At 62.6% G+C, this 94,061-nt stretch carries 68 protein-coding genes (1 of these 68 cut by a window edge); 23 read left to right on the top strand and 45 right to left on the bottom strand.

What is annotated here, in order from left to right; genetic code table 11:
• The 3 genes from P3G66_RS14855 to P3G66_RS14845 all read right to left on the bottom strand — a co-directional run.
• Positions 1-18,355: non-ribosomal peptide synthetase (locus P3G66_RS14855; protein ID WP_276116765.1), on the bottom strand; the 18,355-nt coding region annotated here is incomplete at its 3' end.
• A gap of 208 nt (positions 18,356-18,563) precedes the next feature.
• Positions 18,564-19,601 (bottom strand): cation diffusion facilitator family transporter, encoded by a 1,038-nt coding sequence (locus tag P3G66_RS14850; protein WP_218748035.1) that lies wholly within the window; start codon positions 19,599-19,601, stop codon positions 18,564-18,566.
• Positions 19,598-20,020, bottom strand: a complete 423-nt coding sequence (locus P3G66_RS14845; RefSeq protein WP_003942406.1) for a metalloregulator ArsR/SmtB family transcription factor — start codon at positions 20,018-20,020, stop codon at positions 19,598-19,600. Before P3G66_RS14845 ends, P3G66_RS14850 begins: the two co-directional genes overlap by 4 nt.
• A 109-nt stretch (positions 20,021-20,129) precedes the next feature.
• Here P3G66_RS14845 and P3G66_RS14840 point away from each other — a divergent pair, with 109 nt between their 5' ends.
• On the top strand, positions 20,130-20,555 hold the full coding sequence (locus P3G66_RS14840; RefSeq protein WP_276116764.1) for a nitroreductase/quinone reductase family protein: 426 nt from the start codon (positions 20,130-20,132) through the stop codon (positions 20,553-20,555).
• 60 nt (positions 20,556-20,615) lie between these two features.
• On the opposite strand, the gene P3G66_RS14835 is transcribed toward P3G66_RS14840, so the two are convergent.
• From P3G66_RS14835 to hisI, 4 genes are all read right to left on the bottom strand, one after another.
• The gene (locus tag P3G66_RS14835) at positions 20,616-21,002 is read right to left on the bottom strand and encodes a DUF2784 domain-containing protein (protein WP_003942402.1); all 387 of its coding nucleotides are present in this window, start codon (positions 21,000-21,002) and stop codon (positions 20,616-20,618) included.
• Between the two features lie 73 nt (positions 21,003-21,075).
• Positions 21,076-21,702 (bottom strand): SRPBCC family protein, encoded by a 627-nt coding sequence (locus P3G66_RS14830; RefSeq protein WP_276116763.1) that lies wholly within the window; start codon positions 21,700-21,702, stop codon positions 21,076-21,078.
• Between the two features lie 26 nt (positions 21,703-21,728).
• Positions 21,729-22,022 (bottom strand): DUF1905 domain-containing protein, encoded by a 294-nt coding sequence (locus P3G66_RS14825; RefSeq protein ID WP_042952044.1) that lies wholly within the window; start codon positions 22,020-22,022, stop codon positions 21,729-21,731.
• A gap of 6 nt (positions 22,023-22,028) precedes the next feature.
• Entirely contained in the window at positions 22,029-22,376 is a 348-nt protein-coding gene (gene hisI / locus P3G66_RS14820; protein ID WP_003942390.1) for a phosphoribosyl-AMP cyclohydrolase, read from the bottom strand.
• Between the two features lie 100 nt (positions 22,377-22,476).
• Between hisI and P3G66_RS14815 the strand changes: the two genes are divergently transcribed.
• A complete protein-coding gene (locus tag P3G66_RS14815) occupies positions 22,477-22,998 on the top strand; it encodes a universal stress protein (protein WP_054825211.1) in 522 nt (173 codons plus the stop codon).
• Positions 22,999-23,019: 21 nt separating this feature from the next.
• Here the strand turns inward: P3G66_RS14815 and P3G66_RS14810 are convergent, their stop codons facing one another.
• Positions 23,020-24,501 carry an NAD(P)/FAD-dependent oxidoreductase gene (locus tag P3G66_RS14810; RefSeq protein ID WP_054825210.1) on the bottom strand — a complete coding sequence of 494 codons (1,482 nt, stop codon included), beginning with the start codon at positions 24,499-24,501 and terminating at the stop codon, positions 23,020-23,022.
• Positions 24,502-24,593: 92 nt separating this feature from the next.
• On the opposite strand from P3G66_RS14810, the gene P3G66_RS14805 reads away from it, so the two are divergent.
• Entirely contained in the window at positions 24,594-25,223 is a 630-nt protein-coding gene (locus tag P3G66_RS14805) for a TetR/AcrR family transcriptional regulator (RefSeq protein ID WP_037126827.1), read from the top strand.
• On the opposite strand, the gene hisF is transcribed toward P3G66_RS14805, so the two are convergent.
• The 11 genes from hisF to P3G66_RS14750 all read right to left on the bottom strand — a co-directional run bounded on the left by hisF (position 25,220) and on the right by P3G66_RS14750 (position 33,611).
• Positions 25,220-25,993, bottom strand: coding sequence for an imidazole glycerol phosphate synthase subunit HisF (gene hisF, locus P3G66_RS14800; protein WP_095969965.1), 774 nt, complete (start codon positions 25,991-25,993; stop codon positions 25,220-25,222). The two genes, P3G66_RS14805 and hisF, sit on opposite strands and share 4 nt — an antisense overlap.
• Positions 25,990-26,823, bottom strand: a complete 834-nt coding sequence (locus P3G66_RS14795; protein WP_003942414.1) for an inositol monophosphatase family protein — start codon at positions 26,821-26,823, stop codon at positions 25,990-25,992. The genes hisF and P3G66_RS14795 overlap by 4 nt, the downstream gene beginning before the upstream one ends.
• A gap of 9 nt (positions 26,824-26,832) precedes the next feature.
• Entirely contained in the window at positions 26,833-27,567 is a 735-nt protein-coding gene (gene priA / locus P3G66_RS14790) for a bifunctional 1-(5-phosphoribosyl)-5-((5-phosphoribosylamino)methylideneamino)imidazole-4-carboxamide isomerase/phosphoribosylanthranilate isomerase PriA (RefSeq protein ID WP_003942371.1), read from the bottom strand.
• A gap of 19 nt (positions 27,568-27,586) precedes the next feature.
• Positions 27,587-27,838 (bottom strand): hypothetical protein, encoded by a 252-nt coding sequence (locus P3G66_RS14785; RefSeq protein WP_042449550.1) that lies wholly within the window; start codon positions 27,836-27,838, stop codon positions 27,587-27,589.
• Positions 27,835-28,470 carry an imidazole glycerol phosphate synthase subunit HisH gene (gene hisH, locus P3G66_RS14780; RefSeq protein WP_003942389.1) on the bottom strand — a complete coding sequence of 212 codons (636 nt, stop codon included), beginning with the start codon at positions 28,468-28,470 and terminating at the stop codon, positions 27,835-27,837. Before hisH ends, P3G66_RS14785 begins: the two co-directional genes overlap by 4 nt.
• A gap of 9 nt (positions 28,471-28,479) precedes the next feature.
• Entirely contained in the window at positions 28,480-29,601 is a 1,122-nt protein-coding gene (locus P3G66_RS14775; RefSeq protein WP_042923080.1) for an MFS transporter, read from the bottom strand.
• A gap of 92 nt (positions 29,602-29,693) precedes the next feature.
• On the bottom strand, positions 29,694-29,843 hold the full coding sequence (locus P3G66_RS14770; protein ID WP_007732248.1) for a hypothetical protein: 150 nt from the start codon (positions 29,841-29,843) through the stop codon (positions 29,694-29,696).
• Entirely contained in the window at positions 29,840-30,454 is a 615-nt protein-coding gene (gene hisB, locus P3G66_RS14765; protein WP_003942383.1) for an imidazoleglycerol-phosphate dehydratase HisB, read from the bottom strand. Before hisB ends, P3G66_RS14770 begins: the two co-directional genes overlap by 4 nt.
• Positions 30,451-31,593: a histidinol-phosphate transaminase gene (locus P3G66_RS14760; protein WP_003942385.1), complete on the bottom strand. Its 1,143-nt coding sequence runs from the start codon at positions 31,591-31,593 to the stop codon at positions 30,451-30,453. The genes hisB and P3G66_RS14760 overlap by 4 nt, the downstream gene beginning before the upstream one ends.
• Positions 31,590-32,912: a histidinol dehydrogenase gene (gene hisD, locus P3G66_RS14755; RefSeq protein WP_276116762.1), complete on the bottom strand. Its 1,323-nt coding sequence runs from the start codon at positions 32,910-32,912 to the stop codon at positions 31,590-31,592. Before hisD ends, P3G66_RS14760 begins: the two co-directional genes overlap by 4 nt.
• A gap of 153 nt (positions 32,913-33,065) precedes the next feature.
• Positions 33,066-33,611: a hypothetical protein gene (locus P3G66_RS14750; RefSeq protein ID WP_276116761.1), complete on the bottom strand. Its 546-nt coding sequence runs from the start codon at positions 33,609-33,611 to the stop codon at positions 33,066-33,068.
• Positions 33,612-33,681: 70 nt separating this feature from the next.
• Between P3G66_RS14750 and P3G66_RS14745 the strand changes: the two genes are divergently transcribed.
• The 3 genes from P3G66_RS14745 to P3G66_RS14735 all read left to right on the top strand — a co-directional run bounded on the left by P3G66_RS14745 (position 33,682) and on the right by P3G66_RS14735 (position 38,825).
• On the top strand, positions 33,682-36,936 hold the full coding sequence (locus tag P3G66_RS14745) for an arabinosyltransferase domain-containing protein (protein ID WP_276116773.1): 3,255 nt from the start codon (positions 33,682-33,684) through the stop codon (positions 36,934-36,936).
• Positions 36,937-37,075: 139 nt separating this feature from the next.
• On the top strand, positions 37,076-38,329 hold the full coding sequence (locus tag P3G66_RS14740; protein WP_082239003.1) for a family 1 glycosylhydrolase: 1,254 nt from the start codon (positions 37,076-37,078) through the stop codon (positions 38,327-38,329).
• A gap of 46 nt (positions 38,330-38,375) precedes the next feature.
• Positions 38,376-38,825 carry a hypothetical protein gene (locus P3G66_RS14735; protein ID WP_007732260.1) on the top strand — a complete coding sequence of 150 codons (450 nt, stop codon included), beginning with the start codon at positions 38,376-38,378 and terminating at the stop codon, positions 38,823-38,825.
• On the opposite strand, the gene P3G66_RS14730 is transcribed toward P3G66_RS14735, so the two are convergent.
• Positions 38,803-39,606, bottom strand: a complete 804-nt coding sequence (locus P3G66_RS14730) for a helix-turn-helix transcriptional regulator (protein ID WP_042923086.1) — start codon at positions 39,604-39,606, stop codon at positions 38,803-38,805. The two genes, P3G66_RS14735 and P3G66_RS14730, sit on opposite strands and share 23 nt — an antisense overlap.
• Positions 39,607-39,698: 92 nt before the next feature.
• Here P3G66_RS14730 and P3G66_RS14725 point away from each other — a divergent pair, with 92 nt between their 5' ends.
• Positions 39,699-40,502, top strand: coding sequence for a sulfite exporter TauE/SafE family protein (locus tag P3G66_RS14725; RefSeq protein ID WP_276116760.1), 804 nt, complete (start codon positions 39,699-39,701; stop codon positions 40,500-40,502).
• Here P3G66_RS14725 and P3G66_RS14720 read toward each other — a convergent pair.
• On the bottom strand, positions 40,499-41,104 hold the full coding sequence (locus P3G66_RS14720) for a dihydrofolate reductase family protein (protein WP_276116759.1): 606 nt from the start codon (positions 41,102-41,104) through the stop codon (positions 40,499-40,501). The genes P3G66_RS14725 and P3G66_RS14720 overlap by 4 nt on opposite strands.
• A complete protein-coding gene (locus tag P3G66_RS14715; protein WP_003942413.1) occupies positions 41,098-41,754 on the bottom strand; it encodes a nitroreductase family protein in 657 nt (218 codons plus the stop codon). Before P3G66_RS14715 ends, P3G66_RS14720 begins: the two co-directional genes overlap by 7 nt.
• Before the next feature lie 110 nt (positions 41,755-41,864).
• Here P3G66_RS14715 and P3G66_RS14710 point away from each other — a divergent pair, with 110 nt between their 5' ends.
• Positions 41,865-42,494 (top strand): LysE family transporter, encoded by a 630-nt coding sequence (locus P3G66_RS14710; RefSeq protein WP_037130153.1) that lies wholly within the window; start codon positions 41,865-41,867, stop codon positions 42,492-42,494.
• Positions 42,495-42,515: 21 nt separating this feature from the next.
• Here P3G66_RS14710 and P3G66_RS14705 read toward each other — a convergent pair whose 3' ends face one another.
• From P3G66_RS14705 to P3G66_RS14685, 5 genes are all read right to left on the bottom strand, one after another.
• The gene (locus tag P3G66_RS14705; RefSeq protein ID WP_050655343.1) at positions 42,516-43,187 is read right to left on the bottom strand and encodes a DUF1345 domain-containing protein; all 672 of its coding nucleotides are present in this window, start codon (positions 43,185-43,187) and stop codon (positions 42,516-42,518) included.
• A 53-nt stretch (positions 43,188-43,240) separates the two neighbouring features.
• Complete coding sequence (locus tag P3G66_RS14700) at positions 43,241-44,560, bottom strand: alpha/beta fold hydrolase (RefSeq protein WP_276116758.1); 1,320 nt, start codon at positions 44,558-44,560, stop codon at positions 43,241-43,243.
• Positions 44,561-44,580: 20 nt separating this feature from the next.
• Complete coding sequence (locus P3G66_RS14695) at positions 44,581-45,912, bottom strand: cyclopropane-fatty-acyl-phospholipid synthase family protein (protein WP_276116757.1); 1,332 nt, start codon at positions 45,910-45,912, stop codon at positions 44,581-44,583.
• A 127-nt stretch (positions 45,913-46,039) separates the two neighbouring features.
• Entirely contained in the window at positions 46,040-47,596 is a 1,557-nt protein-coding gene (locus P3G66_RS14690; protein WP_276116756.1) for an aminotransferase class V-fold PLP-dependent enzyme, read from the bottom strand.
• Between the two features lie 3 nt (positions 47,597-47,599).
• Positions 47,600-48,991, bottom strand: coding sequence for an MFS transporter (locus tag P3G66_RS14685; RefSeq protein WP_276116755.1), 1,392 nt, complete (start codon positions 48,989-48,991; stop codon positions 47,600-47,602).
• 124 nt (positions 48,992-49,115) lie between these two features.
• On the opposite strand from P3G66_RS14685, the gene P3G66_RS14680 reads away from it, so the two are divergent.
• Together P3G66_RS14680 and P3G66_RS14675 are read left to right on the top strand one after the other, a co-directional pair.
• Complete coding sequence (locus tag P3G66_RS14680; protein ID WP_198402550.1) at positions 49,116-49,769, top strand: GNAT family protein; 654 nt, start codon at positions 49,116-49,118, stop codon at positions 49,767-49,769.
• Between the two features lie 95 nt (positions 49,770-49,864).
• Positions 49,865-50,434: a DUF5655 domain-containing protein gene (locus P3G66_RS14675; RefSeq protein WP_003942384.1), complete on the top strand. Its 570-nt coding sequence runs from the start codon at positions 49,865-49,867 to the stop codon at positions 50,432-50,434.
• Between the two features lie 350 nt (positions 50,435-50,784).
• Here P3G66_RS14675 and P3G66_RS14670 read toward each other — a convergent pair whose 3' ends face one another.
• The gene (locus P3G66_RS14670) at positions 50,785-66,981 is read right to left on the bottom strand and encodes a non-ribosomal peptide synthetase (protein WP_276116754.1); all 16,197 of its coding nucleotides are present in this window, start codon (positions 66,979-66,981) and stop codon (positions 50,785-50,787) included.
• A 192-nt stretch (positions 66,982-67,173) separates the two neighbouring features.
• Between P3G66_RS14670 and P3G66_RS14665 the strand changes: the two genes are divergently transcribed.
• Entirely contained in the window at positions 67,174-69,033 is a 1,860-nt protein-coding gene (locus P3G66_RS14665) for a DUF4012 domain-containing protein (protein ID WP_064444169.1), read from the top strand.
• Positions 69,034-69,215: 182 nt separating this feature from the next.
• Positions 69,216-70,247, top strand: coding sequence for an iron-siderophore ABC transporter substrate-binding protein (locus tag P3G66_RS14660; RefSeq protein WP_007732282.1), 1,032 nt, complete (start codon positions 69,216-69,218; stop codon positions 70,245-70,247).
• 36 nt (positions 70,248-70,283) lie between these two features.
• Here the strand turns inward: P3G66_RS14660 and P3G66_RS14655 are convergent, their stop codons facing one another.
• The 6 genes from P3G66_RS14655 to P3G66_RS14630 all read right to left on the bottom strand — a co-directional run bounded on the left by P3G66_RS14655 (position 70,284) and on the right by P3G66_RS14630 (position 77,107).
• The gene (locus P3G66_RS14655) at positions 70,284-70,787 is read right to left on the bottom strand and encodes a MarR family transcriptional regulator (RefSeq protein ID WP_003942377.1); all 504 of its coding nucleotides are present in this window, start codon (positions 70,785-70,787) and stop codon (positions 70,284-70,286) included.
• Positions 70,788-70,848: 61 nt separating this feature from the next.
• Positions 70,849-72,105 (bottom strand): hypothetical protein, encoded by a 1,257-nt coding sequence (locus P3G66_RS14650; RefSeq protein WP_064444168.1) that lies wholly within the window; start codon positions 72,103-72,105, stop codon positions 70,849-70,851.
• 34 nt (positions 72,106-72,139) lie between these two features.
• Complete coding sequence (locus P3G66_RS14645) at positions 72,140-74,131, bottom strand: glycosyltransferase family 39 protein (protein WP_211921154.1); 1,992 nt, start codon at positions 74,129-74,131, stop codon at positions 72,140-72,142.
• Positions 74,132-74,224: 93 nt separating this feature from the next.
• Entirely contained in the window at positions 74,225-74,737 is a 513-nt protein-coding gene (locus P3G66_RS14640) for a GNAT family N-acetyltransferase (RefSeq protein WP_007732288.1), read from the bottom strand.
• Between the two features lie 123 nt (positions 74,738-74,860).
• On the bottom strand, positions 74,861-76,165 hold the full coding sequence (locus P3G66_RS14635; RefSeq protein WP_276116753.1) for an HNH endonuclease signature motif containing protein: 1,305 nt from the start codon (positions 76,163-76,165) through the stop codon (positions 74,861-74,863).
• A 48-nt stretch (positions 76,166-76,213) separates the two neighbouring features.
• Positions 76,214-77,107, bottom strand: coding sequence for a dihydrodipicolinate synthase family protein (locus P3G66_RS14630; RefSeq protein ID WP_064444166.1), 894 nt, complete (start codon positions 77,105-77,107; stop codon positions 76,214-76,216).
• 71 nt (positions 77,108-77,178) lie between these two features.
• Between P3G66_RS14630 and P3G66_RS14625 the strand changes: the two genes are divergently transcribed.
• Entirely contained in the window at positions 77,179-78,087 is a 909-nt protein-coding gene (locus P3G66_RS14625) for a LysR family transcriptional regulator (RefSeq protein ID WP_276116752.1), read from the top strand.
• A gap of 6 nt (positions 78,088-78,093) precedes the next feature.
• Here P3G66_RS14625 and nadC read toward each other — a convergent pair whose 3' ends face one another.
• The 3 genes from nadC to nadA are packed head-to-tail and all read right to left on the bottom strand — an operon-like array spanning position 78,094 to position 81,571.
• Positions 78,094-78,966, bottom strand: coding sequence for a carboxylating nicotinate-nucleotide diphosphorylase (gene nadC, locus P3G66_RS14620; protein ID WP_003941805.1), 873 nt, complete (start codon positions 78,964-78,966; stop codon positions 78,094-78,096).
• The gene (locus P3G66_RS14615; RefSeq protein WP_276116751.1) at positions 78,966-80,537 is read right to left on the bottom strand and encodes an L-aspartate oxidase; all 1,572 of its coding nucleotides are present in this window, start codon (positions 80,535-80,537) and stop codon (positions 78,966-78,968) included. The genes nadC and P3G66_RS14615 overlap by 1 nt, the downstream gene beginning before the upstream one ends.
• On the bottom strand, positions 80,534-81,571 hold the full coding sequence (gene nadA, locus P3G66_RS14610) for a quinolinate synthase NadA (RefSeq protein ID WP_003941702.1): 1,038 nt from the start codon (positions 81,569-81,571) through the stop codon (positions 80,534-80,536). The genes P3G66_RS14615 and nadA overlap by 4 nt, the downstream gene beginning before the upstream one ends.
• A gap of 102 nt (positions 81,572-81,673) precedes the next feature.
• On the opposite strand from nadA, the gene P3G66_RS14605 reads away from it, so the two are divergent.
• Positions 81,674-82,402 carry an NUDIX domain-containing protein gene (locus P3G66_RS14605; protein WP_007733069.1) on the top strand — a complete coding sequence of 243 codons (729 nt, stop codon included), beginning with the start codon at positions 81,674-81,676 and terminating at the stop codon, positions 82,400-82,402.
• Positions 82,403-82,416: 14 nt separating this feature from the next.
• Here P3G66_RS14605 and P3G66_RS14600 read toward each other — a convergent pair whose 3' ends face one another.
• Both P3G66_RS14600 and P3G66_RS14595 read right to left on the bottom strand, forming a co-directional pair.
• On the bottom strand, positions 82,417-82,749 hold the full coding sequence (locus P3G66_RS14600) for a hypothetical protein (protein WP_003941794.1): 333 nt from the start codon (positions 82,747-82,749) through the stop codon (positions 82,417-82,419).
• A gap of 109 nt (positions 82,750-82,858) precedes the next feature.
• A complete protein-coding gene (locus P3G66_RS14595) occupies positions 82,859-83,461 on the bottom strand; it encodes a TetR/AcrR family transcriptional regulator (protein ID WP_276116750.1) in 603 nt (200 codons plus the stop codon).
• 83 nt (positions 83,462-83,544) lie between these two features.
• Between P3G66_RS14595 and P3G66_RS14590 the strand changes: the two genes are divergently transcribed.
• Positions 83,545-84,375, top strand: a complete 831-nt coding sequence (locus tag P3G66_RS14590) for an SDR family oxidoreductase (RefSeq protein ID WP_007733078.1) — start codon at positions 83,545-83,547, stop codon at positions 84,373-84,375.
• An 11-nt stretch (positions 84,376-84,386) separates the two neighbouring features.
• On the opposite strand, the gene P3G66_RS14585 is transcribed toward P3G66_RS14590, so the two are convergent.
• From P3G66_RS14585 to bioB, 3 genes are read right to left on the bottom strand one after another with little or no spacing between them, the layout of a single operon-like run.
• Positions 84,387-84,977, bottom strand: a complete 591-nt coding sequence (locus P3G66_RS14585; RefSeq protein ID WP_007733080.1) for a DUF2567 domain-containing protein — start codon at positions 84,975-84,977, stop codon at positions 84,387-84,389.
• Positions 84,978-84,988: 11 nt separating this feature from the next.
• Complete coding sequence (locus P3G66_RS14580; RefSeq protein WP_003941741.1) at positions 84,989-85,213, bottom strand: hypothetical protein; 225 nt, start codon at positions 85,211-85,213, stop codon at positions 84,989-84,991.
• A complete protein-coding gene (bioB, locus tag P3G66_RS14575; RefSeq protein ID WP_024487821.1) occupies positions 85,210-86,223 on the bottom strand; it encodes a biotin synthase BioB in 1,014 nt (337 codons plus the stop codon). Before bioB ends, P3G66_RS14580 begins: the two co-directional genes overlap by 4 nt.
• 164 nt (positions 86,224-86,387) lie before the next feature.
• On the opposite strand from bioB, the gene P3G66_RS14570 reads away from it, so the two are divergent.
• On the top strand, positions 86,388-87,044 hold the full coding sequence (locus P3G66_RS14570; RefSeq protein ID WP_064444164.1) for a TetR/AcrR family transcriptional regulator C-terminal domain-containing protein: 657 nt from the start codon (positions 86,388-86,390) through the stop codon (positions 87,042-87,044).
• On the opposite strand, the gene P3G66_RS14565 is transcribed toward P3G66_RS14570, so the two are convergent.
• On the bottom strand, positions 87,030-87,350 hold the full coding sequence (locus P3G66_RS14565; RefSeq protein WP_007733089.1) for an AzlD domain-containing protein: 321 nt from the start codon (positions 87,348-87,350) through the stop codon (positions 87,030-87,032). The genes P3G66_RS14570 and P3G66_RS14565 overlap by 15 nt on opposite strands.
• Positions 87,347-88,060 carry an AzlC family ABC transporter permease gene (locus P3G66_RS14560; protein WP_064444274.1) on the bottom strand — a complete coding sequence of 238 codons (714 nt, stop codon included), beginning with the start codon at positions 88,058-88,060 and terminating at the stop codon, positions 87,347-87,349. The genes P3G66_RS14565 and P3G66_RS14560 overlap by 4 nt, the downstream gene beginning before the upstream one ends.
• Positions 88,061-88,124: 64 nt before the next feature.
• Between P3G66_RS14560 and P3G66_RS14555 the strand changes: the two genes are divergently transcribed.
• The 3 genes from P3G66_RS14555 to P3G66_RS14545 all read left to right on the top strand — a co-directional run bounded on the left by P3G66_RS14555 (position 88,125) and on the right by P3G66_RS14545 (position 89,616).
• Positions 88,125-88,697, top strand: a complete 573-nt coding sequence (locus P3G66_RS14555) for an XRE family transcriptional regulator (protein ID WP_047270126.1) — start codon at positions 88,125-88,127, stop codon at positions 88,695-88,697.
• Positions 88,698-88,798: 101 nt separating this feature from the next.
• Positions 88,799-89,212 (top strand): VOC family protein, encoded by a 414-nt coding sequence (locus P3G66_RS14550; RefSeq protein ID WP_003941719.1) that lies wholly within the window; start codon positions 88,799-88,801, stop codon positions 89,210-89,212.
• Positions 89,213-89,241: 29 nt separating this feature from the next.
• Entirely contained in the window at positions 89,242-89,616 is a 375-nt protein-coding gene (locus tag P3G66_RS14545) for a VOC family protein (protein ID WP_276116749.1), read from the top strand.
• A 5-nt stretch (positions 89,617-89,621) separates the two neighbouring features.
• On the opposite strand, the gene P3G66_RS14540 is transcribed toward P3G66_RS14545, so the two are convergent.
• Positions 89,622-89,786, bottom strand: a complete 165-nt coding sequence (locus tag P3G66_RS14540) for a hypothetical protein (protein ID WP_003941708.1) — start codon at positions 89,784-89,786, stop codon at positions 89,622-89,624.
• A gap of 288 nt (positions 89,787-90,074) precedes the next feature.
• Here P3G66_RS14540 and P3G66_RS14535 point away from each other — a divergent pair, with 288 nt between their 5' ends.
• The 4 genes from P3G66_RS14535 to P3G66_RS14520 form a co-directional block, all read left to right on the top strand.
• Positions 90,075-90,203 carry a hypothetical protein gene (locus P3G66_RS14535; protein WP_003941742.1) on the top strand — a complete coding sequence of 43 codons (129 nt, stop codon included), beginning with the start codon at positions 90,075-90,077 and terminating at the stop codon, positions 90,201-90,203.
• The gene (locus P3G66_RS14530; protein ID WP_030537101.1) at positions 90,187-90,702 is read left to right on the top strand and encodes a tail fiber domain-containing protein; all 516 of its coding nucleotides are present in this window, start codon (positions 90,187-90,189) and stop codon (positions 90,700-90,702) included. The genes P3G66_RS14535 and P3G66_RS14530 overlap by 17 nt, the downstream gene beginning before the upstream one ends.
• Before the next feature lie 10 nt (positions 90,703-90,712).
• Entirely contained in the window at positions 90,713-92,686 is a 1,974-nt protein-coding gene (locus P3G66_RS14525; protein ID WP_276116748.1) for a helix-turn-helix domain-containing protein, read from the top strand.
• Positions 92,687-92,798: 112 nt separating this feature from the next.
• Positions 92,799-94,061, top strand: partial view of a hydroxymethylglutaryl-CoA reductase, degradative gene (locus tag P3G66_RS14520; RefSeq protein ID WP_064444162.1) — the 5' portion only. 21 nt of this gene lie beyond the right edge of the window; only the first 1,263 of its 1,284 coding nucleotides appear in the window; the start codon lies at positions 92,799-92,801; its stop codon lies beyond the right edge, outside the window.

Raw genomic sequence — 94,061 nt, 5'->3', positions numbered from 1 at the left:
CACCCCCCAACACCAACCCACGCTCCACCACAGACTCCACCTCGAACATCTCGACTCGCCGATCCGGTTCTGCGACAGCAGTAGTCAAGACCGATTCGAAGGCGTGCATCAGGCGTGAGGCGGTGAATTCCTCGAACAGATCAGTGGCGTAGGTCAACTGAACGACAAGCCCTGCCGGTAGGCCGTCGTTGTCGAATTGTTCGGCCGCAACAAAATCGAGGTCGAACTGAGTGCTCACCACCGCAGGTTCGATGCTCTCGATGTGCAACCCGTTGAGAGTCAACCGGGAATCGAGATGGTTCTGTAGTGCGAGGCTGACCTGGAAGAGCGGTGAATAGGACTGCGAACGAACGGGATCGAGTACCTCCACCAGACGCTCGAACGGAACGTCGCCGTGCGCAAAAGCCTGAAGATCGACGTCGCGGACTCGGGAAAGCAGGTCGGTGAACTCCTCACCTGGATCGACTCTGGTGCGCAACACGACGGTCCCCACGAACATACCGACGAGATCGTCGAGCACACGTTCGCCGCGCCCGGCGGTCGGCGTCCCGACGGCAAAGTCGTAACTGCCGCTGAACCGTGACAGTACGACGGCCAGAGCAGCATGCAACACCATGAACGGCGTCGCGCGATGCCGTCGTGCCAGTTCGGAAATTGCCTGTTGCAGAGCAGGTTCGAGATGCACGCTCAGAAGCGATCCTCGTCCGGAGGCCTCAGCCGGGCGGGGCCGATCCACCGGGAGCTCGAGGACGGCGGGCACTCCCTCGAGAGCGTTCCGCCAGAAGTCCAACTGTCGTGTGACGAGTGAGGTCGACGATTCTTCCGAACCCAACGTCTCGAGCTGCCACAGTGCGTAATCCGCGTACTGCACCTCGAGCGGCGCCCACAACGGCTCCATACCTCGGGTCCGCGCCTCATACGCCACCATCACATCACGCGTCAACGGACCCATCGAGAAACCGTCACCCGCAATGTGATGCACCGTCATCGCCAGGACGTACTCGAACTCGTCAACCTGCAACAGCGAGGCTCGAACGGGGATCTCGGACGTGACGTCGAACGATACGCCGAGAACATCGGCCAGCACGCTGTGGAGCGAATCCTCCTGCACCGTGACAATGTCGAGAATGTCGAGAGCACGAGGTTCCTCGACGACCTCCTGGTAACCCGTTCCGTCGTACTCCGGGTACACGGTTCTCAGGACCTCGTGGCGAGCGATCACGTCGGCGACGCTGGCGCGCAACGCCTCGACATCCAATGGACCTGTGAATCGCAGAACCACCGGGATGTTGTATGCCGACGAATCGGGATCGAAGCGATTGAGGAACCACATACGAGTCTGCGCAGCGGAGAGCGGAATCCTCGCCGGCCTCGGCTGCGAACCCAGCGCGGGCCGCCGCGAACGCTCGGCAGTTTCCACCACTGCAGCCAACTCTGCGACAGTGGGCGACTCGAAGACCACACGCACGGGCAAGTCCGTTCCCGCCGCGGCGTTGATCCGCCCGAGCACCCGAGTTGCACTGAGCGAATTGCCGCCGCGTTCGAAGAAGTCGTCGTCGATGCCCACCTCCCCCGTGCTTCCGCTGCCGAGAACCTCGGCAAAAGCGGTCGCCACCGACAGTTCGGCCGGTGTCGTCGGTGCACGGAAACCACGTGCCTCGAAGACTGGCTCCGGTAGCGCATGTCGATCTACCTTGCCTGTACTCCCCAGCGGCAGGGAGTCGAGCGTCATCAGCGTTGTCGGAACCATGTAGCCGGGCAGGGTGGCGCGCAGTCGTGCCAGAATCGCTGAGCTCTCGATGTCCGAGCCAGCTGCCGCGGTGACGTAGCCGACCAGGTTTTGCTCACCGGTGGCCGACGTCGTGACCGTGACCACCGCATCGCGGATCGGTCGTTCGGCGCGCAACGCTGTTTCGATCTCGCCGAGTTCGATGCGGAAACCTCGGACCTTGACCTGGAAATCTGCACGCTCGAGGTATTCGAGGCTGCCCGCGGCATTCCACCGAACCAGATCGCCGGTTCGATAGAGACGCTCTCCCGTTCCATTCGGGTCGGCGACGAAACGGCTCGAGTTCTGCCCCGCATCCCCGATGTACCCGCGCGCCAGCTGAACTCCAGCGAGATAGAGCTCACCTGCGACACCGACCGGAACCGGGTGAAGCCGCTCGTCGAGTACATGCAGGCGCGTGTTCCAGGCGGGGGTTCCGATCGGCACTACGGCAACGTCTGCATCGCTCGTTCGGTGCGCTGTGACGCTGACCGCTGCTTCCGTGGGTCCGTACAGGTTGTAGACCTGCGCCGAACTCTGCTCTCGCATGTGCTCGGCTGTCTGTATCGGGAGAGTCTCGCCGATGCACAGAATCCTGGTGAGCGAATTCGGCAGTCGGCGCTCGGACACACTGAGCAGCGACAACATCGAGGGGACGGCATGCAGTGTCGTGACGTGCTCACGCACGATCAGCAGCGTGAGGTACTCGCCGTCCTGCTGTGCCCCTGACTCGGCGAGAATCATGCAGGCGCCGGTTTGCAACGCCCACCAGTATTCCCAAACGGACAGGTCGAAGGTAGATGCAGTTTTGACGAGTACGCGGTCGTGCGCGCCGAGCGGGAATTGATCCTGCTTCCACAAGAGTTGGTTCGTGATCGCTCGATGGGAAATCGCCACGCCCTTGGGCTTTCCGGTGGATCCCGAGGTGTAGATCGCGTACGCGATGTTGTCCGGTCGCAGGCAGGCGAGGCGTTCGCTGTCCCGAATCGGTGCTGCGTCGTTTCCGTCCAGATCGAGAGTTTCGATGTCCACGACGTGGAACTGCCCGTCGAGCGAATCGCGGGAAGTGCTCAGAACAACTGCGGGCGCTGCAGATTCGAGGATGTGAGCCGTGCGTTCTGCCGGCTGATCCGGGTCGAGCGGAACGTAGGCCCCGCCTGCCTTCACCACCGCGTACATGGCAACGACCAGTTCGACGGAGCGCCGCAGATTGAGCGCGACAGTCACTTCCGGGCCGACACCGATGTCGATCAGATACCTTGCCAGGCGGTTGCTTTCGGCGTCGAACTCGGCGTAGGTCAGGCGACGGTCACCGAGAACCAGCGCTTCGGCGCGCGGTGTTCTGCGCACCTGGGCGTCGAACAGATCCGCGAGGGTCGTCTCTGGAACGACAGTGTCGGTGTTGTTCCACGTGTTGACGGTGGCCGCGATCTCTTCGTCGCCGAGCAGAGCGACGTCGCCTACCGGGAGGTCCGGGTTTCGACCGATCGAATCGAGAACGCGAAGCAGACGGTTGGCGAATGTCGCCACTGTGGATTGGTCGAACAGATCCGTTGCATAGGTGAACGACGCCGACATCGACCCCGAGTCCCCAGGGGTGACGGTCAAGTGCAGGTCGAACTTCGCCGTCTCGACTGGGGCGCCAACTGCCGCGATCTGCAGTCCGGGTAGCTCGAACATTGTCGGCGTGAGGTTCTGGAAGGACAGTGCCACCTGGAACAACGGATTGCGGGCCGTCGATCTGACCGGATCGATGATCTCGACGAGCCGCTCGAACGGTAGGTCCGCGTGCGCGAAGGCGGCGAGATCCTGATCGCGGGTGTGGTTCAGCAGGTCCGTGAACGGTGCTGCCGTGTTCACCTGGGTTCGCAATGCCAAGGTGTTCACGAACATCCCCACGAGTGCATCGAGCGACTCGTGCCCTCGTCCCGCGATGGGCGAGCCGATGGTGATGTCAGCACTGTTGCCCAACCGGGCAAGCAGTGCGGCGAATGCCGCGTGGACCACCATGAACAGGCTCGCGCCTGATCCGACAGCAAGATCACGCAGTCGATCGGCGGTGTCCGAGCCGATCGTGAAGTGAATCTCCTTGCCGCGGTAGCTCTGACGGGACGGACGTTGCCTGTCCGTCGGCAGACTCAACAGGTCCGGAATTCCGGCGAGCGCAGAGGTCCAGAACTGAATTTGTCTCTGAGCATCGACGGAGGGATTCTCATCCGCGCCGAGCAGATCATGTTGCCAGAGCGCGTAATCCGCATACTGCACGGGCAACGGTGTCCACTGTGGAGCTTCGCCGCGAGACCGCGAAACGTAGGCACCCATGACGTCGGAGGCCAGGGGTCCGAGCGAGGATCCGTCCGATGCGATGTGATGCATGACGACGGCGAGCACATGTTCGGTCTCGGAGATTCGATACAGAGCGGTCCGCAGTGGTACGTCAGTTGTCACGTCGAATCCGGTGCCGGCAAGAGCAAAGAGCCGCTGCGACGCTTCGGCTTCGGTGACGTCATGCGGAACCAGATCGAGATCCACCGAAGACTCGGGCAGGATTTCCTGGCGAGGACCGTACGGGGAATCCGGATAGTAGGTACGCAACGACTCGTGGCGTTGGACCACGTCACGAAGCGCGAGAGCCAACGCCGGCGCGTCCAGGGTTCCGCTCAGACGCAGCGCCAGGGGCAGGTTGTCCGTGGCAGCCGCGGTGTCGAATCGATTGAGGAACCACATCCGATTCTGCGCCGGTGAGAGCGGAATACGTTCAGGTCGCGGTCGTGCTTCCAATCGGGGCTGATCATCACGTTCTGCCGAGTCTGCCACCAGTGCGAGTTCTGCGACGGTCGGCGCCTCGAACAGCGCCCGAACCCCGAGTTTGATCCCGAACGTGGCGTTGACTCGGGCAATCGCCCGAGTCGCGCTGAGCGAGTTTCCACCCAGCTCGAAGAAACTGTCTTCTGCGCCGACGGTATCGGTACCGAGAACGTCGACAAAAGCGCTCGCGACACGAATCTCTGCGAGTGTGGTCGGCACCCGGAACATCGCGGAGGCGATGAACTCCGGAACGGGAAGTGCTGCGCGATCAAGCTTTCCGGCCGGAGTCAGGGGTAGCAGATCCAGCAGGATCACGGCACTGGGCACCGAGGCACGGGGCAGCACCGCGGATACGGCTTCGAGGACGGACTCCGCCGACACCGCATCTGTGGTGGTGACGTAACCGACGAGTTGATCGCCGAGAGAGTCATGTCGGTGAACAGTGGCGGCAGCAGCGCTCACTCCGCGAACGGAGGCGAGCGCTGATTCGATCTCCCCCAGTTCGATGCGGAGCCCGCGAAGCTGAACTTGGGCGTCGGATCGTCCGATGTAGGCCAGTTCGCCCTGCTCGGTCCAGGCGACGACGTCGCCGGTCCGGTACATCCGCGCGCCCGATGCACCGAACGGGTTCGCCACGAAGCGTTCTGCGGTCAATGCCGCGCGCCGGTTGTACCCACGTGCCAGGCCGGGTCCCGACAGATACAGCTCGCCCCTGACACCGACGGGGACGGGATTGAGGGCGGAATCGAGGACCAGAACGTGTGCGCCTTCGAGCGGAATACCGATCGTGACGGGCGAGAGTGACGTGTGACGGTGTTGCTCGCCGTCACCGACCAGAGCTGCAGTGTCGTGGAGAGCCCCGGTCTTGGTGATGACGATGGTGCTCTCGGTCGGCCCGTAACTGTTGAAGAGTCTTGTCTGGCTGGGAAAACGGTCGAGTAGCTGCGGCGGAAAGACGTCGCCGCCGAGCACGACGACTTCGAGATCCGACAAAATGCCTGCGTCGACGGTGGTCATCGCAGCAGGAGCCGTCACCACATGGGTGACGCGATGACGCCGGATCACGTCGGTGAGTTCCTCGCCGGCAATGACCGACGGAGGTGTGATCACCATCGTGGCACCGGCGGTGAACGCGAGGATCATCTCGAACATGGACGCGTCGAAGCTGGCCGAGGACAGTCGCAGTACCCGAGAGTCGCGCGATACCGCCAGATCAGTGCGGGTCCGAGCGGAGAACACGGACAGTCCCCGGTGAGTGACAGCGACGCCCTTGGGGAGACCGGTCGAGCCTGACGTGTAGATCAGGTAGGCAACATGATCCGCGTGCAATGGGCGGATCCGATCGGCATCGTCGACCTGCGCTGCGAGGTAGCGATCGAGGTCGAGATAGTCGATCTCGATCGTATCGATTCCGTTCGGAAGTGTTGGCGCCGTCTCGGAGTCGGTGATCACGACCAGCGCTGCGGAGTCTCCCAGCATGTGAGCGATGCGCTCGTCAGGATACGTCGGATCCACCGGAACGTACGTTGCCCCGGACTTGGCAACAGCCCACAGCGCGAGGATGGACTGCGTCGAACGTGGAAGAGACACCGCAACCGCTGTTTCGGGGCCTATTCCACGTTCGATGAGGAGCCGAGCCAGCTGTGAGGATCGCACATCCAGCTCGCTGTACGTCATCTCACCGCACGACTCGGAAACGATTGCCACATTCGCGGATTCCGAGTGCAGGGTCAACAGATCTGCCAGGGTGCGAACCGTTGGCGCTGACGGACCGAATGCCGAAGTAAGTCTGGTGTATTCGTTCTCGTCCAGAACGGCGATATCCGCGATTGCCACTTCCGGAGTCTCGACAATCTGCGCGAGAATCCGGTGGAACCGCTGCGCAAATCCGTCCACGGACGTGCCGGTGAAGAGGTCTGTGGCGTATGTCCAGGTGAGATTCAACGAATCTGCGTGCTGGACCATCGTGATCTGGAGGTCGAACTTTGCCGCCGCGACTGCGTTGTCCACGGCTTCGATCTCGAGACCGGGCAGCGTGAACGCAGCGGTTCCCTCTTGCTCCTGAGACAGAGCCACCTGGAAGATCGGCGCGTGGGCCTGGGAGCGAGCGGGTTGCAGTATGTCGATCAGCCGCTCGAATGGTAGGTCGGCATTCTCGAACGCAGTGAGGTCAGTGGCTCGCACCTGCGCCAACAGATCGAGGAACGACATCGCCGGGGTGAGACGGCTGCGTAGTGCCACCGTGCCGACGAACATTCCGACCACGTCGTCCAGCGCGTGTTGGCCGCGTCCGGAAATCGGTGTCCCGATCACCACGTCGTCGGTCGCACCGAGGTTGGACAGGAGCACCGCGAGGGCCGCCTGGAGCACCATGAAGGTCGTGGCGCCCTGTGTGCGGCCCAACTGCCCGAGTGCAGTGACCATCGCGGGCGCCAACACCAGTTCGGTGTTCGCTCCGCGCAGCGACGCAATCGCCGGCCGCGGGAAATCGGCCGGAAGTTCGAGAAGCTCCGGCGCGCCGGCCAACTGGCCACGCCAATACTCGGCCTGCGCCGAAGCAAGACTGGTCTGATCACTTTCCGAACCGAGGACCTGGTGTTGCCACACGCTGTAATCCGGATACTGAACAACCAACGGGGCCGGTGACGGCTCCGTACCCGAACGGCGCGCCGAGTAGGCCAGAACGAGATCCCGTGCGAGCGGCGCCACTGACGCACCGTCCGCGGCTATGTGGTGAATCACGGCGACCAGGATGTGTTCGTCAGCCGAGAGCTCGAACAGGTTTACCCGCAACGGGATTGCTCTGGTGACGTCGAAGCCCTCGTCCACAGCGCCGACAATCTGATCGGCAACCTGTTCCGGAGAAACCACCGTGTGACGAAAAGGAACGTCGACGTCGTCGAGAATCCGCTGGAAAGGCCCTTCGGCATCGTCAGGGAATATCGTCCGCAAGGATTCGTGGCGAAGAACGATGTCCGACAGAGATTCTCGGAGAGCCACTGAATCCAGCCGGCCGCGCAGGCGAAGGACGAGCGGGATGTTGTACGCGGGCGAGGCAGGATCGTATCGATTGAGAATCCACATTCGCGATTGCGCCGGCGAGAGCGGGATTCGCTCGGGCCGAGGCCCGGCGGCCAGAGCGGGCCGCGTTCCGCTCTGCGCTGCATCGACTGCCACAGCGAGGGCCGCGACTGTCCTGGCATCGAAGAGAACCCGAACCGGGAGGGTGACTGAGAGTTCGGTGCCGACCCGTCCCATCACTCGGGTAGCACTCAGAGAGTTTCCACCGATGTCGAAGAAGTCGTCCGTGATGCTGACCTGGTCGACTGCCAGGACGTCGCCGAAGATCCGGCCGATCAACTCCTCCGTCTTCGTGACGGGTGCGACATACGCATTCCGGCGCATCGTCGGGGCAGGCAGCGCGCGGAAATCGACCTTTCCGGCCGGCGTCAACGGAATTTCCGCGAGAACGATCACCGAGGAAGGAACCATGTGTGCCGGCAGTCGACTGGAGACGAAGGTGCGCACTTCTTCCGGATCCAGATGACCACCGACCACGTACGAGTGCAGTCCGACGGTGTCGTCTGCTGTCGTCACCGCAGTTCGTACGCCAGAGTGCGCACCGAGCACCGCGTCGATCTCACCGAGTTCGATGCGGAAACCGCGAATCTTGACCTGCGAGTCACTGCGGCCGAGATACTCGAGTTCCGTTCCACGACGTCGCACGAGGTCTCCGGTGCGGTACATCCGCTGCCCCGAACGTGAGGGGTCGGCAACAAATCGAGACGCTGTCAGGTCGCCGCGATGGTGGTAACCGCGGGCAAGTCCACGGCCGGTCAGATACAGCTCACCCGTCACTCCGTCTGGAACCGGACGGAGGCGAGAGTCGAGAACATGTGCGACGGTGCCGCGAACTGAACTACCGATGGTGATCCGATCAGTCGCAGACATGGGCCCCGCGAGGGTAGCCATGACGGTGGCCTCGGTGGGACCGTATGCGTTGAACATCTTTCGCGTCGACGCCCATAGCGCGACCAACGCGGCGTCGCACGCTTCACCGCCGACGATCACGGTACCGAGATCCGGAACCTCTGCCGGTTCGATCGTAGCCAGGGCCGCCGGGGTCACAAATGCGTGACTGATCTTCGACGCCCGCATGAGGGCCGCGAGTTCGCTTCCGCCATAGATGCCCGTGGGAACAACATGCATCGCGGCACCGGCACCGACAGCCATGGCCAGTTCGAGCACCGATGCGTCGAAGCTGGGTGAAGCGAAATGCATCGTGCGACTGAGGTTGTCGAGTTCGTATCGGCGAACCTGCTCGTCGACCAGCGCCGCGAGACCCGCATGGGAGACGACGACGCCCTTCGGAGTGCCGGTCGATCCCGACGTGTAGATGACGTACGCGGTGTGGTCCGTGCGAATCGGTGACGTGCGCTCGGAATCGAGGATTCGCGTGTCACTGACGTCGTCGCGATCAAGCGACGCCACTGCTTCTTCCGTCAGCGTCAGGACTGCTCCCGAATCAGTGAGCATGTGCTCGATTCGCTCGGCCGGGTAGCTCGGGTCGACGGGTACGAACGCCGCTCCGGTCTTGGCAACGGCCCAAGTGGCGAGTACAGAAGATGCCGACCGCGGAATGGCGATCGCCACTACCGATTCAGGGCCGATCCCTCGAGCTACGAGTGCCCGCGCCCACCGATTGGTACGCCGGTCTACATCGTCGTAAGAGAGTTCGAGGTCGCCGCACAGTATGGCCGGACCACCGTTGGATTTGATGACCCCGGCCGTGAGGATCTCCGGCAGTGTCAGCTCCGTCAAGGCGACCGACTGGGCAGTTCCCTGACGTTCGATCTCTGGCATCGTCCGCAGATCGAGGTCGCCGACCACTGATTCGGGTTGGGCGACAACAGCGTCGAGAATGGCGACGAACCGATCCGCGAGCTCGCGCACAGTCGATTCGTCGAAGATGTCGAGGGCATAGGTCCACGTCGTGGTCACCGACCCGTCCGGGCGCGGCGACGAGACATCCAGTTGGAGATCGAATTTCGAGATCGGAGCATCCAACGGGACCTGAGAAACTTCGAGGCCGGGAAGCTTCACGGATGGGGTCGGAATATCGCCGGTCGCGAGTACCACCTGGAAGAAGGGGTGGTGCGCCGTCGAGCGAGGCGGGTCGACCACCTCGACGAGACGCTCGAACGGAATATCTGAGTGGGCAAATGCCGAGAGGTCGGCGTTACGGGTCGATTCGAGCAATCCGCGGAAAGAAGCCTTCGGATCCACCTGTGTCCGGAGAACCACTGTTCCGACAAACATGCCGACGAGATTGTCGAGGGCCTGATTCCCGCGTCCGCTGACCGGGGTGCCGATCGCGATGTCGGGCTCCCCCGCCATCCGAGACAGCAGTACCGACAACGCCGTGTGCAGCACCATGAACGGTGTGGACCGAGTGCTGCGAGCCAGGGATTCGACGGCGCGGTGCGTCTGCGCCGAGAGGGTCGACGACACCGTCGCACCTCGATAGGACGCGACTGTGGGATGCGGCCGATCCGTCGGGAAATCGAGACGGGTCGGGACGTGCGCCAATGCAGCGCGCCAGTATTCGATCTGGCGCGATGCCTCCGATTCCGGATCGTCCTCGTTGCCGAGAGAATCGATCTTCCAGAGCGTGTAGTCCGCGTAGTGAACGCTCAACGGCGACCACTGTGGCGCGGTTCCCGCGAGCCGTGACGCGTAGGCCGTCATCACATCCGCGGCCAGTGGTTGCATCGACCAACCGTCGCCACTGATGTGGTGGACGACGAGTACAAGAATATGCTCCCGACCAGACGTCCGGAGAAGCGAAGCCCGCACCGGAACCTCGGTGGTCACGTCGAACCCGGCACCGACCAATTCGCCGATAGCCGCGACGGGGTCACTGACATCCGCGGGTTCGAGAGCAACTGGCGCGTCGTCGAGAATGCACTGGTAAGGACCTTGATCCGAATCCGGATAGAATGTGCGCAGCACCTCGTGCCGGTCGATGACATCGCTGATCGCCTGGCGCAAAACCTGAACGTTCAGGTTGCCGGACAAAGCGAGTGCTGCCGCAATGTTGTACGCCCCGGATTCCGGATCGAATCTGTTGAGGAACCACATACGCTGCTGGGCCGGTGAGAGCGGAATCCGGTCCGGTCGAGGGCGGGGTCCGAGTTCGGTCAACCTGGACGGCGCTCTGCCGGCGACGAGTCCGGCCAGCGCACCAACTGTCGGAGCGTCGAACAGGTCTCGGACACCCAGAGTCGATCCCAGTGCCGAGTTGATCCGTGCCACCACCCGCGCAGCCGTCAGGGAGTTGCCGCCGAGCGCAAAGTAATCAGCGGTAACGCCGATGTTCTCCACTCCGAAAAGCTCGGAAAAGATTGCGGCAATAGCCCTTTCGGGTTCGGTGACGGGAGCGACGTACTCACCTGCCGTCGAATCCGGTTCCGGCAACGCACGCCGGTCGAGTTTTCCGTTGGGGCCCAGCGGCATCGACGCCAAGAACACGAATATTGAGGGAACCATGTAGGTGGGCAGCTTCTCCTGCGCGTGCGCGCTGAGAAGGGCACTGTCGATTGCCGAATCAGCTGTCACGTAGGCGATCAGGCGGTCCTGTCGTACGACGGTTGCGGCCGAGAGTACTCCCGAGAGTTCCAACAGGACCGCGTCGATTTCTCCGAGTTCCAAGCGCTGCCCGCGAAGCTTCACCTGGAAGTCGGTACGACCCAGATACTCGATCTCACCCGTGGAATTCCACATGACGAGGTCGCCCGTCCGATACATCCGCCCGGGCCCGAAGGGGTTGGCTACGAAACGATCTGCTGTCAAGTCAGAGCGTTGCACGTAGCCGCGGGCGAGTTGGACTCCCGCGAGATAGAGTTCTCCCGCCACTCCGATCGGGCTCGGCGCGAGGCGGTGGTCCAGCACGTAGGTCTGCGTGTTCCAGACCGGAGCGCCGATCGGCACCGGACCTGTTGCGGCGGCATCCGTCTGATGGAAAGTGACGTCGACGGCAGCTTCGGTGGGACCGTAAAGATTGTGCAGACGTGCACCGAATCGTTCGTGGAAGCGAACGACCGTCGCACGCGGAAGTGCCTCGCCGCTGGCGAACACCTGACGAACGGATCGAAGTTGTGCGAGATCGCCGTCGACGAGGAAGACGTCGAGCATCGACGGGACGAAGTGCAAGGTGGTGACACCTTCGCGAGCGATCAGCTCGGAGAGGTACCGAGAATCGCGATGTCCATCGGGTTCTGCAACTACCAGTCGCGAGCCGGCGACGAATGGCCAGAACAACTCCCACACCGAGACGTCGAAGGTGGCGGGTGTCTTGTGCAGCACGACGTCGTGACGGCCGAGCGGATATTCATGTTGCATCCACAGCAGGCGATTGACTATCGCTCGATGCGACACTGCAACGCCCTTGGGCTTTCCGGTGGACCCGGATGTGAAGATCACATAAGCAACGTGATCCGGCGATACACGACCGAGACGCTCGACGTCTGCGAGCCGCTCGGTGGAGTACCCCGACAGATCGATCTCCTCGAGAAGTACGGGGTTGACCCCATCGGGCAGCGATGTTGCGTCGGCCGCGACCGACAGGACGACCGACGGTGCTGCGATGTCGAGCACGTACCGGATCCGCTCGTCCGGATGCTGCGGATCGATCGGAAGATACGCACCGCCGGCTGCGATGACGGCGTGCACTGCCACCACGTACTGCGCGCTCCGGTGCAGAGCGATCGCGACCAGTGACTCCGGCCCGACGCCGCGTTCTACGAGGTGACGAGCGAGAGAGTTGACCTGGGACCGGAATTCTCCGCGACTGATCGTCGTGCCCGCGAAGGTCAGTGCAGCATCGGCCAAGTCGGCGATACCCGAGTCGACGATTTCCGAGTCGGCGATTTCCGAGTCGGCGCCGAGTAAGTCGAGCAGCGTCTTGTCAGCTATGACGTGGGAAGTGTCGTTCCACTCGTCGAGTACGAGCCGTCGTTCGGCCGCGTCGAGATAGTCGATGTCCCGGATACGGATTTTCTCGCCAGTCATCGCGCCCAGTATCGATGCAAGGCGTCGGCCTACACGCTCTGTTGCGTCGTGGTCCATCGCATCGGGTGCGTACTCGATGGTGAGGTGAAGGCTCGGTTCGAGGACCGTGATCAGGGCGAGCGGGTAGTGAGTCGCGTCGGCGACCTCGATTCCCGTAACTCGCATCCCGGCGATATCCGTCGCGGATTCGAGCGCCGAACGGTCGACGGGATATGACTCGAACACCGTCAACGTGTCGAACATCGCGCCGGCGCCCACGGCCGACTGCACCTCGGCCAGGCCGACGTGGTGACTGTCGAGCAGCCGAACCTGCTCGGACTGAACGTGTTCGAGGAGTTCGGACACCGAACTGTCCGGGTTGACACGAACGCGAACAGGAACTGTGTTGATGAACAACCCGAGAATGTCTTCGACCCCGGTCAGCGACGCGGGTCGACCCGAGACGGTGGCTCCGAACACGACGTCGTCGCGTCCGAGCATTCCACTGAGCAGTAGACCCCACGCAGTCTGGACGACAGTGTTGACCGTGACGCCGCTGCGCCTGGCCAACTCGAAGATCGCCTCGGTCGACGAGGCTTCCAGCGGGACTTCGACATCCACGGGAACTGCGTGCACGGAGGACTCCGTACGGTGTGGTGCGACCAGCGTCGGTTCGTCTACTCCAGACAGTGCGCCGATCCACCTGTCCAATGCCGCGCCGTTGTCTTGTTCGGCGAGCCAGTGCAGATAGGTGCGATACGACCGAGCGGGAGCCGGCAGCGACGTGTCGGCGGCGTAGAGCGACAGTAGATCGCGCACCAACAACGGCATGGACCAACCGTCGAAGAGAATGTGGTGATTGGTCACGATCAGGTGCGCCGAATCCGCACCCTGGCGTAGCAGCACTGCACGAAGCAGTGGGGGCGCGCTCAGATCGAACGGTGCCGTGCGCTCGAGTTCCGCGACGACGTGCGGATCACCCCCGAGCACCTCCCGCCATGGAGTTGCCACGGAATCGAGAACGAGCTGTGCTGCAACGCCGTTCGAGTCGTACACGAAGGCAGTCCGAAGTGCGGTGTGGCGCTCGAACAGTCTCGAAAGCGACCGCTGTAGTCGATCGCTGTCGACGATCCCGGCGAGGGACAGAACGATCTGGCCGGTGTAGACGTCGACGGCATCGGCGGTGAGGCCGGCATGAAACTGGAATCCGGCTTGCAGCGGCGAGAGCGACCAGATGTCCTCCAGGTGGCCGAACTGCTTCTCCCACAGTTCTATTTCGTCCTGCGAAGCCGAGACCAGGGGAACGTCTGACGGCGTGAGGCCGGCATGATCACCGACGGAGGCGGCAATCTTCTCCAGTTCGACGCGCCACGCCGTCGCGAGCTCCGCGACTGCAGCGGGTTCGAAGATACCCTCGGGGAAAGCAAATGACGCCGAAAGGAACTCGCCTTCCGGACCGTCCACGACGGCGGCATTGATGTCGATCGCGTAACTGACCGCGAGATCGCTTCCGCTGCCGTTGTTGAGATCGATTCCGGCGTCGGGAATCCAGCCCGCGGCCCGCAATTCGTCACCGAACTCCGCAGTGGACATCTTGCCCAAGTAGTTGAAACCGATCTGCGGTTCCGGGCCGGTCAGCATCCCTGCACGTCGGAGCAGCCCGTAACCGATACCGGACCCCGGCGTGGTTCTCAGCTGTTCCTTGACGGATTTCACGACCGTCGGCGTGTCCACTCCGAGTCCGGTGAGATCGATCCGAACCGGGTACACCGCCGTGAACCAGCCGACGGTCCTGGACAGGTCGGCACCGGGCAGCACGTCTTCGTCTCGTCCGTGACTTTCGAGCGAGACCAGCATCCGCTGTGATCCGCTCCAGGTGCGCAATGTCAGGGCAAGCGCACTGAGCAAGCCGTCGTTGACACCGGTCCGATAGTGCGACGGTACCGCGCGCAACAGGTGATCTGTTGTGTCACGGTCGATGTCGACCCGGACTCGACGCAGTGACGACCCTCGGTCCCGTTCCGCATCGAGAGGACGCGAACCGATCGGCGCACCATCGGAGTCGACGACCTCACGCCAGTACTCGAGTTCCGCCGACGGTGACAGCTCGGTGAGTCCGTGCGACCAACGCCGCAGTGACGTTCCGACGGGCATCGGTACCGGCGTGCCACCGTGAACGATCTGTTGCCAGGCTGCAGCGAAGTCCGGAAGGAGAATCCGCCACGAGACGCCGTCGACAACCAGATGGTGGATGACGACCACCAATCGGCCCGAATCGTGCGTCGAGTCGAGCCAGACGATCTGAGCAGTATCGCCGCGGTACGGATCGAGCCTCGACGCGGCGTCCGCGGTCGCCTGGGTAAGAGCTTCCTCGAACTCGGGGGTTCCGGGTAGCGCTTCGGTGACGGTCCGACGAACCCATGTATCGACAGCACAGCCAGGGGCAATGTCGAATCCGGAGTGGTCGGGCAGCAAACGCGCGCGAAGAGCGTCGTGTTGATCGACAACTACTTGAAGAGTTGCCGCGAGGCGCGAGAGATCAAGTCCGACAGGAACACTGACCGACACGGCTTGATAGAAGGTGTCGATGCTGCCGGCCGTGCCCAGTATCTTGGCTGCGATCGGGGTCAGCGGGACAAACCCCACTCCCTTACCCGGCAGTTCTTCGAGTACGACCGATTCATCTGCCGGGAGTGCGATTTCGGCCAATCGCGCCACCGTCTTGCGTTCGAACACGTCGCGAGGAGTGAAGACAACTCCGGCGGCTTTTGCTCGAGAGACGAGCGAGATCGCGACGATGCTGTCTCCACCCAGCGCGAAGAAGGAATCGTCGACGCCGACTCGCTCGACGCCGAGTACCGACGCAGCGGCGTCGGCGATGATGCGCTCGACCGGACCGCTCGGCGCCCGGTAGTTCTGAGCCGCCGAACGAAATTCCGGTTCGGGTAGCGCCTGGCGATCGAGCTTGCCTGCCGGGGTCAGTGGCACTTCAGCCAGCGGTATCAGCTGGGACGGCACCATGTGAGCGGGCAGGAATCGAGATGCGTGTGCGATCAACGCTTCTTCGTCGAGATCGTGTCCCGGCTTGATCTTCACGTACGAGTACACGGTGCCGCCGGCAAGCGTCACCACGAAATCGACGGATTCATGGCGTGCGAGCACAGCGTCGATCTCACCGAGTTCGATGCGAAGTCCATTGACCTGCACCTGGAAATCGGAGCGGCCGACGTACTCGAGTTCGAGAGTCCGAGTCCAGCGGACCACGTCTCCGGTGCGGTACAACCGAGTTCCGCCGCCGAGAGGATCGGCGACAAAACTCGCAGCGGTGAGAGCCGAACGTGAGTGGTAGCCCTGCGCCAATCCGGGGCCACCGAGATACAGTTCACCGGCCACCCCGGCCGGCACAGGTCGCAACCAGCGGTCGAGAACCATCAGATGCGCGCCCTGAATCGGAGAACCGATCGTGATGGCCTCGTCCGACGCCAGCGGGGGTGTCGTGGTGATGACGATGGTTGACTCGGTGGGCCCGTAACTGTTGTAGAACCGGCAGATCGGGCCGAAGCGTCGAACCAGGTCCGGCGGGCACACGTCACCTCCGACAACCACAGCTTCGAGATCCGGAAGATCGGTGGCGTCCACCGTGCCCAGAATTGCGGGCGCACTGATGATGTGGGTGACGCGCTCGCTGCGCAGCAGTTCTGTGAGCTCGCCGCCGCCGTAGACATCTGCCGGAGCGATGACCATCGTCGCCCCGGCACTGAACGCCTGAACCATTTCGAAGACGGAGGCGTCGAAACTTGCGGACGAGAATCGCAGAACTCGCGAATGTGCACCGACGCCGAGTTCGGGGCGACCCCATGCGGTGAAATCGACCAACGCATTGTGCGTGACGGCAACACCTTTCGGTGTACCAGTGGAACCGGACGTGTAGATCAGATAGGCGATGTGATCGCTTCGCAACGGCGCCGTGCGGTCGGAGTCGTCGACGACGGACTCGTCGCCGACAAAGCTGAAGGCATCGATAGAGATGCAGTCCAGATCGACGGGCAGCATCTGATGGACAGTCGAATCAGTAATTCCCACAACAGCATTACTGTCCCCGACCATGTGATCGATTCGTTCGACCGGGTACGTCGGATCGACCGGAACTGATGCAGCGCCGGTTTTGGCAACCGACCACCACGCGATGACGGCATCGATGGATCGAGGCAGCGCGATCACGACACTGGTGCCAGGACCCACTCCGCGCCGGATCAGCATTCGAGCGAGTACGTTGGAGCGACGATCGAGTTCGCGGTAGCTGAGCTGCTGGGTACCGCAGCTCAGTGCGATCCCCTCCGACGATGCCGCGACGCCGTGGGCGAGAATCGTGGGCAAGGTCATCGGTGCCAGTGCGTCAGGGCCGCGTGCCGGAACGATCGACTTCCGCTCGGCTTCGCTCAGGATCTCGAGATCGTGAACACGAGTGTCCGGCAGCGCTTGCATGTACCGGGACAGCAGTTCGACGTATCGGCGGACATGGTCGCTCAGGACATCTGCGGTGTACAGATGGGGATTGGCTTCGAAATCGATTCGCGGCGCCTCTCCCGAGGCACTCGGATAGATGTTGACCGACAGGTCTTCCACCGGCCCTGTCGACAAGACGTGGAATCGACCAGTCACCGACCCCAGGACCACTTCGGGGTGAAAGTTCATGATGTTGATCGCAGGACCGAAGAACCCCCGCTCGGCACCGAGGCCTCGATCGCGCCTCATGTCCTCGGTGCGGTACCGCTGATGTCTGAGCGCGCCGGTCAGTTCGAGCGAGGCAGCCGCGCTCAATTCGGCAACCGTGGTCGTAGCGGTCACCGCGAGGCGCAGCGGAACGACGTTGGAGATCATGCCACCCGAACCGCGCAGAACCCTGTTCGTGCGCGCGGTCACCGGCAAACTCAGCACTACGTCTTCGGTGCCGGTCCCCCGGGCGAAGTAGAGCGCGAAAGCAGCCACCGCCGCCGCCGAAGAGAACTCGTCCGCCTTCGCCGTCGCGTTCGCACTGTCGAGTGTTCGGCCGACCACGACCGCACCCGCTGTGGCGTCCATCCGCTTCCCGGCCAGACTTGCCACGGCCGGAAGGTCTGCTGTCTTGGCTGCCCAGTAATCCTGATCTCGGCGGAATCGCGGCGAGTGCCGATACTCGGCCTCGGCGTCGCGCACGGCCAGAAGATCGGTTGCCGACGATTCGGGGACTGAAAGGCCGGCGACCTCCGCTGAGTAGAGCTCGGCGATGCGTGTCATGAAGTTCATGGCGCCGTAGCCGTCGAGGACCAGATGATGGATCCGGCAGTACCAGAACTGGCGGTTCGCGCCGACGCTCAGGACGGCTGACTTCACCAATCGATCGGTGAGTAGATCGAAAGGTCGGGTGTACTCCTGCCGCATCCACTCGAGTGCGGCTGCCTCCGGCTCGCGCTCACCGCTCAGATCGACGACCTCGACGCTCTGACTGAGCTCGGAATCGATCTGCTGAAACGGTTCGCCGTCGATCTCGAGGAGTTTCAGCATCCCGGAGCCGAACTCATGCGCTGCTGTGACGCAGGCACTTTCGAGCACCGCCGCGTCGAGAGTCCCGTCGACTACGACATACTGCGCGATCGTGATCGGCACATCAGTACGCAGTAGCTGGGCAAACCAGATTCCGCGTTGCGCGCTGGTCAGCGGAAAGGGCTCGAAACGTCGATCAGCATGCACAGCGTCGTTCTCTCATCTGCCGAAAAAAGTACCGACGGCCTGCATCGATTGCTGTGGACCTGCGGCGCGAGACGACCGTACCGACTACCACTCGACACAGTCCGCCGATTGATCAAAGATAGGGTTGCATAACCTTCCCATCTCGTCAAATGGCAAAACAAGTCCCATGCGATCACGTAAAGGATTCCGCCAGGTCTGTTTCTGCAGATCAGACCTGGGATTCGAGTGCGGTCTCAGTATTCGGCGCGTCATGCGCCGGGTACGCATGCACCAAGGCAGTAGCGAGTTTGGGCACCGCGTGAGTGAGCGAATGCTCGGCGCTGTGCGCTATCGCATGAGCTTCGGCAAGAGTTGCCCGGGGATCGATGTCGAGTTCTGCATCGGCATGCAGTCGGTGTCCGATCCACCGCATCTTCAGATCACGAACACCGAGGACTCCAGGTTCGTGCATCAATGCATGCTCTGCGTCGTCCACCAACTCAGGTTCGACGCCGTCCATCAACCTCCGGAAGACGTCTCGCGCTGCAGTCCTGAGCACCGCCACGATGGCAACGGTGATGACAAGGCCGATGATCGGATCTGCCAACGGGAAACCCAGCGCAACTCCCCCCGCCCCCAGAAGGACTGCGAGCGAAGTGAATCCGTCGGTCCGAGCATGCAATCCATCGGCCACCAGTGCCGCTGAACCGATTTGCCTGCCGACCCTGATCCGATACAACGCCACCAATTCGTTTCCGATGAAACCGATCAAACCTGCCGCCGCTACCCAACCGAGGTGCTCGATCTCGACCGGGTTGATCAATCGCCTCACCGCCTCGACACCGGCGATCACTGCCGACAGTGCGATCATGGCGAGCACGAACAGTCCGGCCAAATCCTCCGCACGCCCGAAACCATAGGTATAGCGCCTGGTCGCAGCGCGCCGACCGAGCGCGAAGGCAATCCAGAGTGGGACTGCCGTGAGCGCGTCGGAGAAGTTGTGAATGGTGTCCGCAAGCAGCGCCACCGAACCCGAGATCGCCACGATCGCAACCTGAGCAACTGCGGTGACGCCGAGCGCGACAAGACTGATCTTGACCGCCCGGATGCCGATTGCGCTCGATTCCAATGCGTCGTCGACACTGTCGGCAGCATCGTGACTGTGCGGCGAGAACACTTCGCGGACTGCCGATCGAAATCCCTTCGGCCCGTGGACATGGCGGTGGCCGTGGCCGTGGCCGTGGGACGTCTTGGGTTCGTGCGTCACGACGCACCTTCTTCTTGATCGGTCCGATCGACGTTCGCCGAGCGCTCCGGGTGTATCTCCCGAAGCTCACCTTCACTACGGTGATGCCCCGGCAATCCGGGTCCGGCATGCTCCGCATTGAAGACCGCGTCCGTAACCAGTTGGCGCACATGGTCGTTCTCCAGGCGATAGAACACCGTCGTACCATCGCGGCGCGTTCGTACCAACCTTGCCATGCGCAATTTCGCCAGGTGCTGCGACACCGAGGGCGCCGGCTTGCCGACGCGTTCCGCCAGTTCGTTCACCGAGCACTCGCGGTCTACCAATGCCCACAAAACCTGCACACGGGTTGCGTCGGCCAGCATGCGGAACACCTCGACGACGAGGTCGACCTGATCATCGGGAAGCTTACGGCGACAAACACCACTATCTGCGTTCATACGTAGATAGTAGATCATGCTGGACGCCGAAGATGACCTCTCGTCGATTCACCAGTTGTGCAAAGCTTGGCGGCAGAGCCCTTCGCCACTCGCAGACCGGGAGACAACGATGAGTACCGACGGTTGGAACGCAGGAATCATTGCGGAATTTCGGGAGAACGAGGGCAAGGTAGGTGGCCCCTTCGAAGGTGCGCCCATGGTGTTGGTCCACCACACAGGACGCAAATCCGGACGCGATTTCGTGAGTCCCATGATGTATCTGGCAGACGAGCAGGATCCGAAGACCATCTACGTTTTTGCATCCAAGGCCGGTGCCCCGACCAATCCCGACTGGTACTACAACCTCGTTGCCACCGACCAGGCAGAGGCCGAGATCGGCACCGAAACATACCCGGTCTCCGTCAGCGAAGTAACCGGCGAGAAGCGTGACCGCATCTACGGCGAGCAGGCCAGTCGATACCCGGGATTTGCCGAATACGCGGAGAAGACAGCTGGGATCCGCACAATCCCGGTGGTAGCCCTGACTCGCGCGTAAATCCTGGTAGCACCTCCCAGCCGTTTCCATTCGGAAACGGCTGGGATCGTTTGTACGGAATCAGGTCGCTGAAGAGGCTTTGACCTCACCCTTCGCATGCCGTCCGAGCAGCACGTATCCGACCCAGGATCCGACAACCACTGTCGCCGCGAGCGCCTGTACAAGGCCTTCGATACTCGCCGGATAGAACACGCCGGTGATGTAGTGCGAGATGAATCCGGTGGACGGCAACTCCGCGATACCGGCCATTCGGCGGGCCCAGTTCTCGAGATTGGTCAGCGGGCAGTCGTATCCGACCGCTATCGAACCGGCTCCCCAGACGACTGCAAGTAGGTGGAAACCGATGGTACGACGCCACTTCCACGCCACGAACCCACCCAGCACCACATAGAGGACAAACCCGAAGTGAACGAACACCGTTACTACTTCGATGAGCCGATACACCATCGTCGTCTCCGCTCGTGGCGCGGAAGTCCCGCAACAACCAGACTAATCCGATGTTAGTCCTCGTAGAGGTGATCTACCCGGTGTATGCAGCGGTCGTGCGAGCAGCGGCGGCTGCAGCCGCATCCGGGTCGTCGCCCGATGCGATCGCAGCTTCGGCCCACAGTTCACTGCTTCCCGCGATGAATGCCTTGGCCTCGTCGCTCTCCGACCACTCGGGTGTCTCGAGTGGCGTCGCGATCCCCAGTTCCACGTGTCGAGCCAGCCCGAGCAGTCCCATGTCCCACCCGACGCCGACGGCACCTGGACCGTACTCGGCCCACCGATCCGGCTCCACGTCCGCGGCATGTTCGAAATCGAACAGCGTTGCACCACTGCCCTTTTCGGCGAGATTTACAGTCACATAGCTCACATCGCCGCCATATTCCCAGGTGATGCGAAGAGTTCGAGGAGCTTCGCACGCCAAAATCTCGCCGCCGGCGTTGCCCTCGAGCTGATAGTGGCCGCCGATCATGGCTTCTCCCGCGACCGGCATGAACCATTGGCGAATGCGGTCGAACTCGGTGATCGCCGCCCAGACCGTGCCTATTGGTGCCGCGAGAGTCCGCGACATGCGCAGCATGCGCGTTTTCCCCTCGTCTCCGCCGAACGGGCCCAGTTCTCGTGCCACCAACTGCAACGAATCAACTGCTTTGTCGAACATGAGACTCCTCGGTTCGAGCGAAACTTTCAGCTCAGGCGCTGCTGTAGATGTACCGCTACCTCTTCTCCAGCGGCGCTCTTGCCGATCGCCTTGCACAGCGCCACGCGCAGCGGAAGCCAGTGCGGTCCGTCGCCGGAGGGCATCAGCGTCGCCTCGAAGGGATGCTCACCATCGAGGGTCCCGACCACCTTCACAGCGCGTCTGGTTCCCAGAAGTTCCGCCGAGCCGGGCACGGTCAAGAACGTTGCGAACGCACCGTCTTTCTCGATGGGAGCGGTGAACGAGTAATCGAGCGGTTGTGGAGTCTTGTCAGTGGCCATCTCGCGTCACTGCTCAGCAGCGAGCAGGACGTCGGTGTCGAAACACGTGTGAGTGCCGGTGTGGCACGCGGCGCCCTCCTGATCGACGATCAGCAAGACGGAATCGCCGTCACAGTCGAGGCGCACCTCGTGCACGTACTGGGTGTGCCCGGAGGTCTCTCCCTTGACCCAGTACTGCTGCCGCGAGCGCGAATAGTACGTCCCCTTACGGGTTTCCAGTGTTCGCGCGAGCGCTTCGTCGTCCATCCACGCGACCATCAGCACATCACCGGTCGACTTCTCCTGCGCAACCGCGCTGAACAGTCCGGCGTCGTTTCGCTTCAGCTTCGCCGCGATTGCGGGATCAAGGCTCATATGACGTTTATACCTTCCACCTGTGACTTCCGTGGAATTCCCCTGCTTGTTCGCCGTAGAATGGAAGTTCCTTCGCTGTCACCGTGGAAGAAGATCCGACATGAACCATCAACGTCATGACGGCCCACACCCGGAGTACACCTGCCATATCGTGAACCCGAGTACCGATCGCGTCCGAACCCGCCACGTCGTTCTCGGCATCGGCCCAGGTGCTACCAGCAAGAATGTACTCAGCTACGCACTGACGCTTGCCGCCAAGGAGGATTCAGCACTCCACGTCGTTCACTGCATCACGTCCGAGGACCTACCTGTCGAAACCGACTCACCAGAATTCGAAACGCGTCTGCACGACGAGATGGCGTCCCAACGTGAGCAGACAACCTCGACACTTGCCTCGCACACGGACACCTGGACCTACGACTGCACCTACGGCGACCCGGCCGGTGTCATCCTCGCGACCGCGGACAAGTACGACGCCTTCACCATCGTGATCGGCTCACCGCGAAAAGGCGCTGCCTCCGCGGTGAGCCGACTGATACACAGCTCGGTCTCTTCCCGACTGAACCGGCAGAACCGCTATCCCGTGATATCGGTTCCGACCGGAGTCAGCTCGGCAAGATAGCCGAACGCGGGACAAGCCCGCCTAGACGATCGAATAGTCCTCGAGCGGAAAGCGTTTCGCTTCGACGAACGCATTCCGTGTCGACGTGGGCCGCAGAATCGCAGCCTCGCCGTGCTGATTGAAGTAATAGCTTCGTGCAGTCTGGCAACTACCGCCGTAGAAGACGGAGTCCGCCAGGTTCTCGGTCATCCGGTCGAGGAACTCGGCGTTGGCAGTTTCGGTGACCTCGAATGTTTCGGCGCCGCGCCGTTTCACCTCGCCGAACAGTCGATCCATGTGCTGCATCTGGGATTCGATCGTCGTGAAGTAGGACAACCCGCTGTACGAGTACGGACTGGCGAGCGTGAGGAAATTGGGGAAATACGGAACCGCGACCCCTTCGTAGGCCTGGAAACGGTTGTCGCGCCACCACTTACCGAGGTTTCGTCCCTCGCGACCGATAACCTCGATGGCTGGAAAATTCACATCCCAGAGGTTGAATCCCGTTGCCAGCACCAAGGTGTCGATCTCGGTCTTGCGACCGTCGGCGGTGACGATTCCGTCGGCAGCGATGTGGTCGATCGGCGTCGTTTCGAGATGCACGTTGTCCTTGGTGAACGTACGGAAGTAGCTGTTGGAAAATGTGGGACGCTTGCACCCGAAGTCGTAGTCCGGTGTGAGTTGTTTGCGAAGGCTGGCGTCGCTGACCTGGGACCGCAGAAACGCACGTGATGCGGCCGCCGCACCCTTGTTCAACAGTTTGACCTGCTTGTAGTGCAGGACCGCGCTGACCATGATCATTTCGAGGATCGACGAACTGACAGCGCGGGCGATTCGCTGGGTGAGCGGAATGCGCGAGAACAGCTTCTGCACTGCATTCGGAATGGGGACGTCGATCTTGGGAACGACCCAGATCGGGGTGCGCTGGTAGACGGTCAACTCTGCGGCCTGCCGCGCCACCTCGGGGATCAACTGCACAGCGGTGGCGCCGGTTCCGATGATTGCGGTCTTGGTGCCGGACAGATCGTAGGAATCGTCCCAGGCCGTGGTGTGGATGATCTTGCCGGCAAAGTCGTCGATACCGGAGATGTCGGGCCGATGCGGTTGCGAGAGGAAACCCGTCGCAGTCAGGAGGTACTTGGCAGTGATATCCGGCGCGGCTTCGACGGATACGACCCAGTGCGAGGAATCCTCGTCCCAGCGGGCTCCGTTGACCACGGCACCGAACGTCATGTGCTTCCGCAGATCGTACTTGTCCGCGACGTGATCGGCGTACTTCTTCAGTTCCGCGCCCGGTGCGAAAAGCCTGGACCAGTTCGGATTGGGCTCGAACGAATACGAGTAGGTGACCGACGCGATGTCGACAGCCAGACCGGGATAGCGGTTGACGTGCCAGGTTCCACCCAGATCGTCCTCGCGCTCGAGGATCGCCAGGTTGTTCAGGCCCAGCCGCTTGAGTTGAATGGCCGCACCCATTCCGCCGAAGCCCGCCCCCACTACTACTGCGTCGTACTGCACTGCCATCGGAGAATCCCTCTCGTGAACTGCACATCAGAAAAACTGCACATCAGAAACTGACACGTCATTCCGTTATTGAGAACGGTATCATTCCTGATGTGACGAAGGCCATGACCAGAGCGGAACGAAAAAAGGCGGAATTGCGCCGCGAGATCATCGACGCATCATTCGAGTGCTTCGCCCAGCGCGGCTATCACGCAACCGGAATTGCCGACATCGCAACAACTCTCGGAATCGGCCATGGGACCTTCTACCGGTACTTCGAGAACAAGCGCGACATCATCGATCACGTCATCGACGACCTCGTCGCAAAGATCATCAGCGCACTGGCCACCGAGAATGCTCCCGACGCCGCCAGCACACTGGACGAGTACCGCGCCCAGGTGGGACGGATCGCCGAGGCGCTCCCCCGCATCTTCTTCGACGACCCCCGCATCCCGCGGGTTCTGCTGTTCGAGACGACGGGCGTCGACGCCGATCTGACGGGCCGGATGCTCGATCTACTCGACCAGTCGGCATCGTTGACCGCGGCGTACCTCCACCACGGAGTCGAATGCGGCTATCTGCGCGCCGACCTCGATGTCGACAACACTGCCCACGCCGTCAACGGCATGATGCTGGCAAGTGCGATTCAAGGATTGCGAGCCGGTTCGTCCGTCGACTGCACGGCGTTGAACCAAGCCATCAGCCGCCTCATGTTCGACGGAATCCGCGCCGAGAACGCCTAGCGAACGACGATTCCCTCGGCACGCATCGCATCCTTGACCTGCGGGATGCTCAGATCGCCGAAATGGAAGACACTTGCGGCGAGAACTGCGTCCGCGCCCGCTTCGACAGCCGGGGCGAAGTGCTCGACCAGGCCGGCACCGCCACTGGCGATCACCGGTACGTGGACCGCTGCACGGACAGCGCGGATCATCAGAAGGTCGAAGCCGGCCTTGGTGCCGTCGGCATCCATCGAGTTGAGCAGGATCTCCCCCACTCCCAACTCTGCACCACGCTCGGCCCACTCGACAGCGTCGATCCCGGTGCCGCGCTTGCCCCCGTGCGTGGTGACCTCCCACCCCGACGGTGTGTCCGGCTGCCCTTGGGGAACGGTGCGGGCATCGACCGAGAGGACGATGCACTGCGAGCCGAATCGCTCACTCAGTTCCTTCAGCAGTTCCGGGCGCGCAATCGCCGCGGTGTTGACGCTGACCTTGTCGGCACCGGCACGCAGCAGACGATCGACATCCGCGACCGTGCGCACTCCACCGCCGACGGTCAGAGGAATGAAAACCTGCTCGGCAGTGCGACTTACGACGTCGAGCATCGTGCCGCGATCCGACGTGGAGGCGGTCACGTCCAGGAAGGTCAGTTCGTCGGCGCCCTGAGCGTCGTACGCTGCCGCGAGTTCCACCGGATCTCCGGCGTCGCGAAGATTCTCGAAATTGACACCCTTGACCACTCGCCCGGCGTCGACGTCGAGGCACGGAATCACACGAACTGCGAGGGTCATGACTGTGGTCCTCCTGAGGACGAAGCGCGCGGATCACCGAGCGCGTTGAGGATATCGAGAATCTCACCGTGGATGCCCGGAGCGGCAGCGAGCACCGACTCCGATTCTACGGTCCACGGGCGGCCGGCCAGGTCGGTGACCACCCCGCCCGCACCGCGAACGAGCGCGACCCCGGCCGCGTTGTCCCACGCGTTGCGGCCGTAGACGATCGCACCGCCCAGGATGCCGGCCGCGGTGAAGGCCAGATCGACTCCGGTTGAACCGTGAATCCGGATCCGCGAGGACACCTTGCTGATCTCGGCGAGGAGGTCGAGACGGAAACTGCCGGGGATCCGCCCTCGACTGTTGACGTTGAGCGCACCCAAGCCGACGATCGACGACGCCAGATCGGTTGGCTCCAGCGGCGGTACGGCGATTCCATTGACCAACAACGGACCGCCGGCGCGAGTCGCGTACGTGTGACCGATCAATGGAAGCCAGGTCAATCCGAGCACCGGGACACCGTCGTCGAGAAGCGCCAACAGCGTTCCGGCAGTGGGCAATCCGGCCGAGTAGTTGAAAGTACCGTCAACGGGGTCGAGAACCCAGACGAGCCCGGAACCGACGTCGGGACCGCCGAATTCCTCGCCGTGCACCTCGATGCCGGTCTGCTCGAACAACTCCGCGGTCAACCGCTTCTCGAGCGCAAGATCTACCTCGGTGGCAAAATCACCCCAGCCCTTGCGGACCGCACTCGGGGCGCCGACACCGGAGACGAACTGATCGTGGACGCCGTCGAGAAGCCGACCCGCAATCGCGAGAAGTTCGTCGAGGTCACGCGTCGGAGTCATCTGGAAAATCTATCCGGAAACTGCTGCCAGCGCTTCGGGGAGAGTGAAGCGACCGGCATACAATGCCTTGCCCACGATCGCGCCCTCGACACCCTGATCAACCAGGCTGGAAATGGCGAGTAGATCCTCGATGGTCGACACACCACCGGAGGCGACGACGTGCGCGTCGGTGACCGCGCAGACCTGGCTGAGAAGTTCGAGATTGGGACCGGTCAGGGTGCCGTCCTTGGAGACGTCGGTGACGACGTAACGAGTGCAGCCGTCACGGTCCAGACGCGCGAGGGTCTCCCACAGATCGCCGCCGTCGGTGACCCAGCCGCGACCACGGGTGCGGTACTGACCGTCGACGAGACGAACGTCGAGGCCGACAGCGATCTTGTCGCCGTACTTGGCCAATGCACGCGCACACCACTCGGGATCCTCGATAGCGGCAGTACCGAGATTCACGCGAGCACAGCCGGTGGCCAGTGCGGCTTCCAGGGAAGCGTCGTCGCGGATTCCACCGGACAGTTCCACCTTGACCGTCAGGTCGCCGATGACGCCGGCCAACAGTTCGCTGTTGGACCCACGCCCGAAAGCAGCGTCGAGGTCGACAAGATGCACCCATTCGGCACCGTCGTTCTGCCACGCAAGAGCAGCGTCGCGGGGCGACCCGTAACCGGTCTCACTTCCCGCCTCTCCTTGCACGAGGCGAACAGCTTCACCGTTGACGACATCTACAGCAGGCAAAAGGACCAGGCTCACGTGCGGTAACCCTAGTAGGTCAGGACCTCGAACCGTCTTCCGGGTCACCGAACGCTTTTCGGGTCATCCGCTTGGATACGACGCCCATTGCCGCAATCGCAGCGACGACCCCCACGAGACCGATCACGAGGCCGACGCCCGGCGATGGTTTGAGAACAACGATGACGACAGTTGCGACCGCCAGCGCAGCCACAGCGGCGCCGAGCGAGAACAACGCCAGACGGGCGAGGGAGAAATCGTCACCGCGGTTCGGTCCGGATCCCCCGGTCACAAACTCTGCACCCAGTTGCTCAGCAACTCGGCGCCTGCGTCACCGGATTTCTCGGGGTGGAACTGCGTTGCCGACAACGCACCGTTCTCGACGGCAGCGAGGAACTTTCCGCCGTGATCGGCCCATGTCAGCTTCGGGGGTGCAATGTGCTCGGACGGCGCGAGCTCCCAACTCTGCACACCGTAGGAGTGGACGAAGTAGAAGCGGGTATCGGCGTCTATGCCCTTGAACAGCGTGCTGGACTCCGGAGCCTCCACTGTGTTCCAGCCCATGTGCGGCAGGACCTCTGCTTGCAGCCTCTCCACGGTGCCGGGCCATTCGCCACAGCCCTCCGCCTCGACACCGAATTCGACTCCCCGGTCGAACAGAATCTGCATGCCGACGCAGATGCCCAGCACCGGTCGGCCACCAGCCAGGCGTCTGCCGATGATTCGGTCACCCTGCACTGCACGCAGACCTTCCATGCAGGCCGCGAACGCGCCGACGCCGGGCACCACGAGACCGTCGGCCGCCAGTGCAACCTTCATGTCGTTGGTCACCTCCACCTGCGCCCCGGTGCGCGCCAGTGCGCGAGTAGCCGAATGCAGGTTGCCGGAGCCGTAATCGAGTACAGCAATCGTGGAAGCGCTCATGCCCCAACTCTATCGGGCAACCCTGCTGCCGATCACTTTGCCGCCCGCGGCCAGTGCCGGGAGCAGAGCGACAACGACCGCAGAGACCGCGAAGACCCACGCATAGCCGGCAGTCGTGGCCACGAATCCCAACGCCAGTGCACCGATTCCGGTGCCGGCGTCGTAGCCGATGTTCCAGATCGCGCTGGCGGATCCGAGTTGCCTCGGGCCGGCAGCCTGAAACGCCATGACCAAGGACTCGTTCTGCACCGCCCCGAACCCCAGCCCGAAAAGGACCGCCGCGCAGAACAAGACCGGCGTCGACCCGCCGTCGACGTTGATCGCGAACAGCACCAATCCGATGGTCGACGACGCCAATGCCGGCGCGAGTGTCCGACCACTGCCGAGACGATCGGCGATCAGGCCCGCCGAGTACCGGCCGACCAACATCGACCCACTGGCGGTCGCCAACACCACTCCAGCAACGGCCGCACGCTCCGAGATTGCGATCGGCAGTAGAGACGACAATCCGCCGAACGAGGCGGACACACACGCCAGAGCGAGCACCGGAACCAAGACGGCGAACACACTCAGTCGAACGGATTCCCCGGTCGGCTGGGCGAAGATCTTCGGCAACCCGGCAATGGCCACCAGCGCGAGCGCCGGGATCAGCGCACCGAGGACGAACACCGGTGTCGCCGACCACCGTTCCATGATCGCAAGCCCCAGCGGAAGCCCCGCCATTTGTGACGCTGCGATTGCGATTCCCTGAGCACCGGTGGCACGGCCCAGAATTCGTTTGGGCGCCAACTCCGCCACCAGTGCACTGCCGGCCACCGTCAGCATGCCGAAACCGATGCCACGCACCGCGGAAACCGCCAGGACAGGGCCGGCGTCGGCCGAGATCAACAGCACCAACGACGGTGGGCCGAGGAGCAGACACCCGACCGCCAGCACGCGCCGGTAGCCCTGCGTCCGCAACAACCGAGGCACGAGCAGTTGCGTCAAGACCGTGGCCGCCATGAAGACACCGGTCACCGATCCGGCAAGCGCATCCGATCCGCCGGACTGCGCAACCAGCAACGGCACCACCGGCAACAGCAACGACCAGCCACCGAAAGCTGCTGCCGCCATGATCAGGACACCGATCATGCCCGGTGTGCGAAGCAACCCCGGCGATGGAGCAGGATCTTGCGTCTCAGATACAGTCACTTTTCGCGTCTCAGACACAGTCACTTTTCGCGTCACAGACGCAGTGCGCCCGCTACCGCCGCCAGAACCGCCAACGCCAGAAGGATTCCCGACGCAAGCTTGTTGACCTTGAACATCGAGTAGGCGCCGCCCACGGCAATACCCGCGCCGATGAACAGCAAGTAGGTGAAGAGGACGCTCACAGTGTGCCCTTCGTCGACGGCACGCCACTCACGCGCGGATCCGGCTCGACCGCCTCACGCAGAGCGCGCGCAACGGCCTTGTACTCGGCTTCGGTGATGTGATGCTGATCGCGGCCGTACAGAACCCGAACGTGCAGTGCGATACGTGCATTCAATGCGATCGACTCGAACACGTGGCGGTTGATCACCGCGTGATACGGAACGCCCGGGTACCCGCCGATGACGGAATGCACCATGTAGTCGGGCTCACCGGTGTGCACGCAGTAAGGGCGACCGGAGACGTCGACCGACGCGTGCGCCAGCGTTTCGTCCATCGGGATGAAAGCGTCGCCGAAACGACGGATGCCCTTCTTGTCGCCGAGTGCCTGGCCGAGCGCCTGGCCGAAGACGATCGCGGTGTCCTCGACGGTGTGGTGAGCGTCGATCTCGACGTCGCCCTTCGCCTTGACGTCGAGATCGAAGCTGGCGTGAGTACCCAACGCGTTGAGCATGTGGTCGAAGAACGGAACGCCGGTGGAGACGTCGACGATGCCGGTCCCGTCCAGATTCAGTTCGACGACGATGCTTGATTCCCGAGTTGTTCGTTCGATCCGCGCGATGCGATCGCTCATGCCGTCTCTCCTGAATTCGTGTCGACCAGCTGGGTGCCTGCGATTTCGTCACTGGCCTTGATGAACGCGTCGTTCTCGGATTCGAGTCCCACGGTGGCCCGCAGATATCCGGGGATGCCGATGTCGCGGATGAGAACCCCGCGGTCGAGGTATTCCTTCCACGCCTGTGCACTGTCGGTGAACTGACCGAACAAGATGAAGTTCGCGTCACTGGGAATCACTCGGAAACCGGTGTCCGCCAGCGCCTTCGACACTCGATCGCGCTCGGCGGACAAGGCGTGCACACTGCCGAGGGTCTCGTCGGCGTGACGCAGGGCGGCACGTGCCGCCGCTTGCGTGACCACCGAGAGGTGATACGGCAAGCGCACCAACAACAGTGCGTCGATGAACGCGGGAGCGGCGGCGAGGTAGCCGAGTCGGCCACCGGCAAACGCGAAAGCCTTGCTCATGGTGCGGGTCACAACCAGCTTGGCCGGGAACTCGTCGATCAGCGTCATCGCGCTGGGGGCAGCGGAGAACTCCGCGTACGCCTCGTCGACGATCACGATGCCCGGCGCCACGTCGAGGATCCGTCGCAGTTCCGCAATGCCGACGCTGTGTCCGGTCGGGTTGTTGGGGCTGGTCACGAACACGACGTCGGGTCGACGTTCCGCAATCACGGTGACGGCAGCATCCACGTCGAGTGCGAAGTCGTCCCGACGGAAGACCTCGACCCACTCGGTATCGGTACCGTCGGCGATGATCGGGTGCATCGAGTACGAAGGCACAAAACCCATCGCGCTACGTCCCGGACCTGCGAACGCCTGAAGAAGTTGCTGCAGAATCTCGTTCGATCCGTTTGCCGCCCACAGATTGTCGACGGTGACCGGTACACCTGTCTGCTTCGCCAGGTACGCCGCCAGATCCGTCCGCAACGCCACAGCGTCACGGTCGGGGTAGCGGTGCAGTTCCTTCGCGGCTTCGCGCACGGATTCGGCCACATCGTCGATGAGCGCCTGGGTCGGCGGATGCGGGTTCTCGTTCGTGTTGAGCTGAACCGGAACCGTCAACTGCGGTGCGCCGTACGCCGACTTTCCACGCAGGTTCTCGCGAATCGGAAGGGCGTCGACCGAAATCGACTCTCCAGGAGCACTACTCATCGCAGAGCCTCGAATCGCAGACGCACAGCCTCGCCGTGAGCCGGCAGATCCTCCGCATTGGCCAGCGTGATGACATGTCCGGCAACGTCTTTCAGTGCAGACTCGGAGTAGTCGATCACGTGGATTCCACGAAGGAACGTCTGCACACTCAGACCGGAGGAGTGGCGTGCACACCCGGCCGTCGGCAGAACGTGGTTGGAGCCGGCGCAGTAGTCGCCGAGACTGACCGGCGCCCACGGGCCGACGAACACGGCACCAGCGCTGGTGACCTGAGCTGCCACCCCGGTTGCATCCTCGGTCTGGATCTCGAGGTGCTCTGCCGCATACGCATTGACGACGCGCAGACCAGCGGAAACATCAGAAACGAGCACCGTGCCCGACTGGCTACCGGTCAGTGCCGTGGTGACGCGCTCGCGGTGCTTGGTGATCTCGAGCTGCGCAGCCAGAGCCTTGTCGACCGCGTCGGCCAAGTCGACGCTGCTCGTGACAAGAACGCTGGCGGCCATCACGTCGTGCTCGGCCTGGCTGATGAGATCGGCGGCAACGTGGACCGGGTCAGCGGTGTGGTCGGCGAGGATCGCGATCTCGGTGGGACCGGCTTCCGCGTCGATGCCGACCAGTCCGCGGCACAGACGCTTGGCGGCAGTGACGTAGATGTTGCCGGGACCGGTGATGAGGTCGACCGGGACAAGCTCGGTTCCATCGGTGTCGGTTCCGCCGTAGGTAAGGAGGGCGACGCCCTGCCCGCCGCCGACGGCCCACACCTCGTCGACGCCGAGCATGGCTGCGGCGGCAAGAATGGTCGGGTGCGGCAATCCGCCGAAGTCGGCTTGGGGCGGCGAGGCGACAACAAGCGATCCGACGCCGGCCGTCTGAGCCGGCACGACGTTCATGACAACGCTGGACGGGTACACGGCATTGCCGCCGGGCACGTACAGCCCGACGCGCTCGACCGGAACCCAACGCTCGGTGACCGTGCCACCCGGAACGACCTCGGTGACGGTGTCCTTGCGACGCTGATCGGCGTGCACCTTGCGGGTGCGCTCGATCGCAACCTCGAGGGCTTCCTTGACTGCGGGGTCGAGTTCACGAAGTGCGCGCTCGAGCTCGGCTGCGGGTACACGAACCGAAGCCGGACGAACGCCGTCGAACTTCTCGCCGAATTCGAGGGCGGCTTCTGCCCCGCGATCACGGACGGCTTCGACCATCGGGCGAACCTGATGCAGTACCGCGTCCACATCCACTCCACCTCGGGGAAGCGCGGCGCGAAGTTCGGCCGTGGATGGAGTACGACCACGCAGGTCGGTGCGGGCAAGCATGAGAGTTCCTCTCGTACGCAAACGGGGTGCCTGTGCAAGCGGCAGCAAACCGGTCCGGCATCACAGGCCCTGAACAGCGCGCCTGAAACACAGAACTGATGTCAATTATCCAGGATAGGCGCACCCCGTTTTTCACCGGTCCACCTGCAACGCTCACTGCAGGTCCGGCGCCCGCCGCCGGGCGAGTTCGATCAGCTCGTCCCGTCGAGGTGTTGCCACCGAGATTTCACGGCCGTCATGCAGACGAAAGCGGACCCCGTCGCCGGGAGATGCGAGAATTACCCGCAAACCTGGGCCGGTCATTCGATAACCGATTCCGGAGCCCATCCCGATATGTACTGCAGTGGCAGACACAACTTCGTCCCACCTAAATACCTGACGCAGCCCCGGAGACAGCGCGATCGACACTCGTTCGACGTCTGTGGTGATGATCACGCGCACCTTCCACATGTACGCGGCCAACCCGAAGGACAGGACCGCGGACAACACGGCGCCGACGTAGCCTGCCGAGTCGCGATCCACGATCGCCGCGAACCCGCAGACAATTACCAGGACAATTCCGAGGACGACGCAGAATGCGACCGTCGAACGGCGCAGGAGTGGGCTCAACGAAATGGACTCGTGAACTTCGTGCACAGCACCCCCGCCTCGATCGCCGACAACCCCCACACCGTGGAACGGCACCGGGAACACGACCATCCCATTACTCGCGCTTTTATAACAAACACGTCACGCACAGCTAGGGTCCAAAGTCGTGACAGACAGTGACGTGGCCACGACCGCACCTCCGGCCTTGCCGACCCCTCAGCGATCCAGCGGACCGAACCGAGCACGGATCGTTGCGATTGTCGCATCCATCCTCGGCATAGTTTTGTGCGGCTCGATACCGTTCCTGCCGATCGAACAGGACACCGCCGCCGTCAACTGGCCGCAGGCCGGGTCGACGACAAGCGTCGAGGCGCCATTGGTCTCGTACACACCGTTGCGCATGGAGGCATCGATTCCGTGCGCGTCGATCAGTGAGTTGGCCGCCACCGGAGGAACGCTCGTCTCGACTGCTCCCCCGGGTGCCGCCGATGCGCGCCGCTACGGATTTGTTGCCACTGTCTCCCCCGAATCCGCCGACGCTCCCGCTCGGGTCGACGTTGTCCTGCGCGATCGAGTGTTGCTCTCGACACCCGTCGCTGATCTGCCGAGTGGATGCGCACTCACGCTCGCCGCCGAGCCGACCCGAACCACCTTCAGTGCCACCGGTTCCGAACCGCGCGTCATCGAGGGCGACAGCCGGCCACAGGTAGTCGGCGTCTTCAGCGACCTCGATTCGGCGGCAGCCGGTTTGAACGTCTCGATCGAGGCGGACTCACGCTTCACGTCGAGCCCGTCGGTGATCAAGACTCTCGCCATGATTCTCGGTGCACTCACGGCTGTCGTGTCCCTCTTCGCGCTGCACCGCCTCGACAACCGCGACGGCCGGGGCACACGCAAATTTCTGCCCGCCCGATGGTGGAAGTTCACCGTCCTCGACGGCGTCGTTGTCGGAACGCTGGTGCTGTGGCACTTCATCGGCGCTACCACCACCGACGACGGCTACCAGTTCACGATGGCAAGAGCCTCCGAGCAATCGGGCTACATGTCCAACTACTTCCGGTGGTTCGCGGTCCCCGAAACCCCGTTCGGAACGCCGTATTACAACATCCTCGGACTCCTGGCCCACGTCAGCACCGCAAGCCCCTGGGTCCGTCTGCCTGCTCTGTTGGCAGGCATCATCACCTGGCTCGTCATCAGCCGGGAGGTTGCGCCTCGGCTGGGCGCCGCCATTCGCGGAAATCGACTCGCCCTCTGGACCGGCGCGCTTGTCTTCCTCGCATTCTGGCTTCCGTTCAACAACGGACTGCGCCCCGAACCGATCGTTGCCCTCGGCGTGCTGCTGACCTGGTGCTCGATCGAACGCGCCGTCGCGACGAGACGACTTCTGCCGGTCGCAGTCGCGATCCTGATCGCCGGATTCACCTTGACTGCCGGCCCTTCCGGCCTCATCTGCTTTGCCGCACTCATCGCCGGAATACGCCCGATCATGCGCATCATCATCGAACGTGCGCGCACCACCGGTTACGTCGCGGCTGTCGGGCCACTGCTAGCTGCCGGACTCTCGATTCTCATCCCCGCGTTCGGCGATCAAAGTCTGGCCGCCGTCATCGAGATGCAACGCGTCCACTCGATCTCACCGAATCAGCCCTGGTTCGACGAGTACCTCCGCTATCAGTACCTCTTCAACATCTCCGTCGACGGTTCCCTGACCCGCAGATTCGGTGTGTTCGTCATGGTTCTGTGCCTTGGCGTCTGCACCGCGATGATGCTGCGCAAGGGCGGCCGGATTCCCGGTTTGGCCGCCGGCCCGTCACGCCGCGTCGTGGGGCTGACGATCGGCGCACTGCCACTGCTGATGTTCTCGCCGACCAAGTGGACGCACCACTTCGGAATCTTTGCCGGACTCACCGCCGTTCTGGCGATGATGACGGCCGTCGCCGTGGGAACGAAACTCCTGCGCTCGCCGCGCAATCGGGCCCTCTTCGCGGCGGCCGTCCTGTTCCTCCTCGCGGTGGCATTCACCGGCAGCAACAGCTACTACTACGTGTCCAGCTACAGCGTTCCGTGGTGGGACAAGCCTGTGTCCATCAGCGGACTCGGCGCGAGCACCGTCCTCCTCGGGCTGACGGTGCTGATGCTCGGCGTCGCCGCGTGGTACTTCTTCCGTGAGCCGTACACCGCGGGGAAGGAACCGTCCGCGAAGCACGCTCGACTGCTTGCCATCTCGCCACTGACGGTTGCCGCAGGTGCCATGGTCCTCTTCGAGGTGCTGTCCATGGCCAAGGGCGCGGTCACCCAGTACCCGGCCTATTCGGTGGGCCGTGCAAACGTCGACGCCGTTCTCGGCCGACATTGCGGTCTCGCCAACGACGTTCTGCTCGAGACCGATCCGAACGCCTCGATGCTGACGCCCCTCTCGGGCAGCGTCGCCACAGGACTGTCCGCCGGTGGGGCTACGGGATTCGATCCGAATGGCGTCGCCTCCGACCTTCGAGCAGACAAGGAAGCCACGGCTACCGGCGGCGCGAACACCGTCGACACCTCCGAGGACACCGCCGGCAACTCGGCCGGAACCGGCGGTGGCGCCGGACAGACCGGAGTCAACGGCAGTTCGGTCGCGTTGCCGTTCGGTCTCGACCCGGCGACAACACCCGTCATGGGTAGTTACGGTCAGCCCTCCCCCGGCACTCTGACCAGTGACTGGTACCAACTCCCCGACGTGGGCGAGAACGCCACACGTGGCGACATCATCTCGATTGCCGCGGCTGGTCGTGTTCGGTCCGTCGACAAGGACGGAATCGTCACCTACGGCCAGAACGTCGAGGTCGAGTACGGCACAGCGCGTGGCGTCGACGATGCCGAAACAGACGCTGTCGAAACACTCGGAAAGATCGCGCCCCTCGACATCGGCCCGGCGCCGTCATGGCGGAACCTGCGTGTGCCGTTGGATCAGATTCCCGTCGAAGCCAACAGCATTCGACTGGTCGTCAGCGACTACGACAGCAAGCCCGACCAATGGGTGGCCGTCACCCCGCCGCGGGTTCCGAAGACCCAGAAGCTCAACGACGTCGTCGGTTCACAGGCGCCCGTCATGCTGGATTGGGCTGTCGGACTGGCATTCCCATGCCAACGCCCCTTCGATCATCGGGTCGGTATCGCCGAGGTCCCCGAGTATCGGATCCTTCCCGACCATTCCGGCGCGCTCGTGACCAGTGCCTGGCAGGACCACTACGGCGGTGGACCGTTGGGGTGGATCGATCTGCTCCTGACCGCGCAGACCATTCCGTCGTATCTCGACAACGACTGGGCTCGCGACTGGGGTTCGATCGAGAAGTACACACCGATCGATCCGAGTGCAGTACCTGCCCAGGTCGACGAAACGACCGTTCAGCGCTCCGGGACGTGGAACCCGGGATCGATGACCATGGTTTTCTGAGCGAATTTCTGAGCGGCTGGGTCACTGAGTGACACGGTCCAGCCGCGGGCGGATCGGACGAAACGCCTGCGACTGGACACTTGTATGACTTAGTCTCCCAGGCATGGGAGCCCTGTCACGGTCTATCGCGCCTGCGCTGATGGCACTGACGTGCCTGCTCGGGGCGCTGACCCTTCCCGCTCACGCCTCGGCTGAGGTACCGGATGACTTCCTCTGGGGCGTTGCCACCTCCGGATTCCAATCGGAAGGTTCGTCGCCGGACAGCAACTGGTCTCGATACTCCGATTCCGGACGAACCCACGACAAGATCGGTGACTCGGTCGACTTCCGTCATCGCTACGCCGAGGACATCGACCGGGCGGCCGATCTGGGATCGAAGGTTTTCCGATTCGGCGTCGAGTGGGCGCGAGTTCAGCCCGCCGCCGGGAGCTGGAACGAGACCGAATTCGCCTACTACGACGACGTGGTAGCTCACATCCGCGCGCGGGGCATGACTCCGATGATCACGCTCGACCACTGGGTGTATCCGGGATGGGTTGTCGATCAAGGCGGCTGGACAAATCCGAAGACGGAAGCCGATTGGCTCGTCAACGCAGAGAAGGTAGTCGAGCGGTACTCCGGAATCGGGGCGCTGTGGATCACGATCAACGAGCCGACTGTGTACGTTCAGCGCGAATTGACCTACGGCGGAATCGCACTCACCCAGGCGCCGTCGATGTTCGACTCATTGGTCCGAGTCCACCGGGCGATCTACGACCGCATCCATGTTCTCGATCCCGGTGCCCGTGTAAGCAGTAATTTCTCCTTCATTCCCGGCGTGTCCGAGGCGATCGATTCGGTATTCACGGATCGAGTGCGCGACAAGCTCGACTTTCTCGGCATCGACTACTACTACGGTGTGGCCCTGAACAATCCGACTGCCGCGTACGCCGCACTCGACGAGTTCTACAACGTCACGCCGCAGCCCGAAGGCCTGTACGACGCATTGATGCGGTACTCGGGCAAGTACCCGGAACTCCCCCTCTACATCGTCGAGAACGGCATGCCCACCGACAACGGAGCGCCGCGTGCCGACGGATACACACGCGCGAATCACTTACGCGATCACATCTATTGGATGGAACGCGCCCGAGAAGACGGTGCCGACGTGATCGGCTACAACTACTGGTCCATCACCGACAACTACGAATGGGGTTCGTACCGACCTCGATTCGGCCTCTACACGGTCGATGTTCTCGGCGATCCCACTGCGGCGCGAATCCCGACCGACGGCGTCGACGCCTACCGCCGGATCATTCACGAGAACGGCGTCGGGGCCGACTACGTGCCCGTCATGGCCCCGGCTTTCTGCTCGCTCGTCGATCCTCCCCGCAGCTGTACGGCTACTCGATGAGGGCCGTTTTCCGAAATTCCTCCACTCCTCGTCGTTAGGATGTCCCATGCGAACACTGCGAAATATCGCCGGAACTGCCGCTGCCACCGCTGTCCTGATCCTGGTTGCCGGAGGCGCTGCGACGGCAGCCCCGAACCCGGCCGATTCACCCCGCGAGGCGCAAGCACGCGCCTACATCGACGCCCTCGTCTCCCATGACGTCTCCGATGTTCATTTCGCCCCGGATGCGACCCGCGTCGAAGCCGGACTCAAGACGGGGTTCTCCGGACCACAGATGTCCGCCGACCTCGAAAACGGCATCCAATACCGCGTTATCCAGGGCGTCCGAGACCTCGAGATGTCGGAGGCCGGGGACATCGTCTCGACCACCTACCTGCTGGACGCGGGAATCGGCGGCACTCGCCTCATGACCGTGGAGATTCGTGAAACCTTCGAAGTCCGTGACGGTCTCATCCACGACGTCGTCGCCGACATCATCCCGGTGTCTGTGTCGTGACGCGCGCCCGATAGCTACTGGGCGGTGCACCCGAGACTCGGGTGCACATCGCCGCGAAGGCAGCCGGCGTCGAGTATCCGAGTTCAGACGCAACGGCCGTCACACTGGCCCCGGCAGAAAGTTTCGGAAGCGCGTGAAGAATGCAGGCACGCTGCATCCACGACGACGCGCTCATCCCCGTTTCCGAGATCAGCAAGCGGTGCAGTGTTCGTTCACTGACGTGGAGTCGGTCAGCCCACCGCGTGGGCGAGTCATGGATCGACGGGGCTGCGAGATACTGCGCGCACAACGCCCGCAATCCCGGGTGCCGAGGCAGCGGGAGTTCCACAGGTAGGGGCGCAAGATCGCGAAGTTCGTGCAGGATCAGCTGAAGTACCGCGGCGCCGCGTCCGTGTGCGGGGAAGTCGTCCTCCACATTCAGCTCGACATCCACGTCGACTGCAGCGACAAGTAGCTCACGCAGGAGCGACGATACTGCGACGACTCGGCACCTGACCGGGAACCACGGCGCTGCGGACGATTCGATGTAGAGGCTTCGCGTGCTGACGCCGTCCATTGTCACGGCATGAGCGACACCGGCGGGAATCATGACCGCATTGGACGGCAGAACCGTCCACTCACCGTCTTCGGTTTCGACGTTCATCGCACCGTTCACAGCGAAGAGAAACTGGGCTCGCCGATGTTCGTGGGCCGCCAGCACGTGACCGGGTGGGTAGTCGGTTCCGATTGCGAGAACACCGCGGGGTGAGTGATCGACGTCGTTGATCGAGATGTTGCGCACCGGAGGAACCTACCGAGTCCGTGTCCGATTTACAATGGAGCGTGGCGAACCTTCGAATGTGCGCCAACGGAGAAATCGCTACCGTTCATCAAGTGCTTCACTACTCCCTCATCCTTCTCGCTTTCGGCGCCCTGACCGGAGTCACCACCGTTCTTTTCGGATTCGGTGGCGGGTTCGTCACTGTCCCAGTCGTTTACGCTGCATCCACACTTCGGCCGGACGTCATCGATCCGATGCATGTCGCCGTAGCATCCTCGGCGGCCGTGATGGTGGTCAATTCACTCAGTGCCACAATCGCATTCAGGAAGTCAGGACGGCTTCGGACGGAGTACATCAGACCTCTGATCGGTCCCATCGCACTCGGAGCCGGGCTCGGAGCGGTTGCGGCGGGCCACGTAGACGACGGGGTCGTCCGGATTCTGTTCGTCATCTACCTGCTGGTGACAATCCTGGACAGTCTTCTGCGACAAGGGTTTCTGACACCACCTGAACCTCGCGAACATCTTGACCGTCACGGCGTCCGCGCTGTCGGGATAGGCATCGGTGCCGTCGCAAGTTTCCTCGGAGTCGGCGGGAGCGTCATGACGGTTCCGATGATGCGACGCGGCGGAGTTCCGATGGCCGACGCCGCCGCGAGCGCCAACCCGTTGAGCTTGCCTGTCGCCGTCGTCGCGACGGCGGTGTATGCGGTCTCATCAGGGCACAGTTCAGCCTCGGATCTGTCGGCGGGCAGAGTCGGCGCTGTCGACCTTCTGGCCGTCTGTGCACTACTCGCCGGTTCCCTACCGGCGATCGCGCTGAGCCGACGAATCGTCGGTGCCATACCGGACCGAGTCCATGCCGCCGCCTACATCGCTCTACTCGGCGTCGTCACGGCAGTGATGGTGATTGCTTAGCGAACGGCGTATCGCAGATAGATGACGCCACCGTCGAAGGTTTTCTCCTCGAGCAGTTGCAGATCAAGCCGGCTTTCCGGGAGAGCTCGCAATCCGCCACCGATATTGACCGGACACAGGAACAGTCTGACTTCATCGACCAAACCCGCCGCGAAAGCACTAACCGCAACCGTCGGTCCACCGATCGAGATATCTTGTACCGCTTCGCTCTCGAGCGCACGAACGGCGTCGGCGTCGAAGTCCCGGGCAATCGTTGTGCGCGCCGTCGACACCTCGTTCAGCGTCGTGGAGTACACGATCTTGTCGATGCCACCCCAGATCTGAGCGAACTCGGCGGTCGCCGACTCGATTCCGGCAAACTCGTCCGGAGCCGAAGGTCCTCCTGCCACCGAAGAACGCTCGAGATCCTCGGATGCCATTGTTTCCCAGGGAATCATCGTCTCGTACATCCGGCGCCCGAGCAGGTACGTGCCGACTCCCCTCTCGAGCTCGTTGACGAACGCATGGACCTGCGCGTCGGGAACCGCCCAGTCGAAGTTTCCTTGCTCATCAGCCACATACCCGTCGATCGAGCAGATCGCCGAGTAGATCAGGCTCACCATCGGTCCACGTGCAGCACGTTGTCGACCGGTTCACGGGCGGCGGGTTTGAACGTCTCGCCGGTGAAATACGCCGTCGGGATGAGCGCAGCCTGATGGAATCCGGCCGGAATACCCAGCAGCTCGGCAACTTCCGCTTCACGCTGCAAATGCAATGTCGTCCACGCCGTACCGAGCCCACGTGCCCGCGCGGCCAGCGCGTAACTCCACGCAGCCGGGAGTAGCGAACCCCACAGACCGGCTTGGTTCCCCTCCGGCAGCGTCTTGCCCGCCTTGATACACGGAATGAGAAGGACCGGCACCTCACCCATGTGCTCACCGAGCCACGCGACGCTGGTGCCCACGCGCTGTTGGATCGGCGCGCGATCGGGATCATCGGCGAAGAGTTTTGCCGCCGAACCGTGAGAGGCAAGGTACTCGTCGGTCACTTCCTTGTAGATCTGCCCGACTGCTGCACGCAGTGCCGGATCGGTCACCACCATCCACTGCCAGCCCTGGCGATTCGAACCGGAGGGCGCTTGCAGGGCGATCTGGAGGCATTCCTTCACCAGGTCCAACGGCACGGGACGGGTCAGATCCAGACGCTTTCGAACGGTCCGCGTTGTGGTCAGCAATTCGTCGGGTGTCAGGTCGAGTACGGGATACGACGTCATCTCCCGATCATTGCACTGTCGCGAGCAGTGAGCAGGACTGTCCGTCTACACTTTTCTGATCCCGTGCGTGCTCGTTGTCGGGAGTATTTCCCGATCAAAGGACTTTCGACATGAGTTGGCACGTCTGGTTGGCGTTCTTCGGAGCAAGTTGGGTGATCAGCCTGTCGCCGGGGGCCGGCGCCATTGCGTCGATGTCGTCGGGACTTGCCTACGGCTTGCGACGCGGATACTGGAACATCTTCGGGCTGCAGTTGGGATTGTTGCTGCAGATCGGAATTGTCGCGGCGGGGGTCGGTGCAATTCTCGCCAGTTCGACCGTGGCCTTTTCCTTGATCAAGTGGTTCGGTGTCGCATACCTCGTCTACCTGGGGATCAGGCAGTGGCGATCGGCGCCCACCGAGGTCGAGACCGACGAGGCAGCCGCGAGCAGTTCCGGTCCGATGATGATGCTTCGCGGATTTCTCGTGAACGCGAGCAATCCGAAGGCCGTCGTTTTCATGCTCGCAGTGCTCCCGCAGTTCCTGGACCCGTCGGCGCCGCTGCTGCCGCAGTATCTGATCATCGCCGCCACGATGTGCGCAGTCGACGTGATCGTGATGACCGGATACACCGGCCTGGCCGCCCGGGTGCTCACCTTGATGCGCTCCCCCAAACAGCAGCGAACCACCAATCGAGTGTTCGCCGGCCTGTTCTTCGGAGCCGCCGGCTTCCTCTCGAGCATCGGGCGTGCAGCGGCTTGATCGGTCACACGGCTCGAGAGATCACAGGCCCGCAATCAAGTTGACGACGGACGCCACGATCACCGAACCGAACAGGTACGACAGCAATGCGTGGCCGAGTGCCATCGCGCGCATGTCCGACGACTTCAAGTTGGTGTCGGAAATCGCGAAGCTCATCCCGACCGTGTACGCCACGTAGGCGAAATCGCTGTACCTCGGCGGTTCTTCCTGATTGAAATCGATTCCGCCGTCGGGGCCGGAGTAGTACAGCCGTGCATATCCGAGGGCGAAGAGCGTGTGTACCGCCAGCCACGAGATCACGACGCTGCCAACTGCAACCGATGCCGCCACTACTTGGTAGTGATGTCCGTCGGGTGCCGCCAGGAGCAGGAACGCGATACCGACCAGGCTCGCGACGGCGGCACCGAGAATCAGCAGGTGCGCGACGTTTCGGGCCGGCTCTTCGCGCGTTGCGTGGCTTGCGGTGAGCGTCGCGTCGAAGTGCCAGACCAGAATCCACGTCCACACCGTGAACACCATCGCCGCCACATCCCAGCCGATCAGAAACGCGAATCGGGGGTAGCCGACCAACGCCGTGACGACGCCGGCGGCCACACCGAGCAGCAGACCCGTCGACACTCTCAGCGCCGGCCCGGCACCCAGGGCGCTCCGTGGAACCGGGTTGATCGGAAGGTCGTGCGGTCGATCGTTCACGGGCTCAGTCAACCACTGTTAGAAGTGAGACGGTGGTTCCGTGACACGGCGACTCAGGCGTTGCACGCACCGACTATCGGCTTGCCGTTGAATCTGTCCAGCACGTACTGCAATCCGACGCCGAAATCCGCTACGGCCGGCGCGAGGTGGTTGTTGCCGCTCCCCGGATTCACCGCAGGCAGGGTGTCGGTGAACAACGTCGCCTCGGCCCCGCGCGCGCACCAGTCCTGAACCAGGCGCCGGGTTTGCTCGTACGGGATGAAATCGTCGTTGAGCGCTCCGTTGACCAGAATCGGCGAGGCCGGGGTTCGCCGCCCGATGCGTTGTTCCTCGATCACCTGTTGGATCTCCGGTACCGATTCCACCACGTCGGCGAGTGGTCGTCGGTCTGTGGTCCACGACGCCGTCGACTGCTTCCCGTACTTGGTTCGGGAATCGATGAGGCATTGCCCGGCGACGTCGGCGAGCACGGACCGGCCGTAGTCGTTGAGTCGAGATTCGATCGGCTCTCGGGCGGCGGGATAGCGGTCGAGGACGCCGTTGATCGTGTAGCCGATCGCGGCCATCAGGCCGGTACCGTCGATATGACGCAGAACGCTTGCCAGGTCTGCCGGGGGCGCGCTCGCGTAACTCCCGACCAGATTCAACTCAGGCGCGTATTCGGGTGCCAGTTCGGTTGCAGCGGCAGTGGCGCCGCCGCCCTGCGAGTGGCCCCACAGCGCTATCGGATCGTCATCTCCTGCCTGCGCGAGGGCTCGGGCAGCGCGTGCACCGTCCAACATCGCATGGGCTTCCTCGGCGCGATTGACGTAGGTATGGACGCCGGGTGTTCCGAGTCCGATGTAGTCGGTGACGAATACACGAACGCCCTGGGCGAGGAAAGCAAAAGCAAAAGCTGACTCGTAGTTGACACCGACACTGTCCACACCGGCACCGTAGTTCGACGGATTCCCGGGTTCCGCCAGGCGGAGCTGACCGGCAGTGGGAAACATCCTCGACGGCGCGCACTGATCACCTTGGCCCTGCGTACCCGGACCGATCACCACCGTCGGGCGGGGGCCCGCTCCTGACCACGGGGCAGCCGGCTCCAGGTACGAGCCCGACACAGCAACCTTGGATCCGTGGGTGTCGGTACTCGAATACAGGATCCGGGTCCCCACACCAGGCACTCCGCCGACGGCACCGGCCAGAGCCAGCGGTTCCGTCCGAATCACCGAACCCGGATCACCGACGTCGCCCGGAATCGCGTCGTAGAAATCGTTCACGGGTTCGGCGTTCGACATCGGTGTGAACAGCAGCGAGGTCGGCAACAGCGCCGATACCGCAACGGCCGAAACCTTCAGTGCCGCGAGGACAACCTTCCGGGTGCTCATGGAAATCCAACGTATAGGCCTCAGTCGACGCGCGGACCGGTTTCGATCTGCGGGACTTCAATCGATCGATACCAACTGTCACGCGAGCGGGCCATGCCGCTGGCCCCCCGATCCCCTGGTTTCACGGCCAGAACCTGATGAATCGTAAGCCTGTGCGGCTCCTCGAAACCCAGGGCACTGGCAGCGAGATACAGCAACCAGGTACGCACCCGGGGAGCACCGACCTGTAAGACCGATGCGTCCCAGTTCTCGCGGAGGTTCTGCACCCATGCGCGCAGTGTCAGTGCGTAATGCTCGCGCAACGCTTCGCTGTCACGCGTCTCGAAACCCGAAAGTTCCAGCGCATCAATGGTTTTACTCAACGGAAGGATCTCACCGTCCGGGAAGATGTACCTGTCGATGAAGCTGGGACCGTCATCGACGTTGTCCGACAACGACTTCACCGCGGCGATGGCATGATTGAGCAGACGACCCTGCGGCACGAGCAAGTCGTAGAGTTTTGCCGTGTACACCGGCAAATTGACCAGGCCCACGTGCTCGGACATGCCGATGCTCGAAATCGCGTCGTAAGGGCCGTCGTCGACGTCGCGGTAGTCCTGCACCCGAATCTCGATGCGATCGGTCAAACCCGCGTCGGCAACTCGCCCCTTGGCGTATTCGACCTGCTCGTTGCTCAGCGAGACTCCGACGACGTCGACGCCGTAGTTCTGGGCGGCGTGTAATGCCATCGATCCCCAACCGCAGCCGACGTCGAGCAGTCGCATTCCCGGCTTCAGATCGAGCTTGCGGCAAATCAAGTCCAGCTTCGCGTACTGCGCGGCTTCGAGGGATTCGACACCTTCCGGCCAGTATCCGCACGAATAAACCATGCTCGGCCCGAGGAACAGTTCGTAGAAGCGATTCCCGACGTCGTAGTGATGGGAGACAGTCGCCGAATCGCGTGATCTACTGTGCCGCTTGCCTCGCTTACTACGCATCTCGATCGCCGGGGGTGACGGTGGTGGACCCACCGCTCCCAAGCCGGCGAAAGTACCGGCGGCGCGAACAACCGAGCGCAGCGGCAACGTCGACAAACGATTCTCACCGAGCCGCGTGACCAGTTCCGGGACGTCGAGGAGCGCGAAGATGTCGCCGTCTACGTCCAGATCGCCGGAAACGTACGCCCTCGCCAGCCCTAATTCGTTGGGAGAGTACAGGACCCGCCGTAGGGCACGCCGATTCCGGAAGTGAACCTGCGCGGCGGCGTCCCGTGGCCCTGCCTCCGAACCGTCCCAACATCGCACGCGGACCGGAATCGGAACCCCGATCACTTCCTCGAACACCGTCAAAATCTTGGCCGCGGCACCAGTCACTGATCAACCCTCCGACAAAAGATGGTTAGCCGATGACAGAAAACTTACGCCCGATTCGCGAATCTTTCGCGCCATTTGTCCGAGTTTTGGACAGTGTTCATCGCGGTTTCGGTATTCATCGCCGAGTTCAGGGTTCCACCAGTCCGGCGAGGAATTCCACCAGCAGTCTCTTCGTGACCTCACGTGGCAGCGATTCCACTGCCGCGAGGACGGCCGCCATGTCCAAGGGAGAATCGGAAGAGCCCCGAGGATCCAGCCCCGCCGACGTCAACGCTGCCGCGACGGCGTCACTGGGCAACGCAAGAACATCGGCGACGGTGACATCGCCACGTTCGAATGCTCCGGCCAACTCTGCCAGGGCCGGCGGCGCTTCGGCTGCCGCCGAGCCGCGAACGTCGTCGGCACCGAGGACGAGTGCGCTGGTCAACTCGCCGAGCACAGATTCCGTCACCGGGGTGACGGTGAGGTGGGTTGTTCGAGGCAACGTCGTCCCGTCAGGTTGCGTCGACGCCGGCTGCCCTTGAAGGACGAAGCCGCGGGCACCGACAGCGCTCACCCAGCGATGCGGATCCACTCGCCGTTCGAGCGGCACGGAGTCGTCGGTAGCGAACGCGAACAGTGGTCCCACCGGCGAGCCCACGACGCGAAGACCCTCGATTGCCTCGACCGTGCCGATCAGTGCACGAGTGGCCCGCTGCGCCCGGGACACCAATTCGGCGTACCCGGATTGCCCGAGGACTTGCGAAATCGCCCAAGCACCGGCAAGAGCAGCAACGGATTTGGAACCGAGAAGCGTGGGATTGACCACCGGGTACCCCGGCCAGTCCGTGAGTCCGAAATACTGCTTGCGATGCAGATCTCGCCCTCGGTGCAGCAGGACCGAAACGCCTTTGGGCGAGTATCCGTACTTGTGGAAATCGACCGACATGCTGGTGACCCCGGGCACCCGGAAATCCCAGGGTGGCAGATCACCCCACCACGGCAACGCAAGCCCACCGATGCAGGCGTCGACATGCAGTGGAATCGAATGTGCACGAGCAACTTCCGCGACATCGGCGATCGGGTCGAGCGCCGCGAACGGGTAGCTGGGCGCGGAGACGACGATCAAGACCGTGTCTTTCCGAACTGCCGTCGCAATATCTTGTGCGCCGACGCGCCCCGACGTGGGATCTACGGGTACCAGGATCAGTTCCAGTCCGAGCAGGTGAGCTGCCTTGTGGAAAGCGGCATGCGCGGTGGTCGGCAGAACCAGCGAACCCTCACCCGGCGGGAGCCCACGGAAGTCGCGAGCTGCCTTGACGGCCAACACACAACTCTCCGTTCCGCCGCTGGTGACATTGCCGACGACTACGCCTCCGGCGTCTGTATCTGCGGCTGGGTCTGAAGCTCCATGGAGGAACTCGCGTGCGAACGCAACCAACTCACGCTCCATCACCGCCGTGGACGGGAACACCGTCGGGTCGAGACCGTTGACCGGCTGAACCAATCGAGCTGCGTCCGCTGCCAACTCGTCGAGGGCCGCGAGGCCGCTGTCGTACACGTACGACAGAACCCGGCCTCCGTGCGTCGGAGCGTCCTGCTCACGAAGCGAACGCAGCCGAGTCAAGATGTCGGCCGCCCTCTTCTCGAGGTTTGCGCTCTCGACGATCTTGCCCTGAAGTTCCTCGGCCTGAGTGGAACTCATCGTTCACCTTTCGTTCTCGTGAGTGGATTCTTGTTCGGTGCGGTAATTCCGCAATACGACCAGGCTGATCGCAACCAGGATCGCCGGCACGACCGAGAAGCCAAGGGCTATTCCGGTCAGCGCCGATTCCGGTTGCACGACAGTCTCGCCCGCAGTTTTCGAGACGAATCCGGTGACCGCGAGTACACCCAAGAACACCGCGGGTCCCAGGGCAAGGCCTGCGGTTTCCGAGGCTGTCCAGATGCCACTGAGCGAACCACCACGTTGGCGTCCACCGATTCGCGCGTCGTCCTCGATGACGTCAGGAAGCATCGCCAACGGGAACACCTGCATGCCGGCATATCCGACGCCGGCAAGGGCGACGGCACCGTAGATCCACGAACCGGCGTTGACAGCCGCAAGGGTCAACAACGCCGTCGCGATGACAAACAGAACCGAGGACACCACGTAACCGCGAAGCTTTCCGTACCGATGCGAGAACCGGTACCACAACGGCATGACGACGAGAGCTGGTCCGACGAGTGCAACGAACAGACCGGTGAGCGCACCTTCGTTACCCATCACATAGGTCGCCAGATATTGCGCACCCGCCAACATCACGGCGGTGGCAAGAGCTTGGAGCACGAAGACGATTACCAGCAATCGGAACGCGCGGGTACGTCGTATCGCGTCGAACCCGTCCCGGTACTGCGAGAGCAACGAGCCGACCGGCGCGTCCGCGTGAGTCACCGTGTGGCGCGCGGCTCCGCGAACTGCCCAGATCATTGCCCCGCACATCAGCGCCGACACCCCGATCGCCATGACCAGATAACCGCGTGCTCCGCCCCCGGCAGCATCGCGGAGCTCGGGTCCGCCGGCGCCGATGACCAGAATTGTCAGGGCCAACACCGCAATTCGAACCGATACCAACCGGGTGCGCTCGTGGTAATCGCCGGTCAACTCGGTCGGCAACGCGATGTACGGCACCTGAAAGAGGCTGTAGGCACTCGCCGCGAGCAGGAAGAAGACGAGCACCCACATCGCCCCGACTCCGGGGCCGGCCGACACCGGGGCCGAGAACGTGAGAATGAAGAGCAACGGCAGTCCCAGAGCGCCTGCGAGCATGAGTGGCACTCGCGTACCAGTTCGATGAGAGCTTCGGTCGCTGATCGACCCGATCAGCGGATCGATCAGGACGTCGGCGATTTTCGGGACAATGACCACAAGCGACGCGAGCGCCGCGGCAACGCCGAGCGTGTCGGTCAGGTAGTACGCCAGTACCAGACCTGGCAGAACACCGAATCCACCCGTACCGACACTTCCCGCTGCGTATCCGGCCACCACACCACGCGAAAGCCTGTCAGGCGATCTACCTTCACGAAGACGTACCGGTTTGTCTGTAGTCACCGTCCACACACTAATGTCACGACTCCGTACCGCGAGGGCAAAAGAATCCCGATGACCAGAAGTCGCTCACTCGGACGGGCCTGGCATGCCAGACTGTGACCCGATTCGCACACGAAACGAAGGTCTGAAGACGATGGTTGACCCACTGCGAGAGATCTGGCCTCCGTACGGAGTCACGATCACGTGTGGGCCCATCACCTTGCTCCCTGTGCGCGACGATCATTTCCCCGAACTCACTGCGCTGGTCCGAGCCGGCATTCACCCTGCCGAACAGATGCCGTTTCTCGTCCCCTGGACGGTGGGCACTCCCGACGAAGTGTCGCGAAGATTCATCCAATACCACTGGTCGGTCCGCGGAGCGATGACCATGACCGACTGGAAATTCGAAACAGCCATTGTCGTCGACGGAGAAATCGTCGGCTGCCAGGCGTTCGCCGCGACGGACTTTCCCAAAAGTCGTACCGGTGAAACCGGCTCGTGGATCGGACGCGGGTTCCAAGGCCGGGGTGTCGGCACTCTCGCCCGACAGGCAATCTGCGCATTCGCATTCGACTCTTTGGGTGCACGAAGCGTCGTGTCGTCGGCATTCACGGACAACCCCGCCTCGATCACGGTGTCCACCAAAGTCGGGTACCGCGCAGACGGCACAGTAGAGGAGTTGGCTGCCGACGGTCGCATGACCGTGCGTCGTCTCTTCACCCTCAGCCGCGAAGATTTTGTCGCACCGCCGCATCCCGTCGAAGTGACCGGCGTGCGCGCGTTCAAGACGATGCTCGGCATCGACTGAGCGAGCTCCCCGTGCACAGTGACAACCGAAAGAGCAGCGACAACCGAAAGAACAGTGACAACCGGAAGACCAGTGACAACCGGTAGAACAGACACATGGAACCCTCCGACATGATGGCCGCAGTCACCTCGTCCATGCGCGACCGTACCGGGCGCACCCTCGAAGAATGGGTGAAGGCCGTACGGACGTCCGGGGTCGACCCGCTCGATCAGAACGAAGTGCGCAAGTGGCTGAAAGCAGAGCACGGTGTACCGCAGAATTCGCAGTGGGCAATTGCATTCGAGACTGCCGAACAGTCCGGATGGGTGGAGCCGACCGTCGAGCAATACATCGACCAGCAGTACAGCGGCCCGAAGGCAGCACTGCGGCCGATCTTCGATGCAGCCCGACGTCTGATCGAAGAACTTGGAGCCGATGTTCGGGTCGAAGGCCGCGGAACCTACACACCCTTTGTTCGCGCTCGCCAATTCGCCGCCATCGCAGCGGCCACCAAGGCCCGAGTCGACCTCGGACTACGTTTTGTCGAGGCCCCCGAATCCGAACTTCTTGTGCCGGCCAAGGCTCCCGGGCAGTCGACCCACAAGATCGGGCTCACCAGCACCGCAGACGTGAACGACGAAGTCGGATCGCTGACAGCGATCGCGTATCAACAGAACGGCCGGTAGGTCACCCACTCACCGCCACGCAAACGCTCACCTGCAGGCTGCACGAAAGTCCCTGTCCTCCTTGTCGGAGAACAGGGACTTTCTTCACCGCGGGGGAAGGTCGCTGCGACGTGTCAGCTCAGGCCGAAGAGCGCGCCGATGATGGTCCGAGCAGCCTCGAAGAGCGCGTCGACGGACGGAACACCGATTTCAGAGCTGATGGAAAAAAGGGAACCCAACATACGATCCTCCGGAGATAGTTTCTGAATGGCTTACTGCCACAAGGGAAATGCTACAGATTCTACTTGCGGAACTGAAGCAAGGGGACCACGGGAGTGACAATTCCGGACCAAAGTCCCGGCCCGTTAGATCTACTGCACCCCAGTATGATTGCGATCCTTCGAATCCGAATCGACACCTTCGAGATAGCCGACGAGAACTTGGGCGACCTCCGCCAACACCTCAGTGCTCGACATTTCCGAGTGGGAGCAGTCGACCAGGTACGCCCGCAACGGCCCCACCAGTTCGGACCACCTTTCGACCAGGTGACGATGTTCAGGCAGATCATGCTGCGCCACAAACAGTTCCACTGACCCGAAATAGTGCCTCGGCGTGTGGTCCCGAACGATTCGCGACAGTTTTTCCACCCGACCCACTACGGATTCGAGTACCGTATCGGAAAGGAAATCCATACCGGTCTGCCTTCGGATCTCTGCCGCAACGTCTGTGAAAGTCAGTGCTGCAGTTTCAGTTTCAACCTCGGATAGCCCGATCTGCGCGAACAGTTCGGAAGGATTCGGAGCCGCTTGTACCGATGGCATCATCTCCGGTAACAGCGCGTCGAGCATGACAACCGAACCGACCAGATCGCCGGCCTCTTCGAGCTGGCTCGCCATCTCGAGCGCGATCGTTCCGCCGGCAGACCAACCCAGTAGATGGTATTCACCCGATGGCTGCACCGTCCGTACGGCATCGACGTACCCCGACGCCAACTCCGCCACCGTGCCTGGCAATTCACCTGCCCCCGTTGCCTGGATGCCGTACACCCGTCGACCCCGCAGCTGACCGACGAGTCCGGCGTAGCACCAGGCGATTCCGCTGACCGGATGCACACAGAACAACGGCGGCCGTTGGTCATCGGGGTCGCCGCCGAGCATGACGACCGTGTCCAGCGGATCCGAACGAAGCGAATCACCCTCGAAGACATCGGCATGAACGAGATCCATCCGAGAGGCCAGCTCCGCCACAGTTCGGTCGGTGAAAATCCATTGAACCGGGAATTCCCTGTTCAGGCTCTCACGCAAGCGCGTCGCCACTCGAACTGCACCCATCGATGTCCCGCCGAGCTCGAAGAAGTCGTCGTAGCGGCCGACCGATTTCGCGCCGGTCACGCCCTCGAATGCCTGTGCCACGTGACGTTCGGTATCCGAGATGGGTCGATCCACACTCGACCCTGGCTGCGGTGAAGGAGCAGGAAGTGCCGCTGCGTCTATCTTCCCCGAAGCGAGCAACGGTACCTCGCCCACTATCGTCACCGACGAAGGCAGCAGGTGCTTCGGCAGCAGGCCGGAGACGAACCGGCGAAGCTCCGATTCCGTCGCCGAACCGTTTTCCGCCAACGTCACATACGAACGGAGTTCAGCGGATCCGTGCCCGTCGTCACAGACAACGGTTACCGAGAAGGCCACTGCTCCATGGCTTGACAGAGCCGCGTCGACCTCCGCCGGTTCCACGCGGACACCCCGCACCTTCACCTGCGCGTCGTTGCGACCCAGGTACTCGAGCGCTCGGTCGTGACGCCTACGACGCACGAGGTCACCCGTTCGATACATCCGAGTCCCCACCGCATGAGGATTGGCAACAAAGCGCTCGGACGTCAGAGCCGGGGAGGCGACGTACCCCCGTGCCACATTCTCACCGGCGAGGAACAGTTCTCCCGCAACGCCATCCGGAACCGGTCGGAGCCTCTGATCGAGAACAAATGCTGTCGTACCAGGGACTGGAGTGCCGACAGTGACGTCCGCGTCAGTGATCCGTGCGGAAATCGATGCCGCGATCGTTGATTCGGTCGGTCCGTATCCGTTGACGATGCGATGTCGGGGTGACCACGCCGACGCAAGGCGCGCAGAGAGCGGCTCCCCCATCGATTCGACGATCAACGGTTGCACTGCATCCGGATCGACTGTCGCAAGGACCGTCGGCGTCACGATCAGATGTGTTACGTCAGCGGCTATCAGCAGATTCGTGAGTTCTTCTCCCCCGTAGACGAAGTCGGGAGTCAGAATCAGCGTTCCACACCCTGCAGCCGCGAGAAGGATCTCGATCACCGACGCGTCGAAGGTCGACGACGCCAATTGCAGGACTCGGGGGCCACGCTCGAGCTCGGCGATCTCGGCGTGGGCGGTGCAGACGTTCATGATTCCGCGGTGTGAAACCTCCACGCCCTTGGGTCTTCCCGTGGAACCCGACGTGTAGATGACGTAGGCGAGGTTGTCGGGGTGAGCCGGCGTTGCCGATACCTCGGCAGCGCCACCAGCAGTGCGGGATTCGTCCATCGCCACCCACTCGACGCACTCGGGCAAACTCTCGGATGCACCTCCCGCTGTCAAACCGACAACCGAACCGCATTCCTCGACCATCGTCTGCCGGCGCGCTGTCGGCAGCGCCGGATCGAGCGACAGCCACGCTGCGCCTGCACGCGCTACTGCCCACAACGCAACGATCCACAGATGCCCGCGCCCGAGCGCAACGGCCACCACGTCGTCGGGTCCGATTCCTCGGACCACCAACTCGCGTGTCCAGTGCGACGACTCCTCGTGCAGGTCGCGGTAAGTCCAGCGTCTGCCGTTCTCTTCCAGCGCTACGCCGTCGGGCGCCTGACGCAGAGCGCGTTCGAAAATGTCGGCAATCGTCAGAGGTTCGACGTGGCGAGGATTCGCAGCAGTCAGCGCCGAGCGTTCGAGTCCGGACAGCAGTTCGATCTCCCCGATCACAATCTCGGGTTCCACGGTCACTGATTCGGCGATACGTCTCACCCGCTGCATGAACAGTTCCGCGGTCGACTCGCGGAACTTGTCCGTCGCATACAGCAATCGAATAGTCAGACTGTCACCGGTGTCGACCAGGTCCCACGTCAAGTCGTAACCGGTCGACGCCCCTGAATTGTCGATGTCGAAGACGGTAATGCCGTCGATCTGCGGCAACTCCAGCGCTCGCCGGTACGCCAGCATGACCGTGAACAGCGGATGCTCGTTCATCCTGCGCGGCGGATCGACCTTCGCAACGACGTCGTCGAACGAGACGTCCGCGTTCGCCATTGCTTCCAGATCGACGCGGCGAACCTCGTCCAGAACAGCAGCGAAGCGATCGGTGGAGTTGATCCTCGTACGCAATGCGACAGTACCCACCATCATTCCGGCGACGCTCAGCAGCGCCGGATCGTTCCGCAGACTCACAGCTGCTCCCACCACGACGTCGTCCGTGACGCACTCGCGAGCGAGCAGCACGGCAATCACGCTGTGGACGACCATGAATACCGTGACGCCATGCGAACGAGCCAACGCCGACAACGCGTCGTAGGTGGCGCCGTCGAGGACTTCCGTCACCATCTCCTCGGATCGTGAAGACACGGGACTCCGGGGGTTGTCGACGGGTAGAGCCAACACATCCTCGACGCCACAAAGTGCGTCCGACCAATAGTCGAGTTGCCGGTGGGCCATGCTGAGAGAATCCTCGGGGTCACCCAAGCTCTCTCTCGCCCAGAAACTGTAGTCGCCGTAGCTGATCTCCCCTGACGAGCGATCCCAGGGAAGACCTGCCGACCTGGCCTGGAAGGCTGCCACGAAATCGGTCAGGATCGGGCCCATCGACGCTCCGTCGATCGCGATGTGGTGAACAACGATGACCAGGACCGTCAGTCCTGCAGAGTCGACTCCTGCCTTTTCGGTGATCACACGCACACGGAACGGAACATCTCGTTCGAGATCGAACGGCACAGTCGCGAATGCCGAAGCGCTCGCACGGATATCGCCGACGTGTACCGCAGTGAGATCGAATGCAACAGAGTCCATTTCAAGTTGTTGCGGACCGAATTCACCCGGAACACAGACAGTTCGCAATACGGCATGGTGATCGACGACGTCGCCGAGCGCGCTGCTCAAGACCGAACGATCGATGTCGTCTGCCAGGACCGCTGCAAACGTCAGGTTGTACGCAGTCGATTCCGGCTGAAGCTGATTGATCAGCCAGAGTCGTTGTTGCGAGGGCGCCAACGGGGCCGGCTTGCCGGGATCACGTCGAGTCAGTTCGCGGCGTTTGCCATCGGACGCGCTCGCCGACAGCCACTGAGACATCGCTCGCGGCGACGGATTGTCGAAGACGGCGCGAACAGGCACATCTCGCGCGAAGATCGAGGCGAGTCGACCTGCCACCGCTGCCGCGGCCAACGAATCACCACCTGATTCGAACAGGTTGTGCAGAGCGCCGAAACTTCCGGACACGTGTTCCGACATGACAGCGGTGACGAGTTCCTCCGAAACCGTCACTGCTGCATCGGGCGCCTGGCTCTCGAACACATGGCGCCGCAACGCATCTGCGTCCAGTTTTCCGTTCGTCGTGAGCGGGATCGACTCCAATACGACCACGCGGCCGGGCATCAGATACGCAGGCAACATCGCGGCCAACTCGATTGTCAGCTGATCCGCCTCCACACCATCGCCGACCGCGCACGCAACGGCGATGTCGTCGACGAGGACAACCGCCGCAGCCTCGACGCCCGTGCACCGACGCAGAGCTGATTCGATTTCGGCGGGCTCGACGCGGATTCCTCGCACGCTCATCTGACGGTCGGAGCGTCCGACGAATCCGAGCGTGTCATCCGTGCGGCGATGAACCAGATCACCGGTCCGATAACGGCGGTGCCCACCGGGTGCTGCGATGAACGACGTGGCGGTGCCGGCAGGATCTCCGGCATAGCCCATCGCAAGCCCGGGCCCGCTGACGTACAACTCACCGATCCCGGCCCACGGCACCGGACGCAGTCGCGTATCGAGCACCTCGGCACCGATTCCGGCGAGCGGGACTCCGATGGTGACCCGATGATCCACTTCGGCGACAGTGGTGACCACCGTGCATTCCGTCGGTCCGTACGCATTGAGCATTCGCGCGCGGCGACTCCACGCACGCGCGGTGGAAGGTGAGAGCACATCGCCACCGACTGCCACCACCTCGAGCGAATCGAACCGCTCCGGAGCCATCGTGTCGAGTACGGCTGGAGTGGACAACATGTGAGTGACGCCGCGTTCTGCGACGAATTCTTCGAGTGCCCTTCCGCCGAAAGCCTCCCGAGGAGCGACCGCCAAGGTAGCCCCGGCGCCGATCGCCAACATCATCTCGAGGATTGCTGCATCGAACGTCGGTTTGTAGCCGTGCAGCACAACCGAGTCCGAAGTCACGCCGTACTTGCGGACAGCATCGTCGGTCAGTAGGCCCAGTCCTCGGTGTGTGACTGCAACGCCTTTCGGTTCACCGGTCGACCCGGACGTGTGAACAACGTACGCGACTGAATCCGGATACTGCCGACCGGGAACAGGGCTGCGATCGGAGAGGACTGTGCGCAGCTGCTTCAGACGTGCCGGTGGCAGGTCGGGGTCGATCGGTACGAATGCCGCGCCCGTTTTCGAGATCGCCAACATTCGGACCAGGTACGCGATAGTCCGTACCGCCGGAATCTCGTACACGGCACCCGGTCCTGCTCCCCGAGCCACCAGTTCCCAGGCTTGGGCATCCGAGGCAGAGTCGAGTTCGGCATACGTCACCGTGCGGTGTCCGTCGTCGAGAGCAATGTTGTTCGGGAATCGCGCCGCGGTGGCGGCGAAGATCTCGGTCAGCGTGCGGGACGAATCGACCTCGGCAGCAGTCCAACTGGGTGCCGCGCCCACCGCGAGATCCGAAACGAGTACTGGCACATCCTCGGCAATCGAGGTGAGCACTCTCGACAGCTGTCGGGTAACCGCGTCGGCGCTCGAAGGATCGAAAACGCTCGCGGCATAGATGAGCGCTCCGGTCAATGAACCGTCGACAGCGGGTGCGAGCGAGACATGCATGGGGAACTTCGTTGTCGCGGTCTCGATTTCGCGAGCCTCGATCGTGAGACCGGAAACCTCCACGGCAGGGATCGCGAAGTTCTGCAGACCCAGCGCAATCTGGGGAGTTCGTCCACCGAGCAGCTCACCAACCAATTCGGCAGGAACAGAGCTGTTTTCGAACGCTGCCACATCAGCATCGAAAGCTGCACCCAACAGAAGATCGATCGGCACGTCCCCGTCGATCCGAAGGCGAAGAGGCACCGTATCCACGAACATGCCGACCACGCCGTCGAGCTGAGGCGCCCGCCGTCCGTCGACAGCTGTCGCGATCACGACATCGGGATTTCCACTCAGCTTGGCAAGCACCACCGACAACGCCGCATGAACCACCGCGAACAGCGAGACCTTCAATCGGTCGGCTCGCGCCTGCAGTGCCGAGGTGATGACGGCTGGTATCACGAAGTTCACTCGCTGCGCTAAGGTATCCGGCCCGCCATCGGAGTGATCCACCGTCAGCGGAGACACAGATGTCACACCGTCGAGCGTTCGGCGCCAGAACTGCTCGACGACAGGGGAAACGTCACGTGCTGCCTCCCACGCGGCAAAATCCCCGTACTGGATCGGCGACGGAGACCATTGCGAATCCAGTCCAGCTCGTCGCTTGCCGTAGGCGGTCAGCAGGTCGCCGACCACCGTTCGCATCGACACCCCGTCGACTGCGATGTGATGAAAGCTCACTGCCAGAACGTGCCTGACCGGTGACACCTGGAGCAGCATCCAGCGCACCGGCAGGTCTGCCGCTACATCGAACCCACGCGAGCCGAACTCTCGCAGCAGCACCTCGACCTCGATGTCGGCGACCAGCCGCGTTTCCATTGTCACGGAGGTCGGAGGTTCCACGACCTGAACCGGTGGAGTGCCCGGATACCGGGTTCTGAGGACGTCATGACGACCGACAAGATCGGTCGCTGCCTGACGCAGCGCGGACACGTCGAGTTCACCGTCGATCTCGATGCAGATCGGCAGGTTGTACGCACCGCTCGCTGTGTTCCGCTGATTCAGTACCCACATCGCACGCTGGTTTCGTGACAGGGGTGCGGGCGTGGGATCGCGGCGCGGTTCCAGTCGGACAAGATCGGTCACCGAGTCGTTCTGCTCGAGCGAATCGAGCCGGGCTGCCAACGCCGCAACTGTTGGATGCTCGAATACGGTCCTGAGCGGAACAACCAGCCCCAGAGTACTACTCAAGAGCGAGGTAACCTCCGCGGCCGACAGCGAGTTGCCCCCGAGCGAGAAGAAGTCTGCGTCGCGGTCGTCCTCATTCCCACCGAGGACGGATCCAAAAGCTCCGGCTACAAGACGTTCGGTGGCGGTGGCCGGGCCCTCTGCACGGGAAGCATCCAGTGTCGGCGACGGGAGACGGGCGAAGTCGACCTTGCCGTTCCGCATCGGAAGCTCGCCCTCGATGTCGACGATGACATGCGGAACCATGTACGTCGGAAGGACGTCTGCGACGGCAGCGCGAAGTTGACCAGTGTCAACTCTTTCGGCACCTGAACTTCTCACGTAGGCGACCAACAGAGGACTTCCACCTTCGGCCGACCGAACCCCGACGACACAGAAGTCGACGTTCGCGACAGACTGAATGACTGCCTCGATCTCACCCGGTTCGATCCGGACACCGTTGACCTTCACCTGCACGTCGGTTCGCCCGAGATAATGCAGGCGATACGTATTTCCCTCGGATTTGGGGCTTTCCGGCTTCCACATCACCAGATCGCCCGTCCGGTACATCCGGGCGCCTGAACCGGTTGCCACGAATCGTTCCGCAGTTCGGGCCGGTTGGCCGGCGTAACCGCGAGCGAGCATTCGACCTGAGAGATACAGTTCGCCGGCGACTCCCGGCGGCACCGGTTCGAGTCGATCATCGAGCACGACGGCGTCGACCCCGGCCAGTGGATACCCGATCGATCCGTCGTGAGTCTCAGCCGACAGTTGTTCGATCGACAGTGGTTCGGTAGCAAGCGAATACATCGTCGACTCGGCAGGTCCGTATCCGTTGATGACTCGGCGTCCGGCTTGCCAGCGCTTCGCCAACGCGCCGCCGAGTCGCTCGCCCCCGAACATCACCGTGGAAAGGTCCGGCAGCGAAGGATCGCCGATCGAGGCGACGACAGTAGGTGTGGCGCACAGATGAGTAATTCGCTCGCGCCTCAGTGCTGATGCGAGTCCCGAGCCGAACAGTTCTTCGTTCTTCGCCAGAACGAGCGTGGCCCCGGACGCACTCGCGATGAGCACCTCGAGCAACGTCATGTCGAATCCTGGCGCTCCGCGATGGAATACGCGAGAACCTGGCCCAGCCGAGAATCGACCGGGCAGGTCTTCGGCGATCACACCGAGCCCGCCGTTGGTCACGACCACAGCCTTGGGGGTTCCGGTCGTTCCTGACGTGAAAACTACGTAGGCCGCCAGGTTCTCGGAATATTCGCGCACCGAGTCGGTGACTTTCTCACCACCAGCGTCTTCACCACCAGCGTTGCGGCCGCCGATTGCTCCGGTGCCCAGTGTTTCGAGGACATCCCGTACTCGCGCCTGCGGCTGTTCCGGGTCCGTCAATGCCGGAGCTGCACCGACCTTCGCGATTGCCCACAGTTGCACGATCGACGCAATCGACCGATCTGCAGTCCAAGCAGCGACCTGGTCGACTCCAACTCCCCGGGAGCGCAACTCGTCGGCTGCGACATCCGATTGGGCATCGAGTTCCCGGTACGTCAGTGTGTTGCCCTCACCCTCGACCGCCACAGCGTCCGGGGCGGATTCGACGCCGAAGCGCAGCATGGAGGCAAGTGTCGTACCGGAAAGTCGAGATCGATCAGGCCGGTCGACCGCGCCGTGTGCGGGGACGAGAAGAGCTCGTTCCGCACTGTCCAACAGGTCGATTTGCCCTACGGCGACATTCGGGTCGACAGACACTTGATTCAGGAAGCGCTCGAACCGGCCCGCAAAGCTCGATACCGTCAGATCATCGAATAGATCAGCGTTGTAGACGAATTCGAGACCGAGTTCGCCCCCGACCCCCTCGTCCGTGACGTTGACCTGCAGATCGAAATTTGCGTGCCTGACTTCAGGAGCAATCTGTGTGATGTCCAGCCCTGGTATCGACCACGCGGCGGTCTCAGCAGTTCGGAACGAGAGCGCCACCTGGAACAACGGATGTCGCGAACGCGATCGCGGTGGGTCGATCAGATCGACCAGCGATTCGAAGGGCATCTCTGCGTGCGCGAACGCCGCTACGTCACGCTGACGAACCTGCTCGACCAACCGGCCGAACGAGTTCGACGGATCGACTTCGGTTCGAAGAACAATCGTGCCGGCAAACATGCCGACCAGCTCGTCGAGTTCAGGTGTGACGCGTCCGGACACAACAGTGCCGACAGCTACGTCATTGCTACCGTTGTACCTCGCCAACAGCGCCGCGAGAGCGGCGTGTACAACCATGAACATGGTCGCGTTGTTCGATCGTGCGAGTGTCTGAAGGCCCGTTCGTACCGAACCTGAGATCTCCACCCGACAGCTCGACGCACGGGCGAACGTCGAACGTGGACGATCGAGGGGAAGCGTCACCTGCTCGGGAAGTCCTTCGAGAGCCTGCATCCAGTAGCTGCGTACCGTCTCGGGAATCCCCGATTCCCTTTGCCATGCACTGTAATCGGAGTATTCGAGCGCGAGCGGCGACCACTGCGGAGCGTGCTGCGCCGAGCGGGCGATGTACGCCGCAGTGAAGTCGCGGACCAACAATTCGAGTGATCGAGCGTCGGCGGCAATGTGATGGACGACGACAGCCAGGATGTGCTCGACAGGTGAAACCTGGAGAAGTGCCGCACGTACGGGCGGATCAACGGTGACATCGAAGCCCGAACCCACCAGTTCTGCTACACAATTCTCGGCGTCGCCGCCGTCGAGTGCCTCGAGCTGAAAGGCCGGAAGCGCATCCTCGGCGTCGAGCACCGTCTGAACCGGGCCGCCGCCGACAACCGGGTACACGGTCCGCAGAGTGCGATGGCGATTGATCACGTCACGAATTGCCAGTTCGGCCGCAACCACGTCCAGCTCGCCTGCCAAGCGCAGCACGATCGGGATGTTGTATCCGGCGGAGTCTGTATCCAACTGATTCAGAATCCACATTCGATGCTGGGAAGCTGACAGGTGCACTTCCGTGTTGTCCGAACGAGGCCCCAAGGACACGTCAGACGCGTGCTCCGCGCCGGTTCGCCCTACACCTATCCGCGCAGCAGCGATGTCTGCGAGCTGATCGACGGATGGGTGCTCGAACACATCGCGGACGTCGAGGTTGCAGCCCAGGGCGGAGTTCAGACGCGACGAAAGACGAGTGGCGATCAAGGAATTGGCGCCTTGATCGAAGAGGTTCCGGACCGGATCGACATGCGGAACTTCCATCAAATCGCTCAGAATAGCTGCGACTGTCTGCTCGAAGAAGTCTCGCGACTGCCGAGTCGGCTGCGTGAGAGACACCGGGGTCGGCAACGATGCTCGGTCGATTTTGCCGTTGATCGTGACCGGTAATGACGCGAGCGCCATCAAAGCCGACGGAACCATGTGCGCGGGCAGCAACGAACGAGCAGTCCGCAAGACGCCGTCGAGGTCGTGTCCGCTCCCCGGGGTGATGTAACCGACCAAAGTCGGCCCGCTGTCGAGTTCTCTCACCACTACCGCGGCCTGCTCCACCGACGTGTGAGCCAACAGCGCGGATTCGACCTCGCCCGGTTCGATGCGGTAACCGCGCAGTGCCATCTGACCGTCGGCGCGGCGAACATATTCGAGTCGGCCGGCTCGCCAACGGACCAGATCGCCGCTGCGGTACATCCGTGATCCATCGAATCCGGGTTCAGGCACGAATCGCGAAGACGTCATCGCGGGTCGACCCAAGTAGCCTTCGGCCACCTGCGGACCCGCAACATACAGTTCGCCGACAGATCCCGGAGGGACGGGCTTAAACGACGCGTCCAGTACGTAGCTGCGCAACCCTGGTAGTGGGGACCCGATCGGCGAGACAGTCTCGTCACCGGGGACAAGATCGAAACTGGTGACATGGACTGTGGTTTCGGTGATTCCGAACATGTTGACGCCCCGCACGTCCGGGTGCCGATCGAACCAAGCCTCCACGCGCCCGGCGTCGAGGCGATCACCGCCGAAAACAATCGTCCGGAGCGGAAGCAGCATTTCCTGCGTGACTTCCGCCAACGCATAGAAGGCGGCCGGGGTCTGATTGAGAACGGTCACTCGTTCCCGCACAATCAGATCCGCGAATCTTTCGGGTGAGCGCGCGACATCACCGTCCACGATCACGAGGGATCCGCCAGTGGTCAACGAACCCCACATCTCCCAGACCGAGAAGTCGAATGCGTACGAATGAAACATCGTCCATACATCTTCGGCGTTGAAGTCGAAGATCTCTCGGGTCGAGGCGAGCAGCGCCAACACGTTGTCCTGAGACACCACTACGCCTTTGGGAGCTCCAGTTGATCCGGAAGTGTAGATCACGTAGGCGGCGGACTCCGACTGTGCAACGGGCCAGTCGGCCGTAGCGTCAGTCGTCTCGTCCACGAAGATGACAAGTTGCTCGTACCCAACGAACCGCCCAGCAGATTCGTCCGTCGACAGAATCGCTTTCGGGCCTGCATCGGCAAGTACGTAGTGGATACGAGCGTCGGGATACTGCAAGTCGATCGGTACGTACGTCGCGCCCGCGCGAACGACAGCGATGATGGCTACGACGAGGTCGACCGATCGAGGCAGGGCGACCGCCACGCGATCACCGACTCGAATTCCTCGATCGATCAAGACAGCGGCAAGGCCCTCCGAACGAACTCGCACCTCTTCATAGGTGAAACGAGTATCGCCACTCGACACCGCGATTGCATTCGGATGCCGGGCTGCGACGGCCCCGAAGAGGTCAGGCAGCGACTGCGCGACAATCGACGGCGCCGGCACCCGAGCCGACAATTCTTCGCGTTCCGCAACACTGAGAACATCGATGTCACGCAGCATGATTGACGAGTTCTCGGTAATCGAGCCACACACTCGACGAAGCCGCTCGACCCAGCTCTGCACGGTGCCTGCATCGAACAGATCGGCGGCATATCGGAAAGTGCCGCGAACACCGCTCGCGTCGCCGTCAATCGTACGATCCTCGCGCACAGTCACTTCGAGGTCGAAGCGAGGGTGGACCGGAGGTAGCGGAGTGCCGTGCGCCGTCAAAGTTCCCATCGCGATCGCGGAGTCGGGCGCTACCGGATCGACAGCGAGAACCACTCTGAGGAAGGAATTCTTCTCACCTACGCCCCCACCGACCGCACGGTCGACCACCCAGTCGAACGGAACGTCGGCATTGGACAGGGCCGCCACATCAACCTCGCGCACCTGAGTCAAGAACTCACCGAACGTGTCTCCGCCGCGAAGGAGCGTTCGCAGCGCGACGGTCCCGACGAACATACCGACGACACCGTCGAACGAAGGATGCGTTCGTCCGGAGGTCGGGGTCCCGATGACCACATCGGACGCACCGGTGATCTTGCTCAGTGCGATCGAAAGGCAGGCGTGCAACACCATGAAGGTTGTGCAGTCGTGCGCGCGAGCGATCTCGTTCAGCGCCGCATGGATGGGTGAGGGCAACTCGAACGTCACGTCCCGAGCCGACGACGGTTGGTCCGGCCGGCGGGATCTGTCCACGGGAAGCGCAAGAGTCGGATCAACACCGGCGAGTGTGTCGGACCAGAATTCCAGCTGGCGTCCTGCCAAGCTCTGTGGATCCGCGGGATCACCGAGAATGGTTCTGTGCCAAGCGGAATAGTCGCGGTAGTCGAGAGCGGGCGAAGGCCAGATCGGCGACCGTCCGTCGGCGCGAGCGTCGTACGCCGCGACGAGGTCCGAGACGATCGTCGCGAACGAAAGGCCGTCCAGGGCGATGTGATGGGCAACCACGGTCATGCGGTGGTCGGCGTCGCTGCCGGAGGCGAGGATCAAGCGAAGAGGCGCATCGGTCGCCAGGTCGAAACCCGCCGCAACCAAATCCGCTGACGCAGCCTCGTAATCCTCGGACGCAACCTCGATCAGAGTCACCGGAGTCGCGGTCGCAACCTGGATCGGCCACGCATCGTGATTCTGGTCGAACGAGAAAACAGTACGCAAGACGAGATGGCGATCGGTCAGGTCACCTACCGCCGCCCTCATCGCCTCGATATCCAGAGCACCACTGAACGCGACCTCGAACGCAATGTTGTACGCCGACGACTGGGGATCCAGACGGTTGAGTAACCACAGGCGTTGTTGCGCCGGTGCGATTTCCACGACGAGGTCGTCCGAAATGCGTTGGGGTTCCACCATCCACTCCGCCCGCCCCGCACGGATTACCCGGGCCAGGCGCGCCGGCGTCGGGGCACCGAACACGTCCCTGACACCAACCCGTCTTCCGAGAGCGGAACTCACTCGCGCGGCAACATACACGGCGTCGAGTGAACTACCGCCCCAGGCGAACAAGTCGGAGTGCGGTCCGAGAACTCCGACGCCGAGGACCTCGGCCATCACCGAGGCAATCAATTCCTCGTCGTACTCGATCGGACGGTTGACCGCCGCGCGCTGCTCGGCCGGCGCGGACGACGCCGGTTCAGGGAGCGCTGAACGGTCAGTCTTTCCATGGCTCGTGACGGGCAATGCTGCCAAAATAGTCACCGAACTCGGCAGCATGGAACGAGGAAGTCGGGTAGCCAGATGATCGAGCACCATCGTCTGGCTCAACGGATGAGCTGCACCTTCGGCCACGGTCACATACGCCGCAAGCGACCCGGATCGCTCGACCACCGCTGCTTGCGCAACGCCGGGAGTCGACAGGAGCACAGCCTCGATCTCGCCCAGTTCGACGCGTACTCCACGGATCTTGACTTGTTGATCAGAGCGACCCAAGAACTCGAGTTGACCGGCATCGTTCCATCGCACGACATCCCCGGTGCGGTACATGCGCTCGCCGGCACCAGTGGCACCAAAGGGCGCCGCTACGAAACGCTCCGAGGTCAGCGTCGCGGAAAGATACCCGCGCGCCAGTCCTGGTCCCATCACGTACAGCTCACCCACGGCGCCGACCGGAGTCGGACGCAACCACGAATCCAACACCACAGCGGCAACGCCGTCGATCGGACGCCCGATCGGAGTATCACCGCCAGGCTCGAGTGGCTCGCTCATGAATGCCGCGACGGTCGCTTCACTGGGGCCGTACGAATTCACGATGTCGACGTGACTCGACCACGCATCCACTAGCGCTCCCGGCGGTCGCTCGCCGCCGACGTTCAGGACTCGAAGTTCCGGCAAAGCCCGAGGATCCATCGTCAACGGAACCGATGGCGTCGAGTTCAGGTGCGTGACACCTTCGAGCCGCAAATAGTCTTCGAGGTCCACTCCGCCGATCAATCCGGGAGGAACGATCACTGCGGTCGCGCCGCAGCCGTGTGCAAGCAGAATCTCGAGGATCGCCACGTCGAACGATGTGTTTGCAAGGAGCGCGACGCGGGAGGAACTATCGATGTTCAGACGCCGTGCGTGAGAACGCAGCAACGGCACAATGCCTCGGTGCGTGACCGCGACACCCTTCGGTCGCCCGGTAGAACCAGAGGTGTAGACCACGTAGGCGGTGTCGTCCAGAGACAGGTCGGCGATAGATGAACCCGCCCCCACGCGTCGATCCACCGGACCTTCGACGGTCTCGTCTTCCCTGGGGTTGACGACGCAGACCCAAGCCGGCACGTTCACGAGTTCGCCACCGACCACAACGGACACGTCGGCGTCGTCGAGAATGAAAGCGACACGCTCGGAGGGTGTTTGAGGATCCACGAAGAGAAGGGCAGCACCAGCCCGCACTACTGCATGAAATGCAACTACGGAATCGGTCGAGCGCCCGGTGAGGATCCCGACGACGTCGCCTCGTCCGACTCCGTTCTCCACGAGCAAGGCGCAGAGTGCATCCGCGCGAGCGCCGAGCTGGTCGTAAGTGACGTCCACACCTTGCTCGCGGATCGCGACGGCACTCCCCTGCCCTGCGCCGCCTCTGATGACCGAATCGAGCGTCGCGAATCCGTCCGTCCGCGGACCTAGCGCAGGGACCAGATCCTTCACTTCATCCGTCGAGAGGATGGGGAGGTCACCGAGCGCACGGGTAGCCGAGTCGAGGAACCCCTCGAGTAGCCGAACGAACTGACGATGATGCATCGCCAAGTCACGTTCGCTGTAGAGGTGCGGATTGGCTTCGAAGGAAAGGCGAACGTTCTCCCCCGCGATCGACGGATAAATGCTGAAGAACAGGTCTTCGGTGGGTCCGGATGTGAGGACGTGAAATTCGCCGACGACGTCACCGAGCCGAATCGCTTCGTGAAACATCATGACGTTCACGGCCGGGCCCGCCGCCTCACGGGATCCGCCCTGACCCTCCTGGAAGCCCATGTCCTCGTAGCGGAATCGCTGGTGGCGTAGCGCACCGGTCATTTGAACCGAGATCTGACGCACCAGTTCTCGTGGCGACAGATCCCGTTCGAGTTGCGCACGAACAGGCACGATGTTGGACAGCATCCCACCTGAACGTTTCGACGTCGCCGTGGTGCGGCCGGACACCGGCAAGCTGAGGACTACGTCATCGGAATCAGTCATGCGACCGAGATAGGACGCGAATGCACCGACGAGGACCGCCACCTCGGAGGTAGTCCACTCGGTCGCGACATCCGAAAGCTGTTTTGCAAGAGTTGGATTCAGTGTCCGCACCATCATGCGCTGCGGCATGGACGTCAGGCCGGCGCCGTCGGCGAGGCGAACCGGGCGGGGCAGGCCTTCGGACATCTCCGTCCAGTACTGCTCGTCCGATCGATACCGCGACGAGGATCGGTAATCGACGTCGAGGTCATGCAGTGCACGTACCCCGAGACCACCGAAAGGAGTCAGCGTCTTGCCATGAACCAGATGCGAATAGCGCTCGGCCACCCGAGCGGTGAGTGTCATCGCCGCATGTCCGTCGAGCACGAGGTGATGGGCGTGCGAGTACCAGTAGTAGTGCTCATCTGCCAGGTGAAGCAAGGTTGCCGAGATCAGGCGGTCAGACATCACGTCAAGTGGCCGTGAGTATTCCGCTGTCATCCACTCGTTCGCGCGCTGAACCGGGTCGCGGTCGCTGCGTAAGTCGAGGTATGCGAGATCGTCGACGATCGAATGATCGACGACCTGTGCCGGCTCGGCATCGGTAGCGACGAGGCGAACGAACGGCGACTCCAATTCATGACATGCCGTATTCGTTGCCTCGATCAGCGCGTCGACGTCAACCGGTCCGCGTAGTTCCACGTACTGAGCCACCACGAACGGAGTTGACGGACTCAATTGCTGCGCGAACCACAGCGCGAGCTGAGCCCGAGACAACGGAAAAGCACTCAACCCGTCACCTCACATTTCACCAGCCTTGTTTTTCACGAACGTTCGGTGGCTGATCACGTGAATCCATGGGAGCGAACACCACGAACGGCCGAACCGAACCCTACTGTCTCGTCTAAGTTTTCACCACTGGGCCAACACTGCTAGACATGTCGACGCAGCTTTCACGCACTCAAACGTCAGGAGCTTCAGCGGATGAACAACGACACGGTGGGACCAAAGTCCGACGACGATTCCGGGGCTGAACCGAGCGGCTCCAACACCATCCCACCGAGGGGCCCGGAGCGCGAAACCAAGGGGGCGGCCGCTTTTCTCCGAAGCCGTAGAACGGCAGTCGCGATCACCGCAACGACGCTGGTAGTGGGCGGTTTCGTGGCATGGCTCGGGTACACGGCATACGAAGCGAAAGACAACCTGGAGGCGGCTCGCGACCACGCACAGTCGGCGAAGAGCGCTCTCCTGGCCGGAGATACGGGAGTCGCAGAGTCTGCCGCGGCGGAAGCCGATCGCGAAGCATCGGCCGCATACGACAACACCCATTCACTCCCCTGGAACATCACCGCCGCAATTCCCGTCATCGGGTCGCCGTTCGAGTCGACGCGCCAGATGACCGAGGTCGTTCAGGGGCTTACGCGTGACGTTCTCGGCCCTGCCGTGACTACCGGAACTTCACTCGCACCAACGGAATTGGTGCAGCCCGGTGGGCGCTTGGCACTCGCACCGTTACGCGAAGCGGAACCGAAACTGGCCGAAACAGCTATCGCCGCGGAATTGCTGTCGTCGCAGGCACAGGAAGTTCCCGAATCGAAGTACCTGGGCCGAGTTAACGATGCCAGAGCAGAATTACAGTCGCAGACAAGCGAACTGGCTACCCTCCTGACGAACACCGCCACCGCGGCGCGCATCGCACCGGCGATGCTCGGCACCGACGGACCGCGCAACTACTTCATCGGTTTCCAGACCAATGCGGAAGCGCGAGGAACCGGCGGCCTGTTGGGTGGATACGGCATCGTCCGAGTCGACAACGGCGCCGCTCGGGTGGACACACTCTCCCCCAACTCCGAACTAACACTGGACAATCAACCGATAGACCTTGGTCCTGACTTCAACCAGCTGTACGGAAACAGTCGACCGACCACCGATTCTCGCAACAGCAACCTCAGCTCGCACTTTCCCTACGCAGCGCAGATCTGGCAGTCCCTGTGGTCACAGGAGTCCGGGGGTGAGATGGTCGACGGTGCGATAGCGACCGATCCGATCGCCCTGAGTTACATCCTCGAAGCGGTAGGACCGATCAAGATGCCCGACGGAGAGTCGGTCACCGCCGACAACGTCGTGGAACTGACCGAGTCGACTGCGTACGCTCGCTTCCCTTCCGACAACAAGGCACGAAAGCAGTATCTGCAGACAATCGCAGCTCGTGTCGTGGAGAAGATGACCGGGAACATCAAGTCGCCGAGCGCACTGCTGGAAGCTCTGGGCAAGGGCGTCAGCGAGGGCAGAATCGCCGTGTGGAGCTCTCACCCCGACGAACAATCGGTTCTTGCCGACACCGTCCTCGGGCACACCATTCCCGATGATGCGGCTCCGTATGCCGGTGTGGTGATCAACAACCAAGCCGGCAACAAGCTCGACTACTACCTCACACGAGAAATCGACTACACAGCCCAGACGTGCACCGGCGACACCAGAAAGACAACGGTCACCGTTCGACTGACCAACAACGCGCCCGACGCCGACCTGACCGAATATGTCAGCGGGATCGTCGACAACCCCGGACGACTGCCCAATGGCACCAATGTGGCTGCAGTCACTCTGCTTGCGACAGCCGGCGCCAAACTCGATGCCGTCTCCGTGGGTGGACAGATTTCGTTTGCCGTCAACGGAACTGAACAGGGTCACCCGGCCTACATGACCAGGGCCGTCATTCCGCAAGGCCAGACGGTTGAGCTGAAGTTCGATCTGACCGAGCCCACAGCCGAGGGCGAAGCTCGCGTACCGGTCCAGCCGCTTGTCGACGACCCGAAGATTACCGTCGACGTTCCTAGCTGCTGAGCTTGACCGGCAAACGTCGACGAGGCCCCTGGCATGTCGCCGTTTGTCGGGCTCGTGAACTTTCAGCAGATTTGAAACTTTGCCAAAGGCTAGCCTATGCTTCCTGACGCGCCTGGAACCGGCCGTCGGCTGCGATCCGTCGGAGTCTCACTCCTCGGCGCATCGACAACGGAAGGTTCCCCATGCGATACGCCCGTGTGCGCTCACTTCGCCGAACTGTGGCGCTGAGTGGATTGGTCATTGCCGCCCTGGTAATCGGCGGATGCAGTAACAACGACACCGCAACCGAATCGAGCAGCAGCGACTTCGAAACCGTCACCATCGAAAGTGCGCTCGGAAACGCCGTCATCACCGAAAAACCCGAGCGAATCGTGACTCTCGGCATGGGGTCGGCAGAGACCGTAATCGCGCTCGGCACGATCCCCGTCGGCGTCGAAAAGTACGCATGGGGCAGCGACGACACCGGGTATCTGCCGTGGGTCCACGAAGCGGTCACGAAGCAAGGCGGCGAACTGCCAGAGCAGTTCACCGGCGGAACCGATCTCAACATCGAGGCGATCATCGCTCTCGAACCCGACCTGATCCTCGCCCCCTGGTCCGGCATCACACAGCAGCAGTTCGACTCACTCAACGCGTTCGCGCCGACCGTCGCCTACGCCGAGAGCCCCTGGACCATCACGTGGGAAGACCAGATCAACGTCATCGGCAAAGCCATGGGCGAATCCGAGAAGGCGACAGCCGAAATCGACAAGATCAAGTCGCAGTTCGCGGAATCGACTGCAGCACATCCGAACTACGCCGACGTCAGCTTCTCCTTCATCTACAACACGGGCCCAGGAACCCTCGGCGTCTTTTTCGCCGAAGAGCAGCGTGTGGCCATGGTCCGCGCACTTGGCCTGCAGGTGGATCCCGTCGTCTACACCTTGACGGAATCTGAAGGAACAGACTCCGCCGTCATCGGCCTCGAGAACGCAAACCTCCTCGACAAGTCCGACCTGCTCTTCACCTTCTACTCGGACCCGGCCAACCGGGCCGAGATCGAAGCGCAGCCCGCTTACCAGGCAATCCCCGCTGTGGCTCGGGGAACTGTCATCGCTCCGACCGAACAGCCCTTCGTCACCGGTTCCTCGATGATCAACCCTCTGACCGTGCCCTGGTCGCTCGAGCGCTACGTGCCGATGATCGACGAGGCAATCGCGAAGCTGAACAAGTGATGTAGATCAGCATCGTGCGATCGAGAAACCCGCGTCCTATTCGGACGCGGGTTTCTTGCCGTCGCGTTCAGCTTTGAATCGCATCCACTCACTGCTCAGCATGCGATTGTCGATGATCCACCCCATGTAATCGCGCATGTTGAGCACACGAATGTACGCGGGACCGTTGGGATTTGCGTACTGCAGGGCCTCGGTCGCAAGCTTGCGTTGATTCTCGAGATACACGTGCTCTGTTTCGAGGAATCCGCCCCACACGTCGGAATCCATGACGTAGTAGTGAGTCCGATCCCGAGGCTTGCGCGTGAGCTTGACGAACCCCCGGTCGATCAACCGACGAATGTAGGTGGACACCGATCCGCGACTTGCTCCGAGTGCCTGCGCCAACTCTTCGGCGCTGACCCCTGGCGACTCGCTGATCAACAGATAGCCCGCAATACGTCCTTCGATGCGGGCCCCACCGCCGGACTGCCAGTACACGGAGAACTGGTCGATGAACCAGGTGGAGAAATCGTCACCGCGAGCAGGGCTGGCATCGCCCATTCGTTGAGCCTCCGACGTCTCTGGGTACGAACAATTCGCCACTATTGTGCCAGCACCACCGTCACCGAGCCGAAATCACCAGCCCTGGAGTGGTTGCGATGAACTCGAGCTGTTCGATTGTCAAAGGCGACGCCGATGTGGAGCCAGCCGATGTCACGAACTGGGTCACCACTACTGTTTCGCCGGAGGGGTGAACAACCCGGACCGTGTCATCGCCCGAGCCATCGGGATCGACCAGGCGAGTCACGGTGGTGGAGCCTGGCAACGTCAGTGTGTCACCCGGTTCCGGCACAGCGGTACCAACTGATATTTCGACATCGCTGCTGCCGTCCGCTGTCGAGGCGACGATCCGCTCGCACACTCCTCCCTGTCCGTAATCATCTGGAACCAACGAACCGAGCGGGCGCTCCAAAGTGACGCCTGCCGCGCCGAGATCCTTCCAACGTGCATCGAGCAACTGATTCAGTCGGTCGATATCCATGCGCGACGCAGGTGGACCGGCATTCACAGAATCGGTGTAGCAGGATGCCATCGGCGGCGGCGTCGAGTCTGGAACCGGCGCAGTCACCGCAAGCCCCGGCGCGGTCGCTAACGCGATCAGTTCGTCCATCGTCAAGAGCGGGGAAGCATCCGACGAAGTTCCGGTCGACGTGTCGACGCTGGCAACAACCCGGGATCCATCACCGAGATACGCGACGACTCCGCGCTCGCCCCCGACTTCCGAACCGTCTTTGTCTTCGAAATCGGCTCTGTCCTCGAAATCGGCGATGTCGAGCACTGTTCCGTTTTCGAGATGCTCCCGCCGATCCACCAGACCCTCCAAGCACGGCGGCACCGGCTGATCCCATGCACGCACCTGAACCGAGATATCCGCAGTCCGCCCGACGCGAGTCAAGGTTCCCTTCGCCGACGTAGAACCGCTGAACTCGATCGGGTCGACCCCGTCAGGAAACGAGGCACCCCGGTAATTCTGGATCGGCGCAAACTCGAGCGATTTCGATGGACTCGCAAATACAACGTCGACATCGGAAGGCAGCGATTCGAGTAGTGCGTCGCTCATGGCGGTGGCCTTCGGTCCCGAGAACCATGGATAGTCCGGGTCGTCATAACCGGGCTCACCGGCAAAACCGTAGTTGATACGCACCGGCGGACCCGGCGATGCCACCGAATCGCAGCCGGGAATCGACGTGCCCGTGTCCTCGTTCGTCACCGCCGCGACAACAGTTCCCAAGGCGACGATCGAGACGATCACCAGCCCGTCACGCCAGGTCCATTGCTCGCGGCGACGGTTCGACTCGTGTGCGGTGCGCCCAGACATTTCTCGATCATTGCCTACGGCAACAACTACGTCACTATCCGACATACCCAGTGAGGTCGTAAACCGTGGAATTTCCCACGGTCGTCGATGCGAAATTGGCTTCGACCCATTCCTGGATGGCACTCGACGTGCTGTCCCCGCTTTGGCCCTCTCTCTGGCTTCCGCCCTGGCTACCCGCAATGTAGTAGTGAATTTTTCCGTCTGCCACGTACTGGATGAATTGATCCAATGTCGGTGCGGGATCGGAACTCCAACCGCCGATCGCCATCACCGCGGTATTGCTGGCCAACTCGTAGGTTGCTGCGCTTTGCGAGCCGTTGGTCGCGGCCGACCACGTGGTGCCCGCATTGACCAGCATTCCCGTCAACTCGGAAGTACTTTCACTGCCGCTACTCAGTTCTTGCCCGTTCGACGCCGGATTTACAGTCGCGTCAGAAGAATTCGGCGGAGCGTCACCGTTTTGCAGCTCTGGGCCCCCACCCATACCTCCTCCCCCGCCCATTCCGGAGTCGGACACGGCGCCGGTTGGTCCGGCCGTCGGGATGGATCCGCCGTGCGCTGTTGCGGCAGTGGCAATCGCGTAAGACGCAGAACCGGTTATCCCTGCCAACGATCCAAGAATCAATCCAGCGACAGCGAGCTTGCGGAATCGATCCTTGGCTCCCACTAAAACCAAAATCGCGCCGACGACAGTGCCCGCCAACAGAATCCACTTCAGCATCGGCAGCCAGTCGGCATTGCGGTGCAACAACACCCAGCTCCAGATTCCTGCGGCCAGCATCGTCGCAGCCAACCCGCAACGTCCGATCCAACGGGCACGGACCAACCACAGAGCGTATCCACCGGTCCCGATCATCCCCGCGACGGCGGGCGCCAGCGCAACTGTGTAATAGGGGTGGATCGTGCCGGACATATAGCTGAAGATCAGGCCGGTAACGAGAAACCAACCACCCCAAAGGATCAACGACGCACGGACAAGATCTGTGCGCGGTGCGCGTCCCCGAGCGAGCAGTCCGAACACCACTGCGATCAGTGCCGCAGGTATCAGCCAGGAAATCTGGATACCCATCTCGCTGCCGAACAGCCGCTCCAGTCCGGTACTCCCCCCGAAGCTCGAACCCGCACTGCCACCGGCCATTCCGCCACCGCCACCGGTGCTCCCGAAAAGTCGACCCAATCCGTTGTATCCCATTACCAAGTCCATGACGCTGTTGTTGGTCGATCCGCCGATGTACGGGCGAGAATCAGCGGGCCACAGCCACACTGCCAACACCCACCACCCAGCCGATATGACAACGGACGCAGCACCGATGACCAGGTGGGCCAGGCGAGTCCGCAAGCGCACCTGTCCGGCGATCAAATACGCGGCACCAAATGCAGGCAACACCATCAGCCCTTGCAGCATCTTGGTGAGAAAGGCAAACCCCAGCGCTACTCCTGCGAGCGCCACCCACATAGCGGCTCGACGACCTATCGCCGTGCACATGGCGCGAATAACGAAGTAGCCGGCGAGAGTCATGAGCAGAACCAACAGTGCATCAGGATTGTCGAACTTGAACATCAGGGCGGCAGCGGGCGTAGCTGCCAAAACAGCTCCCGCCACCAAACCCGCAGCGGGCGACGCCACTCGTTTGACGGCCGCGTATACGAGCGCAACTGATCCGATGCCCATCAATGCCTGCGGAACTAGAAGGCTGGCACTCGAAAATCCGAAGATTCGCCCGGACACACCCATGACCCACAATGAAGCGGGCGGTTTGTCGACCGTGATGAAATTCGAGGTATCGAGGGACCCGAAGAACCACGCTTTCCAATTCTGGGAGCCGGCCTGCGCCGCTGCAGCGTAGAAGGTGTTGGCGTAGCCACTCGCGGTCAGATTCCACAAATACAGGACTGCCGTTGCTGCCAACAGGATCGTCAGCGCCAATCCTGTACTGCGCGTGCGGAACCACGACGGCGAGGGCTCCGCGCGATGGGCAGTTGGTGCCGGCCGCTGACGCGGGGCCGGATGCAGAACGGCGGTCATCAGGAAGTCCCTTCACGAGTTACTGTCCTGCCAACGATCGCGTCTCCAACCCTGGCGGCACTGGGAGCCGGCTGGAAAGTTGCTGTGAATGGCTCAGGTCAGGGAGCGCTCGAATAGCACGACGCTGAACCAACCGTTGTCGGCATCGTCTCCGAAGTCACGACGCCCTACCTCGGCGAAACCCGCGTCTCGGTAATAGCGGCGCAACCGCACGTTGGTTTCTACACAATCGAGCCGCAGGTACTGCGCGTTCTCCTGCGCGGACCGTCGATGGGCCCAGACGAGTAAGCGTTCGCCCAACGAGGTGCCCGAGAATTCTCGATCGATGACCAATCCGTGCACGTAACCAGCACGCTCGTTCGAATCGGGCCAGACCACAGGGTCCGACCAGATCAACCGCAGGGCGCCGACAATCCTCGACTGCTCCCGGTCTCGCGCAACAAAGAACTCCCCTCTCGAAATCTGCTGCTCGACCTGCTCGACAGACACTTCACGCGGGCGCCACTGGATGATTCCGCGTTCTGCCAACCAGTCTTCTGCCGCGTGCCGCAGCGCCAGAATCTCCGGCCCATCGGTCTCGACCGCTTGCACAACGTCGACAACCATATGACCTCCCCCATATCTGCAGCCGTTCACAACAACACGGCCTCCAGGCCCCAACCCGGGTGTATCTCCGAGTTGAAGCCTATCGGCGTGAAGTTGTGCGCCTGAACGGGTGTCACCACTCAGTCAGGTTTTGAATGTGGTGTTCGCCGGTCGCGGGTGCTGGCCGGGGTCGATCGAGGGCGGCGGGATGAACCACGGTTTGTTGTCGACACCGATCCGGATCACCCACTTCCCGACGAACCCGGATTTCCGGTGCATCAACCGGTGATGTGAACGGCACAGCAGGACCAGGTTGTTCATCACCGTCGGCCCACCGTTCGCCCAGTGCCGAATATGGTGCGCATCAGTCCACGCGGGCACACATGTGCAACCCGGGAACGCGCAGCCCTTGTCCCGGGCGATCAACGCCACTCGCTGTTCAGCGGTCACCAACCGTTTCCCGGGTTTCGCATCGAGCGGTGCCCCGTGACCGTCGAGCAGAACGGTCGACAGGAAACAATCACACCCGAGAAGCCTGGTCTGCGACACCGACAGCGGTCCGAGCCAGGGCATGTGCCCGACATCAAGATCCGACACAGCCATTCCGTCATCAGCAGTGGAGGGTGCTGCGGCGCAGTCCCGATGCTCCGCCAGATCCCGAGCGTTGATGTGCACGTTCACGTGCGGACGCTGACCACCATCGGTACCGGTCTTGGCGCAGTCCAGATAGCGGCGGATCAGTTCGGTGAACCCGTCCGCCGTGCGTTTCGCCGCCGACCGAGCATCCGGCGTCCCATCCGGTGCCGGGGTCGGCATCGTCAGATTCGACAACGCCGACAACAGCATTTCACCGGTCAGGGCATCGAAATCGCCGCGCACCACCACCCGACCATTGAGCGTCGAGGCGATCCGCAACTCATTGAGATCGACATCCTCGGCGGGCGGGATCTCATCCGATTCGAACAACCGCTCCAAGGTCGCGATCACGTTCCGCACTTTCGTCGTCGTCGCCTCCACCCCCGATGCCGCAGCCAACAACAAATCGATGCACTTCGGTAGCGCCTCCTCCGGCATGCCTTTAGGTGGTGATTCACAGAACGCCACGATCAACACGGCATGCTCGAACGAACAGTCCCCGCCATCGAACCGAGCCGCCACACCCGGAAACGGCCGCAAAGCCGCACCCAACGCGGCGATCTTCTTCCCGTCCCGAACCTGCAACATCGTGTTAGCCGCCAACCACGCACCCACCCCGCGGCTCGCAATCACCTGATCATCCGGGCGCAACGACAACTCGTCCACCACCGCCACACGCACAGCTTCGAGACGAAGAATCTCCGCACTCGCCGACACCGCAGCAGCGCGCAACTCGGCAGCAGACAACTGCCACAACCGTCCGCGTAACCCCACCGCAGAACCAGACACCACATCCGACAACAAGACGCTCATTGAATCCCCCGATCCCCTCCCCAAATCATACTCGAACACCCGTTCGAGTCAAGAGTGGTAGACCTCGAGCGCCCGCGCTACCGATTCGTCACCCGCAGGTAGCAACGGCAGTCGCACATTGGGAGTCGGAATCTGTCCCAACGCATGCAATACGCCCTTGATCACAGTCGGGTTCGGTTCGGAAAACAGAGCTCCGGACAGCTTCGACAAACTCCGCCCGAGGTCACGGGCGCCGTCCACATCGCCACTGTCCCAAGCTTTTACCAAGCGGACGAACTCAGCGGTCGACACATGAGCGGACGCCAAGATGCCACCGGCCGCACCCAAGGCCAGAAGAGGCGCGAGAAACAGATCATCCCCCGCCAGTACGGCGAAGTCGCCTGGAAGATCCGCGAAGAGTTCGACGGCAGCTGCGTCGATACCGCCCGCGGCATACTTCACACCAACAACCCCGGGCAAAGTACCCACCTCCTGCATAGTGCCGCTGTCCAGATCGCACGCAGTTCGGTACGGCACGTGATAGACGATCAGCGGCACTGGGCTCGACGACTGCAGATGCGCGAAATGCGCCACCACACCGGCTTTCGACGGCCTCGTGAAGGAGGGAACCGGCACCAAGGCCGCCGAGACCTCAGGCCACCGAGCCAGCCTCCCGAGCGCCTGCGCACTGCCCGCCGTGTCGTTACTGCCCGCGCCGACGATCAACGTCGCGCCTCTCGCACGGCACACATTCGCACAGATATCCAGAACGGTCACTCTCTCCTGCTCGGTGAGTGTTGCGGCTTCCGCTGTAGTCCCCAGCGCAACGAGTCCGACCGCACCCTCGGAGAGGACCTGGTGCGCAAGCTGTTCGAGTGCATCGGTTGCAATACGACCGTCGCTCTCGAAGGGCGTGATCAGTGGAACATGGATTCCGGCCAGGTCAACTCGAGTCACATTCATAGAACTCAGCCTCACCGAACAAACCTTGTAGGTCTAGTTCGCATTTCTATCGTCGAGCGTAAGCTGAGCTGATGCTCGATGTTCGTCGACTGAAGCTCTTGCGCGAACTAGCGCTGCGCGGAACCATCGTTGCCGTTGCCGAGGCGCTGTCGTTCAGTCCCTCCGCGGTGTCGCAGCAGTTGGCCGTCCTCGAACGTGAAGCCGGCGTGCCGCTGCTGGAACGAACAGGCCGTCGCGTCCGGCTGACACCCGCCGGTGAGAACCTCGCACGTCATGCCGAAGCCATCCTGCAACGCCTGGAGCAGGCGTCAGGTGAATTGGTCGACGCACGTCGTGGACTGGCGGGGCCGCTGCGCATCGGAACGTTCCCGACCGCGGCACGGGCGATCCTCCCGGCGGCATTGATCGCCCTGTCTCGCGAGCTTCCCGGGTTGGAACCGATGGTTTCGGAGATCGACCCGGCGGACGTCGCCGACGACCTACGAGCTGGGACTCTGGACTTGGCATTGATTCACGACTACGACTTCGTCCCTCGCCCCACCGAACCGGGCCTGACGACATTGCCGCTGTGCAGCGAAGCCGTGTACCTCGCTTCGAGTGACATCGAGTCAGATTCCCACGACGCTGTCGCATCGCTGACCGACTGCGTAGAACGTCCCTGGATTACCGCAATTCCCGGAACTGCTTGTCATGCAATGACTATTCGCGCATGCCAGGCAGCTGGATTCACCCCGAAAGTGCGACACCACATCGACGAGTTCGCCACCGTTCTCGCCCTCGTCGCTGCGGGACAGGGTGTTTCGCTGGTTCCTGAACTCGGAGCAATCCATCCGCCGCTAGGTGTGCGCCTGACGCCGATGCCCATTCGACGAAGGACGAAGATTGCACACCGAGCGGGCTCCGACGCTCACCCGGCGGTCGCAACCGTGACAATCGCGCTTCGCTCGGCCGTCCCACAACTGCTGGACGCCGAGCAATAGCGGCATCTACATGTCGAGCCCGAGGTCGAGGACCGTCACCGAGTGTGTCAGGGCACCTACAGCGAGGTAGTCGACGCCGGTTCGGGCGTACTCTGCGGCAACGTCGATGGTGAGACCACCGGATGACTCGAGTTTGGTTTCTGGAGCAACAGCGTCTCGGCGCTGGACCGCGATCTGCGTCTGCCACAGCGGGAAGTTGTCCAGCAGAACAAGTTCCACGTTCTCCGCCAGCACCTGATCGAGCTGAGTGAGGTTGTCGACCTCAACTTCGCACTCGATGTCCGGGGCGAGCTCACGGACCGCACGAAGTGCTGCGACCACCGAACCGGCAGCAGCAACATGGTTGTCCTTGATCAACGCCGCGTCACCCAATCCCATACGGTGGTTGACGCCTCCGCCCACGTGGACTGCATATTTCTGCAGAGAACGCAGTCCGGGCAGCGTCTTTCGGCTGTCCCGCACTTTGGCATGAGTGCCGGCGATGGCGTCGACCCACTGTGATGTCGCCGTGGCGATTCCCGAGAGATGGCAGACGAGGTTGAGCATCGTGCGCTCTGCCGTGAGAAGTCCGCGGGTGGGCGCGACAACGGTGAGCACCGATTGACCTGGCGCAACCCGAGTTCCGTCGGCCACCCGATCAACGACCTCGTAGTTACCCGCGCCGATCACCTCGTCGAGAACAAGCAGTCCGACGTCGATGCCGGCGACAGTACCCGAGGAGCGTGAGACGACCGACGCCTTCGCGACCGCATCGGCGGGAACCGTTGCGGTAGAAGTGATGTCGGGTCCATAGCGCAGATCCTCGTCCAGAGCGAGCCTGACCAATGTGAGCAGCTCGTCACGGTCGAGCGGCGCGGGCAGGATCTTCTGCTCGGTCATCAATGAACTCCTGTCAACAACATGTCGGGTATTTCGAGCGCTCCGTCGGCACCCATCTTGATCCGAGTGCTGCGACGCTGATTCGGATCTGTTTCAGGATAGTCGGTGCGGGTATGGCAGCCACGGCTCTCGGTTCGCGCCACGGCCACGTCGACCAATGCAGTCGCGGTCAACGTGAGCGCCGCGTCTTCGAGGTCCGGATCAGCCACCGCCACTGTCTGTTCGGCGTCGGCAAGCGCAGCTCGCGCAATCTGGAGACCGCCTCCGTCGCGAACCACCGACGCGTGTGCCGTCATGACGGACTGCACGGTCTCTCGCGGCAGGATCGGCATCGGCTTGCGCACCACGTTGACCACTTCGGCATGAACCTCGCGACGCTCGGCAGCTGCGATTCCTGCACGCTCCCCGACTACCAAACCCTCGAGAAGGCTGTTGGACGCAAGACGATTCGCGCCGTGCAATCCCGTGCGAGCCACTTCGCCTGCTGCGTAGAGACCAGGCACTCCCGTTCGTCCATGGACGTCGGTGGCGACTCCGCCGCACGAATAGTGCGCGGCCGGAGCGACCGGAATTAATTGGGTGCGTGGATCGATGCCCGCTTCGAGGCAGGACGCCGTGATGGTCGGGAATCTCGAATCGAAACCGTCGAGCTTGCGAGCGTCGAGATAGACGTGATCAGTGCCGAGATCGCGTAGGCGTGCTGCGATTGCCCTCGAGACCACGTCACGCGGGGCGAGATCACCCAGCGGATGAACACCTGCGGTGACCGAATCACCGTTGGTGTCGACAAGAATCGCGCCCTCGCCGCGGACCGCCTCACTGATCAGGGGTCGGCGGCCTACCCCGCCCGGAGTGAAGAGCACCGTCGGATGGAACTGAACGAACTCCAGGTCCGCAATCGCCGCACCGGCTTCGAGTGCCAACGCGATTCCGTCGGCAGTCGCTCCGGGCGGATTTGTGCTGCAGGCATACAGCTGACCGAGTCCGCCGGTAGCGAGCAGCACCGCGGGCGCATGGATCACGCCGAGGCCTTCCGGCGAGGAGACGATGAGTCCGCACACCCCACGCCGGTTGGTCACCACCTGGACTGCCGCTGCACCGAACAGAACGGGGAGCCCGGCAGCATTGAGAGCCCGCTGCACTTCCGCGCCAGTGGCGTCGCCGCCGGCATGGATGATCCGACGCGTGCTGTGCCCACCCTCGCGGGTGCGCGACACCTCGCCGTCTCGCCCGCGATCGAAGACCGCTCCCAACGCGGCCAGCGCAGCAACAGCGTCGTGACCAGCTTCGACGATGGAATAGACAGCTTCCTCGTCGCACAAACCGACGCCGGCCTCACACGTATCCGAAACGTGCGACTCGACGGAATCGGTATTCAGATCGTCGACGACCGCGATGCCGCCCTGCGCGTACTGAGTCGCGGTGTCCGTCGGACCGCCCTTGCTGACCGTGAGTACTTTCAATCCCCGCAGAGAAGCGGTGCGCGCAGCGGTGAGGCCCGCGACACCGCCTCCCACGACGACCAGGTCGGCATGAGCCTCCCAGGCGAAACGCCCGGCAGGGCTGGTCACTCGCCGCCGCCCGGATTACCGATCTCGATCATGCGCTGCACCGACTTCTGTGCACGCTTGGCCATCTCGAGATCGACGTGGACCTCGTCCTTGCCCTCGAGAAGGCAGCGAAGCAACGCGGCAGGCGTGATCATCTTCATGTACGGGCACGACGCGCGGTCGTTGACGGCCTGGAAATCGACGTCGGGCGCTGCCTTGCGCAACTGGTGCAGCATCCCGATCTCGGTCGCGACCAGAACCTGCTTGCTCTTGGTGACGCGGGCAGCGTCGAGCATTCCGCCGGTGGAGAGAATCTTGACCTTGTCCGCGGGGACCGCGCCTTCACCGGCTAGGTACAGAGCCGAAGTAGCGCAACCACATTCAGGGTGCACGAACAGCTCGGCGTCTGGGTGCGACTTGGACTTGGCCGTCAGCTCGTCACCGTTGATGCCGGCGTGCACGTGGCACTCACCGGCCCAGATCTGCATGTTGGTACGGCCCGTCACGCGCTTGACGTGAGCTCCCAGGAACTGGTCCGGCAGGAACAGAACCTCGCGGTCGGGATCGATCGAGTTGACCACGTCGACGGCATTGGACGAGGTGCAGCAGATGTCGGTGAGACCCTTCACCTCTGCGGTTGTGTTCACGTACGACACCACCAGCGCGTTCGGGTTGTCGGCCTTCCACTCACGAAGCTGCTCGGCATTGATCGAGTCGGCCAGAGAGCAGCCGGCTCTCTCGTCCGGGATCAGCACGGTCTTGGACGGCGACAGGATCTTCGCGGTCTCGGCCATGAAGTGCACACCGCAGAAGACAATCGTGTCCTCGGGCGCCTCGGCAGCGATTCGCGACAGCGCCAGGGAGTCACCGACATGATCGGCGACGTCCTGAATCGCAGGCAGCTGGTAGTTGTGCGCAAGAATCGTCGCGCCGCGTTCGCGAGCCAGACGTTTGATCTCAGCGGCCCACTCGGGGGTCGCTTCGACTCCGTTGTATCCGCCGGGGCCGTCGTGAATCTGCGAGGCCGATCCCTCCCATAACGTCGTGGTCGTCATGGCGTTCTCCTTCACCGTGAACCCGGGCTCGTCACCCAGTTCAAATCCGGACGGGCTGGCCCGGATTTCCGTATTCGAGGTTTTCGACTTAGGATCGAAAACGTGCCCAATAGTAACACCACCCACGAAGTGCTTGCAGCGGTGTTCCAAGTTCGCACCTTCCCCGCAAGCATCGCCGCAGGTGACGGCGATCACTGCCCGCAAGGGCGTGAAGAGTTGGCCGTACTGCTGTGGCAGCGTGCACTCAACCCACAGAAGGGCACGTGGTCCCTGCCCGGGGGCACTTTGCGCGACGACGAGGACCTGACGACCTCCGCTCGACGACTCCTCGCCGAGAAGGTCGACCTACGAAAGGTCGCCCACCTCGAACAGCTCTCCGTCTTCAGTGATCCACAGCGCGTGCCGGGTCCGCGCCGCATCGCGTCGACCTTCCTCGGACTCGTTCCCCTCAGCGCCGACCCACAACTGCCACCGGACACAGCCTGGCACCCCGTTTCGAAGTTGCCGGAGATGTCGTTCGACCACGGAACCGTCGTACGGCACGCGCGCAATCGACTTGCCGCGAAACTCTCGTACACCAACATCGCATTCGGGCTGGCCCCGGAAGAGTTCGCGATGTCGACACTGCGCGAAATCTACTGCGCTGCCCTCGGTTACCAGGTCGATGCCACCAACTTGCAACGCGTGCTGGGGCGTCGAGGCGTTCTGACTCCCACCGGCAACACCGCACCGTCCGGCAAGTCGGGTGGACGTCCACCCGCCCTGTACCGTTTCACCGACTCCACCTTGCGGGTCACCGACGAATTCGCCGCACTACGGCCGCCAAGCTGACACCGATCGCACTGTCAGGCAACAGCTTCGAGACTTCCGCGCTGCAACCACACCGAGGTCACGGCGCCGGCCGGATCGATGACCCGGTTGATTACACCGAACCGAGTCGTCACCCGATCGAGAATCCGATCGGCCTGCCAACGATCCGTCGGATCGGCGACAATCGCAAAGAAGCGATGGGCAGGTTTTCCCGCCATGACGCGAACCAATTCGGTGACCGTCCGCGCCGTGACTGCCACGCTCCAACCAGCGTCGAGAAACTCGGCGGCCGTGCGCGCACCGTGCTCGAATCCGATGTCCGTGACAAGTACAACTCCCCTGTTGGGGGCGATCTCTGAAACACTCATTGCCGAACCTCCACTCGGAATCAAACTTCTTGACTCCTATGTAAGTCCGCAATCTTGTGCTTCCCTTGTGCTGGTTCTGTGAGAACTCTGGGGAATTGCGCGCCCCACCTCAGACTGCCCTGGAAAGGCCCGCCCAGAAGACCGCCGAGGCCGCGTTCACCACCTCGCCCACCGGCACGTCGCCCAACATTCCGCCCGCAGCAAGCGTCGCGACGCCGTGGAACGTCGCAAAGGCAACCAGCGCAATACTTTCCGGATCACCGGCGGCAATGTCACCTGCGGCCTGAGCTTCCGAAACGAGCCGGACGGTCAGGTCCATCGTCGCGTGCCCCGCGTTGACGACAGTTTCGGCGGCGCCCGGCGCATGCTTGTTGCTGTACATCAGAGAGAGCAGGCCCGGATGCTCCAGCGCAAAATCCACGTAGGCATTGGCGAGCGAGGAGAACCGGGCCCTCGCGGTCGGTGGAGCATCCGCGACTGCCCGCTCGAGCGCACCGGTCATCCGATGGAATCCACTTTCGGCCAAGGCATCGAGCAAAGCCTGGCGATCACGAAAGTGCTTGCCCGGAGCCGCGTGGCTCACGCCCGCCTCACGCGCGAGTTGCCTCAGCGACAACTTGTCGACGCCATCTCGTTCGAGTGTTGCTTCGGCCGACGCCAGGAGTTCCTGTCGCAGGCTGCCGTGATGATACGGCTGTTCGTGGGCGGGCATGGTGGCACCATATCAAAATGTTGTCATTGACAACTATGGTGTCAGTGCCTACATTTGGGATCACCCGAACCGAAGGAGCCACCATGGCCATCGACGTAGCCGGAACCACCGTCCTCATCACCGGAGCCAGCGCTGGGCTCGGAGTGGAATTCGCTCATCGCTTTGCCGCTCGCGGCGCAAACCTGGTTCTGGTCGCCAGGCGGGCCGACCGCCTCGAGGCACTCGCCACCGAACTCCGTGGCGCCCACGGCATCATCGTGACAGTCCTGCCCGCCGACCTGGCCGCACCCGGCGTCGGTGCATCGCTGCACCAGGAGCTGACAAACCGTGGCATCACCGTCGACTCGCTGATCAACAACGCCGGATTCGGAACACACGGGGCATTCGTGGACGAAGATCTCGAGCGCGTCACGTCCGAGATTCAGCTCAACATCGCCACGCTGGTCGAGCTGACACACACATTCCTGCCCGACCTTCTCACCGGCCGCGGAGCACTGGTCAACATCGCCAGCACAGCGTCGTTCCAGCCGACACCGGGCATGGCCGTCTACGGCGCGTCCAAGGCGTTCGTACTCAACTTCACCGAAGCACTCTGGGCCGAAGCTCGCGGCAGCGGATTGACTGTATTGGCGGTGTGCCCCGGTCCGACGCGCACCGAGTTCTTCGACGTAGTCGGCTCCGAAGACGCGGCGGTCGGGCGAATGCAGACGGCAACTCAGGTGGTGGACACCGCTTTCCGAGCACTGGATCGACGCTACGCGCCGCCGACCGTCGTATCGGGACTGCCGAACTGGGTGTCCTCGATCAGCACTCGCTTCGCAACCCGCCGGTTGGGCGCGCTGATTTCCGGGCGACTGTTGGGTGACGTGCGAATGAAAGCCGAAACCAAGCGCTCGTCGACCTCTGCGGCGTAGCGACGCAACAGTTACGGAAGTTTCGGCTGGCTCTCGACTTCGGCCTGTTCGGTGTCGGTGGCCGGATCCCCAGATTCCGGATCCCCGGATTCCGGGTGGTCCCCCACCCCGAGGTCGTCGTACGGATTGAGCACTGCAAGAACCAATGTCACGACGCACGCCGCGAGCGGCTGAAACAGAAGCACGAGCAAAGTTCCGACGTTCGGGGCCCGCGCAATGATCTCCCCGACCGCCGGATTGTCGGCCGTGGGGAAACGCAGTTTTGTCACGCCCGAACCCACGAGTGCCATCAGTCCGGTACCTGCCACTGAACCGACTATCAACCCGCCCAGGGCATAAGGACCTCGACTCAGGCGTGCCAACCAGGCCGCCACCGCCGACAGCACACCGACGATCAGTGCCAGCCAGATGAACACGGCGCTCGCGTCGAACTGATGAAGGCTCTCACCCGTCAACGCGACGCCGCGCCCCTCGGACACCACCAACAGGTGCTCGGCCGGAGCCAAGAACGCCCACAGCACACCGACGAGCACGCTCACGCCCGCAATGGTTGCGGCGATCACGATCGCGGTGCGCAGACGAATCTGCCGAAGAGAGATCACACAGAGTGACGCTACCTGCGGGCGACGTCGATCGAGTCGACGACACCGTGTCGGGAGCATTTCGCCCACCATCCGTCAGGGCTGACCTGAACGATCATGCGGCGCCCGCACTGCTCGCAGAAGCGAGGAGGCTCGAGCCCCATCGACGCCGCAGTCGGCGTCGGATCGTCGACGCCGTCGACGATCCGACGCCCGGTGAACGGGTTGTACCGCTCCTCGGTCACCGGAGTGCTCACAGAGTGTCGTTCAGTGCTTTGATCGGCATCTGCAGATCCACCAACAAATCCAGATCCTTCTCGGCGGGACGTCCGAGGGTCGTCAGATAGTTGCCGACGATCACGGCGTTGATTCCGCCGAGGATGCCCTGCTTGGCACCCAGGTCGCCGAGAGTGATCTCGCGTCCACCTGCGAAGCGCAAGATCGTGCGAGGCAGCGCGAGACGGAAAGCGGCCACGGACTTGAGCGCCTCGCTGGCGGGCAGCACGTCCAGATCACCGAACGGCGTACCCGGACGCGGGTTGAGGAAGTTGAGCGGGACCTCGTCCGGCTCCAGTTCAGCCAGGTTGGCCGCGAATTCTGCGCGCTGCTCCAGCGATTCACCCATGCCGAGGATTCCGCCGCAGCACACTTCCATGCCTGCTTCACGAACCATCCGAAGCGTGTTCCACCGCTCTTCCCACGAGTGCGTGGTCACGACGTTCGGGAAATGCGACTTCGAAGTTTCCAAGTTGTGGTTGTACCGGTGCACACCCATGGCGGCCAGTTGGTCGACCTGCTCCTGGGTGAGCATGCCGAGCGAGCAGGCGATCTGGATGTCGACCTCGTTGCGGATCGCCTCGATGCCTGCGGCAACCTGAGCGAGCAACCGGGCGTCGGGTCCGCGGACGGCGGCCACGATGCAGAACTCGGTAGCGCCCGACTTCGCAGTCTGCTTGGCAGCTTCCACCAAGCTCGGGATGTCCAACCACGCCGCGCGAACCGGCGACTGGAAGAGTCCGGACTGCGAGCAGAAATGGCAGTCCTCAGGGCAGCCGCCCGTCTTCAGGCTGATGATGCCCTCGACCTCGACCTCCGGTCCACACCACTTCATACGCACATCGTGGGCGAGAGCCAGCAGGTCTTCGAGCCTGTCGTCGTCGAGTCGGAGTACGTCGAGCACCTGGCTTTCGGTCAGGCCAACTCCTCTTTCGAGAACTTGCTCGCGCGCCTGGTCGAGGATGTCGACCGTCGCAGGGGCCGTGCTAATCGGGGGCGGGGTCACAGACGTCTCCTTCGAAACCAGCAAAATTGAACACCGTACAAGTTGAACGGTGTTCACGTTAGAGACGTGGTGGAATACTGTCAAAGGCGGGTCCGATCGACATTCGATCGAAAGCGCTCCACAGCGGGACGAAACGAGGGGAACAACAAGTGCAGTTGCGACGCGGCGACGTGCTGGACGGCGCCATGGCGATACTCGACGAGTTCGGACTTGCCGACCTCACGATGCGCAGGCTCGCAACCTCACTAGGTGTCCAACCCGGCGCCCTGTACTGGCACTTCCCGAACAAACAGACCTTGCTGGGCGCGGTTGTCGACAAGATCCTCGAAGACCTCAACGCCCCCGTCGACGCAGACACGTGGCAAGAAGCGTATTCCGAACTGGCACACAGACTTCGGTCTGCCCTACTGGCGCACCGCGACGGCGCCGAGTTGGTCAGCGCCACCTTCGCCTCGCGGATGACAAGCAGCAAGGTGCGCGAGCATTTCGTACATGCCGGGCAAGAATCCGGTCTCTCACGCGAGCACGCCCAACTCGCGGCGTATGCCCTGCTGTATTACGTACTCGGCCATACCGTGGACGAGCAGTCCCGAGCGCAGATGGAAGAGATGGGGGCACTCACCCGGGCTCCCATCTCCCCCGACTCCCCCGAGGTCATCGGCGGCGGTTCCGACGAGGACCTCCTCGACGGCGATCCGACAGTGCGCTTCCAGTTCGGCCTGGACCTGTTCATCGACGGCATTCGCACTCGCCTGAATTCGATCCCCGATTCAACGCCCATCGAATCGGCTCTACGACACTCCTGACAGTCGGAGTACTGCAGTAGTGCCGGCCGCGACAATCACCACGACCACCAACGGCGCCTTGAACCAGGCGCAGATGCCTCCGGCCACCACGCCGAGCATCCGCGCCGGCCCCGCAACGTCATGCCCGGTGAAGACCGTCGATGTCACAACCACTGCGAGCAGCAGCACCACGACAGCACGATCGAGGGTTTTCTCGGCGAAGCCGGAGAGCTTCACCCGAGCGCGGAGCAGAACGCCACTTGCCCGCAAAGCGTAAGAACCGCAAGCGAACACGACGATACCGATCCAGACCGACGCGGTATTCATCGAACCTTCTCCCGGAACGGTATCGTCACCGCGATACTCAGCAGCGCAACGAGCGGAGCGGTACCGGGCGGCAGGAACGGCGACGTGGCCACCGCGACTGCTGCACCGATCAGGGCGGCAAGCAGCGTCACCTTCTCCTTCAGCGCAGGAAAGACAAGGGCCAGAATGACAACCGGAAACGCGGCATCCAATCCCAACGCGCCGGGGTCTCGGACGACGCTGCCGAGCAGCCCGCCCAGGAGAGCTCCGATCGGCCACGACACCGCGATCCCGATTCCACAGAACCAAAAAGCCGCACGCTTGCGCTCCACCGATTCCTGCGCCATGGCGACCGCGACGCTTTCGTCGTTGACCAGGTGCGCGCCGACCAACTTGCGCCAGCCCGAGCCCCTGCGCCAGCCTGAATCTTTGTAGCGATCCCTGCCGAGGAATGATCCTGCCGACATCCCATAGGCGAAGTTACGGGAGTTGATCAACAAGCCCGCCACAACAGCAGCGGTGGCACTGCCTCCGGCTGCGATGATTCCGATGAACAAGAACTCCGAAGACGCTCCCAGAACGAGTACAGCCAACGCCAAAAGCTGCCACAACGAGAATCCAGCCGATCCTGCCGTCACACCGTAGGACACACCGACGATGGCCACGGAGAGACAGATCAGCACGCTCACCCGAACCGTGTCTCGATCAACTGTTCGCCATAAAGAACGCATGTATTCTATGTTGAACGAAGTGACACCGTTCGTCAAGTAGAACGATCGATCGGAGAATCGAACGATGCCCAGTAATGAAACGGATACAGCGGAGACTCCTCAGAAACTGGTCGCCGTCGCACTCAAACGCGAACGTGCCCGAGCAGGCTTGAGCCTTTCGGAGGTCGCCCGGCGCGCCGATATCGCCAAGTCCACACTCTCCCAACTCGAATCCGGACTCGGAAATCCGAGCCTCGAAACTCTGTGGGCACTCGGAAACGCATTGGGCGTGCCGTTCTCACAACTCGTCGACTCTCAGGCACAGACCGTTCAGTTGATTCGAGCCGGAGAAGGTCCCGCGATTGCGTCGGCAAACGCGTCGTACATCGCGACACTCTTGGCGCCGAGCCCACCGAACGCACGACGCGATCTGTATCGGATAGTCGCCGAACCGGGCGAGCCGCGTATTTCGACTCCGCATGCACGCGGCACCACCGAACACGTCGTGATCGGCACCGGACGGGCGCAGGTCGGGCCCACTGCAAATCCGATCGAACTCGGACCGGGCGACTATCTTGCTTATCCCGGCGACGAGGAGCACATCTTTCGGGCGCTCGAACCAGGGACGACAGCGATCTTGGTATCGGAACACACCTGAGCCGCGATGAGTTTCGCCGCTGCGGGAAGTCTGTATCTGGGAGGTGATGTGGCCAGAGCCTCGATTGCCGACGACAGTAACGACCGACAGCAGGAGGACCCATGTCCGGATCCAGCATCAGCAGCATTTTGCTCTCGAGCACCGACCCCGAACGCTTGCGCGACTGGTACGCCGAGGCGTTCGCCCCGAAGGTCGACCGGACTCCCGGCGAACCCGGCTACGACGTGCTCGACTTCAACGGTTTCTACGTGATGCTCGACAGACGCGACGACGTCGGCGAGACCAACCCCCAGCCGGGTCGCATGTTCCTCAACGTCGAAACCGACGACGCCCGGTCGATCGCACAGCGCATCGATGCACTCGGCGGAAACTGGCACGCTCCACTCGAAGACCGCGGGGGCAGTTTGTTCGCCACTGCGATCGACCCCGACGGAAACTACGTTCAGATCATCGAGTTCAGCGAGGAAGCCAGGGCCGAGATGGAATCCGGAATGACGGATTCCCAAACCACCTAGTCCGGCAACCGCTGGGAACGGAGATAGTCATGCTTACAGACACGAAAGCATTCAGCGGATTTTCGGTGACAGACATCGACTCTGCAAAGAAGTTCTACGGCGAAACACTCGGGTTGAAGGTAACCGACGAAGACATGGGACTGATTCGCCTATATCTTGCCGGCGGAACCGAGATCCTCGTTTATCCGAAGCCGAATCACGAAGCGGCGACCTACACGATTCTCAACTTCGTCGTCGACGACATCGACACAACCGTCGACCAACTGACCGCACGTGGCGTGGAGTTTCTCAAATACGACGGATTCCCCCAGGATGCGCGAGGCATCATGCGTGGCAACGGCCCCGACATCGCGTGGTTCACCGATCCCGCCGGCAATATTCTGTCGGTGATCAAGGAGTCCTGACGCGCTTAACCGCTGAACAGCTGCGACTGCCGCTGTTCAGCGGTGTCGGTGTTGGAGCGTTCTGCTGCCGCAGTTTCACGCTCGGCAGCCAGTTGCTCGGCGCTTTTTGCGTCGACAACGGGCTCCGACGCGCTGAGGTCGGAAAACAAGCCACTGCTCGATTCGTTCACATGCCACCCTTTTGCCTGGTCATCGTTGCCGCGCGCAGATAAACCTGCGTTAGAGATCGGTCGATGGCTACTCAATTACTGCCGCCCGTACGGCGCCGACAAGACGCCGATGACTCAGCAGTTCTTCACCCAGTGTTGCACGCCTGTGTTTTCCACGAGAAATTCGGTCCAGACGGGTTGTCATCGCCCGCACGGCGGAGCAATGTGAAAGATGAGCGCGGAGCAGGTCGGCAGCACTTTCGTCGGACACCTGGCCCCTCAATTCACCGCACAATTTTTGGAGGAATCATGTTGGGAATTGCTTTGGGCCTCGGCAGCGCCGCTGTCGGAATCGGCCTCGGACTGCTCGGCGCAGGAGCGGGAATTCTGCTGAGCGACAAGACCGTCAAAACCGCACGACGTGAACTCACCGCCTGACGAGGGCGAGCGCACTGAATTTTTGGGCACTCGGGTCGGTATTCGGGTGAACGCCGCGATGCGACACCCCGCGCAGTGGGTGTTCGCACGGGCCGCGCATCGACGTGGCGTGCATACCGGCGTAGATGTTCCGACGAGCGCGCAGGACGTGCTCGACCGGTTGACGGCACTCCGAATAAGTACGTGGAGTTACGGATTCGACCACAAGTCGGTCCGTCACCTGGGTCCGATGGCGCAAGACTTTGCGGCGATTTTCGGCTTGGGATCCAACGCCCGCCGGATCTCCGCCGTCGACGCGAACGGCGTCTGCATGGCGAGCATCCAAGCGTTGAACCGCAAGATCAGTGCCCTCGAGACAGAAGTCAGCGCGCTCGAGAAGGACGTGAACAGACTGAGACGGGAAACGGGAGACACGAGCACGACTCGGAATGCATTGGAAACAAACAACAATCACATATCCACACCGCTCGACGAATTCGGTGGATCCACCGGTCTGTAGTTTGTTCGGTGTGACCGCCCCTGATTCAGACTCCGACTCAGCGCCCAACGTGATTGCCGCGCTGTTCGACGTGACGTCCGATTCAGTCGGCGACGAACATGTCGAACAGGTACTTGCCGAATTCGGCTTTGGCGCAACGGAGGTCGCGGAGACCGCGGCCCTCATCCGGGCCAGTCGGTCGGAATTTCGGCGACTTCGCCGTCGCGAGAACGAATTGGCGGTTCTCTATTCGAGTGCACGTGAGCTCGCGCAGGTTCGCGACGTGGACACACTGCTGCAGAGGCTGGTCAACCGCGCACACGACATCATGGGCACCGACGTCACGTACCTGTCCGAGTTCGACGTGATCACTCGTGACCTGAATGTTCGAAAGACGGCCGGCGCGGTCTCGCCGGAACTCCAGCATCTGCAAGTTCCTGCCGGCGCGGGACTGGTCAGCGCGATTGCCGAATCTCGAGCAGCCCAATGGGTTCAGAACTACAGCGACTACACGCAGTCGCGCCATGACGAAGTGGTCGATGCCGCGATCGTCGCCGAGGGTCTGGTGGCGATTCTCGGCGTGCCGATGCTCTCCGACGGCCAGATCCTCGGAGTCCTGTTTGCCGCCGACCGCCGGGAACGACGATTTACCGCAGATCAGATCGCCCTGCTCTCTGCGCTGGCTGATCACGCCTCGGTAGTCCTGCAAACCGCACGGGCGCTGGACCGCGCCGAGGAATCCGCCGCCGAGACCGGGCGAGCACTCGACGAGCTGCGCGAGCACGTGTCCGCGCGGGACAAATCGAACATCGTCCACCAGGATCTGATCCACGCCGTTCTCCGCGGCGGTGGCTACGCCCAGGTTGCACGAACCCTCAGCAGCGCACTCGAACGCAGCACCGTCGTCGTCGACAATGAGCTACGCCCTCTCGTCACATCGTCGGGTGAGCAGATCACGACGGTGCCGTTGTCGCTACCTCGCGCCGTGTCCGATGCCATCGACCAGAGTCGCCGCAGTGGCCGATGCACGTTTGTCGCCGATAACAGCGAGACCGTGATCCAACTCGTCAGCGCCGTCACCGCCGGAGAATCGTTCCTCGGGGCCATCTTGCTGAATCGTTCGGACGCGCCGATCGGCCCCGTCGAACTCCGGACCGTGGAACGGGCAGCTCAGGTCACTGCCATCCTCGTGTTGCAACACTCGGCGGCGGCAGCAGCGGACCGGCGTGCACGTGACGAACTGGTCGCCGACTTGCTGAGCACTGCGCCCGAGCGCAGGCGCGATCTCGAACGTAGGACCCGAAACCTCGGCATCTCCCTCGGCGAACTGGACACCGTCCTCGTGGTGTCGGTCGCTCCGGAACTCCGCACCGCCGCGCTCCGCGCAATCGGGCAGTCTCTGCCGGTAGCGGGGTTGGCGGCGCAGCATGCCGGATTGATCGCGGTGGTCTCGCGCTCGGGAAACCCGGCAGCCGCGGCGACGGTCATTCACCGTCAGATCACCGGTTCGGTAGGACCGCACGCAGTAGTCATTGCGCCGGCGACGGCGGAACGCCCCGAAGAGCTCCCGGCGCGCTTCACCTCGGCGCTGCGCACGGCCCGCCTACTCACGGCATTGGGCAAGACCGACGGCGCGGTCACGACGGCGTCATATCTGCCGTACACCGTTCTGTTCGGCGAAAATCCGGAATCACTTCATCAGTTCATCGACGAAGTAATCGGCCCGGTACTCGCGTACGACCGCGACAAGGACACCGATCTCACCGCGACCCTTCGTGCCCTGGTACGCAACGACGGGAGCCCGACCAAGGCTGCCCGCGCACTCAACTATCACCCCAACACCGTCGTTCAGCGTCTCGACCGCATCCGTACGCTCCTCGGTCAATCGTGGCGGGAAAACGAGAACTTTTTCCGGGTGTCCATGGCGACGAGGCTCGACGAACTTCGGGACGTGGGAACCGAAGAGGCCGGAAGCGGCATCAACGACAGCGCCGATGGTGCATGACACTACAATTTCGACCGATCGATGTGTTGTGAGCACGTGGCCTGGCAAGCATCGACCTCCCTACTGTGAAGCGGAGCACAGAAACACTTCAGGAGGACGACCCCACGTGTCTATGAACAACCGGTCCATCAACAGCCGCATCGCCGATTTCCGGTCCTACGACGTCGCCGCACGACGCGCCGAGATCGTCCGCCAGACCGACCTGACCGAGGCAGACATCGCGGTCTACGACGCCGCCGACGGCCTCACCATCGATCAGGCCGATCGCATGGTCGAGAACGTCCTCGGCGTCATCGGCATCCCGGTCGGCGTGGCCACCAACTTCACGATCAACGGCACGGACTACCTGATCCCGCTCGCCACCGAGGAGCCGTCGGTAGTCGCCGCCGCAAGCAACGCTGCTCGCATCGCACGCGGACTCGGCGGCTTTCACGTCTCGAGTACCCCGCCGATCATGCAGGCCCAGATACAACTCGTCGACGTCGTGGATCCGGCAGCCGCCCGTATCCGACTCCTCGAGGCACGTGAAGAAATCATTGCACTCGCCAACGAACAGGACCCGAAACTGGTCAGCGTCGGCGGTGGCGTGAAGGACGTTTCGGTACGCATCGTTTCTTCGGACAAGGCCACCTACGTCGTCCTTCACCTTCACGTCGACGTACGAGATGCCATGGGCGCCAACGCCGTCAACACGATGGCCGAGGCAATCGCGGATCGAGTAGCCGAGATCGGCGGCGGGCACGTCGTTCTTCGCATTCTCACCAACAAGGCAGATCTGCGGCTGACGCGCGTTCGTGCCGTGTTCGACGCCGAATTGATCGGCGGTGCAGAGGTAGTGGACAACCTGATCCATGCCGCACGCTTGGCGGAGCTGGATCCCTACCGCGCCGCGACACACAACAAGGGCATCATGAACGGCATCAGCGCCGTGGTGTTGGCAACCGGAAACGACACGCGCGCAGTCGAAGCCGGGTGCCATTCCCATGCAGTCAACGCCGACGGGATCTACTCGTCGCTCTCGCATTTCGAGAAGAATGCCGACGGCAACATCGTCGGCACCCTCGAGCTACCCATGCCGGTCGGCCTCGTCGGCGGCGCCACCAAGGTGCACCCGGTAGCGCAGGCCGCAATCAAGATGCTCGGCGTCGAGAGCGCCGAAGAACTCGCCGGCATCATTCTGGCAGTCGGCCTGGCGCAGAACCTGGCTGCTGTCCGCGTTCTGGCCAGTGAGGGTGTCCAGCGCGGACACATGGGGCTGCACGCCCGCAACATCGCTGCCACCGCCGGAGCGCAGAAGAGCGAGATCGACGCCGTGGTTGCACGCCTGATCGCGGACAAGAGCATTCGCGTCGAGCATGCCGAGAAGGTTCTCGCC

It is taken from the genome of Rhodococcus sp. C3V (assembly GCF_029269915.1).
Taxonomy (GTDB): Bacteria; Actinomycetota; Actinomycetes; order Mycobacteriales; family Mycobacteriaceae; genus Rhodococcus_F; species Rhodococcus_F qingshengii.
This window is presented reverse-complemented; position numbering and strand designations above follow the sequence as displayed.

Excerpts from the sequence above, each read along its gene's own strand:
- P3G66_RS14845 (WP_003942406.1), bottom strand. The coding sequence starts at position 20,020 with ATGAACGCAGATAGTGGTGTTTGTCGCCGTAAGCTTCCCGATGATCAG.
- P3G66_RS14840 (WP_276116764.1), top strand. The coding sequence starts at position 20,130 with ATGAGTACCGACGGTTGGAACGCAGGAATCATTGCGGAATTTCGGGAG.
- P3G66_RS14835 (WP_003942402.1), bottom strand. The coding sequence starts at position 21,002 with ATGGTGTATCGGCTCATCGAAGTAGTAACGGTGTTCGTTCACTTCGGG.
- P3G66_RS14830 (WP_276116763.1), bottom strand. The coding sequence starts at position 21,702 with ATGTTCGACAAAGCAGTTGATTCGTTGCAGTTGGTGGCACGAGAACTG.
- P3G66_RS14825 (WP_042952044.1), bottom strand. The coding sequence starts at position 22,022 with ATGGCCACTGACAAGACTCCACAACCGCTCGATTACTCGTTCACCGCT.
- hisI (WP_003942390.1), bottom strand. The coding sequence starts at position 22,376 with ATGAGCCTTGATCCCGCAATCGCGGCGAAGCTGAAGCGAAACGACGCC.
- P3G66_RS14815 (WP_054825211.1), top strand. The coding sequence starts at position 22,477 with ATGAACCATCAACGTCATGACGGCCCACACCCGGAGTACACCTGCCAT.
- P3G66_RS14810 (WP_054825210.1), bottom strand. The coding sequence starts at position 24,501 with ATGGCAGTGCAGTACGACGCAGTAGTAGTGGGGGCGGGCTTCGGCGGA.
- hisF (WP_095969965.1), bottom strand. The coding sequence starts at position 25,993 with ATGACCCTCGCAGTTCGTGTGATTCCGTGCCTCGACGTCGACGCCGGG.
- P3G66_RS14795 (WP_003942414.1), bottom strand. The coding sequence starts at position 26,823 with ATGACTCCGACGCGTGACCTCGACGAACTTCTCGCGATTGCGGGTCGG.
- hisH (WP_003942389.1), bottom strand. The coding sequence starts at position 28,470 with ATGAGCGCTTCCACGATTGCTGTACTCGATTACGGCTCCGGCAACCTG.
- P3G66_RS14775 (WP_042923080.1), bottom strand. The coding sequence starts at position 29,601 with ATGATCGGTGTCCTGATCATGGCGGCAGCAGCTTTCGGTGGCTGGTCG.
- hisB (WP_003942383.1), bottom strand. The coding sequence starts at position 30,454 with ATGAGCGATCGCATCGCGCGGATCGAACGAACAACTCGGGAATCAAGC.
- P3G66_RS14760 (WP_003942385.1), bottom strand. The coding sequence starts at position 31,593 with ATGAGTAGTGCTCCTGGAGAGTCGATTTCGGTCGACGCCCTTCCGATT.
- hisD (WP_276116762.1), bottom strand. The coding sequence starts at position 32,912 with ATGCTTGCCCGCACCGACCTGCGTGGTCGTACTCCATCCACGGCCGAA.
- P3G66_RS14750 (WP_276116761.1), bottom strand. The coding sequence starts at position 33,611 with ATGGTCGTGTTCCCGGTGCCGTTCCACGGTGTGGGGGTTGTCGGCGAT.
- P3G66_RS14740 (WP_082239003.1), top strand. The coding sequence starts at position 37,076 with ATGGCACTGACGTGCCTGCTCGGGGCGCTGACCCTTCCCGCTCACGCC.
- P3G66_RS14735 (WP_007732260.1), top strand. The coding sequence starts at position 38,376 with ATGCGAACACTGCGAAATATCGCCGGAACTGCCGCTGCCACCGCTGTC.
- P3G66_RS14720 (WP_276116759.1), bottom strand. The coding sequence starts at position 41,104 with ATGGTGAGCCTGATCTACTCGGCGATCTGCTCGATCGACGGGTATGTG.
- P3G66_RS14715 (WP_003942413.1), bottom strand. The coding sequence starts at position 41,754 with ATGACGTCGTATCCCGTACTCGACCTGACACCCGACGAATTGCTGACC.
- P3G66_RS14710 (WP_037130153.1), top strand. The coding sequence starts at position 41,865 with ATGAGTTGGCACGTCTGGTTGGCGTTCTTCGGAGCAAGTTGGGTGATC.
- P3G66_RS14700 (WP_276116758.1), bottom strand. The coding sequence starts at position 44,560 with ATGAGCACCCGGAAGGTTGTCCTCGCGGCACTGAAGGTTTCGGCCGTT.
- P3G66_RS14690 (WP_276116756.1), bottom strand. The coding sequence starts at position 47,596 with ATGAGTTCCACTCAGGCCGAGGAACTTCAGGGCAAGATCGTCGAGAGC.
- P3G66_RS14680 (WP_198402550.1), top strand. The coding sequence starts at position 49,116 with ATGGTTGACCCACTGCGAGAGATCTGGCCTCCGTACGGAGTCACGATC.
- P3G66_RS14675 (WP_003942384.1), top strand. The coding sequence starts at position 49,865 with ATGGAACCCTCCGACATGATGGCCGCAGTCACCTCGTCCATGCGCGAC.
- P3G66_RS14665 (WP_064444169.1), top strand. The coding sequence starts at position 67,174 with ATGAACAACGACACGGTGGGACCAAAGTCCGACGACGATTCCGGGGCT.
- P3G66_RS14660 (WP_007732282.1), top strand. The coding sequence starts at position 69,216 with ATGCGATACGCCCGTGTGCGCTCACTTCGCCGAACTGTGGCGCTGAGT.
- P3G66_RS14655 (WP_003942377.1), bottom strand. The coding sequence starts at position 70,787 with ATGGGCGATGCCAGCCCTGCTCGCGGTGACGATTTCTCCACCTGGTTC.
- P3G66_RS14650 (WP_064444168.1), bottom strand. The coding sequence starts at position 72,105 with ATGTCTGGGCGCACCGCACACGAGTCGAACCGTCGCCGCGAGCAATGG.
- P3G66_RS14645 (WP_211921154.1), bottom strand. The coding sequence starts at position 74,131 with ATGACCGCCGTTCTGCATCCGGCCCCGCGTCAGCGGCCGGCACCAACT.
- P3G66_RS14640 (WP_007732288.1), bottom strand. The coding sequence starts at position 74,737 with ATGGTTGTCGACGTTGTGCAAGCGGTCGAGACCGATGGGCCGGAGATT.
- P3G66_RS14635 (WP_276116753.1), bottom strand. The coding sequence starts at position 76,165 with ATGAGCGTCTTGTTGTCGGATGTGGTGTCTGGTTCTGCGGTGGGGTTA.
- P3G66_RS14630 (WP_064444166.1), bottom strand. The coding sequence starts at position 77,107 with ATGAATGTGACTCGAGTTGACCTGGCCGGAATCCATGTTCCACTGATC.
- P3G66_RS14625 (WP_276116752.1), top strand. The coding sequence starts at position 77,179 with ATGCTCGATGTTCGTCGACTGAAGCTCTTGCGCGAACTAGCGCTGCGC.
- nadC (WP_003941805.1), bottom strand. The coding sequence starts at position 78,966 with ATGACCGAGCAGAAGATCCTGCCCGCGCCGCTCGACCGTGACGAGCTG.
- nadA (WP_003941702.1), bottom strand. The coding sequence starts at position 81,571 with ATGACGACCACGACGTTATGGGAGGGATCGGCCTCGCAGATTCACGAC.
- P3G66_RS14600 (WP_003941794.1), bottom strand. The coding sequence starts at position 82,749 with ATGAGTGTTTCAGAGATCGCCCCCAACAGGGGAGTTGTACTTGTCACG.
- P3G66_RS14595 (WP_276116750.1), bottom strand. The coding sequence starts at position 83,461 with ATGCCCGCCCACGAACAGCCGTATCATCACGGCAGCCTGCGACAGGAA.
- P3G66_RS14590 (WP_007733078.1), top strand. The coding sequence starts at position 83,545 with ATGGCCATCGACGTAGCCGGAACCACCGTCCTCATCACCGGAGCCAGC.
- P3G66_RS14565 (WP_007733089.1), bottom strand. The coding sequence starts at position 87,350 with ATGAATACCGCGTCGGTCTGGATCGGTATCGTCGTGTTCGCTTGCGGT.
- P3G66_RS14560 (WP_064444274.1), bottom strand. The coding sequence starts at position 88,060 with ATGCGTTCTTTATGGCGAACAGTTGATCGAGACACGGTTCGGGTGAGC.
- P3G66_RS14555 (WP_047270126.1), top strand. The coding sequence starts at position 88,125 with ATGCCCAGTAATGAAACGGATACAGCGGAGACTCCTCAGAAACTGGTC.
- P3G66_RS14550 (WP_003941719.1), top strand. The coding sequence starts at position 88,799 with ATGTCCGGATCCAGCATCAGCAGCATTTTGCTCTCGAGCACCGACCCC.
- P3G66_RS14545 (WP_276116749.1), top strand. The coding sequence starts at position 89,242 with ATGCTTACAGACACGAAAGCATTCAGCGGATTTTCGGTGACAGACATC.
- P3G66_RS14535 (WP_003941742.1), top strand. The coding sequence starts at position 90,075 with ATGTTGGGAATTGCTTTGGGCCTCGGCAGCGCCGCTGTCGGAATCGGC.